General features: G+C 68.8%; 90 protein-coding genes and 4 pseudogenes (2 of these 94 only partly in view). 58 read left to right on the top strand and 36 right to left on the bottom strand.

Annotation, left to right across the window (positions count from 1 at the left end):
- Together OHN74_RS38010 and OHN74_RS38015 are read right to left on the bottom strand one after the other, a co-directional pair.
- On the bottom strand, window positions 1–463 hold the 5' portion of the coding sequence (locus OHN74_RS38010; protein WP_327699098.1) for a hypothetical protein. The gene continues 305 nt to the left of window position 1, outside the view; only the first 463 of its 768 coding nucleotides appear in the window; its start codon is at window positions 461–463; the stop codon falls past the left edge of the window.
- A 139-nt stretch (window positions 464–602) separates the two neighbouring features.
- Window positions 603–1,208 (bottom strand): annotated as a pseudogene (locus OHN74_RS38015) (IS5 family transposase); the annotation flags it as partial.
- 65 nt (window positions 1,209–1,273) lie between these two features.
- On the opposite strand from OHN74_RS38015, the pseudogene OHN74_RS38020 reads away from it, so the two are divergent.
- From OHN74_RS38020 to OHN74_RS38055, 8 genes and pseudogenes are all read left to right on the top strand, one after another.
- A pseudogene (locus OHN74_RS38020) lies at window positions 1,274–1,746 on the top strand (DUF6879 family protein).
- A 457-nt stretch (window positions 1,747–2,203) separates the two neighbouring features.
- Window positions 2,204–3,340, top strand: coding sequence for a tyrosine-type recombinase/integrase (locus OHN74_RS38025; RefSeq protein WP_327699099.1), 1,137 nt, complete (start codon window positions 2,204–2,206; stop codon window positions 3,338–3,340).
- A gap of 84 nt (window positions 3,341–3,424) precedes the next feature.
- Window positions 3,425–4,057, top strand: a complete 633-nt coding sequence (locus OHN74_RS38030; RefSeq protein WP_327699100.1) for a Gfo/Idh/MocA family protein — start codon at window positions 3,425–3,427, stop codon at window positions 4,055–4,057.
- Window positions 4,058–4,097: 40 nt separating this feature from the next.
- On the top strand, window positions 4,098–5,354 hold the full coding sequence (locus tag OHN74_RS38035) for a radical SAM protein (protein ID WP_327699101.1): 1,257 nt from the start codon (window positions 4,098–4,100) through the stop codon (window positions 5,352–5,354).
- Between the two features lie 29 nt (window positions 5,355–5,383).
- Window positions 5,384–6,130 carry a phosphotransferase family protein gene (locus tag OHN74_RS38040; protein WP_327699102.1) on the top strand — a complete coding sequence of 249 codons (747 nt, stop codon included), beginning with the start codon at window positions 5,384–5,386 and terminating at the stop codon, window positions 6,128–6,130.
- A 268-nt stretch (window positions 6,131–6,398) separates the two neighbouring features.
- Window positions 6,399–7,595 carry an NAD-dependent epimerase/dehydratase family protein gene (locus OHN74_RS38045; protein ID WP_327699103.1) on the top strand — a complete coding sequence of 399 codons (1,197 nt, stop codon included), beginning with the start codon at window positions 6,399–6,401 and terminating at the stop codon, window positions 7,593–7,595.
- Window positions 7,592–8,641: an endonuclease/exonuclease/phosphatase family protein gene (locus tag OHN74_RS38050; RefSeq protein WP_327699104.1), complete on the top strand. Its 1,050-nt coding sequence runs from the start codon at window positions 7,592–7,594 to the stop codon at window positions 8,639–8,641. Before OHN74_RS38045 ends, OHN74_RS38050 begins: the two co-directional genes overlap by 4 nt.
- A 181-nt stretch (window positions 8,642–8,822) precedes the next feature.
- Window positions 8,823–9,653 (top strand): aldo/keto reductase, encoded by an 831-nt coding sequence (locus OHN74_RS38055; RefSeq protein WP_327699105.1) that lies wholly within the window; start codon window positions 8,823–8,825, stop codon window positions 9,651–9,653.
- Between the two features lie 476 nt (window positions 9,654–10,129).
- On the opposite strand, the pseudogene OHN74_RS38060 reads toward OHN74_RS38055, so the two are convergent.
- From OHN74_RS38060 to OHN74_RS38070, 3 genes and pseudogenes are all read right to left on the bottom strand, one after another.
- Window positions 10,130–11,103, bottom strand: a pseudogene (locus OHN74_RS38060) (IS5 family transposase).
- A gap of 250 nt (window positions 11,104–11,353) precedes the next feature.
- Window positions 11,354–12,592 (bottom strand): IS701 family transposase, encoded by a 1,239-nt coding sequence (locus tag OHN74_RS38065; protein WP_443060497.1) that lies wholly within the window; start codon window positions 12,590–12,592, stop codon window positions 11,354–11,356.
- Between the two features lie 153 nt (window positions 12,593–12,745).
- Entirely contained in the window at window positions 12,746–13,177 is a 432-nt protein-coding gene (locus OHN74_RS38070) for an ATP-binding cassette domain-containing protein (protein WP_443060508.1), read from the bottom strand.
- A 54-nt stretch (window positions 13,178–13,231) separates the two neighbouring features.
- Between OHN74_RS38070 and OHN74_RS38075 the strand changes: the two genes are divergently transcribed.
- A complete protein-coding gene (locus OHN74_RS38075; RefSeq protein ID WP_327694926.1) occupies window positions 13,232–14,125 on the top strand; it encodes an IS982 family transposase in 894 nt (297 codons plus the stop codon).
- A gap of 140 nt (window positions 14,126–14,265) precedes the next feature.
- Here the strand turns inward: OHN74_RS38075 and OHN74_RS38080 are convergent, their stop codons facing one another.
- From OHN74_RS38080 to OHN74_RS38095, 4 genes and pseudogenes are all read right to left on the bottom strand, one after another.
- Window positions 14,266–15,432, bottom strand: coding sequence for an ROK family transcriptional regulator (locus OHN74_RS38080; protein WP_327700412.1), 1,167 nt, complete (start codon window positions 15,430–15,432; stop codon window positions 14,266–14,268).
- A 201-nt stretch (window positions 15,433–15,633) separates the two neighbouring features.
- The gene (locus OHN74_RS38085; RefSeq protein WP_327700413.1) at window positions 15,634–18,921 is read right to left on the bottom strand and encodes a PQQ-dependent sugar dehydrogenase; all 3,288 of its coding nucleotides are present in this window, start codon (window positions 18,919–18,921) and stop codon (window positions 15,634–15,636) included.
- A 345-nt stretch (window positions 18,922–19,266) separates the two neighbouring features.
- On the bottom strand, window positions 19,267–20,247 hold the full coding sequence (locus OHN74_RS38090) for a sugar phosphate isomerase/epimerase family protein (RefSeq protein WP_327699106.1): 981 nt from the start codon (window positions 20,245–20,247) through the stop codon (window positions 19,267–19,269).
- Window positions 20,248–20,613: 366 nt separating this feature from the next.
- A pseudogene (locus tag OHN74_RS38095) lies at window positions 20,614–21,437 on the bottom strand (alpha-L-arabinofuranosidase); the annotation flags it as partial.
- Between the two features lie 60 nt (window positions 21,438–21,497).
- Between OHN74_RS38095 and OHN74_RS38100 the strand changes: the two are divergent.
- Entirely contained in the window at window positions 21,498–21,809 is a 312-nt protein-coding gene (locus OHN74_RS38100) for a hypothetical protein (protein WP_327700479.1), read from the top strand.
- A 592-nt stretch (window positions 21,810–22,401) separates the two neighbouring features.
- On the opposite strand, the gene OHN74_RS38105 is transcribed toward OHN74_RS38100, so the two are convergent.
- On the bottom strand, window positions 22,402–24,348 hold the full coding sequence (locus OHN74_RS38105; protein ID WP_327699107.1) for an alpha-L-fucosidase: 1,947 nt from the start codon (window positions 24,346–24,348) through the stop codon (window positions 22,402–22,404).
- A 1,925-nt stretch (window positions 24,349–26,273) separates the two neighbouring features.
- Between OHN74_RS38105 and OHN74_RS38110 the strand changes: the two genes are divergently transcribed.
- From OHN74_RS38110 to OHN74_RS38125, 4 genes are all read left to right on the top strand, one after another.
- Entirely contained in the window at window positions 26,274–26,459 is a 186-nt protein-coding gene (locus OHN74_RS38110) for a hypothetical protein (protein ID WP_327699108.1), read from the top strand.
- Window positions 26,460–26,496: 37 nt separating this feature from the next.
- The gene (locus OHN74_RS38115) at window positions 26,497–27,162 is read left to right on the top strand and encodes a YbhB/YbcL family Raf kinase inhibitor-like protein (protein WP_327699109.1); all 666 of its coding nucleotides are present in this window, start codon (window positions 26,497–26,499) and stop codon (window positions 27,160–27,162) included.
- 140 nt (window positions 27,163–27,302) lie between these two features.
- Complete coding sequence (locus OHN74_RS38120) at window positions 27,303–27,839, top strand: YbhB/YbcL family Raf kinase inhibitor-like protein (protein WP_327699110.1); 537 nt, start codon at window positions 27,303–27,305, stop codon at window positions 27,837–27,839.
- Window positions 27,836–28,825 carry an ABC transporter permease gene (locus OHN74_RS38125; protein WP_327699111.1) on the top strand — a complete coding sequence of 330 codons (990 nt, stop codon included), beginning with the start codon at window positions 27,836–27,838 and terminating at the stop codon, window positions 28,823–28,825. Before OHN74_RS38120 ends, OHN74_RS38125 begins: the two co-directional genes overlap by 4 nt.
- 216 nt (window positions 28,826–29,041) lie before the next feature.
- Here the strand turns inward: OHN74_RS38125 and OHN74_RS38130 are convergent, their stop codons facing one another.
- A complete protein-coding gene (locus OHN74_RS38130) occupies window positions 29,042–29,203 on the bottom strand; it encodes a hypothetical protein (RefSeq protein ID WP_327699112.1) in 162 nt (53 codons plus the stop codon).
- On the opposite strand from OHN74_RS38130, the gene OHN74_RS38135 reads away from it, so the two are divergent.
- A complete protein-coding gene (locus tag OHN74_RS38135) occupies window positions 29,196–29,396 on the top strand; it encodes an IS3 family transposase (RefSeq protein ID WP_443060509.1) in 201 nt (66 codons plus the stop codon). The two genes, OHN74_RS38130 and OHN74_RS38135, sit on opposite strands and share 8 nt — an antisense overlap.
- A 410-nt stretch (window positions 29,397–29,806) precedes the next feature.
- Window positions 29,807–29,944 (top strand): hypothetical protein, encoded by a 138-nt coding sequence (locus OHN74_RS38140; RefSeq protein WP_327699113.1) that lies wholly within the window; start codon window positions 29,807–29,809, stop codon window positions 29,942–29,944.
- 63 nt (window positions 29,945–30,007) lie between these two features.
- Here the strand turns inward: OHN74_RS38140 and OHN74_RS38145 are convergent, their stop codons facing one another.
- Window positions 30,008–30,877 (bottom strand): helix-turn-helix domain-containing protein, encoded by an 870-nt coding sequence (locus tag OHN74_RS38145; protein ID WP_327699114.1) that lies wholly within the window; start codon window positions 30,875–30,877, stop codon window positions 30,008–30,010.
- A 235-nt stretch (window positions 30,878–31,112) separates the two neighbouring features.
- On the opposite strand from OHN74_RS38145, the gene OHN74_RS38150 reads away from it, so the two are divergent.
- The gene (locus OHN74_RS38150; RefSeq protein WP_327699115.1) at window positions 31,113–32,030 is read left to right on the top strand and encodes an alpha/beta hydrolase; all 918 of its coding nucleotides are present in this window, start codon (window positions 31,113–31,115) and stop codon (window positions 32,028–32,030) included.
- A 244-nt stretch (window positions 32,031–32,274) separates the two neighbouring features.
- Window positions 32,275–32,760 carry a recombinase family protein gene (locus OHN74_RS38155; protein ID WP_327699116.1) on the top strand — a complete coding sequence of 162 codons (486 nt, stop codon included), beginning with the start codon at window positions 32,275–32,277 and terminating at the stop codon, window positions 32,758–32,760.
- Between the two features lie 746 nt (window positions 32,761–33,506).
- Here OHN74_RS38155 and OHN74_RS38160 read toward each other — a convergent pair.
- The gene (locus OHN74_RS38160) at window positions 33,507–34,316 is read right to left on the bottom strand and encodes an SDR family oxidoreductase (protein ID WP_327699117.1); all 810 of its coding nucleotides are present in this window, start codon (window positions 34,314–34,316) and stop codon (window positions 33,507–33,509) included.
- Window positions 34,317–34,927: 611 nt separating this feature from the next.
- Entirely contained in the window at window positions 34,928–42,253 is a 7,326-nt protein-coding gene (locus OHN74_RS38165; protein ID WP_327699118.1) for a type I polyketide synthase, read from the bottom strand.
- Between the two features lie 295 nt (window positions 42,254–42,548).
- On the opposite strand from OHN74_RS38165, the gene OHN74_RS38170 reads away from it, so the two are divergent.
- Complete coding sequence (locus tag OHN74_RS38170; RefSeq protein WP_327699119.1) at window positions 42,549–43,163, top strand: O-methyltransferase; 615 nt, start codon at window positions 42,549–42,551, stop codon at window positions 43,161–43,163.
- A gap of 109 nt (window positions 43,164–43,272) precedes the next feature.
- On the opposite strand, the gene OHN74_RS38175 is transcribed toward OHN74_RS38170, so the two are convergent.
- The 4 genes from OHN74_RS38175 to OHN74_RS38190 all read right to left on the bottom strand — a co-directional run bounded on the left by OHN74_RS38175 (window position 43,273) and on the right by OHN74_RS38190 (window position 49,267).
- Window positions 43,273–44,328: a pyridoxal phosphate-dependent aminotransferase gene (locus tag OHN74_RS38175; RefSeq protein ID WP_327699120.1), complete on the bottom strand. Its 1,056-nt coding sequence runs from the start codon at window positions 44,326–44,328 to the stop codon at window positions 43,273–43,275.
- 96 nt (window positions 44,329–44,424) lie between these two features.
- Window positions 44,425–45,765, bottom strand: coding sequence for an MFS transporter (locus OHN74_RS38180; protein ID WP_327699121.1), 1,341 nt, complete (start codon window positions 45,763–45,765; stop codon window positions 44,425–44,427).
- A gap of 288 nt (window positions 45,766–46,053) precedes the next feature.
- On the bottom strand, window positions 46,054–47,379 hold the full coding sequence (locus OHN74_RS38185) for a cation:proton antiporter (RefSeq protein WP_327699122.1): 1,326 nt from the start codon (window positions 47,377–47,379) through the stop codon (window positions 46,054–46,056).
- A 148-nt stretch (window positions 47,380–47,527) separates the two neighbouring features.
- Entirely contained in the window at window positions 47,528–49,267 is a 1,740-nt protein-coding gene (locus OHN74_RS38190; RefSeq protein ID WP_327699123.1) for an NAD(P)/FAD-dependent oxidoreductase, read from the bottom strand.
- 232 nt (window positions 49,268–49,499) lie between these two features.
- Between OHN74_RS38190 and OHN74_RS38195 the strand changes: the two genes are divergently transcribed.
- From OHN74_RS38195 to OHN74_RS38205, 3 genes are all read left to right on the top strand, one after another.
- The gene (locus OHN74_RS38195; protein ID WP_327699124.1) at window positions 49,500–50,381 is read left to right on the top strand and encodes a thioesterase II family protein; all 882 of its coding nucleotides are present in this window, start codon (window positions 49,500–49,502) and stop codon (window positions 50,379–50,381) included.
- Window positions 50,382–50,550: 169 nt separating this feature from the next.
- Window positions 50,551–51,648, top strand: coding sequence for a phenazine antibiotic biosynthesis protein (locus OHN74_RS38200; protein ID WP_327699125.1), 1,098 nt, complete (start codon window positions 50,551–50,553; stop codon window positions 51,646–51,648).
- Window positions 51,648–53,027, top strand: coding sequence for an aldehyde dehydrogenase family protein (locus tag OHN74_RS38205; RefSeq protein WP_327699126.1), 1,380 nt, complete (start codon window positions 51,648–51,650; stop codon window positions 53,025–53,027). Before OHN74_RS38200 ends, OHN74_RS38205 begins: the two co-directional genes overlap by 1 nt.
- Here the strand turns inward: OHN74_RS38205 and OHN74_RS38210 are convergent, their stop codons facing one another.
- Together OHN74_RS38210 and OHN74_RS38215 are read right to left on the bottom strand one after the other, a co-directional pair.
- Window positions 53,028–54,593, bottom strand: a complete 1,566-nt coding sequence (locus tag OHN74_RS38210; protein ID WP_327699127.1) for a solute symporter family protein — start codon at window positions 54,591–54,593, stop codon at window positions 53,028–53,030.
- Window positions 54,590–55,195: a DUF485 domain-containing protein gene (locus tag OHN74_RS38215; protein ID WP_327699128.1), complete on the bottom strand. Its 606-nt coding sequence runs from the start codon at window positions 55,193–55,195 to the stop codon at window positions 54,590–54,592. Before OHN74_RS38215 ends, OHN74_RS38210 begins: the two co-directional genes overlap by 4 nt.
- A 678-nt stretch (window positions 55,196–55,873) precedes the next feature.
- Here OHN74_RS38215 and OHN74_RS38220 point away from each other — a divergent pair.
- Window positions 55,874–56,482, top strand: a complete 609-nt coding sequence (locus OHN74_RS38220) for a helix-turn-helix domain-containing protein (RefSeq protein WP_327699129.1) — start codon at window positions 55,874–55,876, stop codon at window positions 56,480–56,482.
- Between the two features lie 47 nt (window positions 56,483–56,529).
- Here the strand turns inward: OHN74_RS38220 and OHN74_RS38225 are convergent, their stop codons facing one another.
- From OHN74_RS38225 to OHN74_RS38250, 6 genes are all read right to left on the bottom strand, one after another.
- Window positions 56,530–57,384, bottom strand: a complete 855-nt coding sequence (locus OHN74_RS38225) for an IclR family transcriptional regulator (RefSeq protein ID WP_327699130.1) — start codon at window positions 57,382–57,384, stop codon at window positions 56,530–56,532.
- A gap of 279 nt (window positions 57,385–57,663) precedes the next feature.
- The gene (locus tag OHN74_RS38230; RefSeq protein WP_327699131.1) at window positions 57,664–58,917 is read right to left on the bottom strand and encodes an ABC transporter substrate-binding protein; all 1,254 of its coding nucleotides are present in this window, start codon (window positions 58,915–58,917) and stop codon (window positions 57,664–57,666) included.
- 23 nt (window positions 58,918–58,940) lie between these two features.
- Window positions 58,941–60,107: a branched-chain amino acid ABC transporter permease gene (locus OHN74_RS38235; protein WP_443060510.1), complete on the bottom strand. Its 1,167-nt coding sequence runs from the start codon at window positions 60,105–60,107 to the stop codon at window positions 58,941–58,943.
- Window positions 60,100–60,987 (bottom strand): branched-chain amino acid ABC transporter permease, encoded by an 888-nt coding sequence (locus tag OHN74_RS38240; RefSeq protein WP_327699132.1) that lies wholly within the window; start codon window positions 60,985–60,987, stop codon window positions 60,100–60,102. The genes OHN74_RS38235 and OHN74_RS38240 overlap by 8 nt, the downstream gene beginning before the upstream one ends.
- Complete coding sequence (locus OHN74_RS38245; protein WP_327699133.1) at window positions 60,984–61,838, bottom strand: ABC transporter ATP-binding protein; 855 nt, start codon at window positions 61,836–61,838, stop codon at window positions 60,984–60,986. The genes OHN74_RS38240 and OHN74_RS38245 overlap by 4 nt, the downstream gene beginning before the upstream one ends.
- A complete protein-coding gene (locus OHN74_RS38250) occupies window positions 61,835–62,638 on the bottom strand; it encodes an ABC transporter ATP-binding protein (RefSeq protein WP_327699134.1) in 804 nt (267 codons plus the stop codon). The genes OHN74_RS38245 and OHN74_RS38250 overlap by 4 nt, the downstream gene beginning before the upstream one ends.
- A 565-nt stretch (window positions 62,639–63,203) precedes the next feature.
- Here OHN74_RS38250 and OHN74_RS38255 point away from each other — a divergent pair.
- From OHN74_RS38255 to dmpG, 13 genes are all read left to right on the top strand, one after another.
- Window positions 63,204–64,544, top strand: a complete 1,341-nt coding sequence (locus OHN74_RS38255) for an aromatic ring-hydroxylating dioxygenase subunit alpha (RefSeq protein WP_327699135.1) — start codon at window positions 63,204–63,206, stop codon at window positions 64,542–64,544.
- Window positions 64,541–64,897: a bifunctional 3-phenylpropionate/cinnamic acid dioxygenase ferredoxin subunit gene (locus OHN74_RS38260; protein WP_327699136.1), complete on the top strand. Its 357-nt coding sequence runs from the start codon at window positions 64,541–64,543 to the stop codon at window positions 64,895–64,897. Before OHN74_RS38255 ends, OHN74_RS38260 begins: the two co-directional genes overlap by 4 nt.
- Entirely contained in the window at window positions 64,897–66,117 is a 1,221-nt protein-coding gene (locus OHN74_RS38265; RefSeq protein WP_327699137.1) for an NAD(P)/FAD-dependent oxidoreductase, read from the top strand. Before OHN74_RS38260 ends, OHN74_RS38265 begins: the two co-directional genes overlap by 1 nt.
- Window positions 66,118–66,215: 98 nt before the next feature.
- Window positions 66,216–66,782, top strand: a complete 567-nt coding sequence (locus OHN74_RS38270) for a 3-phenylpropionate/cinnamic acid dioxygenase subunit beta (RefSeq protein ID WP_327699138.1) — start codon at window positions 66,216–66,218, stop codon at window positions 66,780–66,782.
- Between the two features lie 13 nt (window positions 66,783–66,795).
- The gene (locus OHN74_RS38275; protein WP_327699139.1) at window positions 66,796–67,662 is read left to right on the top strand and encodes an alpha/beta fold hydrolase; all 867 of its coding nucleotides are present in this window, start codon (window positions 66,796–66,798) and stop codon (window positions 67,660–67,662) included.
- A gap of 3 nt (window positions 67,663–67,665) precedes the next feature.
- Entirely contained in the window at window positions 67,666–68,505 is an 840-nt protein-coding gene (locus tag OHN74_RS38280) for an SDR family NAD(P)-dependent oxidoreductase (RefSeq protein ID WP_327699140.1), read from the top strand.
- 67 nt (window positions 68,506–68,572) lie between these two features.
- The gene (locus OHN74_RS38285) at window positions 68,573–70,147 is read left to right on the top strand and encodes an acyl-CoA synthetase (protein ID WP_327699141.1); all 1,575 of its coding nucleotides are present in this window, start codon (window positions 68,573–68,575) and stop codon (window positions 70,145–70,147) included.
- Window positions 70,148–70,154: 7 nt separating this feature from the next.
- Window positions 70,155–70,664 (top strand): GNAT family N-acetyltransferase, encoded by a 510-nt coding sequence (locus OHN74_RS38290; RefSeq protein WP_327699142.1) that lies wholly within the window; start codon window positions 70,155–70,157, stop codon window positions 70,662–70,664.
- A gap of 199 nt (window positions 70,665–70,863) precedes the next feature.
- Complete coding sequence (locus tag OHN74_RS38295; protein ID WP_327699143.1) at window positions 70,864–71,847, top strand: zinc-binding dehydrogenase; 984 nt, start codon at window positions 70,864–70,866, stop codon at window positions 71,845–71,847.
- 14 nt (window positions 71,848–71,861) lie between these two features.
- Window positions 71,862–72,800 carry a 3-carboxyethylcatechol 2,3-dioxygenase gene (locus OHN74_RS38300; RefSeq protein ID WP_327699144.1) on the top strand — a complete coding sequence of 313 codons (939 nt, stop codon included), beginning with the start codon at window positions 71,862–71,864 and terminating at the stop codon, window positions 72,798–72,800.
- Between the two features lie 5 nt (window positions 72,801–72,805).
- Complete coding sequence (locus OHN74_RS38305) at window positions 72,806–73,636, top strand: 2-keto-4-pentenoate hydratase (protein ID WP_327699145.1); 831 nt, start codon at window positions 72,806–72,808, stop codon at window positions 73,634–73,636.
- Complete coding sequence (locus OHN74_RS38310; RefSeq protein WP_327699146.1) at window positions 73,633–74,589, top strand: acetaldehyde dehydrogenase (acetylating); 957 nt, start codon at window positions 73,633–73,635, stop codon at window positions 74,587–74,589. Before OHN74_RS38305 ends, OHN74_RS38310 begins: the two co-directional genes overlap by 4 nt.
- Before the next feature lie 77 nt (window positions 74,590–74,666).
- Window positions 74,667–75,695, top strand: a complete 1,029-nt coding sequence (dmpG, locus tag OHN74_RS38315) for a 4-hydroxy-2-oxovalerate aldolase (protein WP_327700415.1) — start codon at window positions 74,667–74,669, stop codon at window positions 75,693–75,695.
- Between the two features lie 109 nt (window positions 75,696–75,804).
- On the opposite strand, the gene OHN74_RS38320 is transcribed toward dmpG, so the two are convergent.
- A complete protein-coding gene (locus OHN74_RS38320; protein ID WP_327699147.1) occupies window positions 75,805–76,089 on the bottom strand; it encodes a hypothetical protein in 285 nt (94 codons plus the stop codon).
- 207 nt (window positions 76,090–76,296) lie between these two features.
- The gene (locus tag OHN74_RS38325; protein WP_327699148.1) at window positions 76,297–76,998 is read right to left on the bottom strand and encodes a GntR family transcriptional regulator; all 702 of its coding nucleotides are present in this window, start codon (window positions 76,996–76,998) and stop codon (window positions 76,297–76,299) included.
- A 138-nt stretch (window positions 76,999–77,136) separates the two neighbouring features.
- Here OHN74_RS38325 and OHN74_RS38330 point away from each other — a divergent pair, with 138 nt between their 5' ends.
- The 3 genes from OHN74_RS38330 to OHN74_RS38340 all read left to right on the top strand — a co-directional run bounded on the left by OHN74_RS38330 (window position 77,137) and on the right by OHN74_RS38340 (window position 80,721).
- Window positions 77,137–77,973 (top strand): fumarylacetoacetate hydrolase family protein, encoded by an 837-nt coding sequence (locus tag OHN74_RS38330; RefSeq protein WP_327699149.1) that lies wholly within the window; start codon window positions 77,137–77,139, stop codon window positions 77,971–77,973.
- An 86-nt stretch (window positions 77,974–78,059) separates the two neighbouring features.
- A complete protein-coding gene (locus tag OHN74_RS38335) occupies window positions 78,060–78,659 on the top strand; it encodes a YbhB/YbcL family Raf kinase inhibitor-like protein (protein WP_443060511.1) in 600 nt (199 codons plus the stop codon).
- 1,162 nt (window positions 78,660–79,821) lie between these two features.
- Window positions 79,822–80,721 (top strand): cellulose binding domain-containing protein, encoded by a 900-nt coding sequence (locus OHN74_RS38340; RefSeq protein ID WP_327699150.1) that lies wholly within the window; start codon window positions 79,822–79,824, stop codon window positions 80,719–80,721.
- A gap of 252 nt (window positions 80,722–80,973) precedes the next feature.
- Here the strand turns inward: OHN74_RS38340 and OHN74_RS38345 are convergent, their stop codons facing one another.
- Complete coding sequence (locus OHN74_RS38345; protein ID WP_327699151.1) at window positions 80,974–82,062, bottom strand: AraC family transcriptional regulator; 1,089 nt, start codon at window positions 82,060–82,062, stop codon at window positions 80,974–80,976.
- Between the two features lie 104 nt (window positions 82,063–82,166).
- Here OHN74_RS38345 and OHN74_RS38350 point away from each other — a divergent pair, with 104 nt between their 5' ends.
- From OHN74_RS38350 to OHN74_RS38360, 3 genes are all read left to right on the top strand, one after another.
- A complete protein-coding gene (locus OHN74_RS38350) occupies window positions 82,167–83,303 on the top strand; it encodes an acyl-CoA dehydrogenase family protein (protein WP_327699152.1) in 1,137 nt (378 codons plus the stop codon).
- Window positions 83,304–83,377: 74 nt separating this feature from the next.
- Window positions 83,378–84,493, top strand: coding sequence for a CaiB/BaiF CoA transferase family protein (locus OHN74_RS38355; RefSeq protein ID WP_327699153.1), 1,116 nt, complete (start codon window positions 83,378–83,380; stop codon window positions 84,491–84,493).
- Window positions 84,490–85,320 (top strand): amidohydrolase family protein, encoded by an 831-nt coding sequence (locus OHN74_RS38360; protein WP_327699154.1) that lies wholly within the window; start codon window positions 84,490–84,492, stop codon window positions 85,318–85,320. The genes OHN74_RS38355 and OHN74_RS38360 overlap by 4 nt, the downstream gene beginning before the upstream one ends.
- A gap of 232 nt (window positions 85,321–85,552) precedes the next feature.
- Here the strand turns inward: OHN74_RS38360 and OHN74_RS38365 are convergent, their stop codons facing one another.
- The gene (locus OHN74_RS38365; protein WP_327699155.1) at window positions 85,553–87,400 is read right to left on the bottom strand and encodes a ricin-type beta-trefoil lectin domain protein; all 1,848 of its coding nucleotides are present in this window, start codon (window positions 87,398–87,400) and stop codon (window positions 85,553–85,555) included.
- A 710-nt stretch (window positions 87,401–88,110) separates the two neighbouring features.
- Window positions 88,111–88,719 carry a TetR/AcrR family transcriptional regulator gene (locus tag OHN74_RS38370; RefSeq protein WP_327699156.1) on the bottom strand — a complete coding sequence of 203 codons (609 nt, stop codon included), beginning with the start codon at window positions 88,717–88,719 and terminating at the stop codon, window positions 88,111–88,113.
- 145 nt (window positions 88,720–88,864) lie between these two features.
- Here OHN74_RS38370 and OHN74_RS38375 point away from each other — a divergent pair, with 145 nt between their 5' ends.
- The 6 genes from OHN74_RS38375 to OHN74_RS38400 all read left to right on the top strand — a co-directional run bounded on the left by OHN74_RS38375 (window position 88,865) and on the right by OHN74_RS38400 (window position 97,673).
- Window positions 88,865–89,818, top strand: coding sequence for an MBL fold metallo-hydrolase (locus OHN74_RS38375; protein ID WP_327699157.1), 954 nt, complete (start codon window positions 88,865–88,867; stop codon window positions 89,816–89,818).
- Between the two features lie 58 nt (window positions 89,819–89,876).
- A complete protein-coding gene (locus OHN74_RS38380) occupies window positions 89,877–91,460 on the top strand; it encodes an MFS transporter (RefSeq protein ID WP_327699158.1) in 1,584 nt (527 codons plus the stop codon).
- Window positions 91,461–91,462: 2 nt separating this feature from the next.
- Entirely contained in the window at window positions 91,463–92,419 is a 957-nt protein-coding gene (locus OHN74_RS38385; protein ID WP_327699159.1) for a fumarylacetoacetate hydrolase family protein, read from the top strand.
- 1,574 nt (window positions 92,420–93,993) lie between these two features.
- Window positions 93,994–95,265 (top strand): hypothetical protein, encoded by a 1,272-nt coding sequence (locus OHN74_RS38390; protein ID WP_327699160.1) that lies wholly within the window; start codon window positions 93,994–93,996, stop codon window positions 95,263–95,265.
- Between the two features lie 170 nt (window positions 95,266–95,435).
- Window positions 95,436–96,371, top strand: coding sequence for an FKBP-type peptidyl-prolyl cis-trans isomerase (locus OHN74_RS38395; protein ID WP_327699161.1), 936 nt, complete (start codon window positions 95,436–95,438; stop codon window positions 96,369–96,371).
- Between the two features lie 153 nt (window positions 96,372–96,524).
- The gene (locus tag OHN74_RS38400) at window positions 96,525–97,673 is read left to right on the top strand and encodes an ABC transporter substrate-binding protein (RefSeq protein ID WP_327699162.1); all 1,149 of its coding nucleotides are present in this window, start codon (window positions 96,525–96,527) and stop codon (window positions 97,671–97,673) included.
- 242 nt (window positions 97,674–97,915) lie between these two features.
- Here OHN74_RS38400 and OHN74_RS38405 read toward each other — a convergent pair whose 3' ends face one another.
- Window positions 97,916–98,887 carry a sugar phosphate isomerase/epimerase family protein gene (locus tag OHN74_RS38405; protein ID WP_327699163.1) on the bottom strand — a complete coding sequence of 324 codons (972 nt, stop codon included), beginning with the start codon at window positions 98,885–98,887 and terminating at the stop codon, window positions 97,916–97,918.
- Between the two features lie 254 nt (window positions 98,888–99,141).
- Between OHN74_RS38405 and OHN74_RS38410 the strand changes: the two genes are divergently transcribed.
- The 8 genes from OHN74_RS38410 (at window position 99,142) to OHN74_RS38445 (ending at window position 109,727) form a co-directional block, all read left to right on the top strand.
- Window positions 99,142–100,023 carry a transketolase gene (locus OHN74_RS38410; protein WP_327699164.1) on the top strand — a complete coding sequence of 294 codons (882 nt, stop codon included), beginning with the start codon at window positions 99,142–99,144 and terminating at the stop codon, window positions 100,021–100,023.
- Window positions 100,020–101,027, top strand: coding sequence for a transketolase family protein (locus tag OHN74_RS38415; RefSeq protein WP_327699165.1), 1,008 nt, complete (start codon window positions 100,020–100,022; stop codon window positions 101,025–101,027). The genes OHN74_RS38410 and OHN74_RS38415 overlap by 4 nt, the downstream gene beginning before the upstream one ends.
- Window positions 101,024–102,541 carry an FGGY family carbohydrate kinase gene (locus OHN74_RS38420; protein WP_327699166.1) on the top strand — a complete coding sequence of 506 codons (1,518 nt, stop codon included), beginning with the start codon at window positions 101,024–101,026 and terminating at the stop codon, window positions 102,539–102,541. Before OHN74_RS38415 ends, OHN74_RS38420 begins: the two co-directional genes overlap by 4 nt.
- Window positions 102,542–102,608: 67 nt before the next feature.
- Window positions 102,609–103,598, top strand: a complete 990-nt coding sequence (locus OHN74_RS38425; RefSeq protein ID WP_327699167.1) for a sugar-binding transcriptional regulator — start codon at window positions 102,609–102,611, stop codon at window positions 103,596–103,598.
- Between the two features lie 44 nt (window positions 103,599–103,642).
- A complete protein-coding gene (locus tag OHN74_RS38430) occupies window positions 103,643–105,211 on the top strand; it encodes an apiosidase-like domain-containing protein (protein ID WP_327699168.1) in 1,569 nt (522 codons plus the stop codon).
- 186 nt (window positions 105,212–105,397) lie between these two features.
- The gene (locus OHN74_RS38435) at window positions 105,398–106,744 is read left to right on the top strand and encodes an ABC transporter substrate-binding protein (protein WP_327699169.1); all 1,347 of its coding nucleotides are present in this window, start codon (window positions 105,398–105,400) and stop codon (window positions 106,742–106,744) included.
- A gap of 105 nt (window positions 106,745–106,849) precedes the next feature.
- Window positions 106,850–108,175: a pectate lyase family protein gene (locus OHN74_RS38440; RefSeq protein WP_443060512.1), complete on the top strand. Its 1,326-nt coding sequence runs from the start codon at window positions 106,850–106,852 to the stop codon at window positions 108,173–108,175.
- A gap of 562 nt (window positions 108,176–108,737) precedes the next feature.
- Window positions 108,738–109,727: a pectate lyase family protein gene (locus OHN74_RS38445; RefSeq protein WP_327699171.1), complete on the top strand. Its 990-nt coding sequence runs from the start codon at window positions 108,738–108,740 to the stop codon at window positions 109,725–109,727.
- A 186-nt stretch (window positions 109,728–109,913) separates the two neighbouring features.
- On the opposite strand, the gene OHN74_RS38450 is transcribed toward OHN74_RS38445, so the two are convergent.
- A complete protein-coding gene (locus OHN74_RS38450; protein ID WP_327699172.1) occupies window positions 109,914–110,096 on the bottom strand; it encodes a hypothetical protein in 183 nt (60 codons plus the stop codon).
- 1 nt (window position 110,097) lies between these two features.
- On the opposite strand from OHN74_RS38450, the gene OHN74_RS38455 reads away from it, so the two are divergent.
- Both OHN74_RS38455 and OHN74_RS38460 read left to right on the top strand, forming a co-directional pair.
- On the top strand, window positions 110,098–110,784 hold the full coding sequence (locus OHN74_RS38455; protein WP_327699173.1) for a pectate lyase family protein: 687 nt from the start codon (window positions 110,098–110,100) through the stop codon (window positions 110,782–110,784).
- Window positions 110,785–111,067: 283 nt separating this feature from the next.
- Window positions 111,068–112,426 carry a DUF1593 domain-containing protein gene (locus OHN74_RS38460; protein ID WP_327699174.1) on the top strand — a complete coding sequence of 453 codons (1,359 nt, stop codon included), beginning with the start codon at window positions 111,068–111,070 and terminating at the stop codon, window positions 112,424–112,426.
- Between the two features lie 109 nt (window positions 112,427–112,535).
- On the opposite strand, the gene OHN74_RS38465 is transcribed toward OHN74_RS38460, so the two are convergent.
- The 3 genes from OHN74_RS38465 to OHN74_RS38475 form a co-directional block, all read right to left on the bottom strand.
- A complete protein-coding gene (locus OHN74_RS38465; RefSeq protein ID WP_327699175.1) occupies window positions 112,536–113,567 on the bottom strand; it encodes a DMT family transporter in 1,032 nt (343 codons plus the stop codon).
- A gap of 131 nt (window positions 113,568–113,698) precedes the next feature.
- On the bottom strand, window positions 113,699–114,112 hold the full coding sequence (locus OHN74_RS38470; RefSeq protein ID WP_327699176.1) for a rhodanese-like domain-containing protein: 414 nt from the start codon (window positions 114,110–114,112) through the stop codon (window positions 113,699–113,701).
- Window positions 114,113–114,178: 66 nt separating this feature from the next.
- A protein-coding gene (locus OHN74_RS38475; RefSeq protein WP_327699177.1) for a diaminobutyrate--2-oxoglutarate transaminase family protein crosses the window boundary here: on the bottom strand, window positions 114,179–115,343 show its 3' portion. 218 nt of this gene lie beyond the right edge of the window; only the last 1,165 of its 1,383 coding nucleotides appear in the window; its start codon lies off the right edge, out of view; its stop codon occupies window positions 114,179–114,181.

Genomic DNA, 115,343 nt, shown 5'->3' on the forward strand with positions numbered 1-115,343 from the left:
CGGCCGTCGCCCCCTGGCTCCGCAGCAGCTTCTTGACCCCTGCCTCGAACCTGTGGGCGCCGACCACAGCACTCGGTTTGCGCGACCTGCTGCGCTTACGAGAAGGCACGATGACGCCCTCGGCGTCGTACATGACACCGGTCAGGCCTTGAAACGTCGGGCTGTGGTCGTACCACTTGTTCCCTACCTCGAGCTCGACGTTGCGGTCGATCGCCGCGAGAAGGTCCCCGGGAATCAGCTTCTTCCGGGCCTCCGCCGCCGCCGCTCTCCTCGCGCCGTCGATGATCTCCGTCAGCACTGTCCGCGTCACCGACGCGGCGGCCCACGCGGCCGACCGAGAGACGTGCATCGAGGTCACGTCCCTGAACACCGCTTTGACGAGAGAAGGCTTGAACGGCGAGACATCCATGACCGAGGCGGTCTCGGGACCGGTGCACCCAGGGCGTGCGGGCTGTGCGGTCATTGGAAGAAACGCTCCCTGCTGTCGGAGTTATCAGAGGCCCACACTTCACCACGCAGACCCGCTCTCTTCCTCCATCCTCCGTCGAAGCGGCACCCGGTCAACGGCCTGACGGGCACATCTCGACGGCCGGGCCGATGATTAGCCACCTCCTGCACGCCCTCGTTCCATGGCACCTGCGTCCCCGTGCGGCTACACCCCGTTCTCCCTGGCCCCTGCCACCGAGGAGGAGCGGCCGGTGAAGCGCACGCAGGACGACAAGGGAGGGCTTGCGTCGTCGTCGCCCGCGGCGCGAGCGGATCGGCGGGATGCCCTTCACCAGCGGGATCAGGGCCCGGCTGTCATGCAGGTTGGCCTCGGAAATCCCGACGGATATGGGCAGACCTGACCGTTCCGTGATCAGGTGGATCTTCGAGCCTTAATTGCCCCTGTCGACAGGATTCGGACCTGTCAGGTCTCCCTGGGCCCGCATGTTCACCGAGTCGATCACGCAACGGGACCAGTTCAACTCGCCGCGTGCGCCCAGTTCGTCGAGGACCAGGCGGTGGAGCTTGGCCCACACCCGGGACTTCGACCACTCCGTGAAACGGCGGTGGGCCGTCGCCTCCGACGGCCCGAACGACGCCGACGGCACCTGCTGCCAGGTACAACCCGACGTGGCTACGAACACAATCGCGGCCAGCACCTCCCGGTCACCGTACCGACGCCGGCCACCCCCCTGAGGTCGCGACGGCGCCTCCGGTACCACCCGCTGGCATCCCGGAGTTCGCTGAACTCCTCGCCGACACCAGGCAGTCGGCCGCCCATCTGGAGATGAGGGACGCCTACTTCACCAACCCCCGCTTCGAAGCCTGGCAGGGCGGCCGGCGCGTCGACTGGGACGACCGGGGTTCCTGGTGGCGTCCCTACCACCAGAACATCGCGGACGCTGTCGCCCGCGGCGTGCATGTGCGGCGCGTCAGGTCGTGTCCGAGCCGGTAACCGACTACATCGCGTGGGAGCACTACCAGACCCGCGCCAACGTGGAAGCCAGCGAGGAGGTGCGCTGGCTCCCCCGGCACCACGGGTGGGACCTGCTCGTCCCGGGCACCGACCTGTGGATCTTCGACGGACGGCTGATACGCAGCCTGGAGCGCAGAGCACCTCGGCTCAAGCCACAGCTGTACACCTCCCGGGCCCGAGCGGAACAAAGCCGTTACCGCACACTGGACCTCGGCCGCCCGGGGATCGTGCTCGTTCACCGGGCGAGTGCCAAAGGGCTGGGCTTCGACACCGTCGTGATTTGAGTTCGGTTCCTGTCGTGGTGAGGCCGCTGACGAGGGATGTTCGAGGATCACGGGGGTACACGTCGGCATGTCGGCGCGACAACGGCCCGTCGGCGACGCACGGTCTGGCGCCGAGAGCTGATGGGTCATTAGGAGAGTCGGCGACGGGTGAGTGTGAGCCCTGAAACACCCGAGGCCAGCTGACCGAACATACGAATCGTTGTACGCTCCGGAGACCGCCCTTGACCAGCGATAAGCAGGCAGGGAGCAGACAAGTCGGGAGTACCTCCATGCTGCGCACCATGTTCAAGTCCAAGATCTAGCTATTTGGCGTCGCCGCAGGTCAGGGGCATCATGTGCCCCCCTCGGGTCAGCAAAGGGTCAGCACGCGTCGCAGTCGTGTCTCCGCTTGCTGACCTTCGACCCGCAGCGCGGCGCCGGTGTATGGATCTCGGTGCTGGAACGGATGGTGTGTTAGATGGCCCGACAGCTCGCCCGCGGCATGGGGTCCTTCTTCAAGGACTGCGGCTGCACGAAGCCCACCCGCTGCCCTCACCCGTACTCGATCCGTTTCAGGGACGCGCTCGGCAAGCAGCGCGAGGAGTCCGGTTACAGCACGCAGGACGATGCGATCGAGCGCCTTACTCAGCTCTACGCGGAGAAGAGGACGACGGCGCCGTCCGTGGCGGCTGCCCGCCGCGAACTGGGTCAGCAGACGGTCGAGGAGTACGCAAAGCAGTGGCGGCCTCGGCAGCGCAAGATGACGGAGTACTCCACGGGCGAGCACGTCGACAGCTCGATCAATGTGCACATCGTTCCCCGCCTCGGATCACGAAAGCTGAACTCGGTCACACCGATCGTGGTCGAGCGCTTCCTGGACGAGATGGAGAGCGACGGGGTCGGCCGAGGGAACCAGGTGAACATATTTCGCGCCCTCAAGACCGTCCTACGAGACGCCTATGCCAAGGGGGCCATGGCGGACGACCCGGTGAAGGGTGTCCAGGAACCGGAGTACGTCCGGCAGAAGGTGGCTATCCCGTCTCTCGCCTATGTGAAAAAGGCGCTGCTCGTCGCCGACGAGGACCTCGCGCTGGAGATCGCCATGATGGCGGGATGCGGCCTGCGAAACGGCGAGGCGCGGGCGGTGAACGTCAACAATGTCGTGGCGCGGGACGTCTACCGGGTGCGTGAGCAGATCCATTCCAACACGCTGAAGCCGGCAAAGCTGAAGCACCGCAAGGTGGGGGAGTTCAGGGAGGTTCCTCTGCCGCGGTCGGTCCGGGAGACGATCGAGCGCTACGAGGCCAAACTCGGCACCACGAACGACGGCTACCTGCTGCGTGGCCCGGGCGGCTATTTCACGGAAGGCATGGAGCGGCGCCGTGTGAAGAGGCTCTTCGCGAACCTTCCGGCGGAGGAAGGGGTGGGGATGTACGGCTTCCGGCACTACTTCGCCTCGAACGCTCTCGGGAACGGGATCCCCATCACCGACGTAGCGGAATGGATGGGCCACAAGTCCATCGAGGAGACGTACCGGACCTACCGGCACCTGATGCCGGGGAGTATCACCAAGGCCGCTCGGATCCTGGATGCCGGTCTTTGGGAAGTGGCCTGAGGAGTCGTACGGAAGGCGGAGGGCCCTTCGGTAGAAGAGAAGATGATGAGCATTTTCATGGGTACCTCCTGATGAGATTAACAGATGAGCCCCTGGCCGGTGTTCTTGCAGTTCATGTACCGCGTCCACCCCCAGTTCGCGGCCTTCGTCGAGCGGATCCGTGCGGGCGCCGTCGGCGAGGTCCGCAGCGTGGAAGCCGCACTGTCCTTCGTCCTGGAAGATCCTGCTGACATCCGGATGTCGGACGAACTGGGCGGCGGGGCACTCCTGGACCTCGGGTGCTACATCGCCGACGCCGCCAACCTCGTGTACGGCGGCCTCCCTGTCACGGGCTCCGCCGTCAGCCACCGCGGTGACTCCGGCGTAGACCTCCACACCTGTGCCGTTCTCGACTACGGCCGTGGCAGGACCGCCCAGCTCTCGGCGAGCTTTCTGCTCCCCTGGCACGACTCACGGCTGGTGGTCCGCGGAGACAAGGGCAGCCTCAGCCTTGACCACTGCTTCAACCCCGGTACGGGAGAAGGTCGTCTGACCCTGCTGACGGCGGACGGGCACCGGGAACTGACCACCTACGCGGGCGTCGACATGTACGAACTGATGGTCGACCGCTTTGTCCACATGGTGAGTGGGCGCGGGGAAAGTTACGTCACTCTCGACGATTCCGTGGGCGTGCAGCAGGCGCTGGCGCTACTCACCACGCCGCGCACCGATCGGTGACGCGACACCCAACCGTCTTCACTCCGGTAAGGAGATTGATATGCGAAAAGACGACCGACTTCTGACCGCGTCAGTGCATCCGTTCGAGCTCACGGACCGACGCCGCGACAACCAGGCCCTGAACCTCGAGGAGTACCAGCAAGGGGCGGTCAAGCTGCGCAGCCGGCCGCTGGCTCTGTTCGTTGAGCTCACCGAGAACTGCAACCTCAAATGCCCGATGTGCCGCTTCGGGGAAAAGTATGACCCGGCCCTGAACATGGACGAGCAAATGTTCGACCGGCTGGCCGACGAACTCTTCCCGTACGCGCATCTGGTGGACGTCCGCGGCTGGGGCGAGTCCACCATGCTCAGCGGCTTTGGGGACATGGTGCTGCGCGCCCTCGAGCATCAGGTCCGGGTCCGGGTCGTGACCAACGGCCAGATCAACCGGCCCGCCGTCTGGGACGCCATGATGCGGGGGCAGGGCATCGTCACCGTCTCGTGCGACGCCGCCTCGCCCGCCCTGTTCAAGAAGTTGCGGGGCGGCGGAAGCCTGGAGCGGCTCGAAGCGACCTGCCGCGCCCTCGTGGAGGCGCGCGACCGCTACCAAGTCCCGCGCGACCATGTGAACTTCAATGTCGTCTCCAGCATGGACAACCTGGACGAGCTCGCCGACATCGTGCGGCTCGCGAGCCGGCTGGACATTCCGCTCCTGGTCATCCACCCGCTGGTTGCCGCTGCCGACGACCCCTCCCACCTGCGCCAGGACCTGGGCCGGACGCGCGAGGCGTACGCCGAGGCGGCCGAGGCCGGCCGCGAACTCGGCGTCGTCGTGCAGCTCGGTGCCGCGCCGGACCCTTCTCTGGCGCTGCCGGAGATGGTCCGCAAGCCGGCCTGCATGCACCCGTGGAGCTATGCGTACATTCGCTACAACGGGGACGTCGGATTCTGCGACCACCTGATCGGCAACGGCGAGTACACCCTCGGCTCCCTGCGCGAGAACACCTTCGAGGAGATCTGGAACGGCGAGGCGTGGCAGTCGCTGCGCCAGGCTCATGTACAGGGTGAGATACCCGATGCCTTCGCCCCGTGCCGCTACACCTACGCGCAGCGCTACATCGACTTCGAACACCTGGTACATCCCGACCGGGCGGAGATGATCGTGAGCAGCGCCACCCACGCCGAGGTCACACGGACCCGGGATCCCCGGCAGGTGCCCGTGGTGCCGTTCGGTCTTGAGCCCACGCCAGAGGTACTGGTACCCACGGCCATGCTCTCCGAGAGGCTGCGGCAGCTGCCCGGTTCACCGCGTTCGTGAGCGAAAAGACTTAGGGTAGGAGCTACACCGTGAATGAAATCGAGAAACTCCTCGGCGGCTTCATAAGTGGCGTGGTCCTGGTGGACGGCACGGTGCGACGTAGTCCGACCGGGAATTCCGGTTTCGTCAACCGCCTGCTGCAGCACTACGAAGCGAATTCCTGGAACGGCGCGCCCCGCTACCTCGGTAGAGACGAGGAGGGCCGGGACACGCTCAGCTATGTCCAGGGATATGTGCCCTGGCAGGGCGGCAACCCCGCGGTCGCCTCCTCCGCGGCCTTGACCGCGCTTGCCCGCCTGGTCCGCGCGGCCCACGACCTCACGGCAGGCCATCCTCTGGCGGACGGGCATGAGGTGGTGTGCCACAACGATCTGTCACCCAAGAACACGGTGTACCGCTCCACGGATGAACCACTGGAGCCCATCGCTCTCATCGACTGGGACCTGGCGGCACCAGGTCGGCGTGTCCATGATGTGGCGCATCTGTGCTGGCAGTACTTGAGCCTCGGTCCCGGCACGGATCCGGTATGGGCGTCCGGACGGATCCGTGAGGTCGCGGATGCCTACGGTCTGGCATCCGCCGACCGCCAGGAGCTGGTACCAAATGTGGCCGCGTGGCAGGAACGCTGCTGGTGGGGTATCGAGAGCGGAGCCGCCGGCGGAGATGCGGCCTTGATCAGTTTGCGTGAGGCGGGCGTCCCGGAGGAGATTCGGGCCGCACATGCCTGGGTGACGCACCATCAGCAGACCCTGGAGGCCGGCCTCGCGGCCAACTGATTTGTGCAGGACGTCGCTTCCCGCTTCTCCGCCCTCGTCAGGGCCGGCGGGAGCCGGTGACGTCCGTCTGCTCTGGTCGTTCGGTTCCTCCGCGTCCGCCTGACGCGCCACGCGGACGCCCCATAGATATCCGATTGCACGGACGAAGACAGTGACCGGTCCGTGGAATCGGACTTGATCTGCTCGGTCGTGCCCGGCTCGGCCCGCTCGCGGCTTTGGTCGCACCGTTTTCCGCCGACATCCGGCACCCAGATAAAAGGAGTTGCATATGCCAAATGAGCGCCCTCAGACCGTCCTTGTCCTCGGTGGGGACGGATTCTGCGGCTGGCCCACTGCTCTGGACCAGTCTGACCGGGGTCGCAATGTCGTCATCGTCGACAACCTCAGCCGCCGCAAGATCGATGCTGAACTTGGAACGGCCTCGCTGACCCCGATCCAGAGCCCGGAGCGACGGCTGGAGACATGGCGTGCCTTGTCGGGCCGGACCATCGACTTTGTCGAGCTGGATGTTTCGGCGGACGTCGAGGCTCTGAGCGGACTCCTGGACAAATACCGGCCGGACGCCGTTGTCCACTTCGCCGAACAGCGCTCCGCGCCCTATTCGATGCTGTCCTCGACGCATCGAACCTACACGGTGCGTAACAACCTGATGGCGACTCAGAACCTGCTTGAGGCAACTCGCCTCTCAGGGGTGCCCACGCACATTGTGCACCTTGGGTCGGTGGGGGTGTACGGCTATTCGTCGAAGGACTGGACGATGCCGGAGGGCTATCTTGAGGTCACCGTCCCGTCATCTGCGCACCCGGACCGGAAAGTGGAGATACTGCATCCCTTCGAACCGGTTTCTATCTACCACCTCAGTAAGTGCATGGATGCGCAACTGTTCGAGTTCTATGCCCGGTACGACAACCTCCGGATCACCGATCTGCACCAGGGTGTCGTCTGGGGAACGCAGACCCGATTGACGAGCCAGAGTGATCTTCTGGTCAACCGTTTCGACTACGACTCCGTCTGGGGCACCGTGGTGAACCGTTTCCTCATGCAGGCGGCGCTCAATCACCCCCTGACCGTATACGGCGTGGGCGAGCAAACTCGCGCGTTCATCCACCTCGAAGATGCCGTGAACTGCGTCAACCTCGCCCTGGAGAACCCGCCGGCGCCGGGTGATCGGGTGCGGGTCCGCAATCAGGTGGCCGAGTGCCTGCGGGTGCTGGATGTAGCCACCGTGATATCGGATCAGACTGGTGCTGAGATTTCCTACGTGGACAATCCGAGGAACGAGGAGGCGCAGAACACCCTCAGCGTGACCAACGAGAGCTTCTCGGAGCTCGGTTTCACCCCCACCCTTCTGCGCGAGGGGATCTGGCGCGAGTCGGTGGAGATCGCGCAGCGGTTCCGCGCCGATGTCGATCTCGATCGAATCCTGCCCGCGCGGCCCGGTGAGCACGTGGGGGAACGCGCATGAACGGCATGCGGCAGGACGTAGTGGCGGAATTTTCTGCGGTGGACACTGATTTCCTTGAGCGTGCCCGGCGGGCCACAGGCGATCCGGCCGAGCATGACCGGCTGTTCGGTGAGGCCGAAATCTTCGGCCAGATCGAAGTGCGTCAGCCGAGTAATGCCGTCTCGAAACATGACGGGCCAGTACGGATAGGCGCGTGGAACGCGGAGCGCTGCAAGTACGTCGGGGCAAGCGCGCAGCTCATCAGGGAATCGGGCTGCGATGTCGTGCTGCTGTCCGAGATGGACGTGGGCATGGCCCGTTCCGCCAATCTGCACACACTGCGCGCACTGGCCGAAGAGCTCGGTTTCGGCTATGCGTACTGCGCGGAGTTTCTTGAGCTGGGCATGGGCAATCAATCCGAGCAAGTCGAGTTCGCTGACGAGCGCAACCTGGTCGGAATCCATGGCAATGGAATTCTGTCCCGTTTCCCTTTGTCGGAACCGCTGGTCGTGAATTCCCCCGCACAAGGCCTGTGGTACTCACTGGACTGGCACCACCGCCGGATCGGTGGTCGGCGGGCTCTGTTCGCAACCGTCGCTGTCGGTACGGAACGGATCAGGGTGGGCAGCGTCCATCTGGAGAGCCTGTCCGATCCCGACACGAGGTCCGCGGAGCTTTCGGCGCTCGTCGACTCGACCGATTCGACGTTGCCCACCGTCATCGGCGGCGATTTCAACACAGCAGACGTACCCGATGAGGAAGCGCCGGACGACTGGTTCGCCAAACCTGGTCACCACGAGCCGCTGTTCGACGTGTTCGCAGCGGCGGGTTTCGACTGGCTGGACTGCAACTCGGCGGTCCCGACTCGTCGCACCCTGGGCAACGGCCTGCCCCGCGCCCCGCACCGCAGGATGGACTGGCTTTTCCGGCGCGGCCTGGCCGCACGAAATCCCCTGTGCCGACCTGCGGTGAACTCGGCCAGCCATCCCATCTCCGACCACGAACTCGTCAGCGCTGACTTCCTGCACGGGCTACCCGACGACCGTGGCAGGGCTCGCGAGTGGTGACGACGAGGCCTTGCGAGCCCGTCGGCGCGTGAAGGAGACCGCGGTGCGAAGTGCACCCGCGAGTTGCACGACGTCCGGTGAGGTCAGACGCGCGGGCCTCGTCCCCCGCCCGTCCGGTTGATCAACGCTTCACCCCATCGGTGACGCAGGGTGTATGACACAGTCGAAAGAGAGCCCAACGGTGACCAACATTCCGGTCCACACACTCAACGACGGAACGGCGAGCCCGGCGATCGGTCTGGGTACCTGGCCGATGACAGACGCGGAGGCAGAGGAGGCGGTGGCCGGAGCCCTCGGCATGGGCTACCGCCTCGTCGACACGGCGACGAGCTACCACAACGAGACCGGCGTCGGCCGCGGTATGGCGCGCAGTGACGTCCCTCGCGAGGAGATCGTGGTGACGACGAAAGTCCCCGGCCGGCACCACGGATACGAGGAGACCCTGGCCTCCTTCGAGGCGTCCCGCGCACGGCTCGGCGTGGAGTACGTGGACCTGTACCTGATCCACTGGCCGCTGCCCCGCGTCGACAAGTACGTCGACTCCTGGCGGGCCATGATCAAGCTCCGCGAGGACGGCCTGGTCCGCTCGATCGGCGTCTCGAACTTCACTCCCGAGCACATCGAGCGGCTGGAGAAGGAGACCGGCGTCCTGCCGTCCGTCAACCAGATCGAACTGCACCCCTACTTGCTGCAGGACGGCCTGTGTGCGTTCCACCAGGCCAAGGGCATCCGCACGGAGAGCTGGAGCCCTCTGGGCTGCGGCAAGCACCTGCTGGACGAACCCAAGATCATCACCGTTGCCGAGGACCTCGGAGTGACCCCGGCCCAGGTGGTCCTGCGCTGGCACACCCAGCTTGGCGCGATTCCCATCCCCAAGTCCGCGAGCTCCGAGCGGCAGCGCGACAACCTCGATATCTTCGGCTTCACTCTCAGCCCCGCCCAGATGCGGTCCGTCGCGGACCACGTCCCCCGGCGGCTGGGCGGGGACCCGGAGGTCTACGAGGAGTTCTGAGTCCGCGGCGGAGTACCCCCGGAGCCCCGCGGGACGACCGGGAGTGCTCGCGCACTGCGCGCCGCGGTTCGAGGACGCGCCGAATCCGGTCTGTCCGTTCGAGTGATCGCACCGTCGACGGCGGCACCACGATTGCCCGCTCGGGCGGCGAGAAGGCCGGATGGACCTGCGTCTCGCCCTGGACTGTATTAAGCGAGCTCGGCGGGATACGGACGGTTGGGGACCGGCTTTGTGGAGATGGGGTCCCGAACTCAGCAGCGCGCTTCGAACGATCCGACCGGCCAGCTCGGTGAGGACCTGCGTTTCCTCGGGCTCGGCTCGCTGCTGCGAACTCCCGACTTTTGCCGTCGGTCTGTCCGCAACCGTCCTGACCTGCAGCGATCGCCTGAACGTTCCCGTAGTGGCGGGTGTGCGTTCCAGAGCGATCTCCTGGCCACCCGCTGACCTGCGGCGATGGAGTTTTCTACAAGCCCCGATCAAGACTGTGATCCGAGGTGTCGGATCCAGAGGAGACCGGCGCATAATTCGAGTCCGGCCTGGTAGCTTTCAGGCTTTTTGTCGTAGCGGACAGCGAGGCCGCGCCAGTCCTTGATCTTGTTGATGGTGCGTTCGACGCTGTTGCGGAGCTTGTACAGCTGCTTGTCCCAGGTGACGGGCCGTCCGCCGCGTGAGCCGCGGTTCTTGCGGTGGGCGGCCTGATCCTTCTTCTCGGGGATGACCGCCTTGATCCCACGTTTGCGCAGGTGGGATCGGTTCTGGCGGGACGAGTACGCCTTATCGCCCGCGACTGCGTCTGGCCGGGTGCGGGGCCGGCCGACCGGGCCGGGGACGCGGATCTTGTTCAGGACGGGGATGAACTGCGGACTGTCCCCGGCTTGCCCCGCAGTGATCCTGAGCGAGAGGGGCAGGCATTGCGGCACACAGGACAGGTGCGTCTTGGTGGTCAGACCGCCGCGGGAACGTCCCAGGTCGGCGGCGGCGAGTCGGGCCTTGCGGCGACGCCTCACGCGTCGTCGTTCTTCCCGCTCCGGGTCCAGTTGCCCGTCTTGTTCCTGGCCGGCGCCCCTTTTTCCGCGGCGGCCTTCTCCAACGCGTCCAGGGTCCCGGGCTCCACGATCATCCCGGCAGCATCATGATGGGCCCGGACCGTGGTCGAGTCAACGCTGACCAGCGACAAGTCCACCAGGCCCCGCTTCGCCGCCTGGGCGATCGCACCCTGGAACACCGCGGTGAACACCCCGGCATCCCGCCACTGCCGAAACCGGCCGTAAATGCTGGACCAGTGCCCGAATCGTTCGGGCAGCTCCCGCCATTTCGCCCCGTTCCTGAACCGCCACACGACGCCCTCGAAGTGCGCCCGCAGGTTCTCCGGGTACGGCCCGTACTCACCGACCGGCAGAAACGGGGAGACGAACTCCCACTCGGCATCCGAAAGTTGAGGTCGAGACACCCCACCGTTTTACTCCAAGCGCCCCGGCACTCCCAGGCCGGGGCCTACTAGATCACAACTCCACACAGGCCCTAGTACTCCAGCAGTACTTCGTGGCTTGACCTGGGGAAACGTCGAGCGGTGGGAGTGTAGCGGGCGGGAAGTCGTCACGGACGGCTTCTGCCCGCACGCCCCTCGAAGGAGTGCCCCCGACGTCGGTAGTGGCAGCGGCGGGCCACCGCTTGGCGTCGTCGGCGCCAGTGCGACCAGCTCAACACGTGAGTGAGGGTGTGAAGGTCTCGGGGTGTGTGAGCTGCCAGGAGTCGTCGCACTTCTGCCACGGTGAGCTCGATGACCACGGCATCCTCACCAGTGGATCCCCTTTTTCGGCTGCTCGCGCGCTCATCGCAACGAGGAAGGTGTGGGCGAGCATGGCCAGGGTGATGTGCCGGTACCAGCCGACGTAGCGGCGGACTTCGTACTCGTCCAGGCCGCACTCGTTCTTCGCTGCCTGGAAACACTCTTCGATCGCCCACCGGGCGCCGGCGACGCGCACCAGTTCGTCCACACCGACATCCAGCGGTGCGTAGCCGAGGTAGTAGGCGATTTCGTCCGGCCGACTCAAGCTGCGCCGTGCCAGCGCCCACCGTCGACGGATCAACACGCCGTCCTGGTGGTCGTACTCGGACACTGGGCGCAACTGGACGGCTGCCCAGTCGTATTCGCGCTGTCCCTTCGCGCCCGCGCCGCAGGAACGGCGTTCCCATGCCTGGTCGGGGGCCTGCTCGAAGGCCTTGTCGATGCGTGGGCCGGCCAGGGAGAACTGGGACTTGGGGACGGCGAGGACGTAGCCGACGCCGGATGTTTCCAGCATCCGGCGGAAGCGGTTGTCCTGTCCGTAGGCGGCGTCCGCCGTGACCCAGGCGACCGGCAGCGGCGAGGCCAGCGCCCTGCGGACGATCGTCGCCGCGAGGGTGTTCTTGGTGGCGAACTCCCGCTCGTCGGGGACCTTGGCGGCGCGGCAGCGGTCACGGTCGTCCGTCCAGGACTTGGGCAGGTAGAGCTCCCGGTCCACCAGGGCGCGGCCGGCTGTGGTGGTGTAGGCGGCGAAGACGCCGATCTGGCAGTTCTCGGTGCGGCCGGCGGTGCCGGAGTACTGCCTTTGGACTCCGGCGGATGTAGTGCCCTTCTTCAGGAACCCGGTGTCGTCGATGATCAGTACACCGTCGGGGCGGCCGAGGTGTTCGGCGACGTAGGTCTGCAGGTCGTCGCGGATGTCGTCGGGGTTCCAGCGGGCTCGGGAGAGCAGGTGCTGCAGTCCGTCTGGGGTGGCGTGGCCAGCGTGTTCGGCAAGTTGCCAGCTGTTTTTTCGGGCCACCGGGGCGAGCAGTGCGCGCACGTAGTCCCGCATGTGGCGGCGTGGTTCGACACGGCCGAAGTGGCGCCCGATGGCGGTGAAGAGGTGGTCCAGGTCGCGGTCCCAGGTCTCGGCTGCCTGTTCGGTGATCACGACCCGAGGCTTCCCAGGCCCGGGGCGACCTTGCCGTCGGGGGCACTCCTTCGAGGGGCGTGCGGGCAGAAGCCGTCCGTGACGACTTCCCGCCCGCTACACTCCCACCGCTCGACGTTTCCCCAGGTCAAGCCACGAAGTACTGCTGGAGTACTAGTCGTGGGCCAGTACGGTGCTTGGCTCGCCCATGATCAACAGCCTGGCCTCTTCGGAGAGCGCCCGCGCCATGCTGACGATCTGCCGGGCGGCGGCTGGGAGTCTTCCGACGGCCTGGCCCACCGGTATCTCACCGTGACTGAGGCGGGTGAGGACCTCCTTGGCGAGGCGGCGCTTCTCTGCACGGCGCACGCCCCCCGGCCCTGCGGGCTCGCGGCCGAGGCAGTTGTTCTCGGCCACCGACATGTCCGGGACCATGTCGAGTTCCTGGTAGAAGGTGGCGATGCTGGCCTTCATGGCCGCCCGGGGGCCGGTGAAGGACACCGGCTCGCCCCGCCAGACGATCTCCCCGGCGTCGGGCTGGTGGACCCCGGAGAGGATCTTGATCAGGGTGGACTTCCCGGAGCCGTTCTGCCCTAGACGAGTCATTCCGAATGCTGACGGTGTGTCCGGGAACGCAGACAGGGCGTCCAAGATCGTTGTGTGACGAACAACCTGGACGCCCTGCTGACCGCACTGTACGTGAAGATCGACGACGAGATCGGGGGTACCCGGTGGCTGGGCCGGCCGCCGCGGCTGACGGATTCCGAGCTTGTCTGCCTCGCTGTCGCGCAGGCGTTGCTGGGCTTCACCTCGGAGTCGCGGTGGCTGCGGTTCGTGGACTCCCGCCTGGGCGGGATGTTCCCGTACGTGCCCAGGCAGCCGGGCTGGAACAAGCGGCTGCGGGCTGCGTTGCCGTTGGTCAAGAAGGCGATACGGCTGCTGGCCGTCGATACGGACTTCTGGTTCGACAACCACTGGATCGTCGACTCGACGCCGGTGGAGTGCGGTCGCTCGCGTCCGACGGTGAAGCGGTCGGACATGGCCGGCTGGGCCGGATACGGGTACTGCGCCAGTCACAGCCGGTTCTTCTGGGGCCTGCGCCTGTTCCTGGTGTGCACCCCGACCGGGATGCCGATCCTGTGGGCTCTGGCGACCCCGAAGTTGGATGAGCGCGAGGTACTGACCGCGATGCTCGACCGCGAACCCGAGACGGTCACGAACCGGCCGGGGCTGCTGGTGATCTCCGACAAGGGTTTCGCTTCCAGGGAGTTCGAGGCCGATCTGGCCCTGAGGGGCGCTGAGTTGCTGCGGCCGTCGTTCAAGCGCGAGAAGAAACGCAAGGGCGAGTCCCTGCTGAAGTCGGTGCGGCAGTTGATCGAGTCGGTCAACGACACCCTCAAGGGCCAGCTCGACCTGGAACAGCACGGCGGCCGGACCTTCGAAGGCGTCGCCGTCCGCGTCGCCCAGCGCGTCCTCGCGATGGCTGCTGCGATCTGGCACAACCACAAGACCGGCCAGCCGGTCCTACGATCCCTCATCGCCTACGACCACTGATCACATCGGAATGACTCGTCTAGGAGACAGTGCACCTCGCTGGACCGGAGGGTCAGTTCCACTCCGTCCACGGCACGGACGCCAGGCAAGCCCTTCACCACGCCGGGGGTGTCGTCTGGCGGTGTGCCCGGCGGATTCGTTCATGTGAATCTCCCGTAAGCGAGTTCGCTGGCGAGGACGGCCGCGCCGACAACTCCGGCGCGGGATCCCAGTTCGGACCGCACGATGCTGAGGTTTCCCGTCGCCAGCGGCAGGGACCGTGCGTAGATGACCGCGCGGATCTCGGCAAGCAGGGTGGGTCCGAGTTCGGCAAGCCCGCCACCGATGACGATCATCGAGGGGTTCATGAAACTGACGAGTCCAGTGAGCACCCTGCCGACTCTGCGGCCTCCCTGTCTGATCAGGTTGGTGCAGATGACGTCACCGGCGGCGGCGCAGTCCGCGATGTCCCGGGAGGTCAGCCGGCCCGTGGCGGCGAGCCGTTCAGCCAGCGCGGGAGACTCCCCGGCGCGGGCGGCGGCCTCGGCGTCACGCACCAGGGCGACACCGCCGAAGTACGCCTCCAGGCAGCCTCTGTTGCCGCAGGCGCAAACCGGTCCGTCGTCCTCGATCTGGATGTGGCCGATGTCGCCGGCGCTGCCGTCGGCACCCCGGTAGATCTCCCCGCCCACCTGGACGCCGCAGCCGATGCCACTGCCGATCTTGACGAAGAGCAGATCCGGGGTGCGCTGGGCGACGCCGCTGTGGTGTTCCCCGAGCACCATGACGTTCACGTCGTTGTCCACCACGACCGGGCAACCGACCTCCTTGGCGAGCAGGTCGCGGACCGGGAACCGGTCCCAGCCCGGCATGATCGGCGGGGACACGGACACTCCCTCCCGGAAGCTCACCGGTCCGGGCAGTCCGATCCCGAGCGCGTCCAGCCGGTCCACGCCGCCCTGCGCGCGCAGCTTCGAGAGCGTCTCGGTCACCCGCCGCAGCACCACCTCCGGGCCGAGCCGGATGTCACTGGGTTCCTCGGCCGAGGCGACAGGCATGAGCCGACCGTCGGTGATCTCGACGTCGACCGAGCTGACGCCCAGGTCGACGGCGGCGAACCGGATTCGTGGATCCAGCTCGACCAGGGTCGAGCGGCGACCCCCGCGGGACGCCGCCGGACCGGCCTCGACCACCCGCCCGGCTTCGATCAGCCGGTCCACCACGCCCAGCAGCCGCGGCCGGGGGACGTCCAGTCCGGTGGCGAGCTGAGCCCGGGAGAGCGAACCGTGATCACGCAGTCGGGTGAGCACGTCGTACTCGATACCCATGCCCCCACCTCGTTCGTAGGTCCTGTTCACGGACAGAACGCTAGACCCTTTGACGCGATCACCCGAGTCTTCGGTCAACACCTCGGATACTTTCGGCGAATCAATCAGAAGTCCTCGGTCGGTGGATCACCACCCATGCTCCCGGGCACCCTGTGAACAGGGTGCCCGGGAGAACTTCACGGGGAGAACGCCGTACCCTGGCTAGCTCTTGAGCGCCTTCGCGTCGCGCACCAGCGCGGCGGATACCTCGGAGTTCTTCACCAGTTTCCGGTCGGAGGAGGCGGCGATGAACTTGTCGAGCGCCTTGTTCGCCTGTGCCCCGTGGCCGGCCTGCGTCAGAACGCGGGCCTGTTCGATGCGCAGGACGAGCCGTACGGCGCCCTCGCCGGTGATCAGCCGCTTGCTGTGGAAACGCTTGACGAGCGCCTTCACATCGGCGAACGAGGTACCGGTGGTGAACTTCACCGTTCTGCTCGCCGCGTTGCCCGCCGTGTCCTTGCCGGTGACCACGAGTTCGTGCGCGCCGAGCGGCAGCCGCCACAGGTCCAGCGGCCCCGCGGAGACCTGCTGCCCGTCGAGTGCCGCCGTGGCGGTCGCGCCGCCGGACACGGTGTCGGCGGCGCCGAAGGCGAGTTCCGGCCGCGCCGAGTCGCCGTGGTTCGTTCCCTCCGTCAGACCGGAGGCCTCCACGGTGGGACCGCTCTTGTCGATCTTCACAGTGATGCTGCCGGTCTCGGAGACGTTGCCGCCGTTGTCCGTCGCCCGGTACAGCACCGTGGTCGCGCCCTCTGCGGCGAGGGTGACGGCGTTGTTCGCCGCCGCCCAGGTGGTGCCTCCGTCCACCGAGTACTGGCGGCTGCTGACCGTGCCGTTGTCGGTGGCGGTGACAGTGAGGCCGACGTTGGAGGTGTACCAGCCGCCGGTGCCGTTCGGCTCCGCCGGGCTGAGCGACGCGGTGACATTCGGCGCGGCCCTGTCGGCCACACCGTCGCCGACGAAGGTGAACGCGTCGACGCTCACACCGCCCGACGAGGTGACGTACAGCTTTCCGGTACCGGCCGGAGCGTCCGACAGCGAGGAGGTGACGGTCTGCCAGCCGTCACCGGCCGGGATCCCCACGGTCTCGAAGGGCTCGGCGTCCGGGGAGTTCCAGCGCAGTTGGAGTGTCCCGGCGCCGTTGGCGGTGGTCTGCACCGTGTCGATCCCGGACAGGTTCACCGGGTCGTACGCGATCCAGTCGCCCTCGTCGAAGGAGGTCACCATCCGCGCGCCCGAGGCGCCGTCGTCGTCGGTGATCGTCACACCGCTGACGGTGTCCGCATGCTCGGCCTCCATCTGCTTGGGGTTGAGGACGACCTGGGTCTCACCGGTGGCCGCCGGGACCCCGTTCGCGCCCCTGTCGGTGTAGGTCATGCTCAGGACACCGAAGACGTTCTCGGTCTCGCCGTGTCCCTCGTCGGTGGGAGTTACCACCGCTCCGGCGCAGCCGGTGCCGTTGTTGAGCGGGTGGGCGTGCTCGTTGTGGCCAATTCCGAAGGTCCAGGCGGCCCTGGCACAGTCGATCGCGGAGCCGTCCTCGGGGTCGTCGACGTTGATCGCGTACGGGACGGCGTCGCCCCAGGAGAAGAAGCCTCCGTCGGTAGGGGAGGCGAGTGTCACGGTGGGCTCGGTGTTGCCGACCGTGATCTGGCGCGAGGTGATCGCGTACCGGCCCTGCGGGTCGGTCACCTTCAGCCGTGCCTGGGTCTGGCCGTTGTCGGTGTAGGTGTGCTCGGTGGTGGACCCGGTGGCGTCGAAGGTGCCGTCGCCGTCGAAGTCCCACTGGTACTGGAGCGCGCCGCCCTCCGGGTCGGTGGAGTCCGCTCCGGAAAACCTCACGTCGAGGGGGGCCTGGCCGGAGGCGGGCGATGCCGTCATCCGGGCGGTGGGGGCCTTGTTGCCCTCGGCGTAGTCAACGCGGTAGAGGCCCGCGTCCGGGTTCTGCCGGAAGAACCCGTCACCGTAGTCGAGGACGTAGAGGGAGCCGTCCGGACCGAATTCCATGTCCATGGGGTTGTCCCACACCGGCTGGGCAGCCTGGGACAACGAGGCGTTGGGCAGGAAGTTCTCGAGCTTGCTGACGGGACCGTCGGGGCCGTCGAGCGTGAAGGCGGCCACGTAGTCCTGGGAGAACTCGCCGAAAAACGCCTTGCCGTCCCAGTACTCCGGGAACTTGGTGGTGGACGGGTTGTCGGCGTCGTAGTCGTAGACGGGACCGCCCATCGGGCCCTGGCCGCCTGCGGAGCTGAAGCCGGTCAGCTCGGGCCAGGGCTGGTCGGTGTCCCTGTCGCCGTACCAGAGGGTGGCCGGGACGGCAGCGGGCAGTTCGGTCAGACCGGTGTTCAGACGGGAGTCGTTGACCGGGGCCGCGCAGTCGTAGGCGTCACCAGGGGTGAGCGTCGCGAAGTCGAAGTCTCGGTACGGCTGGGAGTTGTCGCCGGTGCAGAACGGCCAGCCGCTGTTCATCGGCCTGCTGGTGGTCTGCCACTCGACGTAGCCCATGGGACCGCGGTTCGGGTTGGCGGTGCCGGCGTCAGGGCCGTAGTCGCCCCAGGACACGGCGCCGGTCGTCGCGTCGACGTCGATCCGGAACGGGTTGCGCACACCCATGACGTAGATCTCCGGGCGGGTCTTCTCGGTCCCCTCCGGGAAGAGGTTGCCGTCCGGGATCGTGTACCCACCGTCGTGCCCGGGGTGGATCCGCAGGATCTTGCCGCGGAGGTCGTTGGTGCTGCCGGCGCCGCGGCGGGTGTCGAGGCCTGGGTTGTAACCGGGGGCGTCGTTGGTCGGCGCGTAGCCGTTGACGTTCGGGCCGGCGGCCGCGGTGTTGTCGCCCGTCGACAGGTACAGGTTGCCGTCGGCGTCGAAGTCGACGTCACCTCCCACGTGACAGCACTGGCCGCGCTCGACGTCGACGCGGATGATCTCCTGCTTGCTGGACAGGTCCAGCTGCCCGCCCGTCCACTTGAACCGTGCCAGTTGGTCGTAGCCCTTCCACCGGTCCCAGTACGACTCGTCCTCACCTGCCGGCAGTGTCAGCGGCGCGGCTCCGGCCGGGGTGGCCAGCGGCGGCGAGTAATAGAGGTAGACCCACTTGTTCTCGGCGAAGTCCGGGTCCAGCGTGACGGTCTGGAGCCCCATCTCGGAGTTGTTGTACACGTCGACGTGGTTCACCACGCGGGTTACGCCCGTCGAGGGGTCAGTCATCCGCAGATCGCCGTTGCGGGCGGTGTGCAGCACTCGGCTGTCGGGCATGACTGCGAGGTCGATGGGCTCGCCCACGGTCTTGGTCAGGGTCGTGCGCTCGTAGTGGGACCAGTCGAGTGCCGCGTCGGCACCCTCGTGGCCCTCGTGCGACTCGGCGGCCGGTGCGGAGAGGCCGGTGAGCCCGAGCGCGGGCAGGACCACGAGGGCGAACCCCGCAGTCCAGCGTCTCAGGGTACGGTGCATCACGATGTGTCTCCTCTGCTCGTCAGGCGGTCAGGAGGTGCTCACCGGGGCCGGGCCGCCGTCCCACACCGTGTCGGCGGTGCGGGTAACACGGCTGGTCCGGCCATCGGTGTACGGGAGGTCTTCAGCGCGTCGGCCGCGTTCGGGGGCCGGCCTCGCGATCGCGTACCGGGTGTCGCCCGGGGCGCTCTCGGCCAGGCTCTGGGGGACGCTTCGACGAAGCGCGGGGCCCGGTCCGGTGGCCTCCGGCGGGTCTGTTCGCCGGTGCACCCGACAGGGCGAGGCTGGGCCGACCGGTCGCTTCCGGTCCGCCTCGAACGTGTACGAAGCGACGCGCGCGTGGGCTCAGTCGAGTAGTTCGGAGAGTGCCTCGAAGCTGCGCTCGGCGGCCCCGAACGAACCGGGCGGGTTGGGCAGTGTGGTCGGCGCGTTGTCCTGCTCCCAGACACCGACGTGCGTGCCGAGCGGGCCGATGGCGTGGATGAACCGCTGCCAGGGCAGGTCACCGGCGCCGAACTCGACGATGTCGTAGCCGTTGGCGTTCTCCGGGTTGGAGGCGCCGTCTTTCATGTGGAACAGCGGGTAGCGCCCGGGGTTCTTGCGGACGTATGCGGCCGGATCGAAGCCCGGGAAGCGGTGCTGGCCGACGTAGGCCCAGTAGACGTCCATCTCGAAGTAGACGTTGCACGGGGCGGTGTTCCGCAGGAACACGTCGTACAGGCGGACGTCGGGCCGGTCGGTGGCGAAGGCGAACTCGCCCGCGTGGTTGTGCTGGTAGAGCTTCAGACGTCGGGCCCTCGCCGCCGCACCCCAGGCGTTGAACTCGTCGGCGGCGGCCTTGTAGGCGTCGACGGTGTTCGTGGCCGATGGCGCGTTGGCGGTACCGATATGCGGCATGCCCAGGATCTGGGCATTGTCCAGTTCCTGCTGGAGGGTGGTGCGGAGGGCGTTGATGCCGACGTGACTGCCCACGGCCTTGAGACCGTTGTCGTCGAGCAGTCGGCGGATCTCTGGAACGGTGATCTGCCGACCCAGGATGGCGGTGGACTGGGTGTAACCCGCGAACTCGACCTCGGTGAAGCCGATACGGGACAGTTCCTCGAAGACGACGGCGAAGCCGAGGTCCCTGACCTTGTCCCGGATGCTGAACAGTTGGATGGAGATCCTGTCCCGGGGGATGGAGAGGGCGTTGGGCTTTGCCCCGCAGGGCTGCGAGGCCATGGCGGGCGCGGCGCCCACCAACAAGGCCGCGCCGACGCCCACGGTGGTCCCGGCGGTGGCTCTGAGGAAGGCTCTTCGGTCGAAATCCCTGCGCGACTTGCTCACGGTCACTCCTCGGGTGTGCACGGACGGAGCGGTACGGGACACAGGTGGGGGTGAGTCGGCTCGGACCCGGCCGCAGGGCAAGTCCGGTGGGAGGGAGACATATTCGCGTCATATCGGCGAAACATCTCAGCCGAGGCGAGACGCTAGGAGCCCGGAGTCGAGCTGTCCAGAGGTTGAGCCGAAAACGGGCGTAACTTTTTTTCAAATCACTAAAAGTTTTAGCGATGTCGATAAATGCTCCGCCCTACTCGCACGTAACGGACTGACAGCACGTGGCCGCGGGGCGACGTTCATCACCGCCTGCCAGCACGCGAACATTCTCGGCACCAGTGACCCGTCGCACCTCTGCGGCTCCCTTTCCAGGTACTTCGCGCCGACGTGGTCGGCGGTGGCGACCAGGGAGGAGATGGAGCGTTCCATGTCGGTCGCGTAGGCGAGCAGGCCGGGCAGGTCTCCGTCCCTCTCTCCGTAGTAGGCATGACAGGAGACGAAGTCGACCAGGTCGTAGGTCTCCGCCAGGACGGTGGCCTCCCAGGAGCCGAAGGTGGGCATCGAGGAGCTGGAGCTGCCGCAGACGACCAGTTCCAGATCGGGATCGATCATGCGCATGGCCCGGGTGGTCTCGGCTGCGAGGCGGCCGTACTCGTGGGCGGTCTTGTGGCCGATCTGCCAGGGGCCGTCCATCCCGTTGCCCAGGCACTACATGGCGTGCGGGGCCTTGGGCCCGTTGGCCGGGCGCAGGCCGGGCAACAGGGTGCCGGACTCCACGTTGCAGTACTCCAGCAGGTCCAGCGCCTCGGCGACGCCGCGGGTGCCGAGGTTGACCGGCATCATCGGCTCGACCTCGGCCTTGGCGGCCCAGCGCATGAACTCGTCGACGCCGACCTCGTTGGTCTCGGTGGTGTGCAAGGCCAGGTCGAGCCTGCGGGGGTCGCTGGGCGACCGGACCGATGCCGCCTTCCCAGCGGTAGCCGGAGACGAAGTTCCCGCCGGGGTACCGCACCGTGCTGACCCCGTGTCAGTTCCAGCACGTCGCCGCGGGAGCCGTCCGCGCCGGCGCTGGGGTGGCCGGGTTCGTAGATCCCGGTGTAAACGCAGGCGCCGAGGTGTTCGACGAAGGTGCCGAAGGTACGCCGGCGTACCGGGGTGATACGGAACGCCGGATCGATGGTGAACTGTGCCTGGTACATGGGTCTCCTGGAAAGCTGGTCAGGAGGGGCCAGCTGGGCTCGGGCAGCGCCGCAGACGACTTGGCCGTCCCGCAGTTCCAGTTCGACCACCTCGATCTCGCCGCGACGGTCGCCGGGGCCGGGGCCGGGGTGGGGTGGGTGGGTGAAGTAGAAGAGGAAGGCGGGGCCGCCGCAGACCACGACGTCGGCGTGCAGACCGCGCTGTTCCTGCAGGATCTGGCCCGGTTGGCGGACCCAGGTCAGCGTGTCCTCGGAGTGGTGGACGGCCTGGCCGTCCCAGACGTCGACGACCATCCGCTGGCACCCGCGCCAGCGGAACACGTTGGGGCCCCTCGGCGTTCCGGCGGCCGACTGACATCCGTACGGCGCTGAAGCGACCACCTGCACACGGTTCCGCCCGCCGGTGGTTGGCCGGACTCGGACGACAGGGCAGGCCCTGTGCGTTGGTCGACGAGTTGCCCTGGCACAACACGGTCCGAAGACGTGCGTCCCCGAGACGGTGTTGGCCACGCTCTTGCCGGAGGAGCCGGCCACGCTCGTACACCTGTGCCAGTTCCAGGCCAGGTGCATCGTGGGACGTCGAAGAAGTGCCTGGATTTGCGGTTCGGGCGGACCTCAGCCTGATGTGCCGGTCCTGTTGGCCGCGGTGGGGACATCCGGTTGCGCGGATTCCAAGGGTTGCCCCTCCTGTTTGGTGAGCGAATACCGTTCCCGCACCCTCGACAGGGCCGGGCTCCAAGCGGTGTGCCGATATGCCCGTGATCGCGGCCGACCGGGCAGGGGCGGGGCGGGCAACGTCGTCGACGGCCGCACCTCGCCACCCGCCCGACCAGCAGGACGCCGCCGAACTGCGGCAGTTGGGCAGGCAAATCTCAAGGGCGGCCGTGCCCGGCGTTGCCTCGCGGCCACCCCGAAACACAGGAGTGGTGGGGCTCTCCACATCACTCGCCGGTTGCCGACCTCCTCACATGGCGACGATCTGCCACTGCGCCTCGGCGCCCCGGCTGTAGGTCCGCTGGTCGACGTTGGCTCCGTCGGCGGTGGAAGCGCCACTGACGTGGAGGGACAGGCCACTGAACCGGTTGGTGAGGAAGTGGTAACCGTCGCTGGTGGGGGTCACGGCCCAGTGCTGCTGGTAGACGTCGGCGTCCTGCCAGATCGCGACGTTCCCGCCTTCCGCGCGGGACAGTCCGGCCACTTCCACCAGCTTGCCGCTGTTGACGCCGCGGATCTTGTAGTAGCCGTCGCCGGTTGGGATGAAGGTGAACTTCTGCGTGGCGTTGTCGAGCCACGGCCACTGCTGCACGTTGGTGCCGTTGGCGGTGCCCCAGTTGTAGACGTCGAGGACCTTGCCGCTGTGCCGGGCGGCCAGCCGGTAGACGGTGCCCGCGGCCGGGAAACCGGAGGACACCAGGGCCGGCTTGACGGACCGTCCGCCGATCCGCACACCCCCGATGTTGGCGTAGTCGCCGGTGGCGGCGTTGACCTGGATTCGCACGTAGCCGACGTTGCGGTTGGGCCACTCCGCCACCTTGGTCTTGCGGTTGCCGTCCCAGGTACCGGCGGCGACCTGAGCGAAGGTGACCCCGTCGGTGCTGGTGGAGATGGTGTACGAGGTGATGTCGCCGTCGGTCGTGTTGGTGCGGCTCCACTGCTTGGGCAGGTACTCCAGGGTGGAGACATTGCTCCACACCCCGCCGAGGTCGATCGTGATCGACTGCGGCAGTGTCAGGCCCCAGGTCGACCAGCAGGTCTCGTAGCGGGCGTCGCTGAGCCCGTCGATCGCGTTGAGCGGCCCCTCACCCGTGTGGAAGCCGGTCGCATGGGCGTTGACCGGGGTCACGGGGTGCTCTGCGCGCAGCAACTGGGTGGGCAGCGGGGCCCGGGAGGTGTTCGGGCTCCATGCTGCGCCGACTTCGGCGAGCCGGTTGACGATGTTGGTGTCCAGTACACCGTTGCGGTTGGGTGGGCAGTTGAGAATGAACGAGGTGTACTTCGGTTCCAGGTCGGCCAGATGCGACAGGATCGCGTCCTTGCTCATGAGGCCCTCGGTGGGGGTGGACGGGTGCCAGAACCATCCGTTGCTGATCGTCTGCCCCTGCATGCCGGCGTAGGTGTTGCCCGCCGGCGCCGTGATCCCCAGCGGCTCCTCGAAGAAGATCGCGTCACCGCAGAACGGTTCCAGCAACCCGCAGATGTCCAGCATGACGCAGTCCGGCTGGAGCGACTTCACCAGTTCACGGATCTTCTGGTAGGACACCGCCTGCTGGCCCATCTGCCACGCATAGCCATCAGTCATGAACATGTCAATAGTCCCGTAGTTGGTGAGCAGCTCCGTGATCTGATTCAGGATGTAGGTGGTGTCCTTGGGCTCGATCGAATCGTTGATTTCGAGCCCGGTCACCTTGTGCCGGGTCTCCCACGCCTCGACGCTGAAGGTCCGGTCCCAGATGGAGTAGTAGAGACCCACCTTCAAGCCCTTCGCCCGGAACGCGGTGACGTACGCGTCCACGATGTCGTGCCGGTAGGAGCTGCTCCCGACGTTCTGTGCGCCATGGGCGCTCGGCCACAGCGCGAAGCCGTCATGGTGCTTGGTCGTCAGGATGCCGTAACTCATCTTCGCGGCCGCCGCAGCCGCCGCCCACTGCTCGCAGTCGACTGTCGTGGGGGCGAAGAGCGAGGGGTTCTGGTTCGGGGCGGCCCACTCTTCGTTGGTGAACGTGCCCAGATTGAAGTGGTTGAACATGCCGAAGCGCAGGTCGACGAGCTTGGCCAGATTGGTCTGCGTGTCCGCGGCCGCAGCGTGCGGCAGAAGACCGGAGAAGCCGGGGAGCACGGGCAGCGCGGTGGCGGCTGCCGCGACTCCAGCGGCGCCGAGGAACGTACGACGCGTCAATCGTCCCGAAGACATGGGCCCACTCCAAAGTCTGGTGGCGATACGGAGGCGGTTCCGGGTGGCGCTGTGGAAATGATGTCCGGCGGAACCGGTGAGATCGGATGTTAAGGGCGAGTTTCGAGAGTGGTCAAGAACTCTGACGAGCAGCAAGTTCCCTCGTCTACCCAGATCTGCGAACGATTTTCGCGACCGATCAGCCACTGGACAGTGGCGTCGACCGGGCCAACAGATAGGATGTTTCACTCGGTGCTGTCAGAGTCTGGCACCGGGGGACGGCGCCGCCCTCGGCGGTTCGCAGCGCGTCCGGGACCGGTGCCGGTTCCGGCAGGATCTTTTGAAGCCAGGTAACGCTGACCAGCACTCGATGAGCGCGTCCCGCGACGCACGAAGTGCCGGAAGTCGACATTGCCGTATGCCTACCGGCAAAGAATCGCTGATCTCGACACGGACAGCGGATTCCATGGCCACGGCTCGCTGTGCATCGATGGAGCCGCGCAGAACCTGGCGATGTACAGCCAGTTCGATGGCCAGACGCTTGAGCTGAGGCTTCGGATCGGATGTCCAGCGCATCCGCACCGCATGCCCGCAACCCCACGTCTCGGGTGGGGACCCCACTCTTCTACGACATGGACGACCACGTCATGGAAACCCTCCACGCGGATGCCCTGGCTGCCTGGCCGAGGGCAGCCACCCGGCCGAACTCCTCAACGTCATACGGACGATCGCCGTCGGCGACGCTCCGCAGCCGCCGGGGCCCATCGCCAGCCCGAGCGCCCGCGTACCGCGCACCCGGGCTCCGCCGAACCCGGTCCCCCTCCTCCCTGTGCGCAAATTGCGACCGCGAACGTCAGGCCCTGACGTCCGTCGCCCGAGGCGTCAACCACACCGGTTCCACAGAGGCGTTGCTCCTGAGGCCGTTCGTCACAAAGACCCCGGCTCAGGAGCATCGCGGGCCGCTCGGCACTCGACAGGGCTCAACTTGCCATCGCCTCCTGCTGAGTTTGAACTCGGGTTGTCGTTGGTGTGAGTGATAGTCCGCTTCCGGCGAGGCATCCCTCGATGAGGGGCTCACGGCTCGCTTCCGACTCCAGGACCGACACGATCCGCTGGTGGTCCGGGGTCTGTGCGGGTTTCGCTGGACATACTCCCGTCCGGCCCCATCCGGCGTGGCCGTTCAGCCCCGTCTTGACCTGACGGCCGAGCCGCCCGGAACTCCCAGCCGTGGCCGCCGTCGGTGATGGCCCGACGCAGCGCCAGGACCTCCGGTTCGGTGCGGACATCGGTCGGCTCGGCGTGCGCTGCGTCGGTCAACGGGGTTACCTGAAAGCCATGACGCGACTCTGATCGGACTCGGCCACGCCCAGTGAGGCGGATCATCGCTTCGCGGGCCACACCGGCGCCGACTCCGCCGCGCATGCCCGGGGTGGAGAACCTCGGTCGCCGCACCGCGCGCGGTCCGCCGCTGAAGGTCCGCGCGCACCAAGTCGTGCACACCGCGGAACGGGCCCGCTTGGTCGAGTCGACCAGCATGGGGGGCAGGGTACCCGCCAATCGAAAGGATAGGTAACTTTCGAATCTGAGTTGCATCGACGAATATTCTGTGTTTCATTGGTCGGGTGCTGTTCCGGTGACCGAAGGCCGGAGCCCCATCACGCCACCAGCGCTAGGAGCCTCCCGTTGGCCACGAGTCCGTACGACCGCCTCCAGCGGGTACCGTCCTTCGAGCTGACCAGCACAGATGTCAAGGACAGCCAGCCACTGCCGGTGGTCCACCACTGAGCCAGGACCGGCCTCCCGGGCGCCGCCGACGCCGCGCCGTCGGGCTTCTGGCACTGGGTGCTGGGCGTTGGCCGACGTCCTGGCCGGTGTCACCGAACTCCCCACCGGCGGGGGAGCCTCTGGCGGGCAGTCGCTGTCCAAGGGAGCGTTCCACGTCCCCAATGACGCCCGGCTCGCCCTTCTACGCCGCCGCCCGGCACCGGTACTTCGACGTACACGCCCTGGGCGTGCCGTCTCTGACGGACCTCGGCATCAGTGAGGGCTCCACCTCGGCCGCACTCAACTTCTCCTTCCTCGGCCACACCCTGGCCCGCGCGGTCGTCACCCCCTGGGGCGGCGACGCGTAAGACCAACCACCAACCACCCCCGCACGAAGGACACTCCATGAAGCATTCGACCAACTACCGCGGACGTTTGACAGGCCTCATCGCCGCCGCACTGGCCACCGCAGCCGTGAGCGTCACTCTCCTGAGCCAGGGCGCGTCCGCGACCCCGGGTCACACCGACCCGCACTTCCCGGCGGCGACGCCGAAGGTTTCCCGCGCGGTGGCCGACACCCCGTACGCCAAGCTGCCGAAGGTCCCCTCCTTCAGCCTGAAGAGCACCGACGTGGCCACCGGCAAGCAACTCGGCACGGCGCAGACCTCGGGGAACACATCCCCGCAGCTGTCCTGGAAGGGCTTCCCCAAGGGCACCAAGAGCTTCGTGGTGAGCATGTACGACCAGGACGCGGGCACCGGCTCGGGCTTCTGGCACTGGGCCGCCTACAACCTGCCGGCCTCCACCACCACGCTGAAGAGCGGCGCGGGCGCCCCGGGCGGCGCCGGGCTGCCGGCCGGAACTGTCCAGGCCCCGAACGACGCGAGCGTGGCTGGCTACGTCGGCGCGGCCCCGCCCGCCGGACAGACCCACCGGTACTTCATCACCGTCTACGCCCTGGACACCGCAACGGTCCAGCTCCCGCCCACCGCGAGCCCGGCGCTGGTGGGAGCCTCCATCGGCAGCCACATCCTCGCCCGCGGCACCCTGGTCCCCCTCGCCAAGGGCTGACACCGGCTGATCTTCTCTCCACACCCTTGGCCCCTGCCGCCGGACGACCACGGCGGCAGGGGCCAAGGCCGTACCGGCAAGGCGCCTCGTTCACTCCACCGGCAGGATGGGCACAGCGCACCACTCACGAGGAGACCCGCATGACCACCAGTCCGTACGACCGCGGCCCGCAGGTCCCGTCCTTCACCGTGACCAGCACAGATGTGGCGGACGGCGAAGGGCTTCCCGCCGCCCAGTTCACCGCGAACTTCGGCATGGGCGGCACCGACACCTCCCCCCAGCTGTCCTGGAGCGGCGCACCCGTCGGGACGATGAGCTATGCCGTCACCGTCTACGACCCCGACGTTCCGCCCCCGTGCGGCTTTTGGCACTGGGCTGTCGCGGACATCCCAGCCGCCACGACCTCCCTGCCCGTCGGCGCGGGCGACGACACCGGATCCGGTCTTCCCGCCGGGGCCTTCCAGCTCCCCAACGACGCACGCCTGGCCCGCTACATCGGCGCGGCCCCGCCTGCCGGCTCCGGCCGCCACCGCTACTACGTCGTCGTGCACGCCGTGGACACCGCGTCCCTCACCACCGTGGGCATCGGCAAGGACACGACGCCGGCCATGCTCAGCCTCGTCCTCCTCAACCACACCCTCGGCCGCGCCGTCCTCACCCCCTGGGCCGAGCGTTGAGCCTGCAGACCCCGCCCCCGAGCGCATGGCACCGCTTCCGGGACTCCCCGTACCTGCCGGCCAGCGTCCTGGTGCTCATCGTCTCCGCGGCCGCGGCTCTGTTCGCCGGTGCATACAGCTACAGTTCCGCCAACCCGGTGCCACACCGGGTCCCCATCGCCGTCGTCGGCTCCTCCGCCCAGGACACCGCCTTCGTCCAGGAACTGGACCGGCGGATGGGTACGACGCTGGACGCCCGCTCGTACGACACCACAGCCGCGGCCCGGCACGCGATCGACGAACAACACGCCTTCGCCGTCCTGGACGCCGGGCGGGGCTCCGCCACCCTGGATGTCGCCTCGGCCTCGGGCGTGTCCATCGCCCGCCTGTTCGACGAGGCGGCGCCCACGGCCGCAGAATCCCTCGGTCACCCGGTCACCGTCACTGACCTCAAGCCGATGCAGGACAGCGACCCCCAGGGCCTGGCCCTCTTCTACACCAGCCTGGCCGCCGTCATCATCGGCTTCCTCGGCTCGGTCCAACTCGGCATCCATGCGAGAGGGCTGAAGCCGGCCGAGCGGCTCGCCTTCACCGCCGCGTACTGCCTGCTCGGCGGGCTCCTCATCCACCTGGCCGTGGATCCGTTGCTCGGCTCGCTGGACATGCCGTTCCCGGGAAGCTGGCTGGTCCTGGCCCTCACCATGTTCACCGGCGCGATGGTGTTCACCGCCTTCAGCAGCCTGCTCGGCCGCTGGGCGATGCTCCCCACCTGGGGACTGCTGCTCCTGCTCGGCAACCCCAACTCCGGCGGCACCGTGGCCTGGCCGCTGCTACCGCCGTTCCTCGCCTTCATCGGCCGCTGGCTGCCACCCGGCGCGTCGGTCAGCGCACAGCGAGACACCATCTACTTCCCCGGCCATCAGCACGCGGAGCCCATCCTGGTACTCGCTGCCTGGTCAATCGCCGGGCTGCTCACCTACGTACTCCGCGAACGCCGCCCTGTATGAATTCCGAGCCGGTCCGCGCGGCGAACGGTTCGCTGCCATTGCACGGACCCGGCACGCGCGTCGCCTCGCGGGGCCTGCCCGACACGGTCAGGTCCCGTGGCGCGTAACGCCGCTTCCCGTTTTGATCACGCGATGGGCGAGGTTCGTGCCGAAGCGGTTGATCAGCAGACCGTGGATGGGGACATCCCAGATGACCAGGTCGGCCTGCTTACCTGGTCAAGGCTTCCGACGCGGTCGGCCCGGTTCAGCGACGGTGGCGGCGTTGATGGTGGCCATGTGCCAGATCTCGGAATAGGTGAGGCGGTACAGACGGGCGGCGAGATGCATCACGGCTTGCATCAACGTCAACGCCCTCGCGGAGAACATCTGGATGCTCATCCAAACCGAATGCATCCGCGGCCGCACCTGCACCACCCGCGCCGAGGCCAACCTCGTGCTCTTCGAGTACATCGACGGCTTCTATAACAGCCGTCGTATCCAGAAGCGGCTCGGCTACCTCAGTCCCGTCGAGTTCGAGGAGAAGCACTACGCCGACCGGGCAACGGCCGAACGAACGAACGAACGAACCTGAAACCCCGTCAACCTGCCCTAACCAGCTGATCAGCACCTCCCGCACAGCGGGGTACCTCACTTCTGGTCCCACGTCCGGCCCTACGGTGACGTGACCCTCGACATGGACACCCGCCTCAACCTCGCTGCGGCGGCCGTTCCGGGCCCCGGGCCGCGGACAACGAGGCCGCCCGATCCGCCGTGGAACGCATGAACCTGCTCCACTACAGGCACGGGGCCGGACTGGCCGACATCTCGCCCGGCGTGATCCTGACACGTGGCTGCCCAGGCCCGCGCCTGGGCAACGGTCCTGGTCTCGCCCGCCTGGTGGCGGCTTCCCGGCGAAGACCGTGACGCCCCCCGCTCCGGTGTCGAACCGCCTACTGAACCAACCGGCAGGTCCGCCGCAGCGGCCTGTGCCTGTCCTGCTGGATGCGCGAAAGCAAGCCCGACATCCTGGCCTGCGACGGTGGCGGAATGCGCCCCGTCGAGGGTCGGCGGGACGAGGCCGTGCACGTCGCCGCGATCCGCTTCGACGGCCGGCGCTTCGGTGTGCCCAACGCACGGTGAGTGACCTTCCCGGAGGCCCGTGCCGGGTTGGACAGCCTGCCGGTCCCGGAACCAGGCGAGCCTCTAACGGTCCGCAATCGGGTGGTCGGCGGCTTGCGCGGCCCACGAGGCGAGGATGCGCAGACGGTCGTGGCTGGGTGTGCCGGGCTCGGCGGTCAGGGTGATGAGCTGCTGGTCGGGATCGTCGGTGGAGGTCAGGAAGGACCAGCCGAGGGTGAGCGGGCCGACAACCGGATGGTTCAGCGTTTTCGTGCCCGATCCCTGGGTGGCGACGCGGTGGGCGCCCCACCAGCGCCGGAAGTCGGGGTCCTGAAGCGACAGCTCGCCGACCAGTTCGGCCAGCCGCGGATCTTTCGGATCGCGGGCGGCTTCCATGCGCAGCTGCGCCAGGGTCATCTGCGCTACCCACTCCCAGTCCGGGTACAGCGCTCTGATGGCCGGTTCGCAGAAGACCAGCCGCACGAAGTTGCGCTTCTTCTGCGGTATCCGCGCGAAGTCGGTGAACAGGGCGGCCGCCATGGCATTCCAGGCGAGGATGTCCGTGCGGCGGCCCAGGACAACGGCCGGCGTGGTGGAGAGGTCATCCAGCAGGCGCTGCAGCTGCGGCTGGACCTTCTGCGTGGTGCGCCGACGCGGCCGGGCGGCGTCTCGACCAGACAGTTCGAACATGTAGGCACGCTCACCGTCGTCGAGCCGGAGGACACGCGCGAGGCTGTCCAGGACCGGTTCGGAAGCCTGGCGGCGGCCCTGCTCCAGGCGCGTGTAGTAGTCGGGGCTGATCGACGCCAGCAAGGCCACCTCCTCGCGGCGCAGGCCCTTGACCCTGCGCCTGCCGGCCGAATCAGGCAGCCCCACTTCGGCCGGGCTCAGCTCTGTGCGCCGCGCCTTCAGGAAGGCGCCCAGTTCGCTGTGGTGGGCGTTGCTGCTGCTCATAGGCGCAAGTCTTACAGCCCGCCGGGCCTGTGACAGTGGGCCTGCCGTGTCCCAGGACCGCGATGTCCGGGGACAGAAGGAGCCCCTTACCCGCCCATGTACCACGTGCGAGTGTCGGTGACGTGGCCGACGGACAGACCGCCCCGAGGACGAAGGCGCCGACGGAGGTCCTGCCGGAGAAATCCGCGCGGTCGCGGTCACAGCACTTCTTCACCTGCACCAGGAGACACAGACCGTGAAGACCAGCGTCACCTTCCCCAGCAACGATCTCGCCCTCGCCGGGATTCTCTTCACCCCCGACGACTACGTCGACGGCCGGCTGTCGGCCGCTGTCATCTCCCATCCGGGAGGCAGCGTGAAGGAACAGAGCCCGAGCATCTACGCCGAGCGCATGGCCCGGGCCGGATTCGCCGCGCTCGTCTTCGACGCCGCGTACCAGGGCGAGAGCGAGGGCGAGCCGCGCGGCATGGAGAACCCCTTCCAGCGCGCCGAGGACATCAAGTCCGCCGTGACCTACCTGACCACCCGTAACGACATCGACCCGGACCGCATCGGCGCCCTGGGGATCTGCGCGTCCGGCGGTTACGTCCCCTACGCCGCGCAGACCGACCACCGCATCAAGGCCGTCGCCACGGTCAGCGCCGTGGACCTCGGGTCAGTGTTCCGTGAGGGACTGGGCCGCACGCAGGACCCGGCGATCCTTCAGGCCATGCTCGACCAGGCCGGTGCGGCGCGCACCGCGGAAGCACGCGGCGCAGACCCGCAGCTGGCGGCATGGATTCCCGACAACGCTGAGGAGCTGCTGGAGACCGAAACCAGGCAGTTCCGGGAGACGTTCGAGTTCTACTGCACCCCGCGTGGCTACCACCCCCGAGCGGTCCAGGGATGGGTACTGCGTAGCGTCGACCAGCTCGCCCAGTACGACTCGTACGCGATGATCGAGCTGATCTCGCCCCGCCCCCTGCTGATGATCACCGGCTCCAGGGCGGAGAGCGCCTACTTCAGCCGGGAAGCGATCGAGCAGGCGGCCGAGCCCAAGGAGTTGTTCGTCATCGACGGCGCCACCCACATAGACCTGTACGACAAGGACGAATACGTCACCCCCGCCGTCGCCAAGCTCACCGAGTTCTTCGGCAAGTGCCTGGCCGAGTGACTACCCACCACTTCGGACCCACGGGCAGCAGATGCAGCCATAGGCCTACATCCTCGCTCTGCCGACGCCCCACTCCGGCCATCCTGTCGGCAAGCGATCGAATGACGACAGGCGGCCGACGCGTCCAATGAACCCGTGCAATCCGGGAGTTCGCGGCGGCTCGAATCCAATCAGATCCGATGGCGATTGCTGACAGGATTTGACGACACGTAGGGTCCGATCTTCCGTACGGAAGGGGCCCTCGGTGGCGAACCTGGTCTACAAGCGGGTCTCGACCGACCAGCAGTCGACCGCCCGGCAGAACCTCGTCCTGGACGAGGCCGGGATCGAGGACCCGGTCGTCTTCGAGGGGACCCGGGCACCTCCAACCGCCTCCAACCGCCTCCACCCGCTTGAGCGCCCGAAGTTCGGCGAGCTGCTCACCCGCGCGCGGCCGGGCGACACCGTACACATCTCCGAGATGTTCCGCCTGGTGCGGGGCACACAGCACGTTCTCGACGTGCTCGACGTTCTGCACCGCGACCGTCTCGCGCTGTGTATCCATGACGGCGCGTTCTCCGCGATGGACCTCACCGCCCGCCACCCGCGCACCGGAGAGTTGCTGTCCACCGTGAGGTTCATGGTGCAGACCCTCGCCGCCGCCGGCGAACTCCAGCGAGACCTCCAGCGCGAGCTGACCTACGACGGGCTGTGGGCCGCTGAGGCCAAGGGTAACGAGGGCGGGGGCTGATGGGGCTCGTTGAATTTGATTCCCCACCCCCTACTCGGGTGTTGGACAGACCTGCTCACTTCGATTCCCCACCCACGAGCTGCTGACCTGCGGTCGGGCGCCACAGCGGAGGGGCCGGCCGATAGCCAGCCAGGTCCAGGGGCGGGTCGAGCTGTCCAGGGTGGGCGTAGCCCAGCGCGTAGCGCCGCCGAAGGCGCCCTTGACCGGTCGGCGCGACCTGCACACTCCACGAGCGGGCGGCCCCGGCTCTCGTTGCTGACAGCAACTGTCTGGGGAACGAAGAGCAGCTCTGGGGAATTTCATGAAGCCGCATCAGCGGCTGACCGTCGGCGTCCCCCAGTGTCAGGCGGTGACCGAGGTTGTGGTGGACGTATTCGTTGTCCGCCTGATCGGACCGGAAGACGTCGACGTAGTAGCCGGTGGTGGGCGAGGTCCTGATGATGGGCGACCTGGCGGCGCTTCTCGTTCGCCGAGACGTCGGTGAACTGCGCGTTCGCCGAGATCGGCAGTGTCTACTACCGGCCCATTGGGTGCCAGGCTACAAGGAGCCGCCCACCGTCCCAGGCGAGCAGCAGCGCGGGGACGGCCTGGTCGACGGCGGTGCGCGAGGTCGTAGTGCGCGGATGTGGACACGGATGCGCGGACGGCCCACAGGTCGTAGCCGGTCATGAACGACCGCTCCCCGGTGCCGTGGCTGATCGGGTATGCCGCTCCCGCTGTGTCGGTGGCCCAGGACCTGGGGCGCGTCACGTGCGGCTGGTGGCCGCGACGAGCCCCACGATGTCGTCCTCGTAGGTCAGGTAGCGGCCGGTGAGCGCGTCGGCATCGCCCCGGATCAACGGCAGCAGATTGGCGATCGCCTCGGCGACCGGGGTGTACCGGCCGGTCGCACGCTGTGTGTCGAGCCAGGAAGCAACGCGGCGCTGCCACGGGTTGTCGCTGTCCCGTGGTGCGTCTGCGACCGCTCCGAGGCCGACGTCCACGATCCCCGGGTGGTAGCTGAACGCGGTGATCCCGTGCGGCAGAAGTTCGATGGCCATGTTCTCGGTCAGCTTGTTCACCGCTGCCTTGGACACCGAGTACGCGCTGACGTACGGCCAGCGGGTGTGCCCGGCATTGCTGGAGATCGTGACGACCCGCCCCTGGCCGCGCTCGATCATGCCGGGCAGTACCGCCCGGCAGGCTGCCAGCGCGCCACCGAGGTTGACCTCCATCGCGTGCCACCACTCGGCCGGGTCGCTCTCCCAGGCCGGTCCGGCCGGTCCGGGTACACCGGCGTTGTTGACCAGCACGTCGATTCCGCCGAGCCGCGCGGTGGCCAGCTCGACGGCCTTGGCCAGTTCGGCGTCGTCGGTGACGTCGGCGGCGGCCATGACGACCTCGGCGCCTCGGTCGAGACCGGTGGCGGCCCGGGGGAGCGAGTCGGCGTCACGCGTGGTCAGCACCAGGTGCCCGCCCGCCGTGTGCACGGCCTCGGCGATGGCCCGGCCGAGCCCTCCGGCCGCCCCGGTCACCAGGACCCGCAGCCCGGCCAGGTCCGTCGTGTCTTGAGACATCACAACCTCCACCACGGTCAAATGAGTTTCCAGGGCTCCGCTGCGACTACGCCGGCCAGGCGCTGGGGACGGGGGCGAGTTCCGCACCCCCTGGTTCTCCGGAACATTCGGCTCGATCGAGCTGGTCCGCTTCCTCACCGCGCCGGTCGCCGGTGCCGGGGCGGCGGCCATGACTCCGGTCTCGCCGCCGGGCCCCGCGGCCACGCGCTGCGGCTGCTCGCCGCCCCTTGTCCTCGGCGACCACGACCTGCCCCGGCCGGAGATCGGCCAGGCCGTGCTGCGTGGAGTTCCCGGCAGCGATGTACCCGGCTGCACCCTGGACAAAGCGCGGGCCTTTCCCGGCTCAGATGCGGCGGCGGAGCCCATGGCCCCGGCCCGGCCCAGGGTCATGGGCACGGCCCCCACCGAGTGGGCGTTCCCCGTGGGATGCGGCCGACCGTCTGTCGGTTCAGCACGGCGGCCGAGTCGTTGGAGCAGGCGTCGCGCGGTCCGATCGGTCGGCACGGGGCCCAGCCGCGGGCGGCCTTCGCCTCCGCCGAGAGCCCCATGACCCGTCGGGCACCGTGCGGTACCTGTATCGCCAGGCTCCGCGACCTGGCCGTACGCCCGCATCAGTCGCTCGCTTCCGCCGGGGCGGCCAGCGCCCGGTGGAGTTGGTCGGCCAGGGCCTGCGGCGCGGGGTGGTCGAGTACGAGCGTGGCGGGCAGCCGCAGGCCGGTCAGGACGCTCAGCCGGTTGCGCAGTTCCACTGCGGTCAGCGAGTCCAGTCCAGAGTCGTGCAGGCTCCGGTCCGGGGGCAGGGCCTCGGCGTCCTGATGACCGAGCAACTCGGCGGCGAGCGCACGCACCTCGGCCAGCAGCCGTTCGGCCCGCTCGGCCGGAGCCAGGTCGCGCAGTTGGACAGCGGGTGCGGAGGCGGCCGGTCCGGCGGGTACGAGACCGCGCAGCAACGCGGGCGCCCCGCGGGTGCGCAGCTTGGCCACGTCGAACCTGGCGAGGGTGAGTGCCGGGTCATCCTGCCGCAGCGCCTCGTCGAACAGGGCCAGCGCGTACACGGTGGGCATGGGCAGGGTGGCGTCCGGGAGGGTGCCGTCCCGGTCGCGGGCGCGCAGTGTCCGCGACATGTCGGAGGTCTCCTCCCACCCGCTCCATGCCTGGGACTGCGCCGGTAGGCCGTCGGCCCTGCGGCGCTCGGCGAACGCGTCCAGGAACGCGTTCGCGGCCGCGTAGTTCCCCTGTCCCGGACTGCCCAGCACCCCGGCCACCGAGGAGAACAGCACGAAGGCGGCCAGTTCGGTGTCCTTGGTCAGCTCGTGCAGGTTCAGCACGCCGTCGACCTTGGGGCGCATCACCTGCTCCACCTGTGCGGCGGTCAGCCCGGTCATCACCCCGTCCGCGATCACCCCGGCCGCGTGTACAACCGCGACCAGCGGATACCTGGCGGGCACAAGGTCGAGGGCGGAGGCGAGGGCATCCCGGTCTGCGACGTCGCAGGCGGCTACGGCGACCTCGGCACCCAGCCCCGTCAGTTCCGTGATGAGCGGGCCGGCGTTCCGCGCCCCGCTGCGACTGGTGAGCAGGAGGCTGCGGACCCCGTACTCGGTCACCAGGTGCCGCGCCAGCAGCGACCCGAGCGTGCCGGTGCCACCGGTGATCAGCACGGTTCCGTCGCCGAGGTCCGGTCGGGCGTTCCGCGCCGGCGTGGCACGCGCCAGTTCCGGCGTCCGGAGCCGTCCCGCGCTGATCCGCACGTGCGGCCGTCCGGCAGCCACCGCGTCGGCCAGCCGTGCCGAGGACCGTGGGTCGTCGTCCGTCTCGACCAGCAGGAACCGTCCAGGGTGCTCGGACTGCGCCGACCGCACCAGGCCGCGCGCCGCGGCGTGGGCCAGGTAGTCGCCACGGGTCAGCACGACGAGTGGGACGTCGGCCGGGCGGTCGGCCGCCAGCCAGTGCTGGACGTGGGACAGCGTGTCCAGCGTCGCTCCCCTGGCGTCGTCGTGCACCGGGGTGCAGACGACCGCCTCGGCGTCGGCGAGGTCGACCAGCTCGGCCAGGTCGGCGGTCACCCCGAAGCGGTCGGTTCCCAGCAGCGCCCACTTCGGTGAGGGTGCTGCCATCGGGCCGGTGAATTCGGCCCACCGCGTTCGGTACACCGAATCCGCCGGCAGTGCGCCCGCCAGCTCGCGCACCGCCACGGTGCGTGTTCCGAGCGTTGCCCGGAAGAGGGGTTCGCCCTCGCCGGTGGTGACGGTCACGGTGAACTCGTCCCGGCCGCTGGGGGTCAGGTGGACGTATGCGTGGGCGGAGTGCCCGTCGCCGGCCCACACGTCGTGCCATACGAACGGCAGCACGACATGGCCGTCCCGGGGCGGTTCGGTCAGGGCGAGGGCGTGCAGGGCGGCATCACCGAGCACGGGATGCAGTCCGGGGCCGGCGGCGAGCCTGCCCGGTGCCTCCTCGGGCAGCCGCAGCTCGGCGAAGAGTTCCCCGTCTCGCCGCCACAGCCTGCGTACGGCCCTGAACGCGGGACCGTACTCGTAGCCGCGCTCGGCCAACGACGCGTAGTCGACGTCGAGTTCCTCGGCGTCGGCCGGGGGCAGTTCCCCGGTGAACGGCTCGTCGCGGGTGTCGTGGAGCATGCCCTGCGCATGGCGTCGCCACTGGCTGCCGGGCTGTTCCGGCCTGCTGAACACCTCGACCGTACGCTGTGCCGGGTCCACCACGACCTGAAGCTCCGCCGTGCCCTGCTGGGACAGGACCAAGGGCGCCTCGATGACCAGCTCACCGAGTCCGGCGCCTCCCCCACGCTCGGCTCCGCTCGCGCGGGGGGACCCTCCTGCGCCGTGCGCGGCGCGCAGCGCGAGGTCCAGCAGCGCGGTGCCGGGCAGGACGCAGGTTCCGTTCACCGCGTGGTCGGCCAGCCACGGCTGCTCGACCGGTGAGATACGGCCGACGGCCACGAACTCGCCGCTGCGGGCGGATTCGACCGGCGTGCCGAGCAGCGGGTGGCCCGTGCTCGCCTTGGCCGAGGAGGCTGTCGTGAGCCAGTACCGCCGTCGCTGGAACGGTGTGGTCGGCAGGGGTACCGGCCGCCCGGCGCCGGTGGTGAGGCGTACGCCGTCCATCCCTCGCGTGTACAGCCGCGCGGCGGACATCAGGAACCGTGCGGGGCCGCCGTCGTCGCGGCGCAGGGTTCCGGTGACGACCCCCGTGGTGCCGCTCTCCTCCAGCGTCTGTTCGATCACGGAGGCCAGCACCGGGTGCGCGCTGGACTCGACGAAGACCCGGAATCCGTGGTGGGCGAGATGCTCGACGGCCGGCTGGAACCGCACGGGCCGGCGAAGATTGCGGTACCAGTACGCGCCGGTCAGCGTGGCGTCGCCGACCCAGTCCAGGTCCACGGTGGAGTACATCGGCACCGTGGGCGCGGTGCTGCGGACCTCCCCCAGCCGGGCCACCAGCCTCTCCTCCAGCGCCTCCATCAGCGGGCTGTGCGAGGCGTAGCCGATGCGGACGCGGCGGGCGTGGAGGCCGTCGAGGGCGCACTCGGTGAGCAACCCCTTGATCGCCAGGTCGTCACCGGCGACCGCGGTGGAGGACGGACCGTTCAGCCCGGCGATCCAGAGCCGGTCCGGCCAGCGCTCCAGCAACCAGTCCAGTTGGGCGCGCGACGCGGTCACCGACGCCATGCCGGTGCCGCCGCCGAGTTCGGCGATGACCTGGCCGCGTATCGCGACGACCCGGGCGGCCTCGTCCAGGGTCAGCGCGCCCGCGACGTACGCGGCGGCCACCTCACCCACGGAGTGGCCGAGCACGGCGTCCGGTTCGACGCCGTGGGAGCGCCACAGGGCGGCGAGCGACACCGTCACCGCGAACAGCACGGGCTGGACGACATCCACCCGTTTCAGCCGGTCGGCGTCACCGGCCAGTACTTCGGTGAGCGACCAGTCCACGTGGGGTTTGAGCGCCCGCTCGCAGGCGTGGATGGACTCGGCGAACACGGCCTCGCCCATCAGCCCGGCGGCCATGCCCACCCACTGAGTGCCATGCCCCGGGAAGACGAACACCACCTTTCCGTCCACATCGGCCACCCCGGAGACGACGTTCCGCGCCGGTTCGCCTGCGGCGACGGCCCGCATCCCGGCGAGCAGTTCCTCGCGGTCGCCGCCGACCACGACCGCGCGGTGGGGGAAGCGGCCACGGGAGACCGTGAGCGCGTGCGCGAGGTCCACCGGTGCGACGTCCCCGGCGTTGGGGAACAGTCGGGCCGCCCAGTCGCGTAGCCGCTCGGGGGTCTTGCCGGACAGCGTCCATGCGACGGCGGGCGGCTCGGCGGCGGGCGCCGGTGCGGGTTCTTCCGGTGGTGCCTCCAGGATCAGGTGCGCGTTGGTGCCGCTGATCCCGAAGGAAGAGACGGCCGCACGCGGGGGACGGTCGCGCTCGGGCCACGGCATGCTCTCGGTGAGCAGCCGGACGTCTCCCGACGCCCAGTCGACGTGCGGTGACGGCTCGTCCACGTGCAGGGTCTTCGGCAGGGTGCGGTGCCGCAGGGCCTCCACCATCTTGATCACGCCACCGACCCCGGCCGCCGCCTGGGTGTGCCCGATGTTGGACTTGAGCGAGCCCAGCCAGAGCGGGGCGCCGCGGTCCTGCCCGTAGGTGGCCAGCAGCGCGCCGGCCTCGATGGGGTCGCCGAGCCGGGTGCCGGTGCCGTGTGCCTCGACCGCGTCGACGTCGGACGTAGTCAGACCGGCGTCCCGCAGGGCGAGCCGGATCACCTCCTGCTGTGCCGTCCCGCTCGGCGCCGTCAGGCCGTTAGACGCGCCGTCCTGGTTCACGGCGGAACCCCGGATCACGGCCAGCACCGGGTGCCCGGCGCGGCGGGCGCTGGACAGCCGCTCCAGTACGACCACGCCGGCGCCCTCGGCCCAGCCGGTGCCGTCCGCCGCCGCCGCGAACGCCTTGCACCGCCCGTTCGCGGCCAGTGCACCCTGCGTGCTGAACTCCACGAACCTCTGCGGCGTCGCCATGACGGTCGCGCCACCGGCCAGCGCGAGGTCGCACTCGCCCCGACGGATCGACCGCACCGCGAGGTCGATGGCCACCAGTGACGAGGAGCACCCGGTGTCGACGGTGAGCGCGGGACCGCGCAGCCCCAGCACATAGGCGACCCGCCCGGAAGCGACGCTGCCGGCCGAGGCCGTGCCGACGTAGCCCGCCACCTCGCGGGGCACCCGGTCCGGGTCGGTGACGTAGTCCTGGTCCAGCAGCCCCGTGTACACCCCGACGCGCTGTTCGCGCAGGGAGGTCGGGTCGATGCCGGCGCGCTCCAGTGCTTCCCAGGAGGTCTCGAGGAGCAGCCGGTGCTGCGGGTCCATCGCCAGCGCCTCACGCGGCGAGATCTGGAAGAACTCGGGGTCGAAGTCGGCGGCCTCGCGGACGAACCCGCCCCACCGGGTGTGGGAGGTGCCCCTGCGGTCGGGGTCCGGGTCGGACAACCGGTCGAGGTCCCAGCCCCGGTCGTCGGGAAACTCGGAGGCGGCATCGACCCCGTCGGCCACCAGTCGCCACAGCTCGTCGGGGGACGTGACCCCGCCGGGGTAGCGGCAGCCGATCCCCACGAGCACCACGGGGTCGTCGTCGGGGCCGGGCGCTGCGGCGGGCGCCACTGCGGTCGTGTCCTGTGACCTGGGTTTACCTGTGAGCTCGCCTCGCAGATACCCGGCGATCGCCCGCGCCGAGGGATGGTCGAAGGCGAGCGTCGTGGGCAGCCGCAGTCCCGTGGCGGCGGCGATCCGGTCCCGCAGCCGGACCGCGCCCAACGAAGTCAGCCCGAACTCGCGCAGCGCCCGGTCCGGTTCGATCCCGCCGGTGTCCCCGAGCACCTCGGCGACCTCGCCCAAGACGAGGTCGAGGAGCCTCCTTCCCAGGTCTGCGCCGGTGAGCCCGGACAGGTCCGCCCTGCTGGGCAGTTGCTCCGACGCGGTGGCCCGCGCCGTCCGTACGGCTGCGACCAGCGTGCTGCCCGGCCGGCTCAGCGCGATGTCCACGGCGTCGCGGATCCGGTGGTCGGTCAGCCCGTCGGCCAGCACCAGCGTGGTGGGAGCGGCCCCATCGACGGCGATCGTCACGGTGGAGCCGGTCACAGTGGCGGTGACGCCATGGTCCGTGTCGTCAGGCTCCACGCTCCGGGCCTCGTGACCGGCCACGAGGTGGTGGGCGATCAGGTCCGCGAGGTCCCCGGTGTCTCCGGCAAGGGCCACGTCACGGCCGGCGAGGGGACTGGCGGCGGACAGTTCGCCGCCCGGGAGCGGGGCCGGCTCGCCGTCGGCTCCTGTGAGATGCAGGCCGTCGGGTGGGCCGGCGACAGCGAGCAACCGGCCGGGCAGTTCGGCCAGCGGTTCGCGCGCGACCTTGCCCGTGGCCGTCCTCGGCAGTGCGGCCACAGCCCGGATCTCCACCGGCACCTTGAAATAGGCGAGTTCCCGGCGGCACCGCGCGAACAGCTCCGCACAGTCGACGCCGTCGGGGCCGGGCACCACCACCGCCACCGGGACCTGGCCGAACTCTTCGTCCGCTCGTCCGGTGACAGCGGCGTCGCGCACCCCCGGCACCCGGGCGAGCACGGCCTCGATCTCACTGGGGTGCACGTTCTCCCCGCCCCGGATGATCACGTCGTTGCACCGGCCGGTGATCCACAGGTAGCCGGCGTCATTGCGGCGGGCGAGATCGCCGGTGCGGTACCAGCCGTCGCGGAGCACTTCGGCGGTGGCCTCCGGCTGGTTGTGGTAACCCAGCATCACGTTCGGGCCGTTGACCCAGATCTCGCCGACCTCGCCGGTCGGCACCTCGTCGCCGGTGTCCGGGTCGACCACGCGCAGGTCCAGTCCGGGCAGCGGCAGACCGCACGAACCGGGCACCCGCTCACCGCCCGGCCGCATGGTTGCGACCGGCCCGCTCATCTCGGAGCAGCCGTAGTTGTCGGTGAGCTCGATACCGAAGGCGTCCTCGAACCGTTCCGCGAACCCGGCCGAGGTGACCGCGCCCGCGACGAAGCACACGCGCAGCGCGGGCAGCGTGAGTTCTTCCGCTTCGGCGGCTTGGACCAGGTTGTGGTAGACCGTCGGCACGCCGGCCAGGAAGGTGTAGGGCCGGGAGCGCAGTTCATGGAGCACCTCGGCAGGGGAGAAGCCCGTGACCAGATGCGCCGTGGCGCCGACCGCGGTCACGGCCATCACGCACAGGTTGTAGCCGAAGGCGTGGAACAGCGGCAGCGGCCACAGCAGCACGTCCTCCGGGGACAGCCCGATGATCGGGGCGTAGCAGGTGGCGGCGTTCCACAGCACGGCGCGAAGCGCGACCAGCACGCCTTTGGGGCGACCCGTCGTTCCCGAGGTGTAGAGCAGGTAGGCCGGTTCGTCCAGGCCGAGGTCGTCGCGTGCCGGGACGGCCGGTTCGCGCGTGACCAGGTCCTCGTACGACACCTCGTCTGGGTGGTCGCCGACCACGACGAGAGGCCGTTGTCCGGGCGGCAGCACCGCGCGCACCTGTTCGACGTGCGCGGTGTCGGTGATCACCGCGCGGGCGTCGCAGTCGGTCAGCATGTGCCGCAGCTCCGCGTCGGAGGAGTGCGGGTTGAGCGGCACGCCGACGCAGCCGGCGCGGTTGACACCGAGGTAGCTCTCCACCATCTCCACGCGGTTGCCCATCAGGATCACCACCCGCGCGCCCCGGGGCAGGCCGAGTGCGACCAGGTGGCCGCCGAGCCGGGCCGTACGCCGCTCGAGTTCCGTATGGGTCACCACCCGCCGCTCGTCGGAGTACGCGACCTTGGACCCGCGCAACTCGGCATGGGTACGCAGCAGTTCGGGCAACGGGCGGATCAGATCGGCACGGTGGGGCGCGGACATGCCTGCCTCATCTCTCGATGCGGTCATGAGAGGGCTCCTCCGACTGACTCGGCCGCGGCGAGCCGCTCCGCGGTATCGACGCGCACACCGGTGCAGCCGGTCGACCCCGTCCTACGGCGGGGCGGACTGCCGCTAGGAGATGGTCTGGAACATTCGCGTGTCACCTCCCCGTGCCGGTGTGTGGCACGGCGGGCTTCCGGGCCGGTCCGTCGTGTCGTGCCGCTGAGCGGCACACCGACATTTCCACAGACCCGAGGATCCCTCAGGCTGCCGTGTTATGACGCGGACATCGGAAGCACTCATCCCGAAGCTGCAGGAATACGTGACTGCACACAGCACCCCGGCGGACGAGATCCTGTGTGACCTCGCGGCCGAGACCGAGAAGCTCTTCCCCGACGACAGTTTCATGCAGATCGGCTCCGAGCAGGGGAGCTTCATGACGCTCCTCGCCCAGGTCGCGGGCGCCAAACGGGCAGTGGAGATCGGCAGCTTCACCGGCTACTCGGCCATCTGCACGGCCCGTGGTCTACAGCCCGGCGGCTCACTGCTGGCGTGCGACATCAGCGAGGAGTGGACCTCGGTCGCCCAGCGCTACTGGAAGCGTGCCGGGCTGGACGACACGATCACCCTCAAGCTCGGACCGGCACTGGACACGCTGCGTGCGCTGCCAGCGGAGCCGCAGTTCGACCTCGCTTTCGTCGACGCCGAGAAGGAGGACTACGTCGACTACTGGGAGGAGTTGGTCCCGCGGGTGCGTTCCGGCGGGCTGATCCTCGCCGACAACACCCTCCACCACGGGCAGGTCGTCGACCCCGAGGAGAACGCCACCAATGTGCAGGGGATCAGGGCGTACAACGCCCGGGTTCGCGATGACGACCGGGTGCAGCAGGTGCTGATTCCGATCGGCGACGGCCTGAACATGGCCCGGAAGAAGTAGGCGGGGAAAGGTGCGGAGGGCTACCCCGTGAGGTGCGGGGGGCCCTACCGCTCTCTCTCGGTCGGGTGAGGCGGGGTTCGGGAACCAGCGTCTCGAAGGCGCCCTCCCGTCAGCAGGCGAGGGCGCCTTCGAGACGGCCTATGAGGGTGAGGATGTCGGAGGGGGTGCCGACGGAGATCCGCATCCAGCCGGGCATACCCATGTCCGTGGTGTCACGCACGTGGACATGTTCGGCGAGCAGTTGCCGGGTGACCTTGAGCGCGCTCCCGGGCAGGTGCAGGGTGACGAAGTTGGTCTGCGAGGGCAGGTACGTGATGCCGAGCCGATCCAGCGCGCAGCACAGCATCGTGCGTGCCGTGTCGGTGTAGACCCTCGTCTGCTCCAGGAACGCCTGGTCCGCCAGAGCCGCACAGGCCGCGGCCTGCGCGAGCCGGTTCACGTGGTACGGCATCGCGTCCTGCACGGTCTCCATACGGGAGACGACGTCAGGGCCTCCGATCAGCGCACCCACGCGCAGGGACGCGAGGCCGTACGCCTTCGAGAAGGTCCGCAGCACGCTGACCGGGCCGCCCTCCCGCGCCCAGGGCAGGGCAGTGGTGAAGGAGTCGTCGGCGAACTCCGCGTACGCCTCGTCGAAGACGAGGTACGAACCGGTGGCGTACGCGGTCTCGCACAGGCTCTTCACCGCGTCGGCGTCGAGGACGGACCCGGTGGGGTTGTGCGGATTGCACACGAAGACGAGAGCCGGTTCCTTGTGCATCTCCTCCTTCAGCGCCGCCGGGCACACGCGGTACTGGTCGAGGGGGACGTGCGTGACGCGCAGGCCCACTGCGTCCAGGCTCTTCGGGTAACCCTGGTAGGTGGCCTCGTTGACCACCGCTCGGCCGGTGTCGCGCAGCGCGAGCGCGAGCATCATGATGATCTCGTCCACCCCGTTGCCGACGGCGACGCTGTCGGTGGTGACGCCGTAGTGGGCGGCGAGGGCGTCGATGAGCGCGGTGTGCCGCGGGTCGGGGTAGCGGTGAACGCGAAGCAGCTCGGCGCGTGCCGCTTCGACCGCCTTGGGGCTCGCGCCCCAGGGGTTCTCGCTCCGGTGCAGTAGGAGCGGGGCGGGTGGGAAGCCGTCGGTGACGTTGTGGTGGGCGGTCGGTGTCCTCGTGCGCATCAGGTCTCCTGCCGTCGTTGGATGGAGAATTCGCTGCTGGACTGCTCTGGACTGCTGGCGGGACGGGGCGGTTCGAGGGTTTCCGGGCGGGGAGTGTCAGGCGCTGAAGTCCTCGTCGCGGGTCTCGGGCAGGGCGAGCAGACAGCCCAGGCTGACGAGGCACAGCAGGCCGCCGTAGACGCCGAGGACCAACGGCGACTCCCAGCGCGAGGTCAGCCAGGTGGCGACGAGCGGGGCGAAGCCGCCGCCGAAGGTGAGGGCGAGGATGAAGGTCACCGAGGCCCCGGTGTAGCGCATCCGGGCCGGGAACAACTCCGGCAGGAACGCGGCCATGGGCGCGAACATCAGGCCGAACAGGACGAGCCCGATGGTGAACGCCCCGGTGATCAGTACGGGGTCACGGGTCTCCAGGGAGCCGAACATGGGCAGGGCCCACAGGGCGCTCGCCGCCGCGCCGGCCAGCATCACCGGGCGTCTGCCGATCCGGTCGGCCAGCATCGCCAGCGGCAGGATGACGGCCACGTCGGCCGCGGCGGCGATGCTCGTGATGGTCAGCATCGTGGGCTGCGGGATACCGAGGACCGTCGGGCCGTAGGAGAGGCTGTAGACGGTCGCCAGGTAGTAGATCGAGGCACCGCCGATCGCCGCGCCCATGCCGAGGAGCAGTCGGCCGGGGTACTTCTTGACCAGGGCGCCGAGCGGGAAGCGGGGCGCCGCGGCGTCATCGGTGGGCCGTTCCTCGAAGATCGGCGACTCGGCGATCCGGGAGCGGACCCAGAGGCCGACGGCAATCAGGCCGGTGCTCAGCAGGAACGGGATGCGCCAGGCCCAGTCGGCGAAGCCGTCCTTGCCAGCGATCGCCAGCGTCGGCAGGATCACCGCGCTGGACAGCAGGAACCCGAGCGGCGGGCCGGCCTGCGGGATCGACGCGAACAGCGCGCGGCGTCCGGGAGGCGCGTGTTCCGCGGCCAGCAGCACCGCGCCGCCCCACTCGCCGCCCATGCTGACACCCTGCAGCAGGCGCAGCGCGACCAGCAGCACGGGGGCGGCGAGGCCGGCGGTCTCGTAGGTGGGCAGCAGCCCGACGCCGACGGTGGACACGCCCATCAGGAGCAGGGCGAGGAAGAGGGCACGCTTGCGGCCGACCCGGTCGCCGATGGCGCCGAACACCACCACGCCGATCGGGCGGGCCACGAACGCGGCGGCGACAGTGAGGAAGGCGGCCAGGGTGGAGACCGTGGCGTTGCCGGAGGGGAAGAAAGCCGGGCCGAGGACGAGGGCGGCGGCCGTGCCGTACACGGCGAAGTCGTAGTACTCGATGATCGTGCCGATGAGGCTCGCGAAGGCGACCCGGGAGGCGGTGGATTTTCTGGGGGCGGTGGCCTTGCTTACCGTGCTGACGCTGCCGAGTGCGGCGTCGCTGGTGGTCTCGGACATGGAGCGGCTCGCTTCCAAGCCAGGCCCGGATCTGGGGTGACCCAGGACACACGGGGGGACTGAGCGGGAACTGTAGTACTGCGTCAACCGGGCGAAGTGCCCATGTGCCGTCCTGCGGCACAACACAACGGGCACACCCGCGCCCCCACCCTCAGGGCATGGAATGGCCCAGTTCAGCGGCGTTCCGGAGCGCGTAAGGGCCCATGCGTGATGTGGAACGCATGGGCCCATGAGGAGACACAGGACAGCGTGGTGACGACGCCTTCGCGGTGCGTACGCGACCTCGCGTCAGGCACCTTTCTCTGTGGTCTTCGCGGCCTTCGTGCTCTTCGCGGGAACCTGCAGTGGCCTGAACTCCTCGTGGAACCCGAGGCGTTGAAGCAACGGTCCCGTCATGAACGTGGTGGCCAGTGCCATGACGACCATGGCACTGAACATGCGGGTGTCCAGCACTCCGAGCGACAGACCCACGTTCAGGATGACCAGCTCCGTGAGCCCTCGGGCGTTGAGCAGCACGCCGAGCGTCGCCGACTCGGCCCGCGAGGCGCCGGAAAGGCGTGCGGCACCGGAGGCCCCGACGAACTTCCCCACGCACGCCACCAGGACGACGGCGACGGTCATCATCACACCGTGCCCACCGAGCCCACCGAGGTCCACCGACAGCCCGGTCACGGTGAAGAAGACCGGCAGCAGGAAGAGACTGGTCTGCTCGATGCGCTCGGCGACCTGAGGGGCCTGCGCCTCGATGTGGCCGCGGGGCACCGCGGCACCGAAGGCGAAGGCACCGAAGACCGCGTGCAGACCGATCTCGTTGGTCGCCCAGGCGGACACCAGCAGGCCGGTGACGAGGACGGTGTGGATGAGGGAGCTGCTGGCCGCCCACGGCCGCTCCGGAGCCATCAGCCAACGCAGTCCCGGGCGCACGGCGTACAGGAGGACGACCAGGAACAGCCCTGACTCCAGCACCATCTGTGCCAGTGGCCACAGTCCGCTCGCGCTGGCGATGACCACGATCACGGCCAGTACGCACCAGGCGATGAAGTCCTCGATGGCGGCGCAGGTGAGCGCCATGGCGCCGATCCGGCTGCGTTGCATACCGCCTTCGGTGATGATCCGGGCCAGAACCGGGAACGCGGTGATCGACATCGCCGCCCCGAGGAAGAGCGCGGGGGCGAGCACACCGTCGGTGCTGAGCTGCGACTTGTCGTACCAGGGGAACAGCAGAAGGGCGAGCCCGGCTCCCAGCGCGAACGGCAGCGTCACGGAACTGAGCGAGACCCAGACGACCCGGCGGCCGGCCCCCCGGAGACGGGCGAAGTCCAGTTCGTAGCCGATACCGAACATGAACAGGACCAGTCCGAGCTGAGAGAGCGCCTGAAGGATCGGCCGCGCGTCCGCCGGGAACAACGCTCCGACGGGGTCCCCCGGCAGGAGGCCCAGCAGGCTCGGTCCCAGGGCGATACCAGCGACAATCTCCCCCATCACCAGAGGCTGCCGAATGCGCCTGGCCAGCCGGGCGAAGAGGAATGCCACGGTGAGGATCACGGCAAGTCCCGCGAGCATCTGTCCGGTCAGGACATCGGCGGAGCTGGCGGCGACCGAAGAGTGGTCCAAGGTGATCACTTCTCCCATGCGGAAGGTGCGTTGGCGGTTGTGGCAGGCCCGGCGGGCGCCGACGGGAGGTTGCGCGGGGCGGCCCTGGCGCACGGGCCCGAGCCCGGCCGGCCGCAGCTGCGGCCGGCCGGGCTCGGCGTGGAGGTGCTCAGCCGGCGCTCTGCTTGACCCGCTCAGGACTCTTCTTGAGGGTGATCCAGAGGTCGTTGACCGGATTCTCCTGAGAGTCCTCGTGGTAGATCTCGGCCAGGCGCATCAGCGACGCGTCGCTCTCCCACAGCTTGACCTGCTGCTGCACCGCCTCGTTCGCCGGCCGGGCCTTGCACTCCGCGACGACCGTGCTGACGAGGTGGCCCGTCATCCGCTCCATGAAGCGCACGTTGGCGGCGAACCGGCCTTCCATTTCCTGGTCCGACAAACTGTCGGTCATGCCGACGTGCAGTTGCCGCATGAAGTCGAGGTCGTAGTAGCGCACGAACGGGTCCGTTTCGCTCGCCTGGTCGATGCCGTGCCACTCCCGGAGGAAGTCCTGGGCCTGCTTGGTGACCTCGTGGTAGCGGGCCAGATCGGCGGCCATCCGCGGGAACTCGGCCAGACGGCGGAACACGTCGTGGAAGTACAGCCAGCCAGGGCCCGCCCAGTAGCGGGTCGTGTCCCAGATGATCTTCGACATCATGATCCTGGCATTGCCCATCAGCGGGTACTGCCCCTCGAAGATCCGCAGCCAGTCCTGGAAGACGGCGAGATACGTGCGGTTGTGGATCGCCGCGCGTTCCTCGACGTCCTCCCCGTCCAGGGCGCGGGTGACGAGATCGGTGATCAGCCCGTTGCCGATGGCGATCATGTCCAGGCCGGGCGAGTACAGCGGGTCGAGGAAGACTCCGGCCTCACCGGTCAGACACCACCGGTCGCCGGACATGACCTGCTCGCAGCCGTAGGCGTAGTTCTTCATGACGCGGAAGTCCTGGAGCTGGTCACGATGCTGCTCGACCACGCGGGCGCACTCCGGCTCGTTCTCGCGCAGCCAGTCCATGGCCTTCTCGAAGCGGTTCATGGTGGAGAACGGGTGCATGTCCGCATCGGTGACGATGCCGAAGCTGATCGAGTCGGAGGCCAGCCGGATCAGCCAGACCCAGTATCCGGGACCCATCAGGTGGTTGGTGGACAACTCGCGGTCGCTGTACGGGACTTCGTGGTCGATACGGCCGTGCCAACCAGGTTCGTCCGACCACTTGTCGATGTCGATGGGGTGGCCGATGCGGAACCAGACCGCGTTGGCGCGATGCCCCACCTTCCTGGCCAGCCCGAGCTGACGCTTGATCACCGACGACCGGCCCGTGGCGTCCACCACCCAACGGGCCTCGATCCGGCGTTCGACGCCGTCGTCGGAGACCAGGCTCAGCCGATGGTGGTCCTGGTCCGGTTGCAGCACCAGTTCCTGCGTCCTCCAGCCGGAAAGGAACGTCACGTCGATCGCCTGCGCTTCCTCCCCCAGCGCGTTCTCCAGCCGTCCCCGGTCGAGCTGATAGCTGATGACGCTGTGGGGCGGGAAGGCGGAGTGCCCGATCTCCGGCCGGCATGTGATGTCGTTGTTGCTGTCGTCACTGAAGAACATGCGTATGCCGAACTTCTTGAGCTGGTGCCGCTCCAGGTGATCCTCCAGCCCCAGCACGTTGCGCAGATAGCGTCCGCCGATCTCGACCGTCGATTCGCCCACCTTGTGCGCCGCCTCGGGCACCGGATGCTGCTGCTTCTCGACCACCAGGATGCTGGTGTCCGGGCGGGCCTGCTTCAGTTGAAGCGCCAGCGTCAGGCCGGCCAGACCGCCGCCCATGATCACCACGTCGTACACATCAGGCTGCTGTTCCACGCTGTGCGACATGCTCATGTTGTGTCCTCCTGCTCCTGGGATTCCTGCTGCCCGAGAGGCCCCGCTGCTGCCGATCGGAGTGGACTCGCCGTTCCTCGGGAAACCGCGACCAGGCCGGTCGCCGCTTCTGTGCGGATCGATGGGGGGGAGCCGAACAGGGGGTAGGGGGCGGCGAAGACGCCGGGCCGTGGGGGGAGCCACGGCTGACCGGCTTGCCGAGCCGAACCAGGAGATGACCTGGAACACTTGAATGTCACCCCGCCGTGCCGCAGAGCGGCACAACAGAGGGCGAGCGCTGGCTGGCAAGAGCACTCTTGGACTGAGAGATCCCGGAGGAGACCCGGGGAGGTCACCGGAGTTGCCCCAAGGAGGGATCCTCCTGTCCACCGCATCCCGTACCAGGCACCTCTGGTGGTCCCCACTCGGTCATCGGCTGGCTCGGACGGCCCGAGCCAGGCTGCTGGTGCTTCCCCACGCCGGTGCCGGCCCCGGCTCACTGCGTGCCGCGCTCACCTCGGTACCCGGTGACGTCGAGGTCCTCGGGCTCTGCCTGCCCGGACGCGAGCGCCGCTACGACGAGCCGATCGGCTGCACACTCGGTGACGTGCTGGACAGCTTCCGCACCGAGATCCTCGACCTGGCGCCGCTGCCCACAGTGATCGTCGGACACAGCCTCGGCGCTCTGCTCGCCGCCCGGATCGCACAGCTGCTGGACGAGGGCTGCCGGGCGCTGGTGGTCAGCGGGCAGATCCCCGGGGGCGCCGTGCGCACCCGGGAGGCGCGCACGGCGGAGGAACTGCTCCAGGTGGTCAACGCGGGGGAAGGGACCTCCGACCAGGTACTGAGGGACCACCGGATGCGGCAGCGCCTTCTCGACGTGCTGGACGCGGACCTGCGGCTCAGCCGGGAGGCCGCGGACCTCGCCTCGGTCCGCGTCACCGTACCGGTGTACGTCCTCGGCGGTCGCTCCGACCGTCTGGTCCCTGCAGACCTCCTGCCGGCCTGGGCCGAACACACCACCGGTGAATGCCGGGTCGAGCTGCTGGACGGAGGCCACTTCGCCCTGCTCGCACCGGACAACCGGCAGTCCGTGGACCGCGTCCTGCGGACGGCACTGCGACCGGCTCCCTGATCGACCGCGTACGCGTCGGCGTCCGGTGAGCCCCGGGAGTCGCCGTCGCCGAAGCTGTGACGTGCAGCCGTGCCGCCCACTGGCACACGCCCTTCCCGAAACGCCCCCTCCGCACTGGAATGACGGCACCGAGCGTCGCCCGCAGGAGCAGCGAGACACCGGAGGCAACATGGTCGACGACCTCGACACCGTTCTCGACACGCCGATCGGGGACAGCCCTGACCCGGGCGAGTTCATCAGGGCGGCGATGCGATGGCACTTCGCCCCCGGGACCGGGTCCCCGTTCTGGCTGGCTCGGGCGAGGACACTCGACTTCGACCCGCTGACCGACGTGAAGACGGTCGATGATCTCGCGCTGTTCCCGAACGTGTGCGACGAACTGCGCGACGTACGCGCCGAGGACCTCGTTCCACGCGGGTACGGCGAGAACCCGGACGTCTGCGGGTTCTTCGAGAGCGGCGGCACCACCGGCCGGCCCAAGCGAGTGGTTGTCCTGCGGGACTGGTTCGTCAGGTCACAGGAATGGATCAGCAGGAGCCTGGACGCGCACGGTGTGCCGAGGGGCGTGAACTGGCTGACGCTGCTCCCCAGCGGGCCGCACATGGCCGGCTACGCGTATCCCCAGCTCGCGAGGGACCGTGGCGGCCACGGGTTCTCGATAGACATGGACCCGCGCTGGGCCAAGCGACTCGTCTCCTCCGGCCGCGCCGAGGACGCCCGCGCCTACGCCGACCATCTGCTCGGGCAGGCCCGGTACCTGTTACGCAGTCAGGATGTGGGCCTGCTCGCCATCACGCCGCCGGTGCTCGAACGCCTCGCCGCTGACGACGAGTTGACCGATCTGGTGCGGAAGAAGGTCAAGGCGATCATCTGGGTCGGCACACACATGGACGCCAGCACCCGTGACCTGCTCGGGAGTGAGGTCTTTCCCGGCCTCGCGCTCATCGGCTTCTTCGGCAGCACGATGATGATGCACAGCTGCAGCCAGCGGGTCACCGAGGACGCCGGTGAACTCGTCTTCGACCCGCCGTCGCCGTACATCACCTTCCGGGTCGTCGCCCCGGACAGCCGGAAGCAGGTCGACCACGGCGCCCGTGGCCAGGTGGTCGTCAGCCACGTCAGCCGGAGCTTCCTGCTGCCCAACAACCTCGACCGCGACGAGGCCACCCGTGTACCGGGGCTGCCGGGACAGGTGGGCGATTCCCTGGCGGATGTGACTCCGGTCCAGGTCTTCGACGGCGAAGCCGTGATCGAGGGAGTCTATTAGTGAGCGGCACGAGCGACATCGTCCGGCTCGACGCACTGGGCCCCGGCGGCGCGTACCGGTCGAGGAACATCCAGACCGTCAACGACATCCGTGGGGAGCCGTTCGCCGAACTGAGCCTGGTTCCCCCGCTGTTCGTCGCCAGGACGATGTCGGCGCTGCGCAAGGCCGACCCGCTGACGCTCGAACAGCGCCTGGACGCCGTCGCCAGGGCCGGCCGGGCCTTCGCCACCGGAACCGTCGGCGGACTGTCCGCCGAGGACTACCAGCACGCCGTGTGCCGGGTCTCGGGCCTGCCCTGGGTCACGACGGAGAAGGCCATCGAGCACACCCTGCGGTACACGGAACGCGCGTACCTCAGCTCCCAGCAGGCCCGTCCCGCCGGGGCGGTCAACGACTGGCGCCACCCGCGCACCCGGAACGGCAGTGGCGTGTGGGTCCGTCGCGGTGAGGTGTTCGCCGTCCACGCGCCTGGCAACACACCGAGCGCCCACACCCTGTGGCTGCAGTCGCTCGTTCTCGGCTACCGGGTGGCGGTGCGGCCGTCGAGCCGCGAACCGTTCAGCCCGCACCGGTGGATCACTGCTCTGCGCGACGCCGGCTTCGGCGCCGACCAGGTCGCCCTGCTGCCGACCGACCACGCCACGGCCGACGAGGTCGTACGGGGCGCGGACCTGGCGATGGTGTACGGCGACGACGAGGTGGTCCGCAAGTACTCCTCGATGGCGACGGTGCTGCCGCAGGGTCCGGGGCGGTCGAAGTTCCTCATCACCAAGGACGCCGACTGGACGTCCCATCTGGACACCGTCGTCTCCTCGGTCAGTGCGCACGGCGGGGCCGCGTGCGTCAACACCACCGCCGTGTTCGTCGAGGGAGACCCGGCCCCGCTGGCACGGGCGCTCGCCGAGCGGCTCTCCGTACTGCCCAGCCTGCCGCCGCAGGACCCCAAGGCGGTGCTGCCCGTGCAACCGCTCGACAGTGCCCGCCGGATCGAGCGACACCTGCTGGCCACGGCCGCCGGAACCACCCCGTGGCTGGGCGGCGACGGGATCGTCGACGACCTCGGGGACGGCACGGCGGTACTCCGTCCCGCCGTGCACCAGGTATCCCGTCCCGATGCCCCGCAGACCGGCGTCGAGTTGCCCTTCCCCTGTGTGTGGGTGGCGCCGTGGAGCCCGGAGGCCGGGGTCGGGCCGCTCAAGGACACCGTGGTGCTCACCGCCGTCACCGACGACGAGACGCTGGTGGACCGGCTCGTCAACGAGCCCGGCATCGCCAACCTCTACCTCGGTGACCACCCGACGCACTGGCTCGCCCCCGGCGTCCCGCACGACGACTACCTCGAATCGTTCCTGATGCGCACGAAGGCCTGCGTCCGCTGATCATCCGCGCGGGGGAACACCCGTCGTGACGCGGTCCGCCAAGGGGGCCTTCCAGTCGGCCTCGCGGAAGGGTGCCGATCCGAGCCAGCCGAGCAGGAATCCGACCGGAACCGAGACGATGGCCGGGTTGTGGAGCGGGAACACCGAGAAGTCCAGGCCGGGCAGCAAGGCCCTGGCGTTTCCGGACACCCCGGGCGACAGGCCCACCAGCGACACGGCGGTGGCCAGGCCCCCGTAGATGCTCCACAGCGCGCCCCGGGTGGTGAAGCCCCTCCAGAACATGCTGTACAGCAGGGCGGGCACGATCGCGGAGGCGGCCACGGCGAAGGCCAGGCCGATGAGGAAGGAGACATTGAGGTTCCGTGCGATCAATGCCAGCACGGTGGCTCCCGTCCCGACCGCCACGGCCGCCACCCGTGTCACGAACAGCTCGCGTTGGGCGGATGCGGTGTCCCGGGTGATGACCGCGCCGTAGATGTCGTGGGCCAAGGAGATCGCTGCGGCGAGAGCGATGCCGGCCACGACGGCCAGCACGGTGGCGAACGCCAGGCAGGCGATGAGGCTGAGCAGGAACGAACCCCCGAGTTCCGCCGCGAGGAGAAGCACCGCTGTGTTCCCGGAAGGGTGGTCCGCCACGATGGCGTCCGTGCCGACCAGTGCCGCCGCCCCGAAGCCGAGCACACCGGCGGCCACGTAGAACGCGCAGGTCATCAGGGCCGCGTACTGGACCGATCGGCGCGCGTCGCGCCGGGACGGCACGGTGTTGATCCGCATCAGGAGATGGGGCAGTCCGGCGGCTCCGACCAGCAGGGCCAGTTGCTCGCTGGCGGAGTCCAGCATCGTCGTTCCGCCGTCGCCGAAACGTAGCCCCGGCTGCAGGAAGCGTTCGCCGTGACCGCTGTTGCCGGCCGCGGTGTTCAGGAGCGCGCCCGGGTCCCAGTCGAACCTGGACAGAACCGCCAGTGCCAGGGCGGCGCCGCCGACCAGCAGCAGGACCGCCTTGAGCGTCTGAATGAGCGTGGCCGCTCCCATACCTCCCATGACGATGTAGAGGATCATGAATGCGCCGAGGACGACTGTCATGCCCTGTTCCATGTCACGGCCGGACGGGCCCAGTATTCCCACCGTGAGTGCGCTCGCGCCGACAAGCTGCGCGGTCAGGTAGACCAGGCAGACGAGAAGCGTGGCGATGCCCGCCGCCAGATGCACCGCACGCGGGCGCAGCCGACGGGCCAGACGGTCGCCGATGGTGAACTGTCCCTTGCCGTGGTACCGCTCCACGACCAGCAGGAGGACGACGATCCAGGAGACGGCCGGTCCCAGAACGGAGAGCGTGCCGTCAAAACCGGTAAGGGCGATCAGGCCGGGGCTGCCCAGCAGAGCGGCCGCGGACATGACGTCTCCGAAGAGGGCCAGACCGTTGTGGGCGGGCGTCAGACGGCCGTCGCTGACGTAGAACTCCGAAAGGGTCCCTCGCTGCGGGGCGGCCCACACCGCCAGGAACAGCACGCAGACGAGGAAGCCGGCGAAGACCGGCAGATATGCGGTGACGCGATCTGGTGTCATGGTCGCTGCCCCCGCTCCTCGACGGACGCCCCCGAGCTCTCGGGGAGAGTGTCGAGCGAGGTCTCGGCATACCGCCCGTACCACAGGACACAGGCCGCGACGGCGACGAGTTGGAGCAGCCCGAGGCTGAGACCCGCATTCAGCGGGCCTGCCACCGACAGGGCCATGAAGTCCCTGCCCGCGTTTGCCGAGACGATGATCAGTACGTACAGCGCGACGACCGGGACGCCCGCGAGAACGGCACGGCGACGGGTGCCACGCGCCCGCCGTGCGGCACCCGTCACTGCATGGGCGTCCCTGGACGTCGCCCCCGGGGCGACGGGCGCCGAGTGGATGCCCGGATGGCGCCTGGCCAGGTCCGCGGCGACGCGTGAGGCCCACGCCCGCCGTTCGCGGAGGGTGTGGGCCTCGGTGTCCCTTGAGTTCAGCAATTGCGCGTACCGGAGGCTGAGGTCGTCCTGGCCTCCGAACGACGCGTAACAGTCGTTCATCGCCCGGAGCAACTGCTCGTCGGAGTACAGGCTTCTGTGGTCGAGTCGGCTCAGGTACAGGACGACGACCGCGAGCGGGTCCTGCTGGGGAGGTCTGTTCTCGGCATACATGGGCGGCTCTCTGCGTAGGGGAGTCCACTGCGTACGGGGTCATGGCGTTGCTGTCCCTGAACTGCCGCGTGATTCAGCTCCCGTCTGCCGGCCGACGACTCGGCTGCTGCGGTGGCCCGCACCGGGCAGTCCGCATCACGGAAGGAGCCGTGGCGGTGTGTGCGCCACCATCAAACGCTCTGTCACCACTGTGGGTGCAGCGGTCGTGCCGTTGTGCGGCACGCCGAAAGCCCCGCGAAGCAAGGGGAGTTGCTCCGGACGGCCTCGGGAAGTCGAGGACCCTTGGGGTTCCCTTCGGCCGAGAGCTGTGCTCAGGTGTATCCCTCAGAGCAATGCGCCGCGCGGATTTCTGGGTGTGGATGGGGAGGGATCCCGATCTCCGGCCGCCGTCCGCTTCCTGACTCGGGAAAGGGCCGCCGGACGAAAAGGCCGTTGTCAGGTGGAGCCGACCGGACTTCTCCGGCATCTTCTTGAGATTCCGGAAGGCGAACGCGGGACGGCCGTATCCTCCGGAGTCATTCCCCGGTTACGGGGAGCGATTATCCGAATACAGTGCCGCACCGTGAATAACACCGGCTCGCCGGGAACAGAGCGTGATCCGGACTCCACCGTCCGTCGCTCGGGGCGGGATTCCCCTCCGAGGTACGGGTCGTTTCCCTCTCAACTACAGTGGGAGCCATGTCGTCGGGAAACAGCATGGTGGCGCGCAATGTGCGTCTCCTCAGGGAGCAGCGAGGGCTGTCGCTGGCCGAACTCGCCCGTCAGGCCGGCCTGGCCAAGCAGACATTGTCGAAACTGGAGTTGGGCACGGGAAATCCCACGGTCGACACGCTGTTCTCCATTGCGGGCGCGCTCGGCGTGCCCGTGACGCGGCTGGTGGCCGAGCGGGAACAGGTAATGACTGTGCAGCGGGACGACGACGTTGTCTGGGAGCGGCACGATGGCTACGAGTCCCGCTCACTGGACCATGTGTACGGCTCCGGTGTCATCGAAAACTATCTGGTCCGTGTCACCCGTTCACGGGGGATGGAAGAACCGTCGGAGCCTCACCCCGTGGGCACGCTGGAACACTTGTACGTGATCCGGGGCCGGGTTCGGGTGGGGCCCGCCGACACCCCGGTGGAGCTGACGGCCGGCGACTTCGTACGGTATCCGGGCGACCGGCCGCATGTGTACGAGTCGCTGGACGAGGAGAGTCTGTTCCACATCGTGGTGAGTGTGCCGCGCGTGCAGCCCGGCACCGGCGGCATGACCGTCGCACACACCCATGGAAACAAACGGGCGTGAGCGCCGTCCCGCGCGCACGACCAGGGATGGGCACGACTCCCACCGGGTCAGGCCATGGGCTGGCCGCCCCGTCCGGACGGTAACGTGCCGCGCGCCTTGGCCGCGACGACCGCGCGGGCCGCTTCGTAGGCCACGCGACGCAGGGCGTCGGCGTAGTGCGAGGGGGCGAACCGGTGGTCGGCGCCGGCCACGGAGAGTGCGGCGACGGGACGGCCGAGGGGACCCATGACCGGTACGGCGACGCAGGTCAGGCCGAGGGCGGCCTCCTGACGGTCGTAGGCGATGCCGTCCTGGCGGATGCGCCGCAGCTCGCCCCGGAAGCGGTCGGCGTCAGTGAAGGTGTACTCGGTGAGGACGGGCAGTCCCGCCTCGATGGCCGCCTCGGCGGCGTCGTGGTCGAAGGCCAGCAGGGCCTTGCCGACAGCCGTGCAGTAGGCGGGCAGCCGGGCGCCGATCCGGGAGGGTGAGCGGGCCGCGCGGTGACCGTGGATCTTGTTGATGTACACGATCTCCGTGCCGTGCAGCACGGCCAGATGAACCGTCTCGTGTGTCAGTTCGTACAGGTCGGCGAGGTGGGGCAGCAGCCATTCCTGGAGCAGCGGCGGCGTCGGCCCGTAGACGCGGTTACCGATGTCGAAGAGCTGGCCGCCCAGCCGGTAGTTGCTGCCGACCCGCTCGACGAGCTGGTTGCGTTGCAGGATGCCCAGCAGGCGGAAGGCCGTCGACTTGGTGAGACAGGCACGCCGGGCGAGTTCGCTCACGCCGACCTCCCGGTCGTGCTCGGCGAGCGATTTCAGGAGGACCAGCGCCTTGTCGACGGCTGTCTGCTGCTCGGGGGCGGGGGGCGGCCCGGAGGGGCATGAGGGGGCGGCATGCTCGGAGGGAATGGCGGTGACGCGCATGGGCAGACTCCGGTGGGGAGAACCGAGAGCGGCCAATTAAGTGGACGCGCGTCCAACATAGGAGACCGTAATGGGATTGTAAACGCCTTGTACCGTCCCAGTATCGGCAGCAGCGGACCCGCCGCGGCCGATCACCACGGGACACGTCCCCGGCCCGCGTTCGCCGTGCTCCGGCTCGCGGCCCGAGGACGCCTCACCTTTGGGGCGCGCCCGCAGAGTGTGTACGGGCAGTGGTGTCAGGGTCATGGACAGGTGCCGAGCAGGTCCGTGCCCGGCGGCTCAGCCCGCGGACGTGTAGCCCTCGGCCGTACCGCTCTCCGCCGCCGGCCCCTGGAGGGCGAGCCCACCGGGCACGGAGCTGTCGACCTTCGTGACATACGTCTGGCGGGACGGCTGACGGCCGGTGGCGGAGAAGTCGAGGGCCGACGTCAGACCACCCGTGTCGACGTTCTTCAGCTGCCGGAACGCGGTGTTGACGCCTTCGCGGGTCAGGTCCCGGTTCTCACACGCCTTGTCCAGGACCTTGGCGTAGACCAGGGCACTGGCGTAGCCCAGGTTGACGAAGCTGTTGGGCTGGGTGTCGGGGAACTTCTCGGGAAGGGCGGCGGCGACCTCCCGCGGTCCCTCGTCCGTCGAGCTGAACGGGGCTATGGAGGTCATCACGGACAGGTTCTTCTCCAGGGCCGACTTGGCGGAGGTGGAGAGCAGGGACGGGTCGAAAGCGGGCGTGTTGGCCAGCAGGGGCACGTCGTATCCGAGGGAGGCGGCCACGCCCGCCACCGACGCGGTCTGGCGGGGACCGACACTGAGCACGATGGCCTTCGCGCCACGGGACTTGAGGGTCGTCACCTGCGCGGTGAGATCGGTGTCGGTGGCCTTGACCTGGATCCCCTCCAGCTTCAGGCCCAGCTTCTCGGCCGCGTAGGTGCTGCCCTGCAGCGCGGAGTTGCCGTAGTCCCCTTCGAAGTAGATGTGGCCCAGGACGTCTCCCGACTTCAGGTCCTTCTCCTGCACCAGGTGGTCGACCCCGTTGACGGTCTCGACGTCGTAGGTGTTGCCCATCACGATCATGTCGGGGTTCTTCAGCAGGGTGGAGGACCATGCCGTGGCCACGGTCAGCGTCCTGGCATCCGTGATGTCGGTGTCCAGGGCGCTGGTGATGGGCGATCCGAGCATCTGCACATACCCGAGGACCTCCGGTTCCGTCTCGGCGTAGAGGCTCACGGCCTTCTGCACGTCCGTCCCGTGGTCCTTGACGACGAGTTCGATCTTGCGGTCGCAGATGCCGCCCGCGGCGTTGATCTTGTCGATGTAGAGCTGGTTGCCCTGCACGATGATCTTTCCCTGAGCGCCGAAGACCCCGGACAGGTCGGTGAGCGCGCCCAGCGTGATGGTGTCGGCGGTGACGCCCGGCCCCGTCTTGGTGCCGGAGGAGGAGCCGGCGGTCTCGGTGGCCTTGCTGCTGCAGCCGACAGCGACGAGTGAGAGCGCGGCGGCGGCCGTACCCAGTCTGGTGACCGAGTTGACGAGCATGCGGAGTTCCTTTCGGAGGTTGGTCAGGAAGAGGCTGTGGTCATGTCCTGTGGGGGAAGCGCGGGTTGGCCGACGGGATCAGGGGGGCCGGGATCCCCTGAGCCGGCGGCGTCCACCCGGGGCCGGGCGGCGGGACGCAGGCGTCTGCCCAGGGCGACGAGGCCCCCCTGTTCCAGGAGGATCACCGCGACGATCGCGACGCCGAAGACGAGGCGGGCGGCCACCGCCGGGTCCACTCCGGACGTTCCGGGCTCGGCGAGGAAGGTGAACAGTCCGCTGTAGTGGCTGAGCAGACTGGGCAGCCCGGTGACGAAGGCGGCACCGAGGACGGCACCGGTGACGGAGCCGAGCCCGCCGATCACGATCATGGCCAGGTACTCGACGGAGAGGACGAGCCCGAAGTACTCGGGCACCACCCGTTGGAACGCCTGGGCCAGCAGTACGCCCGCCAGACCGGCGTACATCGACGACAGGACGAAGGCGGAGGCCTTGTAGCGGCTCACCGGTACGCCGACGACACCGGCGGCGGTCTCGTTCTCGCGCATGAGGACCAGGGCACGGCCAGGACGGCCCGCGAGTACCCGTCGGGCGAAGACGTAGGCGACGACGACGCACACCAGGGCCACGTACCACTGGCGTTCCCGGTCTCCGAACGGGACGCCCAGAAGCGTCAGTTCCGGGTCCCTGCCGGTCAGCTCGAAGCCGAGGACGGAGAGTTCGGGCACGTTGCGTCCGTTGAACCCGCCGGTCACCGAGGACAGGTTGAACAGCAGGTGCTGACCGAGGAACACCAGGGCGAGCGACGCGAGCCCCAGGTACAGGCCGCGGACGCGGCCGGCGACCGGGCTGAACAGCAGTCCCGCCGCTCCCGCCGTGGCCACCGCCAGAACGGCCGCGAGCAACGGCGGCAGTTCGAGCCCGGTGAGGGTGATACCGCCGCCTCCGGGCCCCGGTGCTCCGGCGAACCAGCAATAGGCGTAGGCGCCCACGGCCAGGAAGAAGGCGTGCGCGAGGGAGAGCTGGCCGGCCGTGCCGACGAGCAGGTTGAGGCCGATGGCGCCGATCGCGGCGGCCATGACCATGACTCCGAGCAGCAGCCAGAACCCGCTCAGGTAGAAGGGCACCATCAGCGCCAGGAGCAGGCCGGCCACGGGAAGGGCCCGGCTGACGAGGTTCGTACGGTCAGACACGGATGAACTCCCTGGTGCCGAAGAGCCCGGACGGCCGCCACATGAGCACCGCCACCATGAGGACGTAGGGCATGACATCGCCGAAGCCGGCACCGAGGAAGCCGAGTTCCGAGCCGTACCCGGCGGTGAGGGTCCTGGCCATGCCGACGGCGATGCCGCCGATGATCGCGCCGTGTGTGGAGTCGAGGCCGCCGAGGACGATCGCGGGTATCGCGGCGAGGGCGATGGTGCTCGAATGGCTGTCCAGGCCGGCGGACGGGAACGTGGACATGAAGACACCCGCGCCCGCGGCAAGCGCCCCGCCGATCATCCAGGAGACCGTCGCGACCCGGCCGAGCCGGATTCCCATGAGTGACGCGGCCTCGGCGTCGGCCGACGCAGCCCGCATGGCGACGCCCCACCCGGTGTACCGGAACAGCGCCAGCAGCAGACCGAGGACCGCGACCGCGACCGCCATGGCGGCGATGCGGGCCTGGGGGACGGTGACGCCCCCGAGTTGCACGGTGTCGGCGCCCCACGGGTCGAGCATGGACAGGACGTCGGGGCCGATGCGCCGGGTGAGTTCGGTGGTCAGCACGACGTCGACACCGATCGTGGCTATCGCCAGCGCCATGTGGTCGTGGCCGCGGGCCCGGGAGAGCAGAAACCTGATCAGCAGGGATCCGGCGACGGTGATGGCGATCCCGGCCGCCGCCGCGGCCCAGAAGCCCGCCGAGGGGGCGATGCGCGCCACCGCGTACGCGCCGAGCGCCAGCAGCGAGCCCTGGGCGAAGTTCACGACCCGGGTGCCCTTGTAGATGATCACGAACCCCATGGCGATGAGTGCGTAGAGCATGCCCAGCGACAGCCCGACGGCGAGAAGTTCCAGTAGGCGTGTCATACGTGCTCCGCAGTCGTTGTTCCGTCGGTCGCCGCACCGGCGACCCCCGATTCACCGGCCGTCGGTTCGTCGGCCGTCGGTACGTCGGATCCGAGATAGGCGCGGATCACCTCCGGGTCGGCGCTCACCTCGGCCGGTGCGCCGTCCGCGATGCGGCGGCCGAAGTCCAGGACGGTGACCCGGTCGGCCAGGGACATGACCATCGGCATGTCGTGCTCGATGAGGAGCACCGTGACACCGAGTTCGTCCCGCGCGCGGCGGATCTGACGAGCCATCGCCCAGGACTCGTGGTGGTTCATCCCGGCGACCGGTTCGTCCAGCAGGAGCAGTTCGGGCTCGGCCGCCAGCGCCCTGGCCAGCTCGACGCGCTTGCGCTCGCCGTACGACAGCAGGCCGACGGGTACGTCCCACCGGTCGCCCAGGTCGAAGAACTCGGCGATCTCACGCACGCGCTCTCGATGCCGTCGCTCCTCGTTCCGGGCGGAGCGCAGCCGCAGCCCGGTGGCCACGAACCCGGCGCGGGTGAGGTGGTGCCGGGCGACCATCAGGTTCTCCGCGACACTCTGGCCTCCGGCCAGGGCCAGGTTCTGGAAGGCCCGGGCCATGCCCAGGGCGGCGATGCGGTGCGGGGCCAGGCCCACGAGTTCGTTTCCCGTGTACCGGACGGAACCGGCGACCGGGCGGTAGACCCCGGACAGGACGTTGAAGCAGGAGGACTTGCCCGCCCCGTTGGGGCCGATGACGGCGTGCACGCTGCCCTTGGCGACCTCGAACGAGACCGCGTCGAGCGCCGTGACCCCGCCGAAACGGACCGTGACGCCGTCGACCCGGAGAATCGTGTCCACGCTCATGCGGACCACCTGGCCAGCGCGCGCCCACCGGGTTTCGCCGACCCGTGCAGATCCGGCCCGTGCTGGTCCTGCCCGGCATCGCCGCCCAGGTAGAGCCGCCGGATCTCGTCGGACTCCCGCAGCCGGGCGCTGGGGCCGGACAGACGTACCCGGCCGACCTCGAAGACGTACGCCGTGTCGGCGACGGAGAGAGCCATGGACGCGTTCTGCTCGACCAGGAGCACCGCGGTGCCCTGCCGGTTGATCTCCTGGACGATCTCGCCGATGCGCCCCACGATCCTGGGTGCGAGGCCCAACGACGGTTCGTCCAGCAGCAGCAGGGACGGGCGGGACATCAGTGCCCGCCCGATGGCGAGCATCTGCTGCTCGCCGCCGGAGAGCAGACCGGCGCGCTGCTCCCTGCGCTCCGCGAGTACCGGGAAGAGCTCGTACACCTCGTCCCGTGTGCGGGTCCGAGCGGGCCGGTCCCGCACCAGTGCGGCGCCGGCCCGCAGGTTCTCCTCCACCGTGAGGGTGGTGAAGATCCTGCGGCCTTCGGGTACCTGGACCACCCCGGCGGCCACGATGCCGACGGCGTCCAGTCCGCGCAGCGACCGGCCGTCGTAGGTGATGGTGCCCGCGTCGACGGTGCCGCGATGGTGCCCGAGCGTTCCGGACAGGGCTCGCATCAGCGTGGACTTGCCCGCGCCGTTGGCGCCGAGCACCGCGACGGCGGCGCCGTCCGGGACCGTCAGGGTGACATCTTGCAGGGCGATCTGCGCCTTGCCGTAGTGCACAGCCAGTCGACTGACTTCGAGCACGACGGGGTCACCCCCCGCCGGACCGGTGAGAACGGTCTGCGGGCGACCGGGGTGTGGAAGGTGGCGTGGAAGGTGGTGGCATCGTGGACTTCCCTGAAGGAGGCGGGCTCCCCGGCCTGACCGGAGACGGATACCGCGTATGACGTGGGGGTGCGTCGAGATCCCGGAGCCGGATCCAGGACGAGGGCGCCCGCCTCTGTGAGGATGGTGACGTCGGCCGGTGCGGCGTCACCAGTGGTCTCGGACATGGGGCGGCTCGATTCCGATCATGTCTGGATACGCGGTGATCCAGGACACACGGCCGGGGGGACTGAGCGGGGACTGTAGAGCTCCGGCCGACGACGGAAAGGCCGATGTGCCGCCCAGCGGCACGACACAGCGCGCACACCGGGCACTCCGGACACGGGCGAGGCGCGCGGCCCATGTCAGCGGTGTGCCGCTCCACGGAACAGCGGCTGTTCCGCGCCCGGACGGTGGCGTGTGCTGGGCCCATGCACCGACATGACACCGACGGCGCCGGCCCGGCGGCTCCCGGCAGGGCCGACCCGTTCAAGGAGGCCCAGCGATGACGTCCATCCCTGCCCGCCCCGGGGCACCCCGACCGGCCCGCATCGCCGAACCAGCCGTCGACGTCAGCGCGTACCTCGACCTCGACCACGGGCTCGTCGACCGCACGATCCTCAGCGACCGGACGCTCTACCGGCAGGAACTGCGCCGGGTCTTCGCACCCAGCTGGCTGTTCCTCGCGCACGAGAGCCAGTTCGGGAAGCCCGGCGACTTCTTCACCACGTACATGGGCGAGGACCCGGTCATCGTCGCCATGGGCCGGGACCGGAAGCTGCGGGCGTTCCTCAACGCCTGCCGGCACCGCGGGATGAGGGTCTGCCGAGCCGACGCCGGCGCGACGAAGGCGTTCACCTGCAGCTACCACGGCTGGTCGTACGACATGGCGGGCAAGCTGGTCAACGTACCCAACGACGCGGACTACCCAGCGCACTTCGACCGGGAGGACTGGGGTCTCACCGAGGTCGCGCAGCTCGACATGTACAAGGGGCTGGTCTTCGCGACCTGGAACCCCGAGGCGCCGCCGCTCGTCGATGCGCTGGGCGGGATGACCTGGTACATGGACGCGATGCTCGACCGTGACCCGGCGGGCACCGAGGTCGTCGGCGGGGTCCACAAGTGGGTGCTGGAGGGGAACTGGAAGCTGGCGGCCGAGCAGTTCGCCTCCGACTGGTACCACGTCAACATCTCGCACGCGTCCGCGCTGATGGTCATGTCACCGTCCGGCAAGGGGCCGAAGACGGAGATCGTGCAGACGCCGGGCCGGCAGTACACCGATCCGCTCGGTCACGGCGCCGGTTTCCCGACCCACCCCAAGAGCCGCTTCGACGACCGGGTCGTGCACGGCCACTACGACTACGAGGCACTGCGCGAACGGCTCGGTGACGCCCGTGTCGAAGGGCCCATGACCACCGGTCACGCCACCGTCTTCCCCAACTTCTCCTACCTGCCGGTCAACGGCTCCATCCGCGTCTGGCACCCCAAGGGCCCGGACCGGATGGAGGTCTGGGCCTGGACGGTCGTCGACAGGTCCATGCCGCAGGAGGTGCGGGACGCCCAACGGCTCTACAACCTGCGCACGTTCGGGCCGACCGGCATCTTCGAGCAGGACGACGGTGAGAACTGGAGCGAGTGCCAGGCCACCGCGCACGGATTCATGGCCGGCTCGATGGCTCTGAACTACCAGATGGGGATGGGACTTCAGGCCGAGGACGGCGTCCATCCCGGCACCACCGGCCGTCTCTACAGCGACGGCGCCGCCCGCGGTTTCTACGCACGCTGGCGCGACCTCATGAACACGCCCGCCTGGCACGAGAAGAACCACCCGAAGGACACCCCATGAGCATGACGAGCACCGGCATCAAGGTCGCCGAAGTCGGTGACATAGGGGACGGCGAGGCACTGCGGGTGCCCGCGGAGACCACCGGCCACGGCGACGCCATCGCCGTCTTCCACGACGGCGGCGCCTACTACGCCCTGGACGACACCTGCTCCCACGGCCAGGCATCCCTGTCCGAGGGCTGGATCGAGGACGGCGAGGTCGAGTGCCCGCTGCACAGCGCCCGGTTCTGTCTGGAATCGGGCGAGCCGCAGTGCATGCCGGCCACCACGGCCGTGCGCGCGCACCGCGTCGAGATCCGCGACGGGGGGATCTGGCTGCACCCCGGTCCCGGTCCGGGCCAGGAGGCCGGCTGATGAGCATCCCCCGGCGCATCGCCGTCGTCGGCGCGGGCCTCGCCGCCGTCTCCGCATGCGACGCCCTGCGAGCCCAGGGCTACGACGGCGAACTGGTGCTCTACTCCGCCGAACACGGGCTGCCGTACGACCGTCCGCCGCTCAGCAAGGACGTGCTGCTGGGCAAGGCCCGGCGCGAGGACGTCCTGCTGCGGCCCGAGCACTGGTACGCGAAGCAGCGCGTCGTCCTGCGGGAAAGAACCGTGGTCCGGGCGCTCCGCCCGCGCGAGGGCGGCCTGGAACTGGCGGACGGCAGCCCGGTGGGAGCGGACCGGGTCGTCCTGGCGACCGGCGGTACACCGCGGACGCTGCCCGTGCCCGGCGGCGACGATCCCGCCGTGCATGTGCTGCGCACCTGGGAGGACTCCGTGCGGCTGCGGGAACGGCTGCTGCCCGGAACCCGGGTGGCGGTCGTCGGTGCCGGGCTGATCGGTGCCGAGACGGCGGCGGTGGCCGTGGTGCGGGGTTGCCGGGTCACCCTGGTGGATCCGGTGGCGGTGCCGCTGGCCGGGGTGGTCGGTGACGCCGTCGCGGGTGCCCTGCACGGCCGGCACACCGCTGAGGGCATCGACGTGATCGCCGCCGGGGTGTCGCGTCTGGAGCACCGGCCCGGCGGCTCCGGCGTCGTGCTGCACCTCAGCGGGCAGGGTGGTTCCGTGGCGGCCGACCTGGTCGTGGCCGGCATCGGGATCCGCCCGGCCACCGGGCTGGCCGAGGCCGCCGGACTCCGCGTGGACAACGGCGTCGTCGTCGGCGCCGGGCAGCGCACCTCGCACCTGAACGTCTTCGCGGTCGGCGACGTAGCGCGCATAGGCGGCCACCGGGTGCGGCACGAGCACTGGGAGGCCGCCCAGCGCAGCGGCGAGGCCGCGGCCCACGGCATCCTCGGCCGACCGCTTCCGGAGCCCGGCGCGTCCTGGTTCTGGTCGGACCGGCACGGTTGCCGTCTGGAAGCCGTGGGCACCATGGCGGACGCCGAGCGGACCGTGGTGCGCGGCGATCCGGACAGCGGTGCCTTCACCGTCTTCGGACTGCGCGACGGCCGGCTGGTGGCCGCGGCGGCCATCGACCGCGGGCGCGACATCAGGTCCGCCCGCAGGATCGTCGACCGGGGCATCCCGGTCGACGCCGCCCAGCTCGCCGACGAGAGCGCCGACCTGCGCGCGCTCCTGAAGCGGTGACGCACCGCTGTGCCGACCCGTGGCACGTGCCCTCCCCCGAACCACCCTCTCCGCGCTGGAATGTCAGCACCGAGCGCGGCCCGCAGGAGGACCAACCGATGAGCATTCACCCACCGGGGCCGACGGTCGCGGACACCCCGCCCCTCTCCTTCGACGAGGAGACGCGGCTCCACTTCGAGGTGCAGCGCCTGTACGCCTTCGAGGCACAGCTGCTCGACCAGCACCGGTACGCCGACTGGCTGGAGCTGTTCGCCGACGACCTGCACTACTGGGCGCCGGTGCGCACCAACCGGCTGCGGCGCCAGCAGGCGCTGGCCGACGGGGCGCCCGGTGAGGTGGGGATCTTCGACGAGACCAAGGCGAGTCTGGCCTGGCGGATCCGCCGTTTCGACTCCGGCATGGCCTGGGCCGAGGACCCGCCGTCGCGAACCCGGCATCTGATCACCAACGTCCTGGTCACACCGGGCGAGGAGCCGGGAGAGTACGTCGCCGAGTCGGCGTTCCTGTGCTATCGCAACCGGCTGGAGCGAGAGGTCGACCTCTACGCCGGCGGCCGTACAGACGTACTCCGCCGCACCCCGGAGGGAACGCTCCTGATCGCCCGCCGCACGATCCTGCTCGACCAGAACGTCCTGCTCGCCAAGAACATCAGCACCTTCCTGTGACCGGAGACCTCTCGTGACCACAGCCCGTACAGAAGAGCCCAAACTCGTCGAGCACACCGTGCGGACCTCGCTCGGGCCCATCGCGGTCGGCGTGGCCGGTGAGGGGCCGGTGCTGGTGATGCTGCACGGCGGCGGCCCGGGCGCGAGCGCCGTGGCCAACTACCACCAGAACCTGCCCGCCCTCACCCGGCACTTCCGTGTCGTACTGCCCGACCAGCCCGGCTTCGGCGGCAGCTACCGTCCCACCGAGGCCGACCTGGATGTCCGCAGCATCACCGAGATCACCGTGGACGCGCTGCTACAGGCCCTCGACGGCCTCGGCATCGACCGCTTCCACCTGCTCGGCAACAGCCTCGGCGGCGCCGCCGCCATCGCCACCGCGCTCGCCGCCCCCGAACGGGTCGAGAAGCTGGTGCTGATGGCGCCCGGCGGCGGCTGGCTGCCCTTCGGGCCCACCCCGACCGAGGGCCAGAAAGCCATGTTCCGCTACTACAACGGCGAGGGCCCGACCCTGAGGAAGATGCGGGACTTCATCGGTGTGATGACCGCCGAACCCAAGCGCTGGGCGGACACCGCGCAGGCCCGCTACGAGGCGTCCCTCGACGAGTCCCACATCGCCTTCTACCACCGCTACAACGCGGCCTTCGCCAAACGGCACGGCATGGACCCGCTCTGGCAGCGCGTCCACAAGATCAAGGCGCCGACCCTCTTGCTCTGGGGCCGCGACGACCGCACCATCACCCTCGACGGGGCGCAGCTCATGCTCAAGCAGATCCGCGACGTACAACTGCACGTCTTCGGCGGCTGCGGTCACTGGGTGCAGCTGGAGCGGCAGGCCGAGTTCGAGCGTCTGGTCACCGGCTTCCTCAAGGAGCACTGACCCATGGGCTGGCTGGAGGGCGAGGTCGCTCTGATCACCGGCGGCGGTTCCGGGATCGGCCGCGCCGTCGCCCTGCGCTACCTGGCCGAGGGCGCGAGCGTCACCGTCGTCGGCCGCGACGCCAGGCAGCTGGAGGAGGTGGTGCGCGCCGCCGGCGAGCTGGGCGACCGGCTGCTGCCCGTCCCTGGCGACGTACGCAGCCCCGAGGACCTGCACCGGGCTGTGGAGGCCACCGTCGAACGGTTCGGGAAGCTGGACGTCCTCGTCCCGAACGCCGGGATCTGGGACTACCACCGCAGTGTCACCCGGCTGACCGGCAAGGAGCTGTCCGAGGCCTTCGACGAGATCTTCGGCATCAACGTCAAGGGCTACGTCCTCGCCGTGGAGGCCGCCTGGCGCGAACTGGTCGCGACCCGTGGCTGCATCGTCATGACCCTGTCCAACGCCTCCCTCCACACCGACGGCGGCGGCTCCCTGTACACCGCCAGCAAGCACGCCTGCCTCGGTCTGCTCCGCCAGTTCGCCTACGAGCTGGCGCCGAAGGTCCGCGTCAACGGCGTCGCCGTCGGCGGTATGCGCACCAAGCTGCGCGGCCCCGAGAGCCTGGGGCTGCGGGACCGCACGCTGGAGGCCTCCTTCGCGAAGAACGAGGCGTCCGGCGAGAAGCAGCCGCCCCTCATCCCCTTGTACGACTCCAGCGTCGAGCCCGAGGACTTCACCGGGCCCTACGTGCTGCTCGCCTCCCGCGCCAACAGTTCCACCGTCACCGGTGCCGTGATCCCCGCTGACGGCGGCATCGCCGTCCGCGGCTTCCGCACCCCCGCCGGCGGCGCCGCTCTCTGACCCACTGCACCTGCCCCCGTACCTCCCTCCTCGCCCGTCCCTGACAGTCACCGAAGGAGCCGACGCCATGGCCGCCGTCGACATCAGCCCCGCCGCCGCCCTGCGTCGCAGAGCCCAGTCGCCCGCCACCGCGGTCGTGTACGAGGGCCGCGAGTTCTCGGGCGCCCAACTTGCTTACACAGCAGCCAAGTTGGCTGACGGTCTGGCCGAGGTCGGGCTGCGCCGAGGGGACCGGATCGCCTACCTCGGATTCAACAGCGTGACGTTCCTGGCGACGATGATCGCGGCGGCGCACCTCGGGGCGGTCTTCGTCCCCGTCAACTTCCGGCTCGCGGCCGACGAGGTCCGCCACGTCCTCAACGACAGCGGTGCCCACACCCTCGTCGTCGAGGAGGGCCACCGAGAGCTGGTCGAGTCGATCGCGGCCGAGGTGCCGGCGCGCCGACACCTCCTGGTCGACACCGACTCCGTGTGCCCCGCGACGGCCGTCCCCGACGCCGTCTGGACCCCGCTGTCGTCGCTGTACGGCTCCGGTCGGACCGCCCGGGAGCCGGTGGCGCTGTACGACGACGACCTCGCGATGCTCATGTACACCTCCGGCACCACGGGCCGGCCCAAGGGCGTCATGCTCACCCACGGCAACCTGTGGTGGAACGCGGTCAACGTCGACAGCGTCGTCGACACCCGTGCCGACGACGTGAACCTGGCAGTGGCCCCGCTGTTCCACATCGGCGGCCTCAACGCCCTCACCCTGCGCACCCTGTTGCGCGGCGGCACCGTCGTCCTGCGCCGCGGCTTCGACCCCGCCCAGTGCCTGGAGGACCTGGTCCGGCACCGGGTGTCCTCCTTCTTCGCGGTGCCCGCCATGTTCGCCGCGCTCGCCCGGGTTCCCGGCTTCGCGGAGGCCGACCTGGGCGCACTGCGGTCCGCGATCGTCGCCGGGGCTCCCGTGCCGCCGCAGCTGATCAGGGACTACGGCGAGCGGGGCATCCTGCTTCAGCAGGCGTGGGGACTGACCGAGACTGCGCCCTTCGCCACCTACCTGCCGGCCGGGCTGACGCTGGGGAAGGTGGGATCGGCGGGCGCCCCCATGCCCTACACGGAGGTCTGCCTCACCGACCCCGTCACCGGCGTGCCGATCCAGGAGGCGGACACACGCGGCGAGATCTGCGTGCGCGGCCCGAACGTCACCACCGGCTACTGGAACAACCCCGACGCCACCCGCGCGGCCTTCGACGACGCCGGCTGGTTCCACAGCGGCGACATCGCCCACCGGGACGGGGACGGCCTCTACTACATCGTGGACCGCCTCAAGGACATGATCATCAGCGGTGGGGAGAACGTCTACCCCGCCGAGGTGGAACGCGTCCTCGCCGCCTGCCCCGGTGTCCTGGAGGCCGCCGTCATCGGCGTACCGGACCCCAAGTGGGGCGAGGGCGTACTCGCCGTCCTGGCCTGCGAACCGGGTACGGCGCCCACCTTGGAGGAGGTCCGCGCGTTCGCCGGCGACCACCTGGCCCGCTACAAGTTGCCCACCCGGGTGATGGTGGCCGAGCAGCTGCCGCGCAACGCCAGCGGCAAGCTGGTCAAGGCCGAGCTGCGTCGCTGGGTGGAGTCGCACCAGCCCGTCAAGGCGGTGTGAACCCGCTGTGGCCACCGCCCCCGACGCCCAGCCGGCGCTCGGTGAACCCCGGCTGGGCGGCCGGTGGGTGCTGCGTGCCCTCGCCCGGCCGCCCTACGGGCTCCGCCGCGAGCGGACATACTCGGTACGGGCCGCCGAGGGCGGCCCGGAGCTGTTCCTGCGACTCCACCGCGTACCGGACCATCCGCTGCGGGACTGCTATCCGTTCGGTGCCCACGATCTCGCGGTCGGCCTCACCCTGCCCGGCGCGGACGAGACCAGGGCCGGGGGCGGACCCGGTCCGGCCGCACGTCTGCTGCGCGACCTCGTGCCCGCCCTGTTCGCCCTGGACCCGGGATGCCGCCGGGTGATCGCCGCGCCGGACGAGGACGACACCGCCACCCAACTCGCCCTGGAAAGCGGCGGGTTCCGCCGGATCGCGGAGGCGGACCTGCCTGGCGGCAGCGTCGTGCTGTTCGCGGCGGAGCCACCGGGGATCGCCCGCCTGTCCACCGCGCTGGACGACATGCCCCACTGACGACGGACAGCTCGCCGACTCGACCTGCCTGACGACCCGACCCGCCACTCGAGCCGGCCGGGTTGTCAGGCTGTCCGTCGTCCGGGACCGGTGCGTCGCGCCCTGCCGGTTCACGACGCTCTTCGCACCCGCGCACAGTGTGTGCTGCACAGCGGCACAGCGGCTATGGCCCCGTGCCGGTCGGAGCGAACGTAAGTACGTGCTTGCTGCAACCGCTGTTTCCCAGAGCGCCACCGATCCGCTGTCAGGACTGGTGCTGCGCGACGTCCCGGAACCCACGCCGAGGCCCGGATGGTCCCGTGTCCGTGTCGTGGCCTCCTCCCTCAACATGCACGACCTGTGGACTCTTCGGGGCGTCGGCCATCCTCCGGAACGTCTTCCGATCGTTCTCGGCTGCGACGCGTCCGGATACGACGACAACGGCAACGAGGTCATCGTCCACCCGGTGATCGGCGACCCGGACGCCGGCCGCGGTGACGAGACGCTGGACCCGAACCGTGCGCTGCTCTCCGAGCGGCACGACGGTTCCTTCGCGGAGTACCTCGTCGTACCGAGCCGCAACCTGGTACCGAAGCCGGCGTGGCTGTCCTTCGAGGAGGCTGCCTGTCTGCCCGTCGCCTGGACCACGGCCTACCGCATGCTGTTCACTCAGGCCCGGATCAGTGCGGGGGACAGGGTGCTCGTGCAGGGCGCGGGCGGCGGGGTCGCCTCCGCCGCGATCAGGCTGGCCGTGGCCGCCGGGGCCGTCGTGTACGCCACCAGCCGGAGCAAGGCCAAGCGCGTCGAGGCCCTCTCCTGGGGCGCGCGGGCGGCGCTGCCCACCGGTGAGCGGCTGCCCGAGCGGGTCGACGTGGTCATCGAGACCGTCGGGGAGGCGACCTGGTCGCATTCCCTGAAGTCCCTGAGGCCGGGTGGCTCGGTCGTGATCGCCGGTGCCACCAGCGGCGCCAACCCACCCGCGGACCTGGGCCGGGTCTTCTACCTCCAGCAGCGCATCCTCGGCTCCACCGGGGGCACCCGCGCCGAACTGGTCTCGATGCTGCGCATGCTCGACGCCACCGGCGTGCGGCCGGTGATCGACCGGACCCTGCCGCTCTCGGAGATCCGCAAGGGCTTCCAGCTCATGATCGACGGCGAGTTGACCGGAAAGCTCGTCATCCACCCGCCGGCCCCCCGCCAGTAAGGAGCCCTGCCACCATGACCGCAGCAGCCGTAGGGCTGTCCCACTCGCCGCTCATCGGCCGGAACGACCCGGACGCCGACGTCCTGGCCCGTGTCGACCGGGCCGTTGCGGGCGCCAGGGACTTCGTCCGGGACTTCGACCCGGATCTCGTGGTGCTGTACGCGCCCGACCACTACAACGGCTTCTTCTACCGGGAGATGCCACCGTTCTGCCTGGCGACCGAGGCGCACGCGGTCGGGGACTTCGGCTCCCGGTCGGGCCCGCTGTCGGTCGACACCGGCGCGGCCAAGGCCCTGGCGCAGGGTGTCCTCGACCGGGGCGTCGACCTGACCGTCTCCGCCCGGATGACCGTCGACCACGGGTTCGCGCAGCCGCTGGAGGTGCTCTTCGGCGGGATCGACCAGGTGCCCGTCGTGCCCGTCTTCGTCAACGGGGTGGCCACCCCGTTGTGTCCGGTGAGCCGGATCAGGGCCCTGGGAACGGCGGTGGGCGAGGCCGCCGCCGGGCTCGGGCGACGGGTGCTGTTCCTCGCCTCGGGCGGCCTCTCGCACGACCCGCCCGTCCCGGTCCTGGACGGCGCGCCGCCACGAGTCGCCGAGGCGCTCGTCGAGGGCCGCCCGCCGACACCCGAGCAGCGGGCGAGGGGCGAGCAGCGAGTGCTCCAGGCCGGCCGTGACTACGCCGCTGGGTCGACCGCGATGATCCCCATCAACCCCGACTGGGACAACCGTCTCCTCGACCACCTGGAACGCGGCGAACTCACGGAGTTCGACTCCTGGACGGTGGAGTGGATGGCGAAGGAGGCCGGCGGTTCGGCACACGAGGTCCGCGCCTGGATCGCGGCGTTCGCCTCGCTGGCGGCGACCGGCCCATACGACATGGCGTCCCGGTTCTACGAGGCCGTTCCCGCGTGGATCGCCGGGTTCGCCGTCGCGACGGCACACGGGCGGTGACCGGCATGACACCCATGAATCCCGACGCGGACGCGGTGGAACGGGCCGTCGCGCGTCTCACCGCCGCCCTCGACGAGGGCCGCCCCGTCGCACCTGTACGGGATCTGATAGGCGAGCACGACCTTGCCGCCGCCTACGCCGTACAGCGGGAGCTGACCCGCCGTCGGCTGGCCGGCGGGGCGGTCGTGACCGGCCGGAAGATCGGTCTGACCTCACCCGCCGTCCAGCGTCAACTGGGCGTTGACCAGCCCGACTTCGGGGTGCTCTTCGCGGACATGGACGTCTCGGCGGAGGCCGAGGTGCCCTCCTGGCGGCTGCTCCAGCCCAAGGCCGAGGCCGAGATCGCCTTCGTCCTCAAGGAGGACCTGGCCGACGGCGACCTGGACGCGGCACGTGTGCGGTCCGCGGTCGACTACGCGGTCGCCGCACTGGAGATCGTGGACAGCCGCATCGCCGACTGGGACATCCGCCTCACGGACACGGTCGCGGACAACGCCTCCAGCGGGCTGTACGTCCTGGCCGAACGCCGCCTCGGCCTCGACGAGTTCGAACCCCGCGAGACCACCATGCGGATGTACGCCGACGACGTGCCGGTCTCCGAGGGCGCCGGATCCGCCTGTCTCGGCGATCCGCTCAACGCCCTCGCCTGGCTGGCCCGTACGGCGCTGGAGTTCGGGGACCCCCTGCGCGCCGGCCAGGTCGTCCTCTCGGGCGCGCTCGGCCCCATGGTCCCGGCCCCGCCCGGCACCCGGATCCGGGCCGAGATCAGCTCACTCGGCGAGGTCACCGCCACTTTCTCCGAGAAGTCCGGAAAGCCTGAAAAGAGAGACGCATGACGAAGACGAAGGTCGCGATCATCGGGTCCGGCAACATCGGCACCGACCTGATGATCAAGGTGCTGCGCCTGTCGGGCTCGCTGGAAATGGCTGCCATGGTCGGCATCGACCCGGCCTCCGACGGTCTCGCCCGGGCCGCACGGTTCGGTATCCCCACCACGCACGAGGGCGTCGACGGTCTGATCGCGCTCCCTCACTTCGACGAGATCGGCATCGTCTTCGACGCGACCTCGGCCAAGGCCCACGTCGCGAACGCCGCGAAGCTCGCCCCGTACGGGAAGCGGCTCATCGACCTCACCCCCGCCGCGATCGGCCCGTTCGTGATCCCGCCCGTCAACCTGGACGAGCACTTGGACCTGGGGGCCGACAACCTCAACATGGTCACTTGCGGTGGTCAGGCAACGATTCCCATGGTCGCGGCCGTCTCTGCGGTCACCCCGGTCCACTACGCGGAGATCGTGGCCTCCATCGCCTCCAAGTCGGCGGGCCCGGGCACCCGGGCCAACATCGACGAGTTCACGGAGACCACCTCGCACGCCATCGAGTCCGTCGGTGGCGCGGCCCGCGGCAAGGCGATCATCGTCCTGAACCCGGCGGAGCCGCCGCTGATCATGCGGGACACCGTGTTCTGCCTGACCGGCGACGTCGACCACGACGCCGTACGCGCGTCGGTGGCGGCCATGGCCGAACGGGTCGCACAGTACGTGCCCGGCTACCGCCTCAAGCAGGAGGTGCAGTTCACCCCGGTCCCTGACGGTGAACCCGTGCACACCCTCCTTCCGGACGACGTGGGCCCGGTCACCACCCAGGTGTCGGTGTTCCTCGAAGTGGAGGGCGCTGCCCACTATCTGCCGGCCTATGCCGGGAACCTGGACATCATGACGTCGGCCGCCGTGCAGGTCGCCGAGTCGATCGCACAGCGCAGCACGTCCCCCGCGGAGGCGACCCGATGACGACCGAATCGACGACCGGGACAGCGGCAGAAGCGGCGACCGGCACGACGTCGGCCGCCGGGGCTCCGTCGACCCGCGTGGACCGGAAGCTGTACGTCCAGGACGTCACCCTGCGGGACGGCATGCACGCCGTCCGGCACCGCATCGACCCCGCCGACGTGGGCCGTATCGTGGCCGCGCTCGACGCGGCGGGGGTCGACGCCATCGAGGTCGCCCACGGCGACGGCCTCGCGGGCGGCTCGGTGAACTACGGCCCCGGCAGCCACACCGACTGGGAGTGGATCGAGGCCGCGGCCGACAACATCCGCTCCGCGGTCCTCACCACGCTCCTCCTGCCCGGCATCGGCACCATCACCGAACTGGAACGCGCCCACGCTCTCGGCGTCCGCTCGGTACGGGTGGCGACCCACTGCACCGAGGCCGACATCGCCGCGCAGCACATCGCCAAGGCCCGCGAGCTGGGGATGGACGTCTCGGGCTTCCTGATGATGAGCCACCTGGCCCCGGCCGCCGGACTCGCCGCCCAAGCCAGGCTCATGGAGTCCTACGGCGCGCACTGCGTGTACGTCACCGACTCCGGCGGCCGCCTCACCATGGACGGAATGCGCGAACGCGTCCGCGCCTACCGCGACGTGCTCGACCCGGCCACCGAGGTCGGCGTGCACGCGCACGAGAACCTGTCCCTGTCGGTCGCCAACAGCGTCGTCGCCGTGGAGGAGGGCGTCACCCGGGTGGACGCCTCCCTCGCCGGCCAGGGCGCGGGGGCGGGAAACTGCCCGATCGAGGCGTTCGTCGCCGTGGCGACCCTGCACGGCTGGCAGCACGGCTGCGACCTGTTCGCCCTCCAGGACGCCGCCGACGACCTTGTCCGGCCACTGCGGGACCGCCCCGTACAGGTCGACCGGGAGACGCTGACCCTCGGCTACGCGGGCGTGTACTCGTCCTTCCTCCGGCACACCGAGATGGCCGCCGCCCGCTACGGCGTGGACGCCCGGACGCTGCTCCTGGAGGTGGGCCGACGTGGCCTGGTGGGCGGCCAGGAGGACATGATCGTGGACATCGCGCTCGACCTGGCCCCGGCCGGGCACACGCCCTCCGCACGCTGACCACCTGCGCCAAGGCTGCTGCTGCCCAGAGGCCTGCGGCCCTCTTGCAGGACCGCGAAAAGTGAAACTCCGGGGAAAGGCACCGGAAAAGCACCAGCGCCGTGTCGGTTCACCCAGTCCTGCCCAGGGTCACAGGCTGGGTCTCGTCGGCGATCTTGCTGGTGATCCGTCCCTCTTGCTCCTCTCGGGCGATCTCGACCGTGCCCTCATCGGGGAGCGAGGGCACGTCGGTGGACACGTCTGGCCCTGCCGTCAGCAGGGCCCGAGGCACGGGTTGGGAACGCACCGCGGCCACGTTGTCGCGCGCGAGGCGCTGCCGGCGCCAGGCGTTTCCAACGTGGTTCTCCTCCAGGACCGCAGTGCGGTGAACACTCAGGGCGGCTGGGATCGGCACTTCTGCTCCGTCGTCGAAGCCGACGAGGTGTCACGGGAAGAGCCCTTTCCGGCCGTGCCCGTCCATTGCGGGCTCCAGGCCGAAGTGCGTGAAGCCGGGGGAGACCTCAGGTTCGGGGATGGCCAGGTGCCGAATTCCTGACAGACCCCACGCTTGCCGGGTGTGCCGGGTTCCACGAGCCGGGACGCTGCGCGAGAACCTGTCCGGTCATGGATTCAGGGCTTGCGCTCCGGTGTCGAGACGGAGTCCGGCGGTGAGGTTGATGAGGCGGCTCAGCGCGTCGGCCGCGCGGTCGGGGTCGCGTGCGAGGGTGGCGTCCAGCAGTTCGCGGTGCTCCTCGGGCAGGTTCGGATCGGCGGGAGCGGGGCCAGCGGCGGGGTCGGGGTGCGACCAGCGGCGGTAGAGCTCGGCCTCCTCGCGCAGGGCGTTGGCCATGGCCAGGAGTCGGCGGTTGGCGCAGCCGTCGAGCAGGGTGTGGTGGAAGGCGGCGTGGGCGATCAGCCAGTCGGGGGTGGGACGGTCGGGGGCGGCCGGGTCGGTGCGCGGGGTGCGTTCGTAGCGGTGGTGGGCGGCGACCAGTCGTGACTCCCAGGCCAGGTCTCCGTCCGCGATGGCCCGGCGCAGGACGAGAGTTTCGATCTGCAGCCGCGCGTCGCTGAGTTCGGCGTGTCCGGCTTCGCTCAGGGGGGCGACCTGGAACCCGAGGTGGGCCTCGGAGCGGACCAGCCCGCGCTCGGCCAGGCGGATCAGGGCCTCTCGGATGACGCCGACGCTGGCTTCGTAACCGGCCGCCAGATCGGGGAACTTCAGCCGCTGTCCGGGCAGCAGCCGGCCGCTGAGGATGTCCGCGCGCAGACGGGCGTGGACATCATCGGTACGGGTGCGTTTGGGAGTGACATCGGACGGCATGCAAGCAATCCTACCCTCCACCGAAACGACCAGTAACTTTCGAAAGTGATTTGAGTCTTTGAATTATCTGTGCTTCAGTGGAGCCACGTCACCCCGGGCAGACACCGGCGTGGAAGAGACAAGGCAAGGAGGAGTCCCGTGCGGATCGCCAACCTGAACGGACGGCTCGTCCTGCTGACCACGCAGGGCGCGGTGGACGTCGAACAGGCCAGCGCAGGCGCCTTCGGCGCGGACCCGCAGGCCGTCTACGAGAACTGGGCGGCATTCACCAACTGGGCCGACCGGTCCGGAGACCTTGCGGGCACCCCCTACGACGAACGCGACCTGGGAGCCCCGGCACCGCGCCCGCGCCAGGTCCTGGCCGTCGGCCTGAACTACCGGGCGCACGCCGACGAGAACGACGTCGCCACCCCCGACACTCCGGCGGTGTTCACCAAGTTCCCCAGCTCCGTCACCGGTCCCTACACCCAGGTCCGCCTGCCCCGGGGGCACGTCGACTGGGAGGCGGAGCTGGTCGTGGTGATCGGCAGGCGTGCCTGGCAGGTGACCGAGGCCGACGCCTGGTCGTACGTGGCCGGACTGACCGTCGGCCAGGACCTGTCGGAGCGCCTCGCCCAGTTCGCCGGACCGGCCCCGCAGTGGGGACCGGCCAAGTCCCACCCCGGCTTTTCCCCGACCGGGCCCTGTCTGGTCACCCCGGACGAGTTCACTGACCCCGACGACCTGGAGATCGGCTGCTCGCTGGGCACCGAGGTCCTGCAGAAGGACCGCACCGCCGGCATGGTCTTCTCCGTCCCCGCGTTCATCGCCGCCGTGTCGCGGAACCTGCCACTGCTGCCCGGTGACGTCCTGTTCACCGGGACCCCGGCCGGCGTCGGCCTGGCCCGGACCCCGCCACGGTTCCTCGCCCCCGGCGACGAGCTCACCACCTGGATCGAAGGCATCGGCACCATCCGCCAGACCTTCACCGCCTGATCACCCGGACGGAGCAGCCCGTCCGGCGCTCTACCACTGCTCGCCGCAACACTCGACAAGACCCCTTACAAGAAGGCCACTGCTGCATGTCCCTGTTCCGCCGCACCAAGACCACCGACACCCCCGCACCTCAGGAGGCTCCCGTGCCCGCCAACCCCTTCGACAGGCTCCCCCCGGTCCCTTCCTTCACCGTCACCAGCACCGACGTCAAGGACGGTGAGCCGCTGGCCACGGCGCAGTACTCCACCCGCACCGGCATCCCCACCGCCGCCGACGCCTCGCCTCAGCTGTCCTGGACCGGCTTCCCCGAGGCCACCAAGAGCTTCGTGGTCACCATGTACGACGCGGACGCCCCCGTACCGGCCGGTTTTTGGCACTGGGCCGTTGCCGACATCCCGGCCGGCGCCACCGAGCTGGTCACCGGCGCGGGTGCCCCCGGCGGCCAGGGCCTGCCCGCCGGCGCGTTCCACGTCCCCAACGACGCACGCCTCCCCTTCTACGCGGGCGCCATGCCCCCGCCCGGCACCGGCAAGCACCGCTACTTCATCGCCGTCAACGCCCTCGACGTCGCGTCCGTCAAGGACCTCGGCGTCGCCGACGACTCCACCCCCACCGTGCTGTACTTCAGCATCCTCCAGCACACCATCGCCCGCGCTCTGATCACGCCCTGGGGCGGCGAAGGCTGACACAACCCCCTCCGCCTCGCCGTCGGCGATCCGACCGGGGTCCTCAGCCACTCGCTGGCTGTGGGCCCCGTTCCCGCACCCGCCCGGCTCCGTGCCGTCCGCCCGTCACCACAAATCCGCAATCAGGTCCGTTCCTTCACAATCCCGTCCCGCATGACACGGCATCAGTCACCCACTGGTTGAAGAAATTCCGTACCCATCTCACGCAACAGGCCCACGGGGGAGGGCTTCCGGCGAACGCGGATCGCAAGTTACCTGAAGTAAGTGCCAATTTGCCGCGCCATGCGGCGCGAATGAACTCCACGTCTTCCTCTCCGATATGCAAGCGGCCCGGGAGGGAACACGAACTCGGACGGGACCGGAGTGGATCGGATACGGGCTTCGTAACCGCACACAAAGCGTCATTCGCCGTTCCCGTCAGGCATATTGCCCCTTGCCAGCGCTTCGACCCCGTGGAAAGCTCTGCCCCCACCACAGGTTTCCCCGGGTTCGCTCTCCGGAAATGCACTGCGCGCCTATAGGGCCGCTGGGTGCCGGGTCACTTGCGGTGCGCATGAGTTCGCGAGTGAGGAATGTCTTCGTGCCGGGATCAACCTTTTCTCAAGGTGACTTGGAGTCGGCACTGCCGTCGGAGTACCGCCAGTCACTGACCGCGTACGCCACGCTGTGCACCACGACCCCTGCGTGGGCTGAGCGGTTGGCGCTGGAGGCGCTTGCGCGGGCCGACCGGTCCGCAGGTGGTCCAGTCGGCAGGGAACCTCTGCCGAAGCTACTGGTGGCGGTGCGAACGACTGCGGCCGACTGGGCGGTTCAGGGGCACGACGGTCGCTTGGACCAGGAACTGCTTGGCTGGCTGGCCTCGGAACAGGCCGCACGCCGCTCGGGCGGTCGGGTAGGGCAGCCTTTGGGGGCACGGGCGCTGTCCGACATGCCGGAGTCCGGCGCAGCGTTGTTGTGGTGGGTGGAAGTGGAATCACTGTCACTGCCCGACGCGGCTCTGCGGCTCGGCCTCGGCCATATGGACACGCACGCGCAGATGGACCAGGTACGTCGGGTTTTCCGGGAACGGGTTCTGCGGCACCACGTTCATGCCTCCGCCGGCGGGGAGTGCCGTGGGTACGCCCGGATACTGGGAGCGGTCACCCGGCTGCCTGGAACTCCGGTGCCTGAGGACCTTGCGCGGCATCTGGCGACGTGCCGGCGGTGCACCGAGGCCGAGGCGGCCCTGCGAGCGCGAGATGACGTGCTGGCCCGTCTGCTGGCCAGGGATGTGCTCGGCTGGGGCGGACTCGCCTATCTGGAGCGGCGGCGCGCCTCGTCGGAGCGCTCTCCCGCCGTCGAGGGCCTGGGCGGCATGGAAGGGCTTGCGGCCGAAGGGGACCGGAGAGGGGCGGGCCCTCAAGCCGGTCGTCCTCTCCGCCGGACCGGGGTTGTGGCAGCGGTGGCGGCCGTCGGCGCGACCGTTGCCATGGTCTTCCTGCTCTTCTCGACGGCTCCGGAGGTGGCCGAGGTCGCGCACCCGGAGAGTTCACCGGTGCTGGACGCGTCCCTCTGGGGATCCGTGCCGGACGCGGGAGCGGACCACCGCACGCCTTCTGCGGCCGGACCTTCGCAGACATCGTCTCCATCTGCGGCGCCAACGGCCGGGGCACAGGAGTCCGGTGAACCGGCTCGGACATCCGCACCTCCCACCGACGGCTCCTCCGGCGTCGGGCCACCCGGCGTGTCTCCTGCCTTGATGGACACTCCCACGTCATGCGATGCTGACTACGAGCTGATCTCCCAGTGGACCGACGGGTTCAAGGCCCGCGTCACCGTCACCTCGCACAGCGCGCTCGAAAACTGGCGTCTTGGCTGGACGTTCCGCGACAGCCAGCGCCTCACCGAGGTGTACGGCGGCACGTACGACCAGAGTGGATCCCGGGTCACGATCGAGGCCGCGGACTACAACAGGGACGTCGAAGCCGGCGAATCCTTTCAGATCTACTTCCTCGGCGAGTCGCAGGACCGCAACACACCGCCCGGGGCTGTGATCCTGAACAACCGTAGCTGCTCGGTCTGAACGGTGCCCGCACGGGCTCCGGCACGAGACGGGTCCGGTAGTCCGAGGCAGCCGAAAGCAGCGCGCACCTCCGCGCCGCTGCGGGCCGGCCGGGCGTTGGCCGTCCGAGCGGCCGACAGTGTGTCCTACGACGCGTGCGTGGTCCCGAGCCGGCTCCAAGACCATGGGACAGTGACGAGCCGGACCACCGAGGGACTTCTGGGCGAGCCGCGCCGATCGCATCACTCGGCCCGCACGCAGGCCGTCAATACGTCATCCACCGGGCTGGTACGCGCGGGGTGTGGAGCCCGTCCAGCGTTTGAAGGCCCGGTGGAAGGCGCTCGGCTCGGAGAAACCGAGACGCTGGGACAGCTCTTCGACGGAGGTGTTTCCCGAGGCCAGCTCCATGATGGCCACGTCCCGGCGCAGTTGGTCACGTACCTGCTGGAACGACGTCCCCTCGGCTGCGAGTTGGCGCCGCAGTGTCTGTGGACTCACCGTGAGGAGTGCGGCGATGTCCTGCGCGGGTGGCATGCGGTCCGGGAGCGACCGTCCGAGCAGCCGCCGGACGCGCGCGGCGGCCGTGCTGCCGTAGTCCAGGCGTGCCAATACGTCGGCGGGCGCGCGCCGCAGGAACGTGCTCAGGCCCGCCTCGTCCTGGAGCACGGGCTGGTCCAGGACGGCCCGGTCGAAGACCAACGCCGTACGCGGGGCGTCGAAGGTGCACGGGACGCCGTACAGGAGGTCGTACTCCAGGGCGTGCGCGGGCCGGGGGTGGCTGAACTCGGCCCCGGTGAGCGTGATCCGGCGGCGGACGAGCCAGCTGGCGAACCGGTGCAGGACGACGGTGACGGACTCGGCGAGGTAGTGCTCCGGGTCGTCGAAGGCGGTGAGGTCGAAGACCACCCGGGCCTCGCCCGAGTCCACCGCGCCCCCGGTGTCCCGCACGTCTCCCGCCTCCTCCACGCGGAAACGGGGGCCGCCGGGAAAGAGTGCGTAGAACGCGCCGCACCGCTGCAGCGCGGACCGCAGGTCGGGACTGCAGTGGACCACGGCATGGCACATCATCGCGAAGGTGCCCACCTTGAGCGGCTGCGGCCCGAAGCCCTGCACCTCGTCGTCCAACGCCTGCCACGTCTGCCGTACGAGCCGTGCGAACTGCCGTGGCGAGACCCGGGCCAGCGGAACGTCCAGCAACTGTGGCGGGATACCGGCCCGGGTCACCAGGGCGGAGACGTCCGCACCGCGCCGCCGGGCTCCGTACAGGGAGGCCCGCACATGATGCATGGCGACCGACCGCGACGAAGTGACCGTCCCGGACCGCGTGAGGGAGAGATCGTGCGGGGCGGATGCGGAGGCCATGATTGCCGATCGTACGGGACCGGACCGCAGAGAGCTGGAAAGGTCAATGCTTGTGAGCGCTGCGGTCATGACGGCGTCGGACAGACCCGTCCTACCCTCACCACATGATCAGACACGGCCACTTCGACGACGCCCACGAGGCGTACCGGGCCGTGTGGCGCCACTTCGTCGAGCGGGAGGTCGTGCCGCGGCAGGCGGTGTGGGAGAGGGACGGCATTGTCGGAACGGATGTATGGCGGCTCGCGGGCGAGCGGAGGCTGCTGTGTCCCTGGGCCGATCCCGCCCACGGCGGTCTGGGGCTGAGCGACCTGCGGTACGTACAGATCATGATCGAGGAGCTCGCGTTCGCCGCCGAGTCCGGCTTCGCCGTGCCACTGCACTCGGGCATCGTCGTCCCCTACCTGGCCGAGTTCGGCACCGACGAGCAGAAGAAGCGCCATCTGACACGCGCGGTCGGCGGAGAGAGCGTGGTCGCCATCGCCATCACCGAGCCGGGTACCGGCTCCGACGTGGCAGGCATCCGCACCCGCGCGGTGCGGGACGGCGACGACTGGGTGATCGACGGTGCCAAGACGTTCATCTCCAGCGGCATCAACGCTGACCTGGTCATCGTGGCCGCCCGCACCGGCGAGGGACGCGCCATCGGTCTGTTCCTGGTGGAGTCCGGGATGCCGGGCTTCACCAGGGGCCGCAAACTGGACAAGCTGGGCCTGCGCACCTGGGACACCGCCGAGTTGTTCTTCGAGCAGGTACGGATCCCGGACACGCATGTCCTGGGCGAGCCGGACCAGGGCTTCGTCATGATGATGGGGCAGTTCGCCCTGGAACGCCTCGTCGTCGCGATGGGAGCGGTCGCCGACGCCCAGGCCGCTCTGCTGGAGACGATCGCGTACGTCAAGGAGCAGACCGTGTCTGGCAGGCCGGTGGCGGCGTTCCAGGACATCCGCTTCCGGCTGGCCGCGATGCGCGCCCGGACATCCGCCGTCCAGACCCACGTCGACGCCTGCGTCCTGGCCCACAACGCCGGACGGCTGGCCGCCGAGGAAGCCGCGGAGGCCAAGCTGGTGGCCACCGAACTGCAGGGCGAGGTCGTGGACGACTGTCTCCAGATGTTCGGCGGTTACGGCTACCTGCGCGAACACCCCGTCTGCCGCCGCTACTCCGACGCCCGCGTCCAACGGATCTACGGCGGCACCTCGGAGATCATGAAGGAAATCATCAGCCGGTCCATGAACCTGTGAACGGGACGAGGCACAGCTCTGTGAACAGTGCGGGGAACATCTCTGCGACCGCCGCGACAGGCCCGTTGGACGGTGTGCGCGTACTTGAGATCGCCAGTCTCGCGCCCGCGCCGTTCGCCTGTACGGTGCTGTCCGACCTGGGTGCGGAGGTGCTGCGCGTCGACCGTCCCGGGTCTGCGGCACCGGAATCCGCGGTCCAGGACCCCTTGACCCGGGGGCGCCGGTCGGCCGCCGTCGACCTCAAGCACCCCGGCGGCGCGGAGACGGTGCTGCGGCTGGTGGAGCGCGCCGACGTCCTCGTCGAGGGTTTCCGGCCGGGGGTGTGCGAGCGGCTCGGCATCGGGCCCGGCGTCTGTCTCGCCCGCAATCCCCGCCTGGTCTACGGGCGTATGACGGGCTACGGGCAGGACGGGCCGCTGGCGCCACGCGCCGGGCACGACATCAACTACCTGGCCGTGTCCGGCGCCCTTGAACCCCTCGGCCCGGCCGACGGCCCTCCGCTGCCGCCACTGAACTACGTCGCCGACTTCGGCGGCGGCGGGATGCTGCTGGCCGTCGGCATCCTGGCCGCCCTGTGGGAACGGGAGCGATCCGGTCGCGGCCAGGTCGTCGACGCCGCGATGACCGAGGGCGCCGCCCTGATCACCGGCATCCTGCACGGTCTGCGTGCTCGCGGACTGTGGCGCGAGGAACGGGGCGGGAACCTCTTCGACGGCTCCGCCCCCTTCTACCGCACGTACGCCTGCGCCGACGGCCGCTACATCGCGGTCGGCGCGATCGAGCCGCAGTTCTGGTCCCGCACTCTGGAACTGCTCGGCCTCAGCCCCGAAGACCTCCCTCCGCAGCTCGACCCGGACGGCTGGCCCGAGCTGAGTGAACGCCTGGCTACGGCGTTCGCCGCCCGCGACCGGGACTCATGGGCGGAGGTCTTCGAGTCCGCCGACGCGTGCGTCACCCCGGTCCTGAGCCCCTTCGAAGCTCACCGCCACCCGCACAACGCCGCCCGCGGCACCTTCACCCAGGTCGCGGGCACACGCCAGCCCGCCCCGGCGCCGCGCTTCTCCCGTACCCCCGGGGCGATCTCCGCCCCCTCTCCCCGCCCCGGCGAGCACACCGACTCCGCGCTCACCGACTGGGGCCTGACCACCTCCGAGATCACCACACTACGAAAGGACGGTGCCCTCGCATGACCGTCGTCGACGTCTGGGCCCAGCACCCCACACTGCGCTTCATCCAGCACGAGATGTTCGCCTCCCTGCGCCGCTGGACCGGCGCCGACACCCTCACCGAGGAACTGCCCGTCGACCTGACCATCGCCGCCATGGACGCCGGAGGCGTGGATATCTCCCTCCTCAGCGCCTGGTTCGGGCCCGAAGGCGCCCTCATCTCCAACGACGAGGTCGCCGCGTTCACCGCCCACGCCCCGGACCGGCTGGTCGGTGTCGCCTCGGTCGATCTGCGCAAACCGATGGAGGCGGTCCGTGAACTCCGCCGTTGCGTCGACGAGTTGGGCTTCAAGGCGCTGCGTGTCGTCCCGTGGCTGTGGGGCTGGCCGCCCAACGACCGCCGCTACTACCCGCTCTACGCCGAGTGCGTACAACTCGGCGTCCCGTTCTGCACCCAGGTCGGCCATACCGGCCCGCTGCGCACCTCCGAGACCGGGCGCCCCATCCCCTACCTGGACGACGTCGCGCTCGACTTCCCCGAACTCACCATCGTCGCCGGGCACATCGGCTACCCGTGGACGGAGGAGATGATCGCCGTGGCCCGCAAGCACGAGAACGTCTACATCGACACCTCCGCCTACACCAGCAAGCGCATCCCGCCCGAACTGGTCAACTATCTCGGCAGTGACCGGCACAAGGTCCTCTTCGGCACCAACTACCCCATGCTCACCGCCGACAGGGCCCTCGCCGACCTCGACACCCTCCATCTCGGCGACACCGCCAGGGAGTTGTACCTCCACGGCCACGCCGAGCGGATCTTCAGCCTCGCAAAAGGCCCCGCCGCGAAGTAGACACGGGTGTACTTCCTTGCCCCGGCACTCAATGTCGAACCCCTGCTCCGTGGCCGCGCTCCCAGGCTTCCCCAGGGCGTGTGTCCGGTGCGGACGGGTCGTCACCGACGCGGCACGATCCACGCAAACCCCTCGGCTCCGTGTGTGATTCGCACGAGCGGGCCGAGGGGTGCAGTTCCCCGCGGGACGACGGCCGAGGGGAATCGCGATGCGGCATTCGGCGCGGCGGTCGTCATCGGCGACCGATCCTCCCTCCGTCCCTCCCTCCGTCCTGCAGCCTGCGATCGTCGTCCTCGGACCCGCAGGAGTAGGAATTGCACTGGTTCGTCGCCGAGGGCGACGCGGAGTCCGTCGGTTTCGCCGTGGAGGGTTCGGGCTTCACCGTCGAGGACGGGAGGCGGGACGTGCTGGGCGGGGTCTTGCCCGCAGTGGCCGCCTCGTCGCGTCCGACGCGCGACGCGACCAACTCCAACTGTGCCGATGTCACCGAGGTGTCGAACTCCCAGCGTTGGGCATCGCTGTCCGTCCGCGTCTTGAGGGTGAGATACGCCCCCTTCTCGTCGGAGATCGACGCGAGAGCGAGGTCAGACATGCCCCGTGGCAGCAGGTTTCCCTGGATGGTGAAGTCGTAGCGCACGAGGGCCTCTCGCGACCTGTCCGCGCAGTCCCCGAGCCGCACCGAGAAGCCACGTCGGGAGTCGAGGCACAGTCCGGGGGCAGCCACGCCGCGCAGCGAGCCGTCGCTCTCGTAGGACCACTGCTGCCCTGGGGACGAGGTGCACGTGAGGAGGAGAGGCTCCGCTCCCTCCGTCGCCCTTCCGTCGGCGATGCCGACGCACAGGCCGGTCTCCGCGTTGCGCAACCGACCCGTCAGCGAGTTGCCGTCGCCGCCCGCCCTGATCCCGGAGGGCTGTCCACCGGACCCTGTGGACGCCGATGGACTCGCCGCGTCGACGGGGCCGGCACCGCCGCCCGAGCCGTCACCGCCAACCGGCCAGAAGAGCAGTGGAATCAGCACGCATCCGCTCAGGCCCACCATCGCCAGGACGAGGTTCCGGCGACGGAGGAAGCCTTTGGGGCTGCCGTGCCGCACAGCGCCGTGACCGGCGGACGGGGGGTTGCGCGACTCGTCGAACACGGTGGGCCGACGGGGACTCGGCCCCGGCTCGGTGACCCCGGTCGGCCAACGGAGAGCGGCTCCTGTCCCGCTCTTCGTTTCAGAAGGCATGGACACTTCCACGATCTGCGCAGTACGCCGTCCCGGCCGTGAGCCGAGATAGTCCCGCGCTCCCCACCCCAGTACCCCCTCGGCGAGCAGCACCGACAGCCGGTCGCCCGACTGGTCCAACTGGTCGGCGGCGTGCCGGCAGTAGGGGCACCTGCTCATGTGGCGGAGCAGATCCCGGTCGAGGTCCGCGCCACCACGCTGGATCGACACGTCCAACAGCCGGTTGAAGCGGCGGCACTCCTCCTGGGGGGCGAGTTCGCGATGAGCCTCGACGCAGGCGTCCCTCAGCTGGACACGCGCACGCTCCAACTGGGCAGGGGCGTCCGCCGGTTCCAGTCGCAGCAGGGCGCTCGGTATCGCGAGGTCCTCGGCCTCGACCTCCGTGTGCCACAGCAGGCACCTGGCCCGCTCCGGCAGCCGGTGAAAGGCGCGGGCCACCAGGAGGCGGTCCTCTCGAGGAAGGAGTCTGGCCGCAGCCCGCTCCGTGTCCGCTGTCAGCAGTCGGGGGTTGAGCAGCGCCCGGCGCTTGTCGGCATCCCATTCACCCGCGATGCGACGAACCGTCATGAGCAGGTGCGGCCGCCACGCGGCCGTCGGGCCGGACTTCCTCTGAGCTTCGCCGAAGAGCCTGGCGAACGCCGCGCTGGTGAGCATTCCGGCGTACTGCGGCTCGCTGGTGCACAGCCTCGCGTACGAGAACACCGCGACCCAGTGCCGGGCGAGCAGTTCACCGACCGGATGGTCTGCGGGCCCCCTGCCGGAGCGCTGCCTCAGTTCGACGGCGAGTTCCTCGTCCATCGCCTCGAACGGGCGCTCGGGAGTCTGGCAATTCGGCCGAGTTACTTCACTCAAGTGCGCTTTCCTTCACAGGCCATGCGGGAAAAACTCCGAACCAGTTGATTGCACGGCCCGACCGATGAGCCGCTCCTCCGAAACGAAAGGCAGCCAGGCGTGACTCGTGCACGCGGACCCGGAGAGCATCCGCCCCGCGTTGACAGGTGTCACCATCACACAGTCAACAGACAGGAGGCAAGCGCGAGAGTCTTTGTATCCATTCAACTCGAAAATGACTGACAGGGCGTCATGAGGGAGTTCTGGAAATGGGTTTCGAGTTCACAGCATCCAGTGCGAGGAGATCTCGTGGAGGAAAGCTGAAAGAAGCTCAACTTACTTGAAGTAAGCCACCATTTGGCATGCCGTGCACCGAGCCGACGAGTCCGCTCATCCTGCGGAATGGGCGCCCACCTGAATCGGAGCCAAGCACTCGGGCGGATTCAGAAGTGTGCCGGGGTTCTTCACGAACCGCGAGGCGAGGACCGGTAACAACGGAAGAGGCGCCGTCGAGCACTCCCAAGAGAGCAAGGCCCTCCGCGCCCGCCCTCAAGGGAGACGGTGCCCGTCAGTGGACAACAACTCCGTTGGACACGCCCGGAATCCGGTGGATCGCCGACGCCTGGAGCAGGATCGCCCCCCAGGGCGATGGCGCCGGGCTGAATCCGGCCCCGCCGACCCTCGCGCCGATCGGGGCGCGACGCGACGGATGGCGGCAGGCTGACGTTCCTTCAGGCCAGGATGCCGCCCAGCACGATGTCCAGCATTCCGTCGAGGCGCTCGCGCAGGTCGAAGGGTTCGGGTTCCGCGCCTGCCCAGCGGATGACGCTCGCGAAGTAGCCGGCCGCGATCAGGGATCCGGCCTCAGCGGGATCCACTCCTGGCCGTACCTCGTCCCGGCTGACGCCGTCCGCGATGATCCCGGCGAGCGCCAGTTCGGGGGTGGGGTCGCGCAGCAGCTGCCCGAATCGGGCCGAAGCTTCCATCAGTACGGCCGTCTCGGCGCGTGAGTCGATGTTCAGGGTCGCCAGTTCTCCGACATAACGCCGCAGCCGGTCCTCAACCGGCAGGTCCTCGACATGTTCCTGTCGGAGGATCTCCAGTACGCGGGCCCGCCGCCTGGCGCCCCATTCCTCCAGGAACCCGGTCTTCTGCGTGAAGTGGTTGAAGACCGTGGCCCGTGCCACGTCCGCGCGCTCCGCGATGTGGTCCATCGTCGTGGCCTCGTAACCCTGTCGCGTGAACATGTCGATCGCAATGCCGTAGAGCTGATCGCGCACCTGCTGCCGCTTGCGTTCCCTGCGGCCGATGCCGGTGGTGTGCACTTCCGGGCTAGTCATGACCTCACAGATATCACGCCCTCCCGGACTCTTGACCGCCCACAGCCCTCCTCGATAGATTTCAGATCAATGATGTACTCAAGTCCAATGTTAGATTAAAGTCCGATCTGACCTGTGAGAATCGCAACCCGTAACAGGAGGCAGTGTGGCTTCCGAGCACTCCATCGCCGGTCCACAGATCGTCCGGCTGCGTGGCGGCTGCCATCTCTGGCAGCAGTCGGCAGGCGGGTGGGGCATGAGCAACGCGGGACTGATCGCGGGCCGGGACGCGTCGCTGCTCGTCGACACCCTCTATGACCTGCGCCTCACCGCACGGATGCTTGACGGGTTCGCCGCCGTGACCGCGCGCGCTCCGATCACCACGGTGGTCAACACCCACGGCAACGGCGACCACTGGTTCGGGAACCAGCTGGTCGAGGGCGCGGAGATCGTCGCCTCGCACGCCTCGCTCGCCGACATGCGCCAGGTCCAGCCTGCGGACATGGCCCGTCTGATGGCTCCCGAGACCCCGTCAGGCCGTTTCGCCAGGCGGATCTTCGGCGGCTTCGACTTCGCCGCGATCCGCCCCGTCCTGCCCGGCCGGACCTTCGAACGGGAACTGACCCTCGACATCGGTGGCACCTGCGTCCAGCTCATCGACGTGGGCCCCGCGCACACCGCCGGAGACACGATCGTCCACGTGCCGCACGCCCGGACCGTCTACACCGGGGACATCGTCTTCGCCGGGGCGACCCCGGTGGTGTGGCACGGCCCGTTCGACAACTGGGTCGCCGCCTGCGACCTGATCCTCGGCCTCGGCGCCGAGACCGTCGTGCCCGGCCACGGCCCCGTCACCACCAAGGCCGCGCTGCATGCGACCCGCGCCTACCTGGAGTACGTGCACGAGCAGGCGAGCGCCCGCCACGCCGCCGGCATGAGTCCCGGGGAAGCCGCCCGCGACATCCCCCTCGGATCCTTCGCAGACCTCGCTGAGAGCGAACGCCTCGCCGTGAACGTCCACACCGTCTACCGCGAACTCGACCCGGATCTCACGCCGTTGGACGGCCCCCAGCTGTTCGGGCACATGGCCGACCTCGCCTGTCCCCGGATCTCCTTCTGACCCTCTCCCCGAGCCGCCACGCCCCGTACCGCACGGGGCGTCTTCCCCAGGAGAAGACATGGTCTCCAGCTCCGCCCGACCACAGGCCGCGCCGACGGCCACCGGCACGCCCGCACACCACACCGGCACGCTGATCGCGGGCTGCCTGGCCGTCTGTCTGGCCCAGATCGGTCTCGTGCTCCCCGCCGCGATCAACGGCGTCATCCAGCGCAGCCTCCAGACCTCCGGCGCCGAACTGACCTGGATCAGCGACGCGTTCATGGTCCCGGCCGCCGTGCTCGCGCTCACCTTCGGCGTCCTGGGCGACCTCTACGGCCGTAAACGGCTCCTGGTCCACGGCGCCGGCGTGGCCGCGGTCGGCTACCTCGTCTCCGCCACGGCCGACACTCCCGGCCAGCTGATCACCGGCCAGGCACTCTCCGGTATCGGCGCGGCGGCCCTCTTCCCCGCCTCCCTCGCGGTGATCACCGCACAGACCACCACGCCCGCGGCCCGCGCCCGGGGGCTCGCCTCCTGGACCACCGCCCTGTCCATCGGTGCGTTCATCGCCCCGCTGCTGTCCGGCGCGGTCGTCGAACACACCTCGTTCCGCTGGGCGTTCGCCGCCGTCGGCGTCCTCGCGCTGCTCACCGCCGTCGCCGCCCGGCTGCTGGCCGCCGAGTCCAGCGCGCCCGAAGGACGCGCGCTCGACTGGCCCGGCCAGATCTCCCTCGCCCTGGCCATGCTGTGCCTGCTGTACGGCATCATCCAGGGCCCCAGCGACGGCTGGAGCTCGACGCCGGTGCTCGCGGCCTTCCTCGCGGCGGCGCTGCTGCTCGCCGTCTTCGTCCGGGTCGAGAACCGGTCCACCGCGCCCATGCTGCGCCTGGAGCTGTTCCGTATCCCGGCCTTCGCGGCCTCGGCCGTGGCAACCGTGGTCGGCATGTTCGGATTCCTCGGCGGCGCCTACACCCTCAGCATCCGGCTCGGCGTCATCCAGCACCAGAGCCCGCTACGGGCAGCCATCCCCTTCCTGGTCATCCAGGGCATCACCCCCTTCATCTGGCCGCTGCTCGTCCGGCTGCTGCACCGCACCGGCCCCGGCCCGATGCTGGTCGCCGGGTTCGTCTCACTCGCCGCCGCCCAGCTGTGGCTGCGGGCGGTACCCATCGACGAACACGGCCTCGTCCCACTCCTCGGGCCGCTGGTCCTCAACGGCTTCGGCTTCGGACTGGTCGTCGCGGCCCTCACCGCCGCCGCCGTCAACACCGTCCCGCAGAAACTGACCGGCATGGCCGGCGCCACCACCAGCCTGGTCCGCGACCTCGGCCAGACCCTCGGCCCGGCGATCGTCGGCGCCATCGCCCTCAGCCTCGCCACCACACAGATCGCCTCGGACCTCGGCGCCGCGGGCCTCACTCCCGCCGAAAACGGCACAGCCTCAGCCGTACTGTCCGAAGGCGGCCCCATCGCCCTGCACACCGCCGAACTCGGTCCGCTCAGCTCGAAGATCGCCCTCGTCACCGAACGGGCCCTCGCCGACGGCTACAACACCGGCCTCCTGGTCACCGCGTGCGCGTGCCTCATGGCGGCCGTCGTCTCCGCGAAGTTCATCGGCCTCAGGCCCCAGGCCACCCGCCTCCCCGACACCACCGGGAACTGAGTATGCGATTCGCGACCTTCGAGTACGACGGAGCACGGCACTCCGGAGTCCTGTCTCTCGCCGGCGACACAATCCATCCCTTCCCCGCCGTCTCCAGCCTGCTGCGGCTCATCGAGGAGGGCGAGCAAGCACTGCGCGAGACGGGAGAGCACGCGCTCGGCACAGCGGTCCCCATCGTCCTCGCGGACGTCCGTCTGCTGCCCCCGCTCCAGCCGCCCACCATCCGCGACTTCATGACCTTCGAGCAGCACGTGGAGGGCATCGCCCAGGGATACGGCGACACCGTCCCGTACGAGTGGTACGCCCAGCCCGCCTTCTACTTCACCAACCCCTACTCCGTCGTCGGCGCCCACGACGACGTCCCCGTGCCGCCCGGCTGCGAACGCCTCGACTTCGAACTGGAGGTCGCCGCCGTCATCGGCAGGCAAGGCCGCGACCTCACCCCGGAACAGGCACGCGAGCACATCCTCGGTTACACGATCCTCAACGACTGGTCCGCACGCGACCTGCAGGGCTTCGAAATGCGCGTCAAACTCGGCCCCGCCAAGGGAAAGGACTCCGCCACCACCCTCGGCCCCTGGCTCGTCACCGCCGACGAACTCGACGCCCACCGCGACAGCTCGGGCCGTCTGGGCCTCAACGTCCTGGTCAAGGTCAACGACAACATCATCGGCTGGGACAACCTCTCCCACATGGCGTGGACGTTCGAGGAGATGACCGCGTACGCCTCCCGGGGCACAGAGATACGTCCAGGAGACGTTCTCGGCTCCGGGACCTGCGGCAACGGCTGCCTCGCCGAATTCTGGGGCCGCAAAGGCAGACTGCACCCGCCCCCGCTCCGCCCCGGCGACACGGTCACCATGACGGTGGAGGGCATCGGAACCATCAGCAACACCGTCGTCGAAGGCGTGCCACCCGTACCGATACCGAGTGCCAGGCAGGTCAAACACTCCAGGTAGAGGATCCGGGGGAGGGGGCCAGGCTCATGCCTTCTGGTCTCCTCACCCAGGGCTCACACCCGGCCACGCCGACAGACTTGAGACAGTCGCAGCGGGTGACGATGCACCGGTAAAGGGCGTCGGGGAACCTGTCTGTGCGGGCGGCTGCCTCGGTCAGGGAACCCACGGGACCGACGAGCCGGCTCCGCACCCGTTCACACGGACCGACTCGGAGGAAGCGGACTCGGTGCGCGTAACGACGGTCCCCCTTCTGATCACACGACGGGCGGGGCTCACGCGGAAGCGGTCGCCCGGCAAGCTGTGAGCGGGGGACATCCTGGACGGACCCACTCGGGCTGCTCGCAGGGGTCGAGGGCTCAGACGCCGACGGCCGGTTCGACGCGTAGACGTCGAACCGGCCGTCCACCGGATTCCAGCATGGGCGAGGTCGCGCAGGCGGGCGGCGAGCCGCGTCACGGCCTGCGTGGACGACGTCGTGCAGATGTCGGGGGCGTCGTCCCTGGACGAGTCCGAACCTCCGTCTGGCAGCGCCGAATACTCTGCCCCTGCCCCATGAGCGGTCACGCTGAAATGCACTTCGATTCACCTCATCACCGGAAGCGGGAGGTGACCCTCTTGGCGTCAGTGGGAGCTGCTGGTATCGTGGTGGGAGCGCTCCCATCGAAAGCCATGCTAGTTCCCAGGGTTTCCGTGTCGACGGCTCCAGTCACTTGGTTGGTTGAAACCGAAAATGCCCCCAAGGATTGTCGGCCGTTCGGAGTCAGGTGCCTCTCTGCAGACTCGCTGTTTCGGGCTATTTTCTCCGCAATGTGTTTCGCGACAGGGATCTTGCCCCTCAATCAGATGGCAGTAAGGCGGCCCTGGAAATCGATGTGCACACGAAACTGCCAGGCAACTCCTTGCCGCGCGTGAAGTGGGCTCAGGAGCCCTTCGGGATTTCCTTGATGTAGCCGCTGGGTTTTTTTGTTGCGTAACCCCGCCCCGACACCCTTACCACGCCGCGGGAGCCCCCGCCTGCGCGCGGGCGCCGAATGATGACCATCATCACATGTGCTCCCAGCTGTGACGACGTTGCGTTTTAGTTCGATCTCCCGTGTCACCTTCCCGCTGCCGTCATGACGAGCGGCTCGATTCCAGGCATGAACTCCCGGAGCAGGTAAGGCGGACGCGAAAAATTCTGGTTACTCCCCAGTCGACCATCCGGCGTTCACCTTCCGTTCGCCGAAGGAGACATTTTTGGGGTTGCGTATCGCAAATAAGGGGCTTAACTTTCCATTAGCCCCGGAAGCCGGGGGTGCGGCTCCCCGCCTTTAAGGCTGGAGTTTCCGCACAGATCAAGGAATTTCAACGACCATGACGGCATCCCTGGGTGAGCCCCCGCCTTTCAGGTGCGGATCACGCTGCGTCCAGGGCTGAGCATTCATCGCGTCGGCAACGCCGAAAGGGTTGCCGGTCCGCGCTCTTACCGGCGAGTCGACCGCGACGGACAAGTATTCCCGCTGCGGCGGCGAATCCATGTCGTCCTGGTGTGTTGATCTTCCGCAGAAAGTTCCAGCTTTTCTGAGGAGTGGTGAGTGAACAGAACCATGAGGCCCGCGCGTCTTGGACGACTGGGCTCCGCGTCCGCGGTGGTCGCTCTCGCGGCGACCATGCTTGTCGGCGCTCTGCCGAGTGCGAGCGCCGACGAGGGACCGTACACCGACGACACGTCGATGACGGCCACCGACGCCGAGAACCAGGCGCGGGTGGACGGGGACGCGATGTGGGCGCCCATCGAGGAGATCGCCTGGGAGTCCTCGGCGCTCGACTACTACACCGACGCCACCACGGGCAAGCCGGTGCTGGTCTTCCCCGCCGACATCGGCGCCACGGAGGAGAAGTCGGCCAAGGACGCGATCGCGACCCAGTCGCCGAACTCCGGCATCACCTACAAGAAGAGCGCCCGGTTCGACACCAGCGAACTGCAGGGAATCATCCAGTTCATCCAGGACAACCGCACCAACCTGCCGTCCCTCCCCTCGCTGACCCTCGACTACGACCCCGCGACGGACCTGATCAAAATGGGCACCGACGCCACCCCGGCGGAGATCACCGCGATGGTCGGCGAGCATGTGGCCGATGTCGTGGTCGAGACGGGGGTGACCGCCACCGCGGAGGCCAACCGCTTCGACGACTACGTCACCTACCTCGGCGGCGTCGCGCTCACCAACAAGGTCGGCCTGTGCACCGCCGGCTACGCGCTTGAGACGGACTCACGGCGGTACATGACCACTGCGGCGCACTGCTACAAGGAGACCGAGGCGGTCTGGAACCAGAAGGACACCGCGGACTTCAGTGCCAGCAACCAGGTCGGGTCGGTCATCGCCCGCTACACCAACATGGACACCGAGGTGATGTACCGCAACGCGGCGCCGCTGGCCGGCGCCTACACCGGTCGTCTGTGGAGTGGCGGGACGAAGTACAGCACCGCCAACATCAGGGTCGCCGGCACCACCACCGTCTGGGCAGCCATGGAGAACCTCCACGTCAGCGGGCGCAGCACCTACCAGCACACCAACCACCGCGCGGACGACATCAACTTCAACATCTGCTGGAGCGGCAGCGACGCCTGCATCGGCGACAACAACGGATTCACGTACGACCGGGGGCCCTGCAACTGCGCGTCGAAGACCGCGGGCGGCGACTCCGGCGCCCCGATCTTCCTGGTGAGCAACCAGAACACGGCCTTCATCGCCGGCCACCACGCGGGCTCGATCACCTGGAGCAACGGCAAGTACCGCATGGTCGGAGTCAAGGCCACCGCGGTGATGCGCAACACCGGAGCCCACATCCTCAACAAGCTCTGAGCCGCACCACACCGGCCGCACTACCGCACAGCCGGTGACAGCCGTCCGCCGGAGCGCCCCCACCAGGCGCCCCGGCGGACCGGCGCACCCGCAAGGCATCCCCGGCCCTGCCTCCGTGCCACGACCTCCCCGTGCCACATCTCCCTCTCCGAGAACACAGAGAAAACACAATGCGCCGTCTTATCCCGCTGTCCGCCATTCCGCTGCTGCTCTCAGTGGCCGCCTGTTCCGCAGGTGGGCCAGACCTCACCGCACATCCGGACGTCCCGCTCCCGATGGTCACCACGGGCAAGGCTTTCGGCGAGGAACCGACGCTTGACCGGGGCAAGGGTGACCCTCCCAAGAAACTGATGACCACGGTCCTCAGCAAGGGCTCTGGTCCGGTCCTGGCCAAGGGAGATCCGTTCGAGGTCAACTACATCGCGCAGGAATGGACCAAGGACAAGCCCTACGAGAACACCTACGACGTCAAGATCCCGTTCTCGGAGACCATCGGCACCGGCGATCTGATCGCGGGCTGGGATCAGGGCCTCGTCGGCCAGAAGGTCGGCAGCCGCATCGAGATGGTCATCCCCCCGGAACTGGGCTACGGCGAGATGGGCCAGGCAGGTGTCTCCGAAGGCGCGACTCTGGTCTTCGTCATCGACATCGTCAAGGGAGCAGCGGTACCAAGCTCCGCCAAGGGCACCAAGGTCGCCAAGGACGATCCTGGCCTCCCCACGGTCGGCACCAACACCGACGGCAAGGAACCGGACCTGGAGGTCCCGCGGACCAGGGAGGCTCCCAAGCACCTCCTCTCCAAGTACGTCCTGGAGGGCGACGGTCCGGTGGTGAGGAAGACCGACACGGCGGTGGTGAACCTGGTGGGAAGAGTGTGGGTCACCAACGCCGAGTTCGACAGCAGCTACGACCGGGGGAAGGTGCGGGTCATGCCCTTGTCACAGGTGACCATCAAGGGAATGACCGACGGGCTGGTCGGCAAAAAGGTCGGCAGCCGCGTCCTGCTCGTCATCCCTCCCGGCCAGGCCCTGGGCGACGGGGAGTCACCGCTCATCCCCAAGAACTCCACCCTCGTCTTCTCCATCGACATCCTCGCCACGATGTAGACGCGCCGGCTCCGGCTGCGGACAACCAGCCGTGACGCGGCTTCGCGTCCAGGAAGTCGACGCCTTGCGATCGTCCGTGCACCAGCATCAGAGGTTCTCCGACCACCAGGAATGCATCCGTCCCATCGCGCAGAACAGATTGAGGTCTCGCACATGACTCTCAGCAGACGCCAGGCCCTCGCCACCGCGGCCGCCGCCGGAACCGGCCTGGGCATCACGTCCTTCGGAGCATCGGCATCAGCAACGCCGTCCAGGCCCAGAACGTCCCGAGCGGGTGCGGCCGGCCGCGAGGAGACCCGAACGCTCGACGAGCTGTACCAGGCCGCGCTGGCGGAGGGTGCGAAACTCGTCATCTACGCCGGTGGGGACACGCCGACCCAGCAGGACCTCACCAAGAGCGCCTTCCTGTCCCGCTTCCCCGGCATCGAGCTGAAGCTCATCGTCGACTACAGCAAGTTCCACGACGTTCGCGTGGACAACCAGTTCGCCACCGGTACCCTCGTCCCCGACCTCGTACAGCTCCAGACGGTTCAGGACTTCGTCCGCTGGAAGAAGCAGGGCCGGCTGATGCCGTACAAGCCTGCTGGATTCTCCAGGATCCACGAGGCGTTCAAGGACCCGGGCGGCGCGTGGGTCGCGATCCAGGTGTTCGCGTTCAGCTTCATGTACAACGTCGCCGACGTGGGCGCGAACGCCCCGAAGACGCCGCAGGACCTGATCGACCCGCGGTGGAAGGGCAAGATCGCCTCGTCCTATCCCCACGACGACGACGCGGTCCTCTATCTCTACAGGCTCTACACCCAGGCGTACGGATGGGACTGGGTGGCCGCCCTCGCCGAGCAGGACGTCCAGTTCGCCCGAGGCAGCCACACCCCCGGACTGGCCGTCGGCAACGGCAGCAAGGCCATCGGGATCGGCGGCGCCGGATCGCTGACGCTGCCACCCGCCGCGCCCACCCGGTGGGTGGTGAACGGCAACCACCCGTTCATGGCCTGGGGCCAGCGGGCCGCGATCCTCGACGGAGCAAAGAACCCCACGGCGGCCAAGCTCTACCTCAACTGGCAGTTGTCCGTTGCCCGTCAGCAGGCATCCTTCAACGGCTGGTCGGTACGGACCGACGTGACTCCCGCAGGCGGTCTCGAACCCATCTGGAACTACCCGACCGCCTTCGTCGACGGCTTCCCCCGGTTCATGGCCGACCGTGCGGCGGTCGAACGCTGGAAGCAGACGTTCGCCCTGTACTTCGGCGAGGTCAAGGGCGATCCCACGCCGGGGTGGCTGGGACTTCGACCCGGCGCGTAGCTCTCCGGGCGCCAGGAAACGGTCTGGCCGGCCGGCAGCAGATCGAAGTGACGGTCTGCGAGGACCGCTGGCCAGACCGACTTTCCCGGGCGGAGCAGTACCGTGCGGCACGTCGACCTTGGGAAGGTCGGGCCGAGGCATCCGTCCCGTTCGCGTCCGGGCACCGGGACGGGCCGGTGGATCAGCCTTCTGTCGGGATGGACTGATCGATGCGGGTGGGGAACCAGCTTCCGGGACGGCCGTCAGTCCAACAGTGCGGCGCGCACAAGTCGTTGTGCGGTCATGGCATCGTGCGCGGCCTGGGCCTCGCGGAGTCTGTCGAGCGGGATTCGAGCAGCTTTGTTCTCCAGCGCACGGATGGTGGCCACGCTTTCACGAACGGCCTCGCCAGGGTCCTCCCTATAGGGGAAGAGATCCAGTTTGAGCGGATGCGGCCAGTCCAACTGCCGGACGGTGTACAGGAACTCCAGAGTCTCGACGAGGTGGACGGCGCCGACGGTGAGGTCGTCGTCCCACTCCCGGTAGTTGTCGTCGAGTTCGATGTCGACAAGCCGCCCCATGCTGTGAGTGAGAAGGAGTGCCTCGGCCGGGTTCTCCTTGGCGAAGAGGGAGTGCCCGAAGTCGACCACGAGGCCGACGTTGTCCACTCCCATGCTCTCGATCGCGAGCAGGCTGGTTGCCGCCGTGCTCCAGAACAGCCGGTTGCGCGGCTCCTTGAGCTTGTACTCGATCGCGAAAGTGACCTCGGGGAAGTTGCGGGCCACATCGCGGATGCCCTCGATGGCGTGTCGGCGCAGCGTGGCGTAGTCCACCTGGAACGGATAGTCGTAACCATCCTGACCGGGCCAGAACTTGACGTATCTGGCGTCGAGGTCACGCGCCACCTCCACGGACTCGTGCGCGAGGTCGAGGGCGGCCTGCCGGGTGGCGGGGTCGGCGCTGCTGAATGATCCGGAGCGGAATCTCCGGTCGTAGATGACAGGAGTGATGTTGGTGGTTGTCAGGCCGTGGTCGGCAAGGGCCTTGCGGACGTCGTTGACGGTGACGCCCTCGTCGAAGGGATAGTTCAGGTCGAGCGCTGTGAGCTCTCCGGACAGGCCTGCCAACTCGATGGCCCGCAGCGTTCCGATCGGAGGCCCGTACCCATCCGTGGCGTAGCGGTCGATGACGCGCCCGAAACTCCACAGTCCGCCGGCGAAGGTACGGGTTGACATAACAGCCTCCTGAATATGCATTCATGGTCTGCACGTTTACCGCCTCACTCACTGCCTCGGAACGTAGATCCGACCAGGAGCCGCGTCAAGGCTGCCGCAGAGATCGAGTTCTCCCCAATATGCGGTTCGCCACGGCCCAAATCGGATGCGGTCTGGGGCTTCCCGCTTTCCCTGCGGTCCCGGGTATTGACGGCCCTCCGTTCAGTACCCCACCATCGCGGCACATAGAAAATCATCTCTGAATGGATATTCAGATGCTGACCGCTGACGCAGCTGTTGTCGATCACTACCGAGATCTTCGGCGGACCGTGCGCGACGGCCACCCGGCCCACGCGCTCCAGGAACTGCGCTCCATGTCCACAGCGGTGCGCCTGCGCATCGTGAACATGATCGACCAGGCCCAGCTCGGTCACATCGGCGGAGATCTGTCCGTGACCGACATTCTCGTGACGCTGTTCGGCACCGTCCTCGACGTCGACCCCGACGACCCGCACGCCCCCGGCCGCGACCGTCTCATCCTCAGCAAAGGACACTGCGCAGCCGCCCTTTACGCGACATTGGCCCACTGCGGCTACTTCCCTGTGTCAGAGCTGGCCACCTTCATGGCGCCGCTCTCCCCGCTGAACGGGCATCCGGACCGCCGCAAGGTCCCGGGAGTCGAGACCAACACGGGCCCTCTCGGTCACGGCTTCCCTGTTGCCGTGGGGTGCGCACTCGCGGCCACGATTCGCGACGAGACCTGGCGCACGGTCGTTGTGCTCGGCGACGGCGAGTTGCAGGAGGGCAGCAACTGGGAGGCCGCCATGACCGCGAGCCACTACGGGTTGACGAATCTCACCGCGGTAGTCGACCGAAACCGGCTCCAGCAGGGCGCCAGGACCGAGGAGACCAAGGCGCTGGAACCACTCGCAGCGAAGTGGAAGGCATTCGGCTGGGAGGTACGCGAGGCGGACGGACACGACCATGCCGCACTGATCGACGCGCTGAAGCCCGCCTCGACCGGGAAACCCCTGGTCGTCCTGGCGTACACCGTCAAGGGCAAAGGTGTTTCCTTCATGGAGGACCAAGCCGAATGGCATCACAGGGTGCCCGACAAACGCCAGGTACGTGCCGCGATCAAGGAGCTGTCCCGGTGACGGAATCCACTGTGCCGACCGCCCTTTGGAACCGCGGAGCCCCGGACATCGAGTCTGCCGTGTACGACTGTCGGCAGGTCTTCGCGGAGGAACTGGCCGCTCTCGCACGCAGGGATCCACGGGTCGTGGCCGTCTGCAACGACTCGGTCGGCTCCAGCAACCTCGTCGCCTTCCGCACGGAGTTCCCCGATCGGTTGATCAATGTGGGGATCGCCGAGCAGGACCTGGTCGGTGTGGCCGCCGGCCTCGCCAACGCCGGCATGATTCCGTTCGTTTCGGCAGCCGGTCCCTTCCTGACGGGGCGAGCCCTGGAACAGATCAAGGCCGACTGCGCATACAGCGGCCAGAAGGTCGTCCTGTGCGGCCAGAGCCCGGGTATGGCCTACGGCGAACTCGGCCCCACCCACCACTCGGTCGAGGACCTGTCCTGGCTGAGGGCCATCGCGGATCTCGCTGTGCTCGTGCCCACCGACCGTGAGCAGACCCGCGCCGCCCTGCGCTGGGCCCACGCGACAGTAGGCCCCGCCTATCTGCGCATCCCCCGCTTCAAGGTGCCCGACGTCATCCCTCCCGGAGCTCCCTGTGAACCAGGGAGAGCCCTGACTCTGCGGCAGGGGGACGACGTGACCGTCATCGCGATCGGCACGCTGGTCTCCCGCGCCCTCGATGCCGCTCGGACACTGGCCGGAGAAGGCATCTCCGTACGCGTACTCAACACGCCCTTCGTCGACCCGTTGGACGATGACGCAGTCCTGGCAGCCGCGTCCGAGACCCGCGCCATCGTGACGGCCGAGGAGGCCACGCTCAGCGGTGGTCTCGGCGCCGCCGTCGCGTCGCTGGTCGGTCAGCATCACCCGGTTCCCCTGAGACTTCTCGGCGTGACGGGCTTCGCGCCGACCGGCTCCACCGGGTTTCTGCTCGAACACTTCGGTCTGACTGCCGACGGCATCTGCCGCGCGGTCAGGAGTGTGCTGTCGCCTGCGGTCAGGGAGTCACAGCCATGATCCGGGACGATCCACTGATCCTCGCGGTGGACCAGGGCACTTCGGCCACCAAAGCCGTGCTGACGGACCGCTCCGGTGCTGTCCTGGCCTCGGCCTCGGTCCCGCTGACCGTGGCTCATCCCCGGCCCGGATGGGTGGAACAGTCCGCACAAGAGATCTGGCACAGCGTCACGGCAGCGGTCGGCCAGTGTCTGGCGGGTCACGAACCCGACCGCGTCGTGGGGCTGGGGCTCAGCACACAGCGCGAGTCCGTCCTGCTCTGGGACCGGTCCACCGGCACGCCGCTCGGGCCCATGCTCGGCTGGCAGGACCGGCGTACGGCAGAGGCGTGTGCCGAACTGCTTCGCTCGGGTGCGGGTCCCCATGTGCGTGCGGCCACCGGCCTGCCCCTCGATCCGATGTTCAGCGCGTCGAAAGCGCAATGGCTGCTCGACGCCCACGACCCGCAACGCATCCGCTCGCGACGCGGGGAACTGTGCCTGGGCACGGTCGACTCCTGGCTGCTGTGGTGCCTCGGCGGTACCGGCGAGCACGTCATCGAGGTGGGCAACGCCGCACGTACACAGTTGCTGGACATACATGCGCGGGACTGGGACGACGGGCTGCTGAGTCTCTTCGGTGTGCCGCGTGCGGTATTGCCCCACGTCGTGCCGTCCACCGGCCCCTTCCCTCCGGTGCGGGGCCTTCCTCCCCTTGCGGACGGGACTCCGGTGACAGGGGTACTCGGTGATTCTCACGCCGCGCTGTACGGGCAGGGGATCTTCACACCTGGACCGGTGAAGGCAACCTACGGCACCGGGTCGTCGGTCATGGGGCTGGTCGACGAGCCGGAGAAGGTCGTCGCGAACCAGGAGCTCTGCCTGACCATCGCCTGGGACGACGGTGAGCCCGCCTACGCGCTGGAAGGGAACATCCGGTCCTCCGGGGCCACCTTGCGTTGGCTCGCCGAACTGTTCGGACACACAGAGGACGAACTCCTCGCCCGCGCCGCGGCAGACGCGGGCGGAGTCCACCTCGTACCGGCCTTCGGTGGGCTCGCCGCACCCTGGTGGGACGCTGGGGCAACCGGCCTGATCAGCGGCCTGGGTTTCGGTACCGGACTGCCCGAACTCGCCTGTGCGGCACTGGAGTCGATCGCGTTCCAGGTCGAGGACGTGGTCGCGGCGGTGGAACGCATGACGGGCCCCGTACCCGTCATACGCGCCGACGGCGGCCCGAGCGGCAACACCAGGCTCATGCAACTCCAGGCCGACCTCTCGGGACGTACGGTCGAAAGCCCTCGTACCCACGGCCTCTCCGCGTGGGGTGCCGCGAGTCTCGCGCGCCACGCCCTCGGGCTCGGTCTCCCGCACCTGCCCACATCTACGGACCGGGTGTCGGACGTGTACCGGCCGCGTGGAACGCCCGCCGGCCGGGAGCGACGGGTACTGGCCTGGCATCGGGCGGTTGCTTCTTCACGAGTGAGGTCCGCGCCATTCGTTGCCGGCCCGACGGCGGGGAACCGGGATGAATGACCGTCCAGGGACACAGCGGTCCTTTCTCCTGGACTCGTCGCCAGGAGCGGTCAGTAGGGTGCCGGACATGTCCCAGTCCCATGACCTCATCGGTGCGGAGTCCGTAGACAGACTCCGCCTCATCGTCCGGGTCGCCCGCATGTACCACGAGCGCGGCATGCGCCAGTCGCAGATCGCCGAGGCCGTGGGTCTGTCCCAGGCCGGTGTGTCGCGGCTCCTTCGCCAGGCGGTGAAGCTCGGTGTGGTGCGCACCGTGGTCGTTTCGCCCGTGGGGATCCACAGCGAACTGGAAGAGGCGGTGGCGGACCGGTACCGGCTCACGGACGTCGTGATCATCGACGGGGACGATCTGCTGGAGCACCCGAGCAGTATGACGCGCGCGCTCGGATCGGCCGCGGCGTCCTATCTGGAGACGGCGTTCCGTGCGGGAGACCTGATCGGTGTCTCGACCTGGAGTGAGACGCTGCTGGCCGCCGCGGAGGCGATGCAGCCGTCCAGACGTCCCGTCGCGGACAAGGTCGTACAGCTGATGGGCGGCATGGGCGATCCGCGGGGGCAGGTGCAGGCCACCCGACTGACCGTCAGGCTCGCCGATCTCACCGGGGCATCGCCGCTGTTCGTCAGGGCCCCGGGACTGGTCGGATCGGCCGAGGCACGGCTCTCGCTCCTGCATGACCCCTCGGTGCGCGACGTGAGCGAGGCATGGCAGCGGCTGACCGCCGTGCTCGTGGGCATCGGCAGCGTGGAGCCGTCGCCGCTGCTCCAGCTGAGCGGCAACGCGGTCGCCGAGGAGGAACTCGATCGGCTGCGTGCCCTGGGCGCCGTGGGCGACATCTGCCAGCGCTTCTTCGACGAGAACGGTGTGCACGTCGACGCCGGACTGGGAGAACGCACTATCGGCATCCCCGTGGACCAACTGCGCACCGTACAACGCCGGATCGCCGTCGCCGGAGGAACGCGGAAGTACGCGGCTGTACGAGCCGCGGTCCGCGGACGCTGGATCACGGCTCTGGTGACCGACATCAGCACCGCCAGGCAACTGCTCGACGAACCCTAGCCCCACGAACGGGGCATCCGATCAGGGACAGGAGCACAACAGCCATGAGCACTCCTCACAACGAGGTGGGGGAACCGACCTCCGCCTGGTGCCCGGCCGAGATCACGTTGACCGCTGAGCGGGAGTACGACCGTCCCTACGCCGACGTGGCGGTGTGGGCCGAGTTCACGCACACCTCGGGGAAGGTCGTGCGCCGCCCCGCCTTCTGGGACGGCGGTTCCACCTGGCGCCTGCGTTTCGCCGCCCCACTCACAGGTGGCCGCTGGACCTGGCGGAGTTCGAGCTCGTCGGCCGACCCGGGACTGGCGGGCCAGCGGGGTGAACTGACGGTCTCGGAGCGCCCCGACGAGAGCAACCGTTTCCGCAGACACGGCTTCTGGCGGATGTCCCCGGCCGGCCGCAACCTCGTCCACACCGACGGCACGCCCGCGCTTCTGGTCGCGGACACAGCATGGGCCCTCCCCTGGCGAGCCACGGAAGAGGACGTCCGGATCTACGCGGCCGACCGGCGTGCCAAGGGCTTCAACGCCGTCCTGCTGATGAGTGTGCAGCCGGACATGGGCGTGCGAGGACCGCGGGACCGTACTGCGGACGGCGGATTCGGCGTCGCCTTCGAGGATCTGCCGGACGGACACCTCAGCGAACTGAATCCCGGCTACTTCCAGTACCTGGACCGGCTCCTCGGCATTCTGGCCGAGCACGAGATCGTGCCGGTGCTTCAACCGGTCTTCCAGGGCTACGGATGGAAGGGGCAGAAGGCTGCCGGAACAGTCGTACCGCCCGAGGAGTACGCCCGCTACTGCCGCTACCTCGTCGCACGCTATGGCGCGAGCCCCGCTGTCTGGCTGGTGGGCGCCGACGGCAGCGGCGAGGATCCGCAGACCGCCGCGGGAGGCGAGGAGATCGAGCGGTGGGACGGGTACGGCCAGCCGTGCGGCATCCACTACCGGCCGTACGCGTCCAACCGTGTCCATCAGGCGGCGCGGTGGCTGGATTTCCAGTGGTGCCAGACCGGTCACCGCGGCGAGCACGCGCCCGAACGCCTCACCGACATGTGGCGCAACGGGCCCGCCAAGGGCGTTGCCAACGGCGAACCGACATACGAGAACTCCGGTGAGAGAGGCAAGGGCGCCGGCTGGTGGCAGGGTCACGAAGCCTGGAGCAATCTGTGCGCCGGCGGCACCATGGGCGTCGTCTACGGCGCGGGCAGCCTGTGGCAGTGGCGGCTGCATCCGGACGAGCCCGGCCATGAGCCGTTCTTCCTCGCGGACGGTGCCGGGTGGCGCGAAGCACTGGATTTCGAGGGCTCACGCTACGTCGGCCTGGTCGCGCGGATCCTCGAAGGCCTGCCGACCACCGACATGCGGCCCAGCTGGGAGGTGTCCCTGTCGCCACGGGGCCTGCTCGTTCCCGGTGTCCTGTACGTCGCCTACGGCGAGCACGGCGGGCCGCTCGGAATCAGGGACCTGACCGGTCGGCAAGTACCGCGCTCGTACCGGGTGGTGGATCCACGTACCGGCGAGATCACCGGCAAGGGGGTGCGGACCGCAGACGTGGAGTACATCCCCGACGACGGGGGCGCTCCGAGGATCTACATCTGTCACGACGGCTGAGCCCACCCGGTCCATGGAGTGTCGAGGCAAGGGAACCGCCCGTCGACTCGATTGAGGTGGGCATGACATTAGAGCCCGTCGAAGCTCCCTCGCCCTTTGTCCTTGTCGGCCGGTCCTGTCGACTCCTCCGTATCCACCCACCGGCGCACACCTCACAGGCACCACCACCCCGAGCACAAGGAGCCCATGACAATGACGTCAGCACCATACGGCCGCGCCCGCAGAGTCCCGTCCGCCGCCGCCACGGTCACCGCGATACTCCTGCTCACCGCCACAGGCTGCGGCGACTCCGGAACCGGCGGGTCCGGCTCCGAGGGGGAGGGAACAGGGACGGTTGTCTTCTGGGACAACAACGGCGGTGTGCGCACCGACAACTGGAAGAAGATCATCACCGAGTTCGAGAAGAAGTACCCCGACATCAAGGTGAAGTACGTCGGTGTGCCGATCGCCGACGTGCAGTCGAAGTACGACACGGCGATCCAGGGCGGCGGCCTGCCCGACGTGGGTGGGGTGGGCACGGCCTATCTCGCCGGTCTCGTCGCGCAGAACGCCCTGGAACCGGTCACCGATCGCATCGAGAAGAGCGGCCTCAAAGGGAAGCTGGTCACCGGAATGGTCACCAGCGTCCGCGCCGCGGGCGGCAGCGAGGACCTGTACGAAGTCCCGACCTCCGCGAACATGGGCACCCTCTGGTACCGCACCGATCTCTTCGAAGAAGCGGGCCTGCAGCCACCGACCACCTGGGAGAACTTCTACAAGGCCGCAGCCACTCTCACCGACGCCAAGCGGAACCGTTTCGGATTCACCATCCGCGGCGGCGCAGGCTCGGTGGCGCAGGCGCTGGAGATGATGTACGGCCAGTCCGGCATCGACACCTTCTGGAACGGCGACAAGACCACCGTCAACGACCCGAAGAACGTCAAGGCGCTGGAGAAGTACGTCGCCCTGTACAAGAAGGCCACACCGGCTGCCGACGTGAACAACGACTTCGTCAAGATGGTCGCCCAGTTCGACCAGGGGCAGATCGGCATGCTCCAGCACAACCTCGGCTCCTACGTGGACCATGTCAAGGCATTCGGGAAGAGCCGGATCGAAGGCATACCGACGCCGCCCTCCACCCCGGGTGGTCCACGTACGCCGGTCTCCAACCCGGTGGACGGACTGGGACTGTTCAAGTCGAGCAAGAACAAGGCCGCCGCGTGGAAGTTCATCGTGTTCGCCGCTTCCGCCGAGATGAACAGCTTCTCCAATGAGGCGGCGGGCGGTGTCCCCGCGAACACCGACGCCGCGGACGACGCGTGGATCAACAGTGCCAAGCCCACGAAGACGGCCATGGAGGCGCTCAACGACCCAGCCACGAAGATCGTGCAACTGCCGTACTACCTGCCCGACTGGAACACGCTCAGCAAGGCCGACACCGAACCGATGTTCCAGAAGGTGCTGCTCGGCAAGATGTCCGCCCAGGAGTTCGCGGACATGCTCGCCGAGAAGCTCAACACCGCGCAGGCGGACTACAAGAAGCACAACAGCTGACGCCGACCGGTCGGGCCGGTGATGCCGCACGTTGCCCCGGCCGGGCCGCTCCTCGACGCCATCTCCTCCTGGTCCGATCGCCTCTCCGCCCGTTCGCCCCCACGTATGAGGAGCCGCAGCGTGTTCGCGAAGTCCCGCACTCTCGCCGTGTTCGTACTGACCTGCTGCACCACGACTTTGGGTCTCACCGCACCCGCTTCGATCGCACAGGCCGGCGTTCGGCCGCCGTCGCCCGGCACAGCGGTGCTGCAGCCCGGTGACGGCTGGGCCTCCGAGGGGGCCGGCACCACGGGAGGCTCGGCCGCCGACGCCGCTCATGTCGTCACGGTCCACAACCGTGCCGAGCTCGTCTCTGCTCTCGGCAACGGCGACAGCACTCCGAAGATCATCCAGGTCCGGGGGATGATCGACTTCAACACCGCCGCCGACGGCACCCGGCTCACCTGCGACGACTACGCCACCGGCGGCTACACACGTGCCGCCTACCTGGCGGCCTACGATCCCGCCACCTGGGGAAGCGCCTCTCCCGCAGGACCGCAGGAGGCCGCACGTGTCGCCTCCCAGAAGCGCCAGGCCGCCCGGGTGAAGGTCCGCGTCGGCTCGAACACCACCATTGTCGGCCTGGGCAAAGGCGCCACTCTGCGCGGGGGCAGCCTGACCGTGCAGAACGCCGACAACGTCATCGTCCGGAACATCGATTTCAGCAACGCGTCGGACTGCTTCCCCGCCTGGGCTCCGAACTCCGGATGGAAGTCGGAGTACGACAACCTGGAGATCACGTCGTCCCGGCACGTCTGGATCGACCACAACACCTTCAGTGACGGCGATGAGCCGGACACCTCGCTGCCTCACTACTTCGGATACATCTTCGAGAAGCATGACGGGCTGCTCGACATCGTCCGGGGCAGCGACCTGGTCACCGTCTCCTGGAACGTCTTCAAGGACCACGACAAGACCACGCTCGTGGGAAACAGTGACGGCGCGGCGGCGACCGACTCATCGAGGCTTCGTGTGACGCTGCATCACAACCTGTACAAGGACGTGGGCCAACGTGCTCCCCGAGTGCGCTTCGGCAAGGTAGACGCCTACAACAACCACTACGTGGTCTCGCCGACGTCCTCCGGTGCATACGTCTACAGCCTGGGGGTCGGCTACCAGTCCCAACTCGTCGCGGAGGCCAACGCTTTCACCGTCCCCCGGAGCATCGGCCTGGGCAAGGTCATCAAGAGCTGGAGCGGCACCTCCCTGACTGTCCGGCAGAACTATGTGAACGGAGTCGAGACGGATCTGCTCACGCTCCACAACGAGAGCTTCCCCTCCGAACACCTCGACGACGGAGCGGGATGGGCGCCCACCCTGCGCCTCCGGGTGGACTCTCCGTCAGCGGTGCCCCGGATCGTCTGCCGCCATGCGGGGGCCGGCCGGATCTGAATCGCGACCAGCCCTCCGATCAGCACCAGGAAATTCGCTCACCAGAACGACGAACCGGATCGGCAGACTGGTTACGCAGAGCCGACTTGAGCGATTTGCCGTAGAACACCAGATGGGCCTGGAACTGCAAGGGGCCGATGTTCGACGTTCCGCAACGCGATGACCCCCCTCTCGAGGACGCTGCGTAAATTTAATCGAACAGATCAGGAATCCAGGGCTGTGATGGCACCCATGCCGCCATCACAGCCCTTTCCTGCGCCAAAATACATGTCCGGACATCTTGACGGACGGTCGATGCATATTCGATCGGAAGTTTCAGGAAGCGCATAAAAATTCCAATCCTCTCGCATTGCAGCAAGCGTTGACGGCGCCGTCACAGATGCGTAACCTCCGGAAAGTAAGCGCTTACCGCTCAACCTCGCATTAAGGCGATGGAAATCGCCTCCCGTTTATCCGGATGAGCGAGATGGCGGCTATCGCAGAGCTCTGGAAATTCCTGTCACATTTCTGGCCGATCCTCGGCAGCTGATCCGGAAGATTCGAAGGAGGCGCCATGACGGTAATGTCTTCATCTCGCACCACTGGCGGAGCACTGGGTCTACTCCTCTTGCTGGCGGCAGCGTTGGCACCGGCCGGCCAGGCCGCGGAGGCGGCTGCCACGCCCTTGGCCGACGGCCCGGTGGGCTTCGCCGCGGTGAACGCCATGGGGAACAACGGAACGACGGGCGGTGCGGGTGGCCCCACGGTCACGGCCACCACGGCCGAGCAGTTCCTGGAGTACATAGACACGGTCGGCCCGCTGGTGATCCACGTGCAGGGCTCGATCAACTTCTCCGGCAAGCAAGGCGTACGCCCGAACAAGACGATCCTGGGTGTCGGCTCGTCGGCCGTGCTGAACGGAGGCGGACTGGACTTCCACCGCTCCAGCAATGTGATCGTCCGCAACATCAGGTTCACCAACGCCGATGACGACGCGATCAACATCGGGCAGGAGTCGCACCACATCTGGGTCGACCACAACGAGTTCTCCGGTGCCGCCGACGGATCGGTGGACATCGTGCGGGCGGCGGACTACGTGACGGTGTCCTGGAACTGGTTCCGCGGCACGGACAAGTCGATGCTCATCGGTCACTCGGACGGCAACGGCAGCCAGGACACCGGGCACTTGAAGGTGACGATCCACCACAACTACTTCGACGGCTCGAATCAGCGGCATCCCCGCGTGCGGTTCGGAGAACCCGTCCACGTCTACAACAACTACTTCCGGGCGAACGGCTCGTACGGCGTCGCCTCCACGATGAACGCAGGCGTCCTGGTCGAGGCGAACCAGTTCGAGAACGTCGCGCACCCCTGCTACTCGGCGAGTGGCTATGCCGACTCCGGGCCCGGCCGCCTGGTGCAACGCGGCAACGGTTTCTCCGGGTCTGGCGGTTGCGAGGCCAACGGTTCGGTTGCCGAACCACGCAATTACTACGCCTACACGCTCGATTCCGCAGCTAGCGTCCCGGCCGTCGTGCGTGCCGGTGCCGGCGTCGGAAAGGTCGGATCGTAGCCGCTTCGGTCTCCAGAAATCTTCCCGTCATCGGGACGGGAGTCCGCTCCGCAGAAACAGGAAAGAGACAAGAGGGAGGAAGTCAGTGGGACTCATGAATGGTTTGTCGTCACAAAGGCTCGGACGGCGGTTGGCCGGTGTAGCCGTTGCCGTGGGTGCGGTGATAGCGGCGTCATTGGGAACGGGTCAGGCACAGGCCGCGCCCACGGACCTGGTGGGCTGGGCGACGCAGGGGGGAGGAACGACCGGTGGCGGCAGCGCCTCGACGGTGACGGTCAGCAGCGCGTCGGCGCTGAGCAGCGCGATCTCATCGGGCAGCGCGTCGGTGATCCGTGTCTCGGGGACGATCAGCTGCTCCGGGATGCTCAACGTGACCTCCAACAAGTCGATCCTGGGCAACTCGGGCGCGACGATAGTCGGCTGCGGGCTGAACGTGTCGCGGGCATCGAACGTGATCATCCGCAACCTGACGTTCCGGGACTGGAACGACGACGCGATCAACGTGCAGTACTCGACTCGGGTGTGGATCGACCACAACACGTTCTCGAACGGCTACGACGGAGTCGTCGACATCAAGCGGGCCTCCGACTACGTGACGGTGTCGTGGAACCGGGTGTTCTCCCACAACAAGGTCATGCTGCTGGGGCATTCGGACGACAACGGAGCCGAGGACCGGGGCCACTTGCGGGTGACCTACCACCACAACTACTTCGACGGCACCACCCAGCGTCACCCCCGGGTGCGGTTCGGCAAGGTCGTCCACGTCTACAACAACTACTACCGCAGCGTCAGCAGCTACGGCGTGGCCTCGACAGTGGAGGCCGGAGTACTCGTCGAGGGCAACTACTTCGAGAACACGGGTGACCCCTACCACTGCGGCGAGGGTGGTTCCCCAGCCGGTTCGCTGGCCGCCCGCAACAACTACTCCACCGGTTCCGGCGCCGGTCAGACCTGCGGCAGCGTCGGCGGTGTGCCCTACTCGTACAGCCTCGACACCCCTGCCAACGTCAAGTCCATCGTGACCGGCGGCGCGGGTGCGGGGAAGATCTCCGTCTGACCGGTCCGCTCGCGCCGGGTGGGGAAGCCGTCACCACGGGCCCCGCCCGGCGCTTACCGGCAACCTCAACCATGCCTGGGCCTCGACCCCCGGCCGTCCCGGGAATCCGGCCCATCGGGCCGCCTCATAGGGAAGCCCCTCGGCATCCGGGCTCCACCCCCAGGGAAAGGCATCCTCAGACATGTCCTCCTCCCCGCTGCCGTCACCGCCGCACCCCGCGGTCGGCTCACCCACACAGCGAAACACCGGTCAACGCCGACGCCCGGCGGATTTGACCGGGCGAGTGGGCACGCTCGGACGAACCGCGAGTCCGCTGCTCGCGCTGCTGCTCGCTCTCGGCTGCCTCGCCTGGCAGAACCCCGGCACGGCAGCGGCTGCCGGATCAGCCCATGACAACCGTCCACGCGTGCTGGTGTCCACCGACATCGGCGGCACGGACCCCGACGACTTCCAGTCCATGGTCCACCTGCTGGTCTACGCCGACCGCTTCGACCTCGAAGGACTCGTGTCCTCACCGTTCGGCCCCGGGCGCAAGCAGGACATCCTCGATGTCATCGACCTGTACGAACACGACTTCCCGAACCTCAGGACGTACAGCCGGCGTTACCCCAGCCCGAGCGCACTGCGGGCGATCACGAAACAGGGCGCGCCCGACACGCTTCATCACCCCGGTTACGGAAAGCCGACCGAAGGTTCGAGGTGGCTGGTCGAACACGCCCGCAGCAAGGACCCGCGGCCTCTGAACGTACTGGTCTGGGGCGGCATGGACGATCTCGCCCAGGCCCTGCACGATGCCCCCGACATCCTGCCGAAGCTGCGCGTGTACTTCATCGGAGGCCCGAACAAGATGTGGAGTGTGGACGCGTACGACTACATCGAGCGCGCTCACCCCGCGCTCTGGATGATCGAGGCCAACTCGACGTACCGGGGATGGTTCACCGGCGGAGACCAGACCGGTGAGTGGGCGAACGACAGTTTCGTGTCCACACACGTCACTGGCCGCGGCACCCTCGGTGACTTCTTCGCCACCTTGCTCGGTGGCACCCTCAAGATGGGCGACAGCCCTTCGGTGGGACGGCTGCTCAGCGGAAACGCCGCCGACCCGACACGCCCAGGGTGGGGCGGAAACTTTGCACGTGTCTGGGACGGACGGAAGACCGTCTTCAACCGGCTCACCACAGAAGCGGACATCGCCGAGGCATTCGGAGTCGTCGAACTGGTCCTGCCCCTGCCCAAGGGGTTCACGGACCGCAACACCGCGACGCTGTTGGTGGACAACCGCATACCGGCACCGGGCGTACGGCAGGGACACCATGTGCGCTTCCGCTTCTCGCCTCGTGACGCGAAGGTCTGGCCCTATGTGATCCAAAGCGACTTCGCGGGCCTCAACGGACAGAGCGGCAGGTTCACCGCCACGCCACCGCCCGTGGAGCGCACACGCACGCCGTCGTCCGTGCACCCCCACTGGTGGACCGACGACCCCGACCCGGCTGTGGCTGAAGGCGTCCACGCCGGCGCGAAGACCGTGAACCGGTGGCGTGTCGACTGTCTGCGCGACTTCGCGGCACGCATGCTCCGATGCGCATCACCTGCACCCGCTGAGGGACGGACCGACATGCAACGCCAGAGCCAACGGTCGTAAGACAGAACGTCGATGGCCCCGCTCTTGGACCGCCGGTCAGACTCCGGCAATGGTGGCGCCGGAGATCCTGCCTGTGTTCTCGGGAGAGGCGAAGGGCCTGTGACCCTGGTCAGCGGGTGCGCTGCGTCAATATGGTGAAGATCAGGACCAGCACCCCGACGAGGAGTGTGAGGAGGTCCACGGCCTCTCCGAGGAGCACAACGCTCCATCCGAGTGTGAGAACGGGTTGGGCGAGTTGCAGCTGACCCACCCGTGCCACGCCACCTCGGGCGAGCCCCGCGTACCAGGCGAAGAACCCGAGGAACATGGAGAAAAGGACGACGTAGCCGAGCCCCAACCACGCTTCGGGGGAAGCGGCGCCAGGGTGGGTGACGGCGGCGACAGCCACGGTGAGGGGGATGCCGAGGGGTAGCGACAGCACCAGTGCCCAGCAGATCGTGCGTGCCCCGCCGAGTTCGCGGGCCACGACGCCGCCCTCCGCGTAACCCAGCCCTCCGAATATGACGGCCAGGAGCAGGAACACGTCGGCCAGTTGCAGCCCCGCGTCGACTGAACCACTCATCACCACGAACACGAGGACACTGGCCAGACCGGCCGAGCTCGCGCACCAGAAACGGATCCCCGGACGTTCGCCGCCTCGCAGCACCGCGAATATGGCGGTGGCCGTCGGTAGCAGGGCAGTGACGACGGCGCCGTGCGAGGCGGTCTGTGTGGTGAGGGCGAGAGACGAGAACACGGGGAAGCCCACCACGACTCCCGTCGCGACCACGAGCAGTCTACGGACCTGGGAGGGGCGTGGCAGCGGAGCCCTGGTCGCCATGAGGTAGGCGAGCGCGAGAATTCCGGCTCCCAGCATGCGGGCGAAGGCGACAAACCACGGATTCATGTCGCCCACCGCAACGCGTGTGGCAGGCAGGGTCACGCTGAAGGACAGTACCGCGGTGGCGCCAAGGAAGAGGCCCGCGTTCCTGCCTCCGTCCTGCCGCGGTTCGGCGGCATGTCGGTCCTCCGGGTCGTCCACTCCCTGCCGCTCCGAAACCGCTCCAGCCCGTCCACCGCGAGACGGTCCGCCGTTCGGTTTCCCCACGTTTGCCGCGGGGTCGGCCGTCTCGCCGACGGAGACGTTCGTGTCTTCAGTCATGTCCTTCTCACTCGACTCATGTCCGCGCCGATGCCGGCGTTCGGACCGTGCCGCTGGGTACCGTGCGCCGGTCGGCCCACGGGTGGCGACCTTCGTTGGCCCCGAGAGACCGCCACCCGTGGACAGGGTGGTCAGGAACTCTCCGAGGACTCCACGGGAAGGCTTTCGCTGCGCCAGTACTGGATGCCTCCGATCAGCTCCTTGGCACTGATCCCGTGCTCGGTGAGCTTGGCGGCAGCCTTGGTGCCGGCGTTGCAGCCTGGGTTCCAGCCGTAGACGACGTAGGTGACGTCGGGGTCGAGCTGGGCTGCGGCCTCCTTGTCGATGGAGGCGTGCGGCATGTTCACAGCTCCGGGGATGTGCGCTTCCGCGTACGCCTCGGGTCCGCGCGGATCGATGACTGCAAAACCCTTGACATCGTTCTGGATGTCATGCCAGACATCCGACGAGTCGGTCTCGTGACGCAGCCTGGCGGCAAAGTACGGGTGCGCCTCACCCGCGGGCAGGGGCTGTGCCGCAAGGATCTTGGATTGCGCGACTGACATGGTCTTCTCCTTCGTCGTCCGGTTCGCTTTCTGCATCCCGGTTCGTGTTGGTGTCGGTGCTTGCGTTCAGGCCACGGTCATCGGCACTGTGGGGCTGCACTCCCGCTCGGCCTCCGCGACAGCGGCGTCGAGGATGCCCAGTGCCGCATGGAGGAGGTCGGCGGTGATGTTCAGTGGGGGCAGCAGCCGGATGACAGCGTCGTCACGGCCTCCCACCTCGACGATCAGGCCGCGCTGCAGGGCGGCGGCCTGCACCGCTCGCGCCAGTTCGCCTCCGGCGGGCCCGGGGCCCGGGTGACCGAACTGGATCCCCCACATCAGCCCGAGCCCGCGAACGTCGGACACAGAGGTCGAGCGCATGCCCAACTTCCCCAGCCCGGCTGCGAGTTCGGCTCCCCGCCGTTCGACGTTGCCGAGGATGTCATCCCGTTCGAAGACGTCGAACAGTGCGCTCCCGGTGGCGAAGGCCAGTTGGTTGCCACGGAAGGTGCCGGTGTGCGCGCCGGGAGCCCAGGTGTCGAGTCGTTCGTCGAAGATGACGATACTGACTGGTAGCCCGATCCCGCTCAACGCCTTTGACAGCAGCACGACGTCCGGTTCGATGCCGTACTGCTCGAAGGCAAGCCATGTACCTGTGCGGCCACAGCCGGTCTGGATCTCGTCGACGATCAGAGGGATGTCGAGGCGGCGGGTCAACTCACGTACGCGCCGGACGAACTCGAGATCCGCCGGTATGACCCCGCCCTCCGCCTGAACGATCTCCATGAGAACCGCGGCGGGCCGGGTGATGCCCCCGTTGGGGTCTTCGAGCGCGGTTTCGAGGAAGGTCGCACAGTTCACCTCACACGTGCACCGCATGAGCCCCATCGGGCAGTTACTGCAGTTGGAGTAGGGCAGGAAGTGCACACCCGGCATGAGGTTGCCCACGGGATTCTTCTGGCTGAGCAAGCCGGTCACCGACATCGCGCCCGTCGTGCAGCCATGGAATCCACCGCGAAATGTGATGATCTCCGACCGACCTGTGGCGGTCTTGCACAGCTTGATGGCCGCCTCGACCGCGTTCGCACCCGTTGGCCCGCAGAAGTGGATCTTCATGCGATCACCCATCGCGCCCGGCAGATGGGCGAGCTGCCGCTCAGTGAAGCGGTCCTTCGCCGGGGTGGGAAAGTCAAGCCCGTGGACGAACTCCGCCATCTGGGAGCGGGCGATATCAACCAGTTCCGGATGATTG

This window comes from Streptomyces sp. NBC_00459, assembly GCF_036013955.1.
GTDB lineage: Bacteria > Actinomycetota > Actinomycetes > Streptomycetales > Streptomycetaceae > Streptomyces.

Excerpts from the sequence above, each read along its gene's own strand:
- OHN74_RS38440 (WP_443060512.1), top strand. The coding sequence starts at position 106,850 with ATGAGGAGCCGCAGCGTGTTCGCGAAGTCCCGCACTCTCGCCGTGTTC.
- OHN74_RS38410 (WP_327699164.1), top strand. The coding sequence starts at position 99,142 with ATGCTGACCGCTGACGCAGCTGTTGTCGATCACTACCGAGATCTTCGG.
- OHN74_RS38350 (WP_327699152.1), top strand. The coding sequence starts at position 82,167 with ATGATCAGACACGGCCACTTCGACGACGCCCACGAGGCGTACCGGGCC.
- OHN74_RS38120 (WP_327699110.1), top strand. The coding sequence starts at position 27,303 with ATGACCACCAGTCCGTACGACCGCGGCCCGCAGGTCCCGTCCTTCACC.
- OHN74_RS38135 (WP_443060509.1), top strand. The coding sequence starts at position 29,196 with ATGCTCATCCAAACCGAATGCATCCGCGGCCGCACCTGCACCACCCGC.
- OHN74_RS38130 (WP_327699112.1), bottom strand. The coding sequence starts at position 29,203 with ATGAGCATCCAGATGTTCTCCGCGAGGGCGTTGACGTTGATGCAAGCC.
- OHN74_RS38070 (WP_443060508.1), bottom strand. The coding sequence starts at position 13,177 with ATGACTCGTCTAGGGCAGAACGGCTCCGGGAAGTCCACCCTGATCAAG.
- OHN74_RS38400 (WP_327699162.1), top strand. The coding sequence starts at position 96,525 with ATGACTCTCAGCAGACGCCAGGCCCTCGCCACCGCGGCCGCCGCCGGA.
- OHN74_RS38195 (WP_327699124.1), top strand. The coding sequence starts at position 49,500 with ATGTCACCCCGCCGTGCCGCAGAGCGGCACAACAGAGGGCGAGCGCTG.
- OHN74_RS38025 (WP_327699099.1), top strand. The coding sequence starts at position 2,204 with ATGGCCCGACAGCTCGCCCGCGGCATGGGGTCCTTCTTCAAGGACTGC.
- OHN74_RS38385 (WP_327699159.1), top strand. The coding sequence starts at position 91,463 with ATGCGATTCGCGACCTTCGAGTACGACGGAGCACGGCACTCCGGAGTC.
- OHN74_RS38210 (WP_327699127.1), bottom strand. The coding sequence starts at position 54,593 with ATGACACCAGATCGCGTCACCGCATATCTGCCGGTCTTCGCCGGCTTC.
- OHN74_RS38110 (WP_327699108.1), top strand. The coding sequence starts at position 26,274 with ATGACGCCCGGCTCGCCCTTCTACGCCGCCGCCCGGCACCGGTACTTC.
- OHN74_RS38380 (WP_327699158.1), top strand. The coding sequence starts at position 89,877 with ATGGTCTCCAGCTCCGCCCGACCACAGGCCGCGCCGACGGCCACCGGC.
- OHN74_RS38405 (WP_327699163.1), bottom strand. The coding sequence starts at position 98,887 with ATGTCAACCCGTACCTTCGCCGGCGGACTGTGGAGTTTCGGGCGCGTC.
- OHN74_RS38115 (WP_327699109.1), top strand. The coding sequence starts at position 26,497 with ATGAAGCATTCGACCAACTACCGCGGACGTTTGACAGGCCTCATCGCC.
- OHN74_RS38215 (WP_327699128.1), bottom strand. The coding sequence starts at position 55,195 with ATGTATGCCGAGAACAGACCTCCCCAGCAGGACCCGCTCGCGGTCGTC.
- OHN74_RS38360 (WP_327699154.1), top strand. The coding sequence starts at position 84,490 with ATGACCGTCGTCGACGTCTGGGCCCAGCACCCCACACTGCGCTTCATC.
- OHN74_RS38395 (WP_327699161.1), top strand. The coding sequence starts at position 95,436 with ATGCGCCGTCTTATCCCGCTGTCCGCCATTCCGCTGCTGCTCTCAGTG.
- OHN74_RS38160 (WP_327699117.1), bottom strand. The coding sequence starts at position 34,316 with ATGTCTCAAGACACGACGGACCTGGCCGGGCTGCGGGTCCTGGTGACC.
- OHN74_RS38270 (WP_327699138.1), top strand. The coding sequence starts at position 66,216 with ATGAGCATTCACCCACCGGGGCCGACGGTCGCGGACACCCCGCCCCTC.
- OHN74_RS38030 (WP_327699100.1), top strand. The coding sequence starts at position 3,425 with ATGAGCCCCTGGCCGGTGTTCTTGCAGTTCATGTACCGCGTCCACCCC.
- OHN74_RS38045 (WP_327699103.1), top strand. The coding sequence starts at position 6,399 with ATGCCAAATGAGCGCCCTCAGACCGTCCTTGTCCTCGGTGGGGACGGA.
- OHN74_RS38435 (WP_327699169.1), top strand. The coding sequence starts at position 105,398 with ATGACAATGACGTCAGCACCATACGGCCGCGCCCGCAGAGTCCCGTCC.
- OHN74_RS38335 (WP_443060511.1), top strand. The coding sequence starts at position 78,060 with ATGTCCCTGTTCCGCCGCACCAAGACCACCGACACCCCCGCACCTCAG.
- OHN74_RS38420 (WP_327699166.1), top strand. The coding sequence starts at position 101,024 with ATGATCCGGGACGATCCACTGATCCTCGCGGTGGACCAGGGCACTTCG.
- OHN74_RS38445 (WP_327699171.1), top strand. The coding sequence starts at position 108,738 with ATGTCTTCATCTCGCACCACTGGCGGAGCACTGGGTCTACTCCTCTTG.
- OHN74_RS38260 (WP_327699136.1), top strand. The coding sequence starts at position 64,541 with ATGAGCATGACGAGCACCGGCATCAAGGTCGCCGAAGTCGGTGACATA.
- OHN74_RS38190 (WP_327699123.1), bottom strand. The coding sequence starts at position 49,267 with ATGAGCATGTCGCACAGCGTGGAACAGCAGCCTGATGTGTACGACGTG.
- OHN74_RS38245 (WP_327699133.1), bottom strand. The coding sequence starts at position 61,838 with ATGAGCGTGGACACGATTCTCCGGGTCGACGGCGTCACGGTCCGTTTC.
- OHN74_RS38325 (WP_327699148.1), bottom strand. The coding sequence starts at position 76,998 with ATGCCGTCCGATGTCACTCCCAAACGCACCCGTACCGATGATGTCCAC.
- OHN74_RS38470 (WP_327699176.1), bottom strand. The coding sequence starts at position 114,112 with ATGTCAGTCGCGCAATCCAAGATCCTTGCGGCACAGCCCCTGCCCGCG.
- OHN74_RS38430 (WP_327699168.1), top strand. The coding sequence starts at position 103,643 with ATGAGCACTCCTCACAACGAGGTGGGGGAACCGACCTCCGCCTGGTGC.
- OHN74_RS38200 (WP_327699125.1), top strand. The coding sequence starts at position 50,551 with ATGGTCGACGACCTCGACACCGTTCTCGACACGCCGATCGGGGACAGC.
- OHN74_RS38255 (WP_327699135.1), top strand. The coding sequence starts at position 63,204 with ATGACGTCCATCCCTGCCCGCCCCGGGGCACCCCGACCGGCCCGCATC.
- OHN74_RS38285 (WP_327699141.1), top strand. The coding sequence starts at position 68,573 with ATGGCCGCCGTCGACATCAGCCCCGCCGCCGCCCTGCGTCGCAGAGCC.
- OHN74_RS38165 (WP_327699118.1), bottom strand. The coding sequence starts at position 42,253 with ATGACCGCATCGAGAGATGAGGCAGGCATGTCCGCGCCCCACCGTGCC.
- OHN74_RS38140 (WP_327699113.1), top strand. The coding sequence starts at position 29,807 with ATGCGCGAAAGCAAGCCCGACATCCTGGCCTGCGACGGTGGCGGAATG.
- OHN74_RS38105 (WP_327699107.1), bottom strand. The coding sequence starts at position 24,348 with ATGTCTTCGGGACGATTGACGCGTCGTACGTTCCTCGGCGCCGCTGGA.
- OHN74_RS38310 (WP_327699146.1), top strand. The coding sequence starts at position 73,633 with ATGACGAAGACGAAGGTCGCGATCATCGGGTCCGGCAACATCGGCACC.
- OHN74_RS38220 (WP_327699129.1), top strand. The coding sequence starts at position 55,874 with ATGTCGTCGGGAAACAGCATGGTGGCGCGCAATGTGCGTCTCCTCAGG.
- OHN74_RS38175 (WP_327699120.1), bottom strand. The coding sequence starts at position 44,328 with ATGCGCACGAGGACACCGACCGCCCACCACAACGTCACCGACGGCTTC.
- OHN74_RS38425 (WP_327699167.1), top strand. The coding sequence starts at position 102,609 with ATGTCCCAGTCCCATGACCTCATCGGTGCGGAGTCCGTAGACAGACTC.
- OHN74_RS38225 (WP_327699130.1), bottom strand. The coding sequence starts at position 57,384 with ATGCGCGTCACCGCCATTCCCTCCGAGCATGCCGCCCCCTCATGCCCC.
- OHN74_RS38345 (WP_327699151.1), bottom strand. The coding sequence starts at position 82,062 with ATGGCCTCCGCATCCGCCCCGCACGATCTCTCCCTCACGCGGTCCGGG.
- OHN74_RS38370 (WP_327699156.1), bottom strand. The coding sequence starts at position 88,719 with ATGACTAGCCCGGAAGTGCACACCACCGGCATCGGCCGCAGGGAACGC.
- OHN74_RS38050 (WP_327699104.1), top strand. The coding sequence starts at position 7,592 with ATGAACGGCATGCGGCAGGACGTAGTGGCGGAATTTTCTGCGGTGGAC.
- OHN74_RS38230 (WP_327699131.1), bottom strand. The coding sequence starts at position 58,917 with ATGCTCGTCAACTCGGTCACCAGACTGGGTACGGCCGCCGCCGCGCTC.
- OHN74_RS38035 (WP_327699101.1), top strand. The coding sequence starts at position 4,098 with ATGCGAAAAGACGACCGACTTCTGACCGCGTCAGTGCATCCGTTCGAG.
- OHN74_RS38265 (WP_327699137.1), top strand. The coding sequence starts at position 64,897 with ATGAGCATCCCCCGGCGCATCGCCGTCGTCGGCGCGGGCCTCGCCGCC.
- OHN74_RS38300 (WP_327699144.1), top strand. The coding sequence starts at position 71,862 with ATGACCGCAGCAGCCGTAGGGCTGTCCCACTCGCCGCTCATCGGCCGG.
- OHN74_RS38240 (WP_327699132.1), bottom strand. The coding sequence starts at position 60,987 with ATGACACGCCTACTGGAACTTCTCGCCGTCGGGCTGTCGCTGGGCATG.
- OHN74_RS38180 (WP_327699121.1), bottom strand. The coding sequence starts at position 45,765 with ATGTCCGAGACCACCAGCGACGCCGCACTCGGCAGCGTCAGCACGGTA.
- OHN74_RS38145 (WP_327699114.1), bottom strand. The coding sequence starts at position 30,877 with ATGAGCAGCAGCAACGCCCACCACAGCGAACTGGGCGCCTTCCTGAAG.
- OHN74_RS38465 (WP_327699175.1), bottom strand. The coding sequence starts at position 113,567 with ATGACTGAAGACACGAACGTCTCCGTCGGCGAGACGGCCGACCCCGCG.
- OHN74_RS38080 (WP_327700412.1), bottom strand. The coding sequence starts at position 15,432 with ATGGGTATCGAGTACGACGTGCTCACCCGACTGCGTGATCACGGTTCG.
- OHN74_RS38305 (WP_327699145.1), top strand. The coding sequence starts at position 72,806 with ATGACACCCATGAATCCCGACGCGGACGCGGTGGAACGGGCCGTCGCG.
- OHN74_RS38280 (WP_327699140.1), top strand. The coding sequence starts at position 67,666 with ATGGGCTGGCTGGAGGGCGAGGTCGCTCTGATCACCGGCGGCGGTTCC.
- OHN74_RS38085 (WP_327700413.1), bottom strand. The coding sequence starts at position 18,921 with ATGCACCGTACCCTGAGACGCTGGACTGCGGGGTTCGCCCTCGTGGTC.